The sequence below is a fragment of the Bradyrhizobium sp. TM102 genome (assembly GCF_009176685.1).
GTDB classification, from domain to species: Bacteria; Pseudomonadota; Alphaproteobacteria; order Rhizobiales; family Xanthobacteraceae; genus Bradyrhizobium; species Bradyrhizobium ottawaense.
Window position 1 is genome coordinate 6,915,674 of sequence record NZ_AP021855.1, and the last position, 108,838, is coordinate 7,024,511.

The window sequence follows — 108,838 nt, forward strand, 5'->3', positions numbered from 1 at the left end:
GGAACGGCGACAGCCCCTTCCACTCCCGCCCCGCCTTCTTCAGCTTGACGCGCTTGCCCACGACTTCGGAGACCGAAAGCCGGGCACGAAGCTCGTCGAGGAATTGGGGTGTGAAGCGCATTATGCTGATTTCTGGGCTGAGTCGGGCGTTATGGCCAACCGGATAGGCATATAGGGACGGTCCCGGGAAATACGAAGCATGTGTGGCTTCTCCCGGCTATTCACAGGCGAAAGTTTCGACGGAAAGCTTGAACCCGCCCCGGTTCCGCGCTTCCATAGGCCATGTTCAGGACGTTTCGAGGCGGCCACAGCGGGGGTTGGCGCGTCACCTCGATTTCATCAGTGACGGGCGAGCCCCTGCCCTTCATGCCGGCGCTGTCGGTCACCGACAGCGAGGCCGTCTCATTGCCGCTGGTGCCCTCGCGCAATGCGTGGCGGCTGGTCGGGGCCCCGAGCAATTTGCGCTACACCGAGCGGCCTGAGAAGGAGCAACTCGTGGCCGTGCAGGCCGGGCTCGGCCGGATGGAAGCAACCAGCGCGGCGCTGATCCCGATCCGCAAATCGCAGGCCTGGTGGGAGCTGACCCAGGAAGAGCGCCGCAAGATTTTCGAGGACAAATCGCACCACATCGCGAGCAGTCTTCGTTTCCTGCCCGCGATCGCGCGGCAGCTCTATCACTGCCGCGACCTCGGCGAGCCCTTCGACTTCCTGACCTGGTTCGAATTCGCCCCCGCGCACGCCCCGCTGTTCGAGGAGCTGGTGGCGATGCTCCGGGAAACCGAGGAATGGAGTTACGTCGAGCGCGAGGTCGACGTGCGCGTGGTGAAGGAAGTGCTGTCGGCTTAGAGCACGATCCGGACCCGGACGGCCGCGTCAGTGCAAAGTGCGAAGCGGTTTTCCGAGAAGATCATGCTCGAAAATAACTAATGCTTCAGAAAGCGCCCGGACTCGATGCGCGGCAGACCCGTGACCGGCCAGTTGTAGACATAGGTCCAGGCCTTCTCCGTGGCGCCATCAGCCAGCGTCACGTCGATCAGCCGGCGCAGATATTCGGTCGGCTCCGGAAAGCCTTCGCCGCAGGCTTCATACATGTCGAGCTCGCCCAGCAGTTCGTCAGGCACGCGCATCCGGAAGAGCTCGCCATGAACGATGTCGGAGGCCGCCTCCGACAGCAGCAATCCCGGATAATGCTTCACCAGGACGAGGCTGCCGCGGCAGGTCGCTTCACCCAGAAAATCCGCGTGGCCCGCAAGCAGCCGCGCCATCGGATGGTCGAAGCCGCGCATCAGGGTGCCGTAGACGAAAAGGCGATCGGAGGTCATGCTGCTCTAAAGTTGCGACGTCGGTGCAATATCGTTACTCCGTTTAGACAACGTAATCGTTTCATAGGCAATCAGGATGGACCTGCACACGGCCGAGGCCGCCGATCAACTGCTCGATGAGGGCGATATTCCGCCGGTGCATGAGGTGAACGCGGGAGGGACCTCACCCTTCCTGCTCACCTCGGATCATTACGGACGGGTGCTGCCGCGCGCGCTCGGCGATCTCGGCGTCACCGAGGCCGAACTGACGCGACACATCGCCTGGGACATCGGCATCGCCGGCGTCGCCGAGCGGCTCGCCAGGTTGCTGGATGCGCACCTGATCGCGCAGCGCTATTCGCGGCTTGTGATCGACTGCAACCGCCCGCCGGCCGCGGTGAGCTCTATCCCCGTAATCTCCGAAGCGACCGCGATCCCGCGCAACGAAGGGATTTCGGATGGGGAGCGCGAGGCACGGCGGCGCGAGATTTTCGAGCCCTATCATGATCGCATCGATGCCGCGATCGACGCCCGCCTGCACGACAAGCGGCCGACGGTGCTGGTCTCATTGCACAGCTTCACGCCCGTCTATGCCGGCGTCGCGCGGCCCTGGCACATCGCCGCGCTGTACAACCGCGACACCGTGCTGCCGCAGCTGTTGCTCAAGCATCTGCGCGCAGAGGGCGATCTCGTCGTCGGCGACAACGAACCTTACGCGGTCAGCGACCTCACCGACTACACCATCCCCGTCCACGGCGAAGGGCGCGGCCTCGTCAACACCGGCATCGAGATCCGACAGGATCTGATCGCCGACCACGCGGGCCAGCAGCAATGGGCCGAACGGCTGGCAAGAATCCTTGCCGAGGTCGCGGTGGAACTGAAGGCGGAGCTGCTGGTGTAAGCCTCACTTCGCCCTGGTCAGCGCCAGCCAGATGCCGCCGCCGATCATGAAGCCGCCGGAGATGCGCGACATCATCCGCGTGCGGCGCGCCGAGAAGAATTTTCGCGCGCGGCCTGCGGCAATGGCGTAAAGCGCATCGGTCACCACGGCGGTGACCATGAAGGTTGCGCCCAAGAGCGCGACCTGCGGAAAGTGCGGCTGGTTCATGTCCATGAACTGCGGGATGAAGGCGCCGAAGAACACCAGCACCTTCGGGTTCGACAGCAGCACCAGAAAACCCTGCAGGAAGAAGCCGCCGCGCGGCGGCGGAGGCGGTGTGTCGACATCGACGCCCTCGACCGGCGCCCAGATCAGCTTGATGCCGAGCCAGACGAGATAAGCGGCGCCGGCAAAGCGCACCCAGTCGAACCAGTAGCCCATGGTCGCCATCAGCGAGGTCAGGCCGACCGCGACGATGCCGATGACGATGGCAAGGCCGGCCTGCGCACCGGCCACGTTGGTCAGCGCAGCACGCGTGCCGTGGCGCAGGCCGTTGGCGATGACGAGGGTGACGATCGGCCCCGGCAGCAGCGCCAGCGCAATGCAGGCGGCGACGAAGGCGAAATAGGCTTGCATGGACATCATGGGGGAGACTCGGCTGATGGCGGCTTGCGGGTATTAATGCATGGGTTGAGCGCAGAGGGAAGCGAGATGAGCGCAAGGTGCGCGCTCAACCAACGGTGTCATCCCCCGCGAAAGCGGGGGATCCAGTACGCCGCGACGCCTCCGCACTTCACCAACGTCTCTGGAATGCTGGATTCCCCGCCTGCGCGGGGAATGACAGCGGAGAATGTGAGAGCCGACGTACCAACATCGATGCCGACATCGCTCCGCCCCCGCATCGTCAGTTCTTCGGCAGGCCGGCGACATTGCGCGCCGGGCCGGTCAGCTCCAGGATATGCAGGCCGGTATTGGCGCGGTCGACGATGTAGATGAAGCCGCGATCATCCGTCTCGACATTGTTGGTCTGGATCGCGACCTTGCAGCGCTCGCCGCCCTCGATCGGGATGCAGCGCTTGTCGGTTGCGCCAGTGATCGACGGAATGAAATAGCCGACCTCCTTCGGGTGATAGGGATCGCGGATGTCGAGCGCGCGCACACCGGCATTGAAGAAGGCGATGAAGGCCATCTTCTTGTAATAGACCGGCGCCATGCTCTCGTTGGAGGAATGCGAGCCGAACCGGCCGCCGCGCTGGCAGAACTGCCCGCTCGCCTCCGGCACGGTGTAGCTCGAGATCATCATCGGCCGCGTCTCGGTGGTGACGTCGGCGAACCACACCATCTGCCGCGCCTCGCCGCATTCGTTGAGGATCGCTTCATTCACGATCATGACGATGTCGCGGATCTTGCCGTCCTTGTCCTCGGCGAATTCGGCGATCGGCATGTCGAGCATCGGAAACGTCGTATGCGCTCCGTTGAAGGCCGACATCGGCATGCGCGAAATCTCGGGATAGCGCAGATTGTCCGGCGTCGGCTCTTTCGGCCCGTTCAGGAGCTTGTCGCGATCGACGATCTGCAAAATGCCGCCCTTATTGGTGCCGTAACCGAAATAGACGCGGTTGCCATCGGGCCCGGTCGAGATCGGCCCGTGCAGCTCGGTCGGCACCGCGCCGGTCGAACCGGGCTCCTGACCGGGCAGTCCGAAGTCGCGGATCTTCTGCGGATGCGCGGGATCGGAGAGATCATAGATCTGCGTCATGCGCCGCGTGCGCCAGTCCGGCGCGCCCGAGACGAGATAGGCGATACCGGTGTCGCATTCCCACCAGCTCTTGTGCGTGTCCTTCAGGCCGCCGATGCGCGTGATGAGGACCGGGCTCGCGGGATCAGTGACGTTCCATAACTCATGCGCCTCGCCGCCGAAGGTCCTGAGCATGTAGACCGCGTTGGGATCACCCTTCGGCAACGCCTTGCCGTCGCACACCCGCACCATCTGCGCCCCGCCGGAGTCGTACTTGCCCTCCTGCCCCGGCAGATGCCGCAGATATTTCGGACGCGCGGGATCGGTGACGTCGACGATCGAGGTTCCGTTCGGCTCGGCCTTGCCCGTCATCGGGTTGACAGGCGCGGGCACATCATCAGTGCCGCCGTGATGGCCGATATAGGCGATCCAGCGATCCCCCTGGTGATGGATGGTCGGCTGATAGGCGCTGCGGGCCTGGAGGTCGTTGCTCCCGACGAGCTTCATGTTGGACGCTTCGGGCGGCGCGCCGATGGTCTGTTTCTGCGCCTGGGCCCCGGTGCTGCACGCGAAAAGGACGAGAGCGGCAGCAAGTGAAACGCGACGGAACATGAAAATCCTCCCGGAACCAATCTGCGTTGGCTGAGCTGAAAGGCTAGCACGGCCGATTGCGGGCGACCAAAACACGATTCTGCGGCTGGACATTGCGGGGCGCACAAAGTGCGAACCCGCAATCTCGAGATTCCGGATAATTGCTGCGCGGTTTCCGGAATGACGGCGCGCTTGACATGCAACCATTTGGTTGCCTATTATCGATGCCATGGATGAGGTCTTCAAAGCGCTCGCCGATGCGTCACGACGGTCGCTGCTCGACAGGCTTCACGCCAAAAACGGCCAGACGCTGAACGAGCTCTGCGAGGGCCTTGCGATGACGCGACAGGCCGTGACCAAGCACCTTGTCATTCTGGAAGAGGCCAATCTGGTCACCGCTATCAGGCATGGCCGCGAGAAGCTGCACTATCTCAACCCGGTGCCGATCCATCAGATCGGCGAACGCTGGATCAAAAAATTCGAGCGCGGCAAGCTCGCCGCACTCAGCGAGTTGAAACGCCAGTTGGAGAAGCGCGATGAGTAAGCCGGAGTTCGTCTACGTGACCTATATCGAGACCACGCCGGAAAAGCTATGGGAGGCGCTGACGTCGAGCGAATTCACCAGGCAATATTGGTTCGGCGCCGAGGTCCGCTCCGACTGGAAAGCCGGCTCGCCCTTTGCGCTCACGCTCGACGGCGAGATCACCGATTCCGGCGAGATCCTCGAGGCCGATCCGCCGCGCCGCCTGTCCTACAGCTTCAAGCACCAGAAGTTCGAAGAGCTGCGCGGCGAGCCGATCTCACGCGTCGTCTTCACCATCGAACCGTTCGGCGCGCTCGTGCGTTTGACCGTGTTGCATGACGGCTTCGTCGAGGGCGGCAAATATCTCGGCGCCGTCTCCAATGGCTGGCCGGCGATCCTGTCCGGGCTCAAGAGCCTGCTGGAGAGCGGCAAAGTGCTCGCCATCCCGCGCACGGCGCTCAACAAGGGATTCGACGCAAAATGAACCTCGATCAATTCAAGCCGCTGACGGTCTACACCATCTACATCGCTTCGACGCCGGAGAAGGTATGGGAGGCGCTGACCTCGGCCGAGTTCAGCAAGCAGTATTTCTTCGGCAATGCCGTGGAGGTCGAGCCGCGTCTTGGCGGTGCGTTCACCGTGCGCACGCCCGATGGCGCGTTGCACATCAGCGGCGAGGTTCTCGCCTACGATTCGCCGCGAAAGCTTTCGGTCACATTCAACGTGAACTGGCCCGAGCTGATCGAGAAGCTCGGCCCGACGCTCGTCACCTACGAGATCGAACAAGCCGGCGATGCGGTCCGCCTCACCATGAGCGAAGGCCACGACCGCCCGCTCAGCGACGACATCCTGGCCGGTGGCCGTTCGGGCTGGCCCGCGATCCTGTCCAGCCTCAAGAGCCTGTTGGAAACCGGCAAGCCGCTGGCGGTGAAGATGGGCCCGCCGCAGCGGATGCTGGATGCGCTGAAGGCGATGGGGATCAAGACGCCGTAGCGGCCGGAACCTGGGCCCTCATCGTTTCTTCTTCACCAGCGGCGGATGAATCTCGTCGATCTTGCGACGGCATTCCCCTTCAGAGTCGTGCGGCCCCGAGACAAAGGTCCCGCTGACTTTGATCGCGTACCAGCCCGACTCCACGCCGAGCCGGAGCGCTTCGTCTGCCTTGACGTGCCGTGGGGAGAGCGTTTGCATCAGGTGCTTTCGGTTGGCGTTCGATCTCACATCGACCGCGATGGAATCTTCCCGTCATCGAGCGGCACGAGCCCGCCGCGCGCGGCTCAGCCGCTGAAACGGGCAATACGCCAATGGTCGTCGTTACGACGTGTCGGTTCCGCCGACGCCAGAAATGAGCCGTTCACGTCGCGCGCTTGGAGTCGTAGCGGCCTGTGTGCGCAGAGACGACCGGCCTGCCCGACATTGGCGCACCGTGCGCGCAATCACTGCAATTAGCTATCGTTTTCTCGCCCGCGCCGCGCTTTTGAAGCGCCAAATGCCGCTCGCGGGCGAATAAGGCGGTCGAAGCCTTGTGTTCGACCGCTTCGTAGCCATGTTGAGAGCTTAGCCAAGGGAAAGTGTTTCGTATGAAGCTCCGCGTCGGGTACGAGATGCTGTACGAATTCCCGCAGCCGACGCCCATGATCATGGTGTTGGGCACGCACTTCACGCGCGCCTCCGATGTGATCGTGCCCGATCTGCTGACCACCAGCCCCTCGGTGGCGATCAGTCCCTATCGCGACCTCTTCGGCAATTGGTGCAGCCGCATCGTAGCGCCAGCCGGCGCCTTCCGCCTTGCCGGCGATGGCGTCGCTGGCGACAGCGGCCTGCCCGACCCGGTGTTTCCAAAAGCGATTCAGCACGCCGTCGAAGCGCTGCCGGCCGACGCGCTCGTCTATCTGCTCGGTAGTCGCTACTGCGAGACCGATCGCCTGTCGGACATCGCGTGGAAGTTGTTCGAGCAGACGCCGCCGGGCTGGGCGCGGGTCCAGGCCATCTGCGATTTTGTTCATCGCCGCATCACGTTCGGGCATGAGCACGCGCGTGCGACCAGGACAGCCCGGGAAGCCTACGACGAAGGCAAGGGCGTATGCCGCGACTATGCCCATCTCGCCATCGCTTTCTGCCGTTGCATGAACATCCCGGCGCGTTATTGCACCGGCTACCTCAGCGACATCGGCACACCGCAGCCGTGGCCTGCGGGAGATTTCGCGGCCTGGTTCGAGGCTTTCATCGGTGGGAGCTGGCACATGTTCGATCCGCGCAACAACACGCCGCGGATTGGCCGCGTGCTGATCGCACAGGGACGCGACGCCGCAGACGTCCCGATCACCCAGACCTTCGGGCCGAATACCCTGCTCAATTTCAAGGTATGGACGGACGAGGTCGCCTGATGACAGACAGCACCGCTGCGCTCAGCGCCGATGAATTCGCGTCGCTGGCCGAGGTCGGCAAGGGCAAGGCGCAAGACGAAATTCCGCAAGGACACGGCGAACGCCTGGTCAACCTGGGTTATGCGATCAGGCGGCTCGGCGAACTCGAACTGACCTCATCCGGCGTTCGCCGCTTGGCAACGGGCGAATAGCTCGCCGCCGTCGCGCCCGGCTCCCTTCTTACGCCGCCGGCACCACCAGCCGCCGATAAAGATGCCAGGTCGCATGCCCGAGCACGGGCAGTGTCACGATCAGCCCGAGAAAGTAAGGCAGCGCCGAGACGATCAGCAGCATCACGATCACGGCGGCCCATGTGATCATCGGCAGCGGGCTCGTCACCACTGCGCGCACGCTGGTCACCATCGCCGTGACGAAATCGACCTCGCGGTCGAGCAGCAGCGGAAACGACACCACGGTCAACGAGAACAGGATCAGCGACAGCACCGCACCGACCGCATTGCCGATGCCGAGGAACAGCAGGCCTTCATTCGTGGTCAGCACCACGGTCATGAATTCCTGAAGGCTCGAGAACGAAGCGTGCAGGCCGAGCAGGAGCGCGATCAAAAGCCGCACCTGGTACATCCATATCACGAACACGAACAGCGTGACGAACGCCATCCAGCCGATCTCGCTGCGCGCGCGCACGGCCGACCAGATCGCGCCGAAGGAGACCGGCTCGCCGCGCTCACGGCGGCGGCTGACCTCATAGAGTCCGATCGCCACGAACGGCCCGATCAACGCGAAGCCGGCCGCCAGGGGATAGACGAGATAGACCATGCCGAAGGCGGTGAGGCACAGCATGATGGCGATGCCGCCGGCGGCGTAGAGCGCGCCGAAGCAGAGACCGTAGAACGGCAGCGCCTGGAAATCGCGCAGACCCTCGACCAGCGCCTCGGCGATGTCGGTCGCCGCGACGCGACGTACCACCGGATCAACCTTGCCGGAGATGGACATCAGCTCCCTCCACACATCGACGCGATCTTTCGTCGCCCGCAGGCTGCAATACTAGCGCCGCCGCGCGCAGGCGCAACTTGATGCGAGCGGGCGCGAAGAATAGCGGCGAGGTAACTATGCTCGCGGTGTGAAATCCTTGACCATCAGTGCGATTTTCGCCCAATGGCTATGGACTGAGCAGACGATCGTGCCGCAAATTATACCTCCGAGCAGATACGCCTGAGAGCGGACCGCCCCACCGATGAGCCTGCGTACCCGGTTACTGATCCTCGTCATCGCCGCCATGCTCGTGCCGGCGATCCTGGTCGGGCTGCGCTTCGTGCAGAACCGGGCCAGCGAGATCGACGCGGCGCTGGCCAATCTGGCCGCATCCGCCGACGACATCGCCAGCGATCTGAACGAGAAGATCCAGGGCACCGCCCAGCTCCACTACGGTCTGGCCCGGGCCCGCGACCTCGACACGCGCGACAAGGCGGCGTGCTCGGCGTTTCTGTCGGAAGTGCGCGAAGAATACCCGCAGTTCACGGGCATCCTGACCATCGATCCCGACGGCAGCCTGTTCTGCGACTCGCTTCGGACCAACCGCACCCTCGACCTGAACGACCGTGGCTATTTCAAAGAGGTCAAGGGTCTTCAAGGCGTCGTTGCCGCAGAGCCGGTGTTCGGCCGCCTCACCGGGCTATCGGTGCTGCAGATCGCCTATCCCGTGCGATCGGAGACGGGCGCGCTGAAGTTCGTGCTGCTCGCGTCCTTCAACTTGAACAAATTCGCGGAATTTCACGACAAGCGGCTGCTCGCCGAGAAGGATATCCTGTTCGTCGACGCCAAAGGTACGGTCCTGGTCGCCCCCAAGGGCGGCGGCTGGAGCGAGCCTGTCGGCGGGACCATTGCGGGCTCCGATCTGTTCCGCTTTGCCGCAGCGCCCGATGGCGAGCCATTTCGGGAAGTCACCGACCGCGGGGGCCGCACGCAGATCTGGGGCGTTGCCCGCTCGCCCTCGATGCGCAAGGCCGGCCTCACCATCATGGTCGGACGCTCCAAGGACGGACTGGTCGCGGCGGCGAACCGCCGGCTTTACGAGGACATGGCGATTCTCGCGGTGGCCTTGCTGCTGCTCCTCGCCGGCTTATGGATCCTCACGACCGTGAGCATCGGCCGCCAGATCGGGCGGCTCGCCACCATGGCGAAGAGGCTCGCGCGCGGCGATCTCAGCGCCCGCATTCCGGAGCCCCATCCGGGCGGCGAGCTCGGCGGATTGATGAGCCTGCTCAACGGCACCGCCGAATCGCTAGAACAGCAGCGCGCCGCGATCGCGGATCTCAACCAGAAGCTCAGCCAATCCCAGAAGATGGAAGCCATGGGCCAGCTCACCGGCGGCGTGGCGCATGATTTCAACAATCTCTTGACCGTCATTCTCGGCAACTCGGAGCATCTCGCCGACCGGCTGGCGGGAAACAAGGAATTGCACCGCATTGCCGGCGACATCGCGACCGCCGCCGAGCGCGGTTCTGACCTGACGCGGAGCCTGCTCGCCTTCGCGCGCAAGCAGCCGCTGCGGCCGAGAGAGATCGACATCGCCGAGAAAGTGCTCGGCATGGAGCAGCTTCTGCGCCGGACGCTGGGCGAGCACATCGAGTGCCGCTTCGCGTTCGACCGGGATTTATGGCCGACCAGCGTCGATCCCGGCCAGCTGACGACGGCCCTGCTCAACCTCGTACTCAACGCGCGCGACGCGATGCCGGAGGGCGGCAAGCTGACGGTCGAGGTCCATAACAGCTCGCTCGGTGAATCCGACCTCGACGTCAACGGCGAGCCGCGGCCCGGCGACTATGTGATGGTGGCCGTCACCGATACCGGCAGCGGCATGAGCGCCGAGGTGGTCAGCCGCGCGTTCGAGCCGTTCTTCACGACCAAGGAGGTCGGCAAGGGGACCGGCCTGGGCCTGAGCATGGTCTACGGATTTGCACAACAGTCCGGCGGACTTGTGCAGATGCAGTCCGAGCCGGGACGAGGCAGTGTCGTCAGGCTGTTCTTTCCCCGTATCGCAACGCCGCCAGGCCAGGACCTGCGCCCGGCGGAAGCGACCGTCACACAAGCGGGACACGAGACCATTCTCCTCGTCGAAGACGACGACATGGTGCGGGCCTATGTCGAGAACGAGCTCAGGACGCTGGGCTACCGGGTCATCGCCACGTCGAACGGACCGGCGGCGCTGGAGGTGCTGCGCCAGCCCGGGGACATCCAGTTGCTGTTCACCGACGTCGTCATGCCCGGCGGCATGTTCGGGCCGGAGCTTGCGAGGCAAGCAACCGGGCTGCGGCCTGATCTCAAGGTGCTCTTCACCTCCGGCTACAGCCAGACGCCCGTCAAGACATCGGACGGGGTCGGCGACGCCCGCATTCTGACCAAGCCGTTCCGGCGAAAGGATCTTGCGGCGATGCTGCGGGCCGCGCTCTCGGAGCCGTCGCGGTAGATCAGGATGCTATCGCGAGCTGGAGCGCCACTGCGAGATTGGCCGCGAACAGGCCCGCGTCGATGACGAAGATCCGGAGCATCGGCCCCTTCAACACCGGCCAGTAGGCGACCCCGACGCGCCCGCCACGCATCAGCACCGGGAGGTTATAGGCGAACTGGCTGAAATGGCAGGCCGAAAAGAACAGGAACAGCGTGAGCTGCGCCTCGACCGGCTGAAAGAAGAGCGGACGCGCAGCCAGAAGGTAGAACGACAACACCCCTATCGGCAGGTTCATCCCGCCCAGGAACGCGACGCTGGCCGCCAGGGTTGGCGCGATCGGATTGCTGCGCTCTTCCCGCGGCAGCAAGATCTTCAGGGTGTTGGCCTGCGCAATGCTGAACTGGATGAAGGCGCCGCCGAACCACAGCGTGTTGAGGAGCAGGACGATATCCGAAAGGCGCATGGTCATTTTCCGTAAAAGGCTTCGCTGCGCACGACGCGCCCCGTATCGTCGAAATCCATGAACTCGCTGGCGCGCGTGTCTCCCAGCTGCCACCACACCGTCAGGCGCGCGATGGCGTTGTCCCAGCTCCAGCTCAGGATCCTCAGGTCCGCGCTTTCGATGTGGCCATAGGCTTTGCGCCAATAGGCGCGGATATTCTCGATGCCGGCGACGACGGGAGAACCGGTCAGCGTCAGCGCCAGAGGGCTGCGCATCTGCGCGTTCTCGGCAAAATGCGCCACCACCGCGTCGATATCGACCTTGCACCAGCTCGCGCACCAGGCCGCGACGAAGCGTTCGGCGGCCGCGCGATTCATTTTCTGCGCGCTCAATGGATTCTGTCCGCTCATGACACGGGCCCTCCCCGGCTCGTTGCCAGGACAGTGACAAAGCCCGCTTCTCATGTCAACTATATTGACTTTAAGAACGGTCAATTGTTGTCGGCGATCGTCCCCATGACCGCCATCCATGCCGCCGACCCGGATGCGCCGACGCGATCGAACGCCTCGCGCAAAACCTTGCGCTCGTGGTCCGAGGCCCGTTGCTCAATGCGCTGCCCGGCGGCCGTCAGACGCAGCAGCTTGGAGCGATGCTGCTCGGGCGAGCGCTTCGACGTCACCAGCTTGCGCTCCAGGAGCAGACTGAGCGGCCGGCTCAAGGCCTGCTTGGAAATGCCGAGGACCTCGAGCAGCGAGCCGATCGCGATATCGGGCCGGCGTGCCACCACATAGAGGATACGATGATGCGGACGCGACAGGCCCTGCTTCGCAAGATATTCGTCGGCTTCCAGCGTCATGCCGCGCCAGCCGTAATACATGAGCTCCAGCGCCGCATCGAGATCGTGCAGCTTGTCGAGCGAAGCGCGGTGAAGTCCCGCGGCTTGAGACGTCCTGGCCATTGTCGGAAGTCAGCCCTTGTAAGAAGTCAGCCCTTGTAAGAGTCAGCCCTTGGCCCGCAGCTCGCGCCGCAGCACCTTGCCTGTCGCCGTCATCGGCAGCGTCTCGGCGAATTCGACGAACCGCGGATATTCATGCGCGGCGAGCTGCACCTTGACGAACTCCTGGATCTCGCGCGCCAGCGCGTCGGTGCCGGTAAAGCCCGGACGCAGCACGATCCAGGCCTTGATCGATTCGGTGCGGATCGGATCGGGGATGCCGACCACCGCGGCCATTGCCACCGAGGGATGCTTCATCAGCGTGTGCTCGATCTCGGACGGGCCGACGCGATAGCCGGCGGTGGTGATGACGTCGTCCTCGCGGCTGACGTACCAGAAATAGCCGTCCTCGTCCTGCACGCCGAGATCGCCGGTGAGCAGGAATTCGCCGGCATATTTCTTCGCCGTCGCCTCCGGATTGCGCCAGTATTCGAGCATGGTGACGGGGCATGGCTGGCGCACGCCGATGATGCCCCGCTGGCCGCGCGGCAATTCTTCGCCCTTGTCGTTGACGATGCGGACGTCGAAGCCCGGCGTCGCCTTGCCCATCGAACCCGGGCGGATCGGAAACAGATTGGAGTTGCTGCCGATCACGAGATTGCACTCGGTCTGGCCGAACACCTCATGGGCGTCGATACCAAAAGTCTCGCGAACCCAACCGAGCAGTTCGCCGCCGAGCGATTCTCCGCCGGTGAAGATGCTGCGGAGCTTGACGCCCGGATGCTTCACCCCGGCCTGCCGCATCAGCTTGAGCGCGGTCGGCGGCAGGAAGACGTTGCGGACGCCAAGGTCGGCCATCATCTGCATCGCCGCCTGCGGCTCGAATTTGCGCGCGCGATGCCCGACCAGGGGGATGCCGTGATACCAGAATGCGAGCAGGCCGTTGACGAGGCCGCCGATCCAGGCCCAGTCCGCCGGCGTCCACATGAGATCGCCGGGACGCGGCAGGAAGTTGTGACACATCTCGACATTGGGGAGATGGCCTAGCACGACGCGGTGCGCATGCAGCGCGCCCTTGGGATTTCCCGTCGTGCCCGAGGTGTAGATGATCAGCGCGGGATCGTCGGCGGCGGTGTCGACGGTCGCAAAGTCCTCGGACGCGGTTTCGATCGCCGGCCAGAATGGCTTTGCGCCGGCGTGGACGGCGCCGCTCGTGACATAGATGTCCTGCAGATAGGGCAGCCGCTCGCGGATCTTCGTGAGCTTCTCCCAGCCCGCCTCATCGGTGATGATTGCCCTCGCGTGTGAATTCGACAGGCGAAATTCCAGCGCGTCCTCGCCGAACAGTGCGAACAGAGGGATCGAGACCAGGCCTGAGCGGAATGCCGCCATATGCGCGATCGGCAGCTCCAGCGATTGCGACAGGAACACCGCGACGCGGTCGCCGCGCGAAAGCCCATCCGCCTTCAGCACGTTGGCGAAGCGGCGCGACATGTCCGCGACCTCGTCGAAGGAGGTTCGCGTGGTGGCGCCGTTCTCGTCGACATAGATCAGCGCGAGCCGGCCGGTGCCGTCGGCATGCCGATCGCAGCATGCTTCCGCCATGTTGAAGCGCGCCGGGATGTCCCAGCGGAAGTTGCGAGTGAGTTCGTCGTAGGTTGCGGCTTCGGTCAGCATGGGCTTGGATCGTTTCCGTCAGTCTCGGTCATGGCCGGCAAAAGCGCAAAGCGCGTCTTCGCGATCAAGTCCCGGCCATCCACGCTCTTCTTGCTTCACTGCTAGTCTAAGGCCGTGGATGCCCGGGACAAGCCCGGGCATGACGTTTGAGGGGACCCTTCACCGCACCGTCGCAAAGAACTTCCTGACATCGCGCACGAACAGCTCCGGCTGCTCGAACGCGGCGAAATGGCCGCCCTTCTCCATCTCGCTCCAATGCGTGATGTCATGGAAGTTCGGTTCCATCCAGCGTCGCACCGGCGTGATGATCTCCTTGGGGAACGCGGCGACGCCCGTCGGCACCTTGACGACAGGCGTGGTGCGGCGTTTGCCAAAGCTCTCCCAGTAGAGCCGCGCCGAGGAGGTCGCCGTCTCCGTCACCCAGTACAGCATGACGTTGTCGAGTAACTCGTCCCTGGTGAAGATGTTCTCGGGATGGCCGTCGCAATCGGTCCAGGCCCAGAATTTCTCCAGAATCCAGGCCGACTGCCCGCTCGGCGAATCCGTGAGGCCATAGCCGAGCGTCTGCGGGCGCGTCGATTGCTGCTTGGAGTAGCCGGAGTCGAGATCGACGTAATGCTTGAGGCCGGCGAGCGCTCGCTTCTCCTCCGCGGTCGGCTCGCCCTCCATGCGCGGCGGCGAGTTGAAGGACAGCGTGATGTGAATGCCGGCGCAGTGCGCCGCATCCTGCGCACCGAGCGAGGCCGTCACCGCCGAGCCCCAGTCGCCGCCTTGCGCGCCGTAGCGCGCATAGCCGAGCCGCTCCATCAGCTTCGCCCAGGTCGCGGCGATGCGGTCGACGCCCCATCCGGTCGCCTTCGGCTTGGCGGAGAAGCCGAAGCCCGGCAGCGAGGGACAGACGACGTGAAACGCGTCCGCGGGATTGCCGCCATGCGCGACGGGATCGGTGAGCGGCGCGATCACCTTCTGGAATTCGACGATCGAACCCGGCCAGCCATGGGTGATGATCAGCGGCAGCGCGTTTGGCTCTTTCGAGCGCACATGCGAGAAATGAATGTCGAGCCCGTCGATCTCGGTGGTGAACTGTTCGAAGCGGTTGAGCTTTGCCTCGCGCGCCCGCCAGTCGTAGCCATCGGCCCAATAGGTGCAGACCTCCTGAATCCACTTCAGCGGCGCGCCTTGGCTCCAGTCGTCAACCAGCTCCGCCTCCGGCCAGCGCGTGCGGGTGAGACGCGACTTGAGATCGGCGAGGATGTCGTCGCTGATGGCGACGCGGAACGGTTTGATGGCGGTCATTGGCTGCCTCCCTTCTTCTTCTTGTCATTCCGGGGCGCGCGTAGCGCGAGCCCGGAATCCATTAAGCAACGGACTCAGCAGCGCGATGGATTCCGGGTTCACGCTACGCGTCGCCCCGGAATGACGGCCTAGCCCGACAGCGCCGCCTTCACCAAACCGCTGGCCTTGCCGAAATCCATCTGTCCGGCATACTTGGCGCGCAGCACGGCGATCACCTTGCCCATGTCCTTCATGCCGGCGGCGCCGGTTTCAGTGATCGCGTCCGCGATCGCCTTCTTCACCTCGTCGTCGGCCATCTGCTTCGGCAGATACGCCGAGATCACTGCGATCTCCTCGCGCTCCTGGGCCGCAAGCTCGGCGCGGCCGCCTTTTTCGTAGAGCTCGACCGACTCCTGCCGCTGCTTGATCATCTTCTGAAAGACGCCGAGCAGGTCGGCGTCCGACAACGGCGGCTTGCCCTGCCCGCGCGCATCGATGTCGGCATTCTTGATGGTCGAATTGACCATGCGCAGCGTGGACAGCTTGCGCTCGTCCTTGGCCTTCATGGCCTCCTTGACCGCATTGTTGATGTCGTCGCGCAACATGATCGTGATCCCTTCGAATATCTGACGCCTGATCTAGGCCGTTCGCGGCCCCTAGACAACCTCGGTTCCGAGCCATTCGGTCAAGGCCCGCACTGTCGCTTGCGGCTGCTCGGCTTGCGGCAAGTGCCCGCAGCGATCGAGGACTTTGAGCCTAGCGCCGGCGATGCCCTCGGCCATCTCCCTGGAGAGAGCGTTCGGGATGGTGTTGTCAGCATCGCCCGTCAACACCAGCGTCGGGCATTTGATCGCTGCAAGCGTCGGGCGCGAATCCACCCGTGCGATGATCGCGGTCTGCTGCCGCAGATAGCCCTCGACACCGACATCCTCGTCCTGCGCATGCACCAGCTTGAGAATATCGGCATCATCGCGGCGCGACGGATGCACGAGCTCCGGAAAACTCTCCTCGCGGATTGCGCGGAGCTCGCCGCGCCGGGCGCGCTCCATCAGGCCGCGGCGGCGCGCGGTCGCCTCCGGGGTGTCGGGCCGCGCCTGGGTGTTGATCAACGCGAGCTTGGCCACCCGCTCGGGCGCCTGGCGCATGATCTCGAATGCGATGTAGCCGCCCATGGAATGGCCAGCGAGCGCGAAGCGCGGGGGGGCCTCGCTCAGCACGCGGGCGGCGATCGCCGCCATGCTGTCGTCGCGGATATGGTTGGCAACCATGACCGGGCCGAAGCGCCACAGCGCCGGGATGACAGGGGCATAGATCCGGGCCGAGGAGGCCAGCCCCGGAACCAACAGAATCGGGGTGGTCTGGTCCATTATTGCCTCGCAAGCCCAGGAATTTGCCGGAAATTGTGCGGCCAAGCTTAGGAGCCCGAGACGGGCTGTCAAATATGCAAAAACGCATGTGAATCGGCGCATCTGCGCTTTGACGGGGGCGTCCGGCAGGCTTATGAAACGCGCTCATGACACAACATGACAACGATCCCGCCTGGCCGGACCATAAACCGACCGCGCTCCTCGTGCTCGCCGATGGCACCGTGCTCGAAGGCTTTGGCCTCGGCGCCGAAGGCCACGCCGTTGGTGAAGTCTGCTTCAACACCGCGATGACCGGCTATGAGGAGATCCTCACCGATCCCTCCTATGCCGGCCAGCTCATCACCTTCACCTTCCCGCATATCGGCAATGTCGGTACCAACGAGGAAGACATCGAGACGGTGAACATGGCGGCGACGCCGGGCGCGCGCGGCGTGATCCTGCGCACCGCGATCACCGATCCCTCGAACTACCGCGCCACCAAGCATCTCGACCAGTGGCTGAAGGCGCGCGGCATCATCGGCCTCTCCGGCATCGACACCCGCGCCCTGACCGCGCTGATCCGCAGCAAGGGCATGCCCAACGCCGTGATCGCGCACGCCAGGAACGGCGAGTTCGACCTGCATGGGCTGAAGGAAGAGGCGCGCGAATGGCCGGGCCTCGAGGGCATGGACCTCGTGCCGATGGTCACAAGCGGCCAGCGCTTCACCTGGGACGAGACGCCGTGGCTGTGGGACAAGGGCTTTGGCCGCCAGGACAAGGCTGAGTTCAACGTCGTCGCCATCGATTACGGCATCAAGCGCAACATCCTGCGCCTGCTCGCCGGCGTCGGCTGCAAGGTGACGGTGGTGCCGGCGACGACCTCGTCCGAAGACATTCTGGCGATGAAGCCGGACGGCGTGTTCCTGTCGAACGGTCCCGGCGATCCGGCCGCGACCGGCAAATATGCCGTGCCCGTGATCCGGGACGTCATCAAGTCGGGCACGCCGACCTTCGGCATTTGCCTTGGCCACCAGATGCTCGGCCTCGCCGTCGGCGCGAAGACGAAAAAGATGCATCAGGGCCATCACGGCGCCAACCACCCCGTGAAGGACGAGACCACCGGCAAGGTCGAGATCACCTCGATGAACCACGGCTTTGCGGTCGACGAGACCACGCTGCCGAAGGGCGCGACGCAGACCCACATCTCGCTGTTCGACGGCTCCAATTGCGGCATCCAGCTCGACGGCAAGCCGGTGTTCTCGGTGCAGTACCACCCGGAAGCATCGCCCGGCCCGCGCGACTCGCACTATCTGTTCCAGCGTTTTGCGGATCTGATGCGTCAGAAGAAGAGCGCGTAAGACGCGCGCTCTCATGCCCCCGCTGAACCGGGGCCTACCACTCGCGGCTCTCTGGGTCCCGGCTCTGCGCCGCAGCGTTGCACGCTGCAGCGCGTCCGGGACAGGTGACCCGTTGAGGAACACCTCCACACGATAGAATGTTGTCCCGCTGTCTTTTGCAGCCGGAGCCCGCCATGTCCGTCGTCCGCGACAAGGCCGAGCCGCTCGCCATCGTGTTCGAGGATGATGGGCTCGTGCCGAACAACATCCGCCCCTTCCTGGTCTACCAGGGTGCGGTGAAGCTCGACCCGAAGCAGCCGGAAGAGACCATCGAGAACCTGTTCGAAGCGAACGGCTGGGGCGGGACGTGGCGCAACGGTGTCTACGATTATCTGCATTACCACGCGACGGTGCATGAGGTGCTCGGCGTGGCGCGCGGCAGCGCCCGCGTCCGCTTCGGCGGCGACCATGGCCAGGAGCTCGAGATCAAGGCGGGTGATGTCGCGATCCTGCCGGCCGGCACCGGACATCAATGCATCAGGGCGAGCCGTGATTTCTGCGTGATCGGCGCCTATCCGCGCGGCGCGAAGATGGAGATCACGCGCGCAACGCCGGACAACCACGCCAAGGCGCTGAAGACGATTCCACAAGTCGCGCTGCCGCCGGCCGATCCAGTGACCGGCAAGGATGGGGCGTTAATGCGGTTGTGGCGGTAGACAAAAGCGAAGGTGCGTAGGGTGGATTAGCGAAGCGTAATCCACCACGTCTGTCTCCGCCGAAACAGAAGAGGTGGGTTACGCCTGCGGCTAACCCATCCTACGGCAGTTCGCCCTACGCCGCGTTGCTGCCTTCCTGCCGCGTGGCCTCGAACAGGAACCACGTCCGGCGCTCGGTCTCGTCGATGAACACTTCCAAAATGCTGGCGCTGGCGACATCGCCGGCGTCGTCGCAGACGTCGTGCGCTTTGCGCATCGCGGCCGCGACGTGCTTGTTGTCCTGCATCAGTTCGCGCAGCATCTCGTGCGGCGGGACGTAGTCCTCGTTGTTGTCCTTGATGGTCTGGAGCTTTGCGACCTGGCCGATCGACTTCAGCGTGGTGCCGCCGATCTTGCGGACGCGCTCGGCGAGCTGGTCGGTGGTGGCGAAGATCTGGTCGGACTGCTCGTCGAGCAGCAGATGATAGTCGCGGAAGTGGCGGCCGCTGATGTGCCAATGGAAATTCTTGGTCTTCAGATACAGCGCGAAGGCGTCGGCCAGAAGTACGTTGAGCGCCTCCGAGACCTTCTTGACCCCGTCGGGCGACAGGTCGGTGGGGGTATCGAGATCGGGCGAGACCTTGTTGTTGGTTTTGCTCACGGGAAGCCTTCCTGTTAGGACGCGGACATTGACGGCGCGCCGTCGCACCCCTAACGCAAGGCGGGCAGCGCCGGTTCCTTGACGGGAACCGTTTGGCCGGGACCTTCGAATACCATGGACGATTGGATCGATTATTACGACTCGACGCATACGATCTATGTCAGCAAGCTGCATCGCGACTTGCACTTCCAGATCATCGCGCGGGACATCATCGGCTACATCTCCTCGCCGGACGCAACGGTGCTGGACTATGCCTGCGGCGAGGCGCTGTCGGCGAGCCAGGTGGCTGGTAGCTGCGGCAAGCTGATCCTCGCCGAGCCCGCGCCGGGCGTGCGCGGCCGGCTGATCGCGCGGTTTGCCCCGAACACCAAGATCCGCGTCCGCTCGCTCGACGATGTCCGCAAGATGCAGGACCAGTCGATCGACCTCGTCGTGATGAACTCGGTCGCGCAATACATGGCGCCGGAGGAGCTCGACGCCGCGCTCCTCACCATCCGCCGTATCCTGAAGCCCTCCGGCAAGCTGGTGCTGGGGGACATCCTCCAGCCCAATGTCGGCATGGTCAGGGACGTCATGGCGCTGCTCGGCTTCGGCCTGCGCCACGGTTTCTTGAAGGACGCGCTGGTCGGGCTCATCAGCACCGCGCTGTCCGATTACCGACATCTGCGCACGCGCATCGGGCTCCAGCGCTACAGCGAGGAGGAGATCACCGCCAAGCTGAGAGCGGCCGGGTTCGCGGTCCAGCGCGCCCACACCAATATCGGCCATAATCGCTGGCGCATGACCTTCGTCGCGCGGCCGCCTCTGGTTCGTTAAGCATAACAATTAGCCGTTGTAGCTTGTCGCACTGCAATCGGTAATGATCGCCGTGGCCCGGTGGCGGAAGCGTCTACGCGAGGGCGGTGCAACGCTCTACATCCTGGTTCAAATCCAGGCCGGGTCTCCACGCTTCGCCTTCGGGCTACGCGTGGCGCAGCCACGCTTGACCCGAAGGGGCGAAGCGTGTCCGGCGTAGCTGGAGCGCAGCGGAAGCGTAGACGGACTGCCCGCGCAAACCTCAACCTGCCTCCACCACTTCACACTCAGCCATCAGCTGAAGCCGCTCGGCATCCTTGGCGGCAGAGCTGATCACCGCATCGAGCAGGCCGGGAAAACGCGCGTCCAGATCCTCACGGCGCAGCCGCATGAAGCGGTTGGTGCCGGCCACGCGCGTCTGCATCACGCCGCATTCGCGCAGCTTGGCGAAGTGATAGGCGAGGTTGGACTTGCCCGCGAGCCCGTTGAAGTCGCCGCAGCAGAGCTCGCTGCTGACACGTTCCTGCTGGGCGAGCTGGTAGACGATGGCGAGCCGGATCGGATCGCTGAGGCAATCCAGCACCATCGGCAATTCGATTTGCTCGCGGGTCGGGTGGAGAGGTGTGCGGCTCATGACCCGGGAATCATAGCGAAGCGGCCGCAATGTTCAATAGTTCTTGAACCAATTGACTTACAAACCACCATATCCAATAGTTCAATAAACGTTGAACATAGGGATATCGTCCAATGAGCGTATTCTGGCTGGCCCTGGCGGCCTTTGCGATCGGCACCGAAGGCTTTGTCATCGCGGGTCTTTTGCCCGGCATCGCCGCCGATTTGCAGATTTCGGTCTCCGCCGCCGGCCAATTGGTCACGGCCTACGCCCTCACCTATGCCGTGGGCTCGCCGATCCTGGCCGTCGCGCTGAACAATATCGACCGCCGAACCGTGCTGGCCCTGGCGCTGGCGACCTTCATCGCCGGAAATCTCGCCGCGATGGTGGCTTCCAGCTACGCCCTGCTGCTGGCCTCGCGGATGCTGATGGCGCTGGGCTCCGGGCTTTGCATGCCGACGGCGCTCGCGGTGTCCGTGGCGGTCGCCTCGCCCGAACGGCGCGGCCGAGCGGTGGCGCTGGTCACGTCGGGCCTGACGGTCGCGACTGTCATTGGCGTTCCCCTCGGCAACCTCGTCGGCAGCCTCCTCGGCTGGCGCGCGACCTTTGCGATGGTCGCCATGATAGGCACCGTCGCGCTCGCCGGTCTGCTGCTCGGCCTGCCCCGCGGCCTGCCGCGCAACACGGCCTCGCTCGGCGAACGGCTGGCGGTGGCGCGTCACAGCAATGTCCTGGTCGCGCTTGTGATCACGATCCTATGGGCGCTCGGCGGCTTCACCGTGTTCACCTATTTCGCGGTTCCGCTGCGCGGCCTCGGCTTCGATGCGTCGCAAATCAGCCTTGCATTGCTGGTGTTTGGCGGCGCGGCCGCGATCGGGAACATGTTCGGCGGCTTACTTGCCGACCGGCTCGGTACGCTCGCCACCGTGGGCCTCGGCCTCGCCGGCATGGCAGCCGCGCTGATCCTTCACTCGGTGGTCCTGAAGTTGATGCCGGGCCAGGCGCACTATGCGGTGCTGGGCACGATCTTCCTCTGGGGCATCTCGGGCTGGGCATTCTACCCGGCCCAGGTCTCCAGCATCATCCGGATCGAGCCGCAGGCCTCGATGATCGCGCTCTCGCTCAACGCCTCCGCCATGTATCTCGGCTTCGCCATCGGCGGGGCATTGGGCGGGGCGGTGCTGGCGACCCTCTCGCCGAACGACCTCGGCTGGATCGGTGGAATGAGCGTTGCGGCCTCACTTCTGGTGCATCTCGCCCGTGGCTGGCAGGCCAGGCCAAAACCCGTCAAAATTGCCGGTTGATGGGCGTTTTTCGGGGTTTCGCCGCCCCGGAATCTGGTCTAAGACCCACCCGCGCGCGAGGGAGACCACCGCGCTCTCGGCCAAAGGGACGCGCAGGAGCGCGCCCTTTTTTTGTGCCCAAATTCCAGTCCGGCGAGAGTTGATGCCCAAACGTACAGACATCACCACCATCCTGATCATCGGCGCAGGTCCCATCGTGATCGGCCAGGCCTGCGAGTTCGACTATTCGGGCACCCAGGCGGTGAAGACGCTGAAGGAAGAGGGCTATCGCATCGTCCTCGTCAATTCCAACCCGGCCACCATCATGACCGATCCGGAATTGGCCGATGCGACCTATATCGAGCCGATCACGCCCGAGATCGTCGCCAAGATCATCGAGAAAGAACGTCACGTCATTCCCGGCGGCTTCGCCCTGCTGCCGACCATGGGTGGACAGACCGCGCTGAACTGCGCGCTGTCGCTGCGCCAGCAGGGCACGCTGGAGAAGTTCGACGTCGAGATGATCGGCGCCACCGCCGACGCGATCGACAAGGCCGAGGATCGCCAGCTGTTCCGCGAGGCCATGACCAAGATCGGTCTCGAGACGCCGAAGTCGCGGCTCGCCAATGCCTCCGCCCTGAAGAAGTCCTTCCGCGACAAGCGTCAGGCTGAACGCGAAAAGCTCTCGGGCGCGGCCCTCGAAGAGCACGATCGGCAGTGGACGCTGGGCGAAAGCGACCGCCGCAAGCGCTATCAGGAATATGCGCTGGGCCAGGCCATGATGGCGCTGTCCGAGATCGGCCTGCCCGCGATCATCCGCCCCTCCTTCACCATGGGCGGCACCGGCGGCGGCATCGCCTACAACAAGGAAGAGTTCCTCGACATCATCGAGCGCGGCTTAGACGCGTCTCCCACCAACGAAGTGCTGATCGAAGAATCCGTGCTCGGCTGGAAAGAGTACGAGATGGAGGTGGTGCGCGACAAGAAGGACAATTGCATCATCGTCTGCTCGATCGAGAACCTCGATCCGATGGGCGTGCACACCGGCGATTCCATCACGGTGGCGCCGGCCCTGACGCTGACCGACAAGGAATACCAGATCATGCGCGACGCCTCGCTGGCGGTGCTGCGCGAGATCGGCGTCGAGACCGGCGGCTCCAACGTGCAGTTCGGCGTCAATCCCGAGGACGGCCGCATGGTCGTTATCGAGATGAACCCGCGCGTGTCGCGCTCCTCCGCTCTGGCTTCGAAGGCCACCGGCTTTCCGATCGCCAAGGTCGCAGCCAAGCTCGCGGTCGGCTACACGCTCGACGAGATCGCCAACGACATCACCGGCGGCGCCACGCCGGCCTCGTTCGAGCCGACCATCGACTATGTCGTCACCAAGGTGCCGCGCTTCGCCTTCGAGAAATTCCCCGGCGCCTCCACCACGCTGACCACGTCGATGAAGTCGGTCGGCGAAGTCATGGCGATCGGCCGCACCTTCCAGGAAAGCCTCCAGAAGGCGCTGCGCGGGCTCGAGACCGGACTGACCGGCCTCGACGAGATCGAGATCGAAGGTCTCGGCCGCGACGACGACAAGAATGCGATCCGCGCCGCGCTCGGCACGCCGACGCCGAACCGGCTGCTCCAGGTCGCCCAGGCGATGCGGCTCGGCTGGTCGAACGAGGAGATCTTCAACTCCTGCAAGATCGACCCGTGGTTCCTCAGCGAGATGCGCGGCATCGTCGACATGGAGGAGAAGGTCCGCAAGAACGGCCTGCCGGGCAATGCCTTCGGCATGCGCACGCTCAAGGCCATGGGCTTCTCCGATGCGCGGCTGGCGGTGCTTGCCGAGACGACGGAAGCCGAGGTCACCGCGAAGCGCCACGCGCTCGACGTTCGCCCGGTGTACAAGCGCATCGACACCTGCGCGGCCGAATTCGCCTCGCCGACCGCCTATATGTATTCGACCTATGAGGCGTTGTTCGCCGGCGCACCGGCGGACGAGAGCACGCCATCCGACAAGAAGAAGGTCATCATTCTCGGCGGCGGACCGAACCGCATCGGCCAGGGCATCGAGTTCGACTATTGCTGCTGTCACGCCTGCTTCGCGCTGCACGATGCCGGCTACGAATCCATCATGGTCAACTGCAACCCGGAGACGGTGTCGACCGACTACGACACCGCCGACCGGCTCTATTTCGAGCCGCTCACTGCCGAGGACGTGCTGGAGATCATCGCCAAGGAGCGCACGAATGGCACGCTGCACGGCGTGATCGTGCAGTTCGGCGGCCAGACCCCGCTGAAGCTCGCGCGCGCCCTGGAGGCCGCCGAAGTGCCGATCCTCGGCACCTCGCCTGATGCCATCGACCTTGCCGAAGACCGCGACCGCTTCAAACGCGTGCTCGACAAGCTCCGTCTCAAGCAGCCGAAGAACGGCATCGCCTATTCGGTCGAGCAGGCAAGGCTCGTCTCCGCCGATCTCGGCCTGCCGCTTGTGGTGCGCCCATCCTACGTGCTCGGCGGCCGCGCGATGCAGATCATCCGCGAGGAGAACCAGCTCAACGATTATCTGCTCGGCACGCTGCCGGAGCTGGTGCCGGCCGACGTCAAGGCACGCTATCCGAACGACAAGACCGGGCAGATCAACACCGTGCTCGGCAAGAACCCGCTGCTGTTCGACCGCTATCTCTCGGACGCAATCGAGATCGACGTCGACTGCCTCTGCGACGGCAAGGACACCTTCATCGTCGGCATCATGGAGCACATCGAGGAAGCCGGCATCCATTCCGGCGACAGCGCCTGCTCACTACCGGCGCATTCGCTCGAGCCTGAGATGATCGAGGAGCTGGAGCGGCAGACCCGCGAGCTCGCGCTCGGCCTCGACGTCGTCGGCCTGATGAACGTGCAATACGCCATCAAGGACGGCGAGATCTACGTGCTCGAGGTCAATCCGCGCGCCTCGCGCACCGTGCCCTTCGTTGCCAAGGTCGTCGGCACGCCGGTCGCGAAGATCGCCGCGCGCATCATGGCGGGCGAGAAGCTCGCCGATTTCAAGCTGAAGAAGGCAAAGCTCAAGCACGTCGGCGTCAAGGAATCGGTATTCCCGTTCGCGCGCTTCCCCGGCGTCGACACGGTGCTCGGGCCCGAGATGCGCTCGACCGGCGAGGTCATGGGCATCGACCGCAATTTCGAGGTCGCCTTCGCCAAGAGCCAGCTCGGCGGCGGCACGCGAGTACCGCGCAAGGGCACGGTGTTCGTCTCGGTGCGCGAGAGCGACAAGACGCGCATCGCCGAGGCGGTCCGCGAACTGCATTCGCTCGGCTTCAAGGTGTTGGCGACCTCGGGCACCCAGCGCTTCCTGACCGACCAGGGCATCCCGACCGAGAAGGTGAACAAGGTGCTGGAGGGCCGGCCGCACATCGTCGACGCCATTACCAATGGCGACGTCCAGCTCGTCTTCAACACCACCGAAGGCCCGCAGGCGCTCGCCGACAGCCGTTCGCTGCGGCGCGCGGCCCTCTTGCATAAAGTGCCGTATTACACCACTCTTTCCGGGGCCGTGGCGGCCGCGCAGGGCATCCGCGCCTATCTCGGCGGGGACCTTGAGGTTCGTACCCTGCAGAGCTACTTTTCGGAAACCTGATCGCGAGCGGACGGCCGAGCCTTAAGGGTTAAGCCATCCGTTAAGTGATTGGCAATGAAGCCACAATGGCCGGAGGAACTGTCCGGCCATGGTGGTTGTTCTGTTCCGGCGCCAGCCCACATAACGTTCCGGTGGCCGCGTGTTCAGGGCCGGGAATACCGACGAATCAAGGTTGCCGCGCCCGCTGTTGTGGGGACGCGGAGCCGAAGGACGAGAGAAGAGATGGAAAAGGTTCCGATGACAGCGGGCGGCTTTGCCGCGCTCGGGGAAGAATTGAAGAAGCGCCAGTCCGAGGACCGTCCGCGCATCATCGAGCACATCGCGGAGGCGCGCTCGCACGGAGACCTGTCGGAGAACGCGGAATATCATGCCGCGAAGGAAGAGCAGTCCCACAATGAAGGCCGCATCGCCGAGCTCGAGGACAAGCTCGCGCGCGCCGACATCATCGACATCTCGAAACTGTCCGGCGATACCATCAAGTTCGGCGCCACCGTGACCTTGGTCGACGAGGACACCGAGAAGAAGACGGTGTGGCAGATCGTCGGCGAGGTCGAGGCCGACGCCAAGAAGGGCCGCATCTCCATCACCTCGCCGCTCGCCCGCGCGCTGATCGGCAAGAAGAAGGGTTCGACCGTCGAGGTCAACGCACCCGGCGGCGCCAAGGCGTATGAAATTACCAAGGTGGAATGGCGGTAAGAATTTGCCGCCCGCGCTGAGACGTTTCAAAAGGCCGCGCATCGCGCGGCCTTTTTGTTTCGGCGTGTTGCTTGTGTGGGTGGAGCACGCTCTCTCACCGCTGGTCGTTGCGAGCGCAGCCCGCACCTCAATCAGGATGACGGGACTGGCAGGACCTTGGAGCGGCTACCGCCTCCCCTTCACGTCCAGCGGCACCGCCGCCTCGTATTTCGAATTATGCAGCACCAGCGATGTCCGCACATTGCGCACGTGGGGCGCGGCGGTCAGATGCGTGACGAAATCCTGGAAGGTCGCCATGTCGGGGGCGACGCATTTGAGGATGAAATCGACCTCGCCCGACAGCATCCAGCACTCCCGCACCAGGGGCTCGGCGCGGACGAACTCCTCGAAGGCGCGTAAGTCCGCCTCGGCCTGGCTGGACAGGTGCACGGCGGCAAATACGGTGACGTCGAAGCCGAGCTTGCGGGCGTCCAGCAGGCCGCGATAGCCGTGGATATAGCCCTCCTCCTCCAGCGCCCGGACGCGGCGCAGGCAGGGCGGCGGCGAGATGCCGACCCGCTTGGCCAGCTCGACATTCGTGATTCGACCGTCAGCCTGAATCTCGGAGAGAATTTTCAGGTCGATGTCGTCTAGGTTCCGCGACACTTGATTGGAACTCCTGGCCTTTGCGGCTGTATTGGTGGGTTTGCCGCAATCCTCATAGCCCAGTCCGCGCGGCTAGCGCAATTTTATTGCGCGTGCACCGCAATCGACTTTTGTTCCTTGTTGGAAAAATCCGCCGATAGGCAATGCAATTCTTGCATAGCTCACCAGAAGGCTTAGATTAGCTCTGATATTTCAGCGCCTCCGCGAGGCCTCCCGGCACGTTCCGCTCCCGCGCTGTGAATCCCCCGTGAAAGGCGTCCGTCAATATGTCCGCCCCTGTCCATGCAAAGGTCGTCATTATCGGCTCCGGCCCCGCCGGCTACACGGCGGCGATCTACGCCGCGCGCGCGATGCTCGAGCCGATCCTGATTCAGGGCATCCAGCCGGGTGGCCAGCTCACCATCACCACCGACGTCGAGAACTATCCGGGCTTCGCCGACGTGATCCAGGGCCCCTGGCTGATGGAGCAGATGGAGAAGCAGGCGGTCCATGTCGGCACCAAGATCGTCTCCGACCTTGTGATCAAGCTCGACAGCTCGCAGCGGCCGTTCCGCCTCACCTGCGACTCCGGCGACGTCTATCTCGCCGACGCCGTGATCCTCGCCACCGGCGCGCAAGCGCGCTGGCTCGGGTTGCCGTCCGAAGTAAAGTTCCAGGGCGGCGGCGTGTCGGCATGCGCCACCTGCGACGGCTTCTTCTACCGCAACAAGGAGGTCGTGGTGGTCGGCGGCGGCAATACCGCGGTCGAGGAAGCTCTGTACCTCACCAACCATGCCTCGCAGGTCACCATCGTGCATCGCCGCGACCACTTCCGCGCCGAGCGCATCCTGCAGGAACGTCTGTTCAAGCACCCCAAGATCAAGGTGATCTGGGACAGCGCCGTCGACGAGATCTGCGGCACCGAGAACCCGAACAAGGTCACCCATGTGCGCCTGAAGAACGTCAAGTCCGGCGCGCTGACGGACGTGAAGACCGACGGTGTCTTCATCGCCATCGGCCACGCGCCGGCGACCGAGCTCGTGAAAGACCAGATCAAGCTCAAACCGTCGGGCTATGTCGAGGTCGCCCCGAACTCGACCGCGACATCGGTGCCCGGCTTGTTCGCCGCCGGCGACGTCGCCGACGAAACCTATCGCCAGGCCGTCACGGCCGCCGGCCTCGGTTGCATGGCAGCTCTCGAAGCCGAACGTTTCTTGGCCCTGCGCGCCAGCGAGCGCGCGGCAGCGGAATAAAGATCATGCCCCGAACACGCGACGGATTTACAGATATGGACTGGGACAAGCTGAAGGTGTTTCACGCAGCGGCGGAAGCTGGCAGCTTCACGCATGCGGGCGAGCAGCTCGGCCTGTCGCAATCGGCGGTGTCGCGCCAGGTCTCGGCGCTGGAGCAGGAGCTTTCGGTCTCGCTGTTCCACCGCCATGCCCGCGGCCTGATCCTGACCGAGCAGGGCGATTTGCTGTTCCGCACCGCGCATGACGTGTTCATGCAGCTCCAGGCGGCGCGCGCCAAGCTGACCGACAGCCGCGAGCGGCCGAGCGGCGACCTCAAGATCACCACCACCCCCGGCGTCGGCATCAACTGGCTGATCCCGCGGCTCGGCGAGTTCACCGCGCTCTATCCGGAAATCCGGATTTCGCTGATCGTCACCGACGAGGAGCTCGACCTGTCGATGCGCGAGGCCGACGTCGCGATCCGCACCCGCAAGCCGACGCAGCCGGATCTCATCCAGCGCAAGCTGTTCGCGATGGGATTCCACGCCTACTGCTCGCCGGAATACATCAAGCGCTTCGGCACGCCGCGCACGCTGGAGGAGCTCGACTCCCACCGCATCATCACGCTCTCGGACGGCAACTTCGCGCCGCATTTGCAGAACCGCAACTGGCTGGTCGAAGCGGGCCGCAACGGCTCGGGTCCGCGCGAAGCCTATTTCAGGGTCAACAACATCCTCGGCCTGGTGCGCGCCTGTCAGCAGGGCCTCGGCATCGCGGCGCTGCCCGACTACCTCGTCGAGGAACAGAGCAAACTCGTGCAGCTGTTCGGCGAGTCGGATTCGATCCAGCTCGATACGTACTTTGTCTATCCCGAGGAGTTGAAGACGGTCGCGCGCGTGCAGGTGTTCCGCGACTTCGTGGTGAGCAAGGCGCAGCGCTGGCCTTCCTGATTTCCGCATGACTGACATGCGGCCTCGGCTGTTGCTGCATGGCGCTCGTCAAGCTCATACTGCTTGCACGCTGAGCCTTCGCGTTGCGCATTTGTCCCCCTCCTCCAGTGGCGCGGGAGTTCAGTAATCCCTCTTGGAAGGTGATTGTGTCGGCCTCACGTGGCCAATACCTTAAGCCGGGCTCATTCGAGCCCGGCTTTTTTTCGGTCAAATCGGCTTTCGCCTTCCGCGTGTATTGACAGTTCCAGGCATACCCCGCATCATTTGCAGATGATCACGAAGTCGTGCGCAATCTCGTCGAAGGCGATCGCCTCGAAAAAAGGCCCCCATTTGGGGACCTCGGAGTTTTGCGCGCGCTAGACCGGCTTCGTCATCGCTGCAATCCCGAAAACCCCGCCGCCTGGACGGGGTTTTTTCATGTGCCCTCCGTCTCAGGTTTCCCGAGAAGGAGATGGAAACATGACCGGACTTGAAGATCATTTGCACGGGCTGTGGCTGCCGCTGGTGACGCCGTTTCAGGGCGGCGCGCTCGACGAGCGATCGCTGCGGCGGCTGACGCGACATTACAGCGCGCAAGGCATCGACGGCTTCATCCTGGGGGCGACCTCCGGTGAAGGCATGACGTTGCGCGAGGCCGAGCTCGAACGCCTCGTCGCCATCGTGCGCGACGAGATGGCGGCGGGCCGGCGCACCTTGCCGATCTGCCTCGGACTGTCAGGCGCGGACACCGCGCGGCTGAAGGACCGTCTCGACGAGACCGCGGACTGGCCGATCGACGGTTATCTGATCGCAAGCCCTTACTATGTGCGCCCCTCGCAGCGCGGCCTCTTGGCGCATTTCGAGACGCTCGCCGATCACGCCGCCTGGCCGATTGCGCTCTACAACATTCCCTATCGCACCTCGGTGAACATCACCAACCAGACCATGCTGCGGCTCGCCGAGCATCCGAACATCGTAGGCTTGAAGGATTGCGGCGCGAGCCGCGAGCAATCAATCGCGCTGCTGCGCGACCGTCCGAAGGATTTTCGTGTGCTCACCGGCGAGGACGCCAACTATTTCGAGGCGCTCGTCGACGGCGCCGACGGCGGCATCGTGCTGTCCGCCCATGTCGAGACCGCGACCTTTGCGGCGGTGTATGCGGAAGCGAAGCGCGGCAACCACGACGCGGCTCTGGCGCGCTGGCACGAGGTCGCCGATCTGACGCAGCTGCTGTTCACCGAGCCGAGCCCGGCGCCGGCAAAGTATTGGCTGTGGCGGTGCGGCCTGATCGACAGCCCCGAAGTACGCCTGCCGATGGTGGAAGTAAGCAGCGAGCTCGCCGCCGCGATCGATCGCGAGATCGAGCGACGGACGAAGGTCGCGGCGTAGTATCGTTTACCCTCCCCTGGAGGGCCCCTCCAGGGGAGGGTAAGAGCGCCGCCCGTGGTTAACATCACCCCAACGGCCTTCGCGCCCGCCGCATGGCGCATCCACCGCTCGTTTACCCATCCGTCCCTATCGTTGCTCTCCAGGAACTTCCAGAGGGGGAATGACCATGGGACATCGCACCCGGCCTACGGCGGCGAGCCAATACGCGCCGGCCGATCTTTTGCAGGGAATTCTCGTCGTTTCGTCGTTCGGGTTCTGGGCAGTGATGCTCGGCCTGATGCCGGTGCTGCTGTATCGGATCTGGCTCGCCTGAAGGCGGCACGTCGCGCGGATGGTTAAGCGGCCGTCACAAATGCGCTCAAAATGCGCAGCGGTTTGCAAGCCGGAATCTTAAAACATCCCGCGTATCGTTCACGCCCATAAGCGAAGAAATCGCGGGGGCGTTTATGAATAGTCATAATGAGATGGCGTCGTATTTCGGCGCCGGACAGGAGAAGCTGTCCACCGAGCAGAGCTTTACCACCGAGGACATTCTCTGGGCCGCCGGCATCTGGTCGGTGATCCTGACCATGTCGCCGGTCATCGTGTTCTACATGCTGATGGTGGCGTAGCCGCTTCAAGCAGTTTCCGAAAACGCAAAACGCGCGGACGTTCCCGCGCGTTTTTCGTCCGGGGAATGATTTAAAGAATTAAGCAGCCTGCTTGTGCATTGCGCCGGACGCCGACGCCGTGCCGCGAATGGCCTTGACTGAACGCTCGATCGCCGCCCACAGCCTTGCGATTTCCTGAGCCGCACGGCTCTCGGCCTGATATTCCCGCGCGCCCTCGCCGTGGCTCAGCGCCATCAGGAGATCCGAACGGTTGGTGATCTGGCCGCCCCACACCGGAGCCCGGAATTTGGCCAGCGCTTCGCGGGCGATGGTGACGATCGGGCTTTCGGCTTCGTCGCGCTTGGCCGGTGCACCGTTGAGCACGACCGCATAGGGCTTGCGCGCGGCGCGGCACATCTGGATGGTTTCCTGCACCGCGTTGACGTCGAACACGCCGGGACGCGCCGGAATGACCACCATCGTCGCGTTCTTGATCGCGTCGTCGACCACGGCCGAGAGGTTCGGCGGCGTGTCGATCAACACCCATTCATAACCGTCGCGCTTGGCAGCGGAGACGATGCCGCTGACGGAGTTCACGGCCGCCTTGATCGGCGGCTCGTTGGTGCCACGCAGCTTGTGCCACAGCGTGAGCGAGCCCTGCGGGTCCGCGTCCACGAGCATGACCTGCTTGCTCGCCTTGATCTGCGCGGCGAGATGCGCGGCTAGGGTACTCTTGCCCGAGCCGCCTTTACGCGATGCAAAAACAATAACGTTCATACCTTCGGCCTCCAGATTGACCCCAGGCCGCGAAAATGAATCACCGCGCTGATTCGTGAAAGAAAAATTTATCGGGGGTTGCGTTACCGCCACGAAATAACAAGGCGTGTTGGCTTTTGAGTCACACTGCGTCGCAGGACGAGAGACCAACTGCAGCGAAACGCCGCCCGCGCGAGCATCTGTGCGTTCTTTGAGCAGCCGAGCGGGACCAGGCGGAATGCAACCCTCCCGCGCAAACCCTTATCCGACTCTTTTCCATCGCGCGTTCGTAATTGCCGCAGGCATCAGCGCGGCCTGCGCGAACAAAAGGAGTCCGCTCGCTGGCGCAGGGCTGACGCCGGGCATGACGAAGGTTTCAGACAAGGAACGCGGCTGTCCCGCGCTCAGCTGTCGCTGGTCTTTTTCTTCTTCGCCGCCGGCTTGGTGCTCTTCTTCGCGGTTTTGGGCGCGATGTTGGTCGGCTTGCCGGCGCGGGCCTCGCCCGGCTCGGGTCCGGGCCGGAAGAACACCCGGCATTGCGGCGAGAGCTGCGCCTTCTTCTTGATCATGCAGGCGGTGATGGCGTCGACGTTCGGAACGAACTCGCCGCACAGCCGCATCGCATCCGGCGTGCAGGCCTGCTGCTCCTCCGGGGTGTAGGCGAAGCCGATACCGGGCCGGACCAGCACCGCCAGGGCCATCCCGAGGGTTGCAGCAGCCAAGGATGTCTTGAAGCGAAACGCCGGCATCGATCCCCCCAACATGTCGAGTCGGAGGGAATAGTGGGTGAACGGCGGTTCGTTGGCAACGAGGGCAGATGCGAAAGGTCGGACCTGTGCGGTCTTGGCAACAGGATGGGGCAGACTTCCGCTAGCTGTCCACGACGTCATGGCCGGGCATGTTGTTTAGCCCGGGCATGACGACCACATGGAGGCGCGGGGGATTGACAGCTGTGCGCGAGGAAAGAGTGCTCCGCCCCACAAAAAACGCGAAAACAACCCCATGCACAGTAGCCAAGTCGCGGCAATCGTTACGCATTTCACGACTTAGGATTTAACGAAGCCGAATTTGACTCGTCGGGCAAAACGGGAGCATTATGTCATCATCAAAAAGATGCGCGTGGGTGGTCGGCCTGTCTCCTGCGCTGGTCGGAAAGCGCACGAGAGGAAGCGATCGCAATGGAAGGGAATGAAGCGGATCTGCCGCTGTCCGGTGTCACGGTGGTCTCGCTCGAGCAGGCGATCGCAGCGCCGCTGGCCAGCCGGCACCTCGCCGACTGGGGCGCGCGGGTGATCAAGATCGAGCGGCCGGGCACTGGGGATTTCTGCCGGGACTACGACCACGTGATGAACGGCATGTCGAGCCAGTTCGTCTGGACCAACCGTTCCAAGGAAAGCCTCGCCATCGACATCAAGAGCGAGGACGGCCGCAAGGTGCTCGATGCCCTGCTGCCGCAGGCCGATGTGTTCATCCAGAACCTGGCGCCCGGCGCTGCCGAGCGGCTCGGCCTCGATGCCGCATCGCTTCTGCGCAAACATCCGCGCATCATCGCCTGCGACGTCTCGGGCTATGGCACTGGCGGCCCCTACAGCGACAAGAAGGCCTATGATCTGCTGGTCCAGTGCGAGGCCGGGGTTCTCGCCATCAACGGCACCGAGGCGGAGCCGGCCAAGGTCGGGCTGTCGGTGGTCGACATCGCCACCGGCATGTACATCCTCAACGGCGTGCTGATGGCGCTGTACCGTCGCGAGCGGACCGGCAAGGGCACCGCCTTTCAGGCCTCGCTATTCGATTCCATCACGGACTGGATGAGCTATCCCGCCTTCTACACGCAAAGCACGGGACGGCCGTTGCCGCGAACCGGGGCCAGGCACGCGACGATCGCGCCGTACGGCCCGTTCCGGGTCGGCGACGGCAACACCATCTTCTTCGGCATCCAGAACGATCGCGAATGGCGCTCGCTGTGCCGCATCGTGCTCGGCGATGCCGGCTTCGCCGACGACCTGCGCTTCCGCACCAATCCGCTGCGCATGCAGAACCGCGACGATCTGCAGGCGCATATCGAGCAGCGCTTTGCCGCGATGGCCAGCGAGGAGGTGCTGCGACTGCTGGATGAGGCCTCGATCGCCAACGCGCATCTGAATTCGATCGAGGCCTTCCTGGAGCATGAGCAGCTCCGCGCGCGGTCCCGGGTGCAGAGCGTCGGCTCGCCGTGCGGGCCGGTGATGAGCTTCCTGCCCGCGCTCACCATTCCAGGCGTCAAGCCGCGGATGGATCCGGTGCCGGATGTGGGGCAGCACAATCAAGCCATTTTCAGCGAACTCGGTCTGGCGAAGGACATTTGACGATGGCACAACGGCCAACGCGGGCTTACCTCGCCGTCCCCGCGCATCGCTCCCGTCTCGTCGCCAAGGCGGCGGCCTCGGCTGCGGACGCGGTCTTCATGGATCTCGAAGACGCGGTGCCGCCATCGGAGAAGAGCTTTGCGCTGGAGGAAGCCGTCCGCTCCCTCTCCTCGCTCGACTGGGGCACCAAGCGCGTCACGGTGCGGATCAACGCCGCCGACAGCCGCTTCATCGCGCAGGAAATCCGCGCGCTGGCGGCGCTTCCCCGGCTGGATGCGGTGATCGTGCCGAAGGCGGAGCGCGCTGGCGACATCGTTGCGATCGCCGATCAGCTGCGCGCCGCCGCGCCGGATCGCGCTTCGCCGGTCGCGCTGGAATTGCTGATCGAGACGGCGCTCGGTCTCGTCAATGTCGACACGCTCGCCGCATGTCACGACAGCGTCGCCGCGCTGCATCTCGGCGTCGGCGATTTCGCGGCGTCGATCGGCGCCCGCTCCTCCGACATCGGCGTGTCGCCGGATGGCTACCGCCATGTCGGATCGGCGCAAAGCGGCTATGCCTCTGCCCCGCTCGACCTGTTCGCCTATCCGATGATGCGCCTTCTGGTCGCCGCCCGCGCGTTCGGCCTTCATGCCATCGACGGCCCCTGCGGCGCGTTCCGCGATGCCACGCTGACCGAAAGCGCTGCGCAAAAGGCCGCGGCGATGGGTTTTGACGGCAAGCAGGTCATTCACCCCGACCAGATCGAACCGACGCTGCGCGCGTTCATGCCGTCGGAGCAGGAGCTGGCCCAGGCGCGGCGGATCGTCGAAGCGATGGAGCAGGCGGAGGCGCAAGGCCAGGGCGCGGTGACTCTCGACGGCAAGATGATCGACTACGCCAATGTGCGGATGGCGCGCCGGATCATCGCCCTGGGGTCGTAGCGGCGCTTACGAGCCATTCCCGACGCCCCCTTCGAGCAGGGCTATCGCATATGCTTCGCGGGGACATCGGAGCAAGCGCCTCGTCCTTCGAGACGCCCGCTTCGCGGTCTCCTCAGGGTGAGGCTAGGCGGCAATCGAGCCCGTTGAAACTAGCGCAAGGCACTCGGTCCTCATCCTGAGGGCCCGCCAACGGCGGGCGTCTCGAAGGATGGCCACGGGCGAAATCACTCTCATATGGTGGGTGCACCAGAATGCAAGACCGGTGCTCCAAGGCCGGTGATTCAAGGCCCTCGCAACACGAGCCGGCCGAGCAGCGCCGCGAGCTCGCTTTGCCTGGATATGCCGAGCTTCTGAAATACGCGCTTCAGCACATTGCGCGCCGTGTCTTCGGCAATCCCGAGCCGGCCCGCAGCTTGTTTCGGGGGAACGCCCGAGCCCACCAGCGAGGCGATCCTGGCCTCCCCGAGCGTCAAGCCCAGGATGTCCCGCACGATGGCGGGATCCGGAGGCTCGGCAGATTTCTGCTCGATCGCGAGCACGATTGCTCGCGTGCGGGTCAGAAAATGGCCGTCTGAAAGTGCGCCGGCGGTGATCGGGAGCAGGTAGATGACGAAACGCCGGCCTGTTGCACTCGACTCGACGAGAATGGGTCTCGGCTCGGCCAGCAGATCGCGCGCCTCGGCGCGAAGCGTTTGCGTCATGGCGGCCTCGAACGGCGCGCGGCTCGCCACCATGCGAACACGCAGACGATCGTTCACGAGGTCGAACACCTCGCCGAGAAGGCTCTCCCCAACCGGATTGGCGAACAGCACACGCGCCGACGAGTCCAGCGCGAACACGCCGATGCCGATCCGCGCGAGGGCGTCGCCAAGGCCCAGATTGGCCAGTTCGGTATCAAGCAGCCTGATCGACAGCCGCAACGATTTCTCGGCATGGCGCCCGAGCGTCGCTATCAGGTCCAGCTCGGCGTCGGAGAACTGCGGCCTGGCGAAGGCTCGCTGCACGCTGAGAGCCACGATGATCCGGGGGTCGGGTGACACCCCGATCGATCCGAACCAGCCCAAACCGTGCCTTGCGAGGAATTCCCTGCTGAACGGATGGTTGAGGTAGGCGTCGTCGATCGGGCCGATGTGTCGATCGGTAAAGGGCTCGCCGCTGACGTAAAGGCCGGCCGAGATGCAACGTTCGGCCTTGAAATCGTGCTGCGCCCAACGCGTCCCATAGTCGGTGAGCGCCGGCGCGAGACTTTCGGAGGCGATGGCTCCGAAGGCCCCGTCGTCCCTTCGCCATTGCAGGATCGCGCCGGCGTCATCGAAGCAGCCTGCGATCTTGCCAAGAGCGGATGGCCAGAGTGATGGGCTCGCTGCTGTATCGTAGATCGCTTCGACGGCAGCGAGGAGACGGTCGGCGGCAAGGGGCATGGGATCCAAATCGATCAGAGAATGCATTCAGGTTACACGAGATTGCCTTCAAGCAATTGCCGTCCGGCCGCTTTCCCGGGACTTCTACCGGATTTCTACGTGAGAGATCGGTTACGGTGGCGGTGCACAAAATTGTCTTTGGTCTTCCTTGCGGCTAACGTGCGCTCTGCGGTGCGGGCGTTCTTGTGGACTATCACCGTCATCAAGCACTGCCACCGTCATCAGGGGCGGTGACGCTGGAAGGCAAGATGATCGACTATGCCAATGGGCGGATGGCACGCCGGATCATCGGACTGGGGTCGTAGCGGCGCATGGCCACGCTATTGATCGTCGCGCCGGTGTTTGCGCTGATCGCGGCCGGCTATGCCGCGGTGCTGTTTCGCTTCGTCTCCGAGGCCGCGCACAAGGGCATCAGCGAATTCGCCTTCAGCATCGCGATCCCAGCGCTGCTGTTCCGCACCATCGTCGTGTCGGAATTCCCCGATGTCAGCCCCTACAGGATGTGGGGCGCCTATTACGGCGCGCTGGCCGTCATCTGGATCGCGGCGCTCGCGATCTCCGCGCTGCTCCGCGCGCCGCGGGAAGATCGCGAGGACGGCGTCGTGTTCGCGATCGGCTCGGTCTACGGCAACATCGTGATGCTCGGCATTCCCCTGACGCTCTCGGCGCTGGGTAATGAGGCCGCCGGACCGATGGCCCTGATCCTGTCGGTGAACACGCCGCTGCTCTGGCTCTGCGGCATCCTGCAGATGGAGCTGGTCAACCGCAAGCGGACCGGCTCGGCCCTGTCGGTGATCTGGCCGGTGCTCACGGACCTCGCCCGCAACCCGCTGATGCTGGCGATCGGCTTCGGCGTGGTCTGGCGTTTTACCGGCCTCGGCCTCACCCCGGTCGTCGACCGCACCATCGAGCTGCTCGCGCAGGCGGGCTCGCCGACGGCGCTGATCGCCCTCGGCATCAACCTGTTCCGCTTCGAGGTGAAGGGCGAGAAGCTGAGCATCTTGGTGATGTGCGCGCTCAAGCTGGCGGCGATGCCGGCGGCCGCGTTCGTGCTGGCAAAGCTGCTCGACCTGCCGCCGCTGGCCGCCGGTGTCGTCGTGCTGTTCGCGGCAATGCCGACCGGCGCGAATGCGTACATCTTCGCGGTGCAGTATCAGCGGCTGGTGAACCCGGTGTCGGGGGCGGTGGCGCTGGGCACGCTGCTGGCGGCGGCGACGCTGCCGGTGGTGGTTTGGGTGGTGGCGCGCTGAGCACGCGCAGCATCGTCTCGAAGATTTTGCCTTTACACGCGAAGGTCGCTAGGCTGCCCTGATACGTGTTTCAGGGAGGGGCACATGGCACAGCGCGAAGACATGCTCGCATTGATCAGGACCGCCTACGCCGCGCGCGGCGACGGCGACGTCGAAGGCCTGGTGGCGGCTTTTCATCCCGACGGCCACTTCACCTTGATGGGCGACAAGGGTGCGCTCGAACTGACGGGACGCATGGAGGGGCACCCGACCCTGCGCGGGGCTTTCACTCAGTTCACTGCCACCTTCGGCTTCGAAAGCCGCGAGATCCTGGCTGAGCTGGTCGACGGGGATCGCGTTGCAGTCCATTCCCGGGTTCTCGTTCGATACAATCCGAGCGGAAAGACTTTCAGCACCGAGATCCTGGACCTGTTCAGATTTCAGGATGGCAAGATCGCCGAGCTGATCGAGTTTGCGGACACGGCGCAGATCAAGGCGATGATTGCGTGAGGCGGGATGCAGCTCCGTAGGAGTTTCGCGCACTGTCACCGTAACTCGGCAACACGCTGGCCCTCGCGCCAGGCCATCTCCCAGAAGTCTGCCTCGAGCCGGGTGGCTTCCTTGAAGATCGCAGTCAGCTCGGCCTCGCGGGCCGGCGTGGCGTAGAGATCGGCGAGATGGTCGAGGTGCGCACGGGCTTTGGCAGCGACCTCCTGGTACGGCACGCCGGCGTACTCCGCGATCCAGACGCGATAGGCGTTCGTCGCAGCGTCCGCATGGGGTCGCGAGGCGAGCCGCGTTGCGATCTCGGCGTACCCGATCACGCAGGGGGCAAGCGCCACCTTGAGTGCCAGCAGATCGCCGCGCATTCCAGCGTCGAGCACGTAGCGTGTATAGGCCAGCATCTCGGCCGCCGGAGGGGCCTGTTCAAGATCGGCCGGGGATAGGCCCCAATCGGCACAGAGCTTCACATGCAGGTTCATCTCGACATCGAGGATGGCCGACAGGCCGGCCGCTGCTTCACGCATGTCGGCAAGCCTGGGCGACTTGTAGACCGCGAGCGCGTAGGCGCGAGCAAACTCGATGAGGAACAGGTAATCCTGAACGAGGTAGTGACGAAACGCAGCTTCAGAGAGCGAGCCGTCCGCCAATCCGTTCGTAAAGGGATGTTCGGTGTAGGCCCGCCACTCAACGGATGCTTCTGTCTTGAGACGCTCGAAGAAACTCACGATGGTTTTTGCCTGGCTTGTTGGTCCTTGAACGTCTTTGGTTCACTACCGATAGCGCATTGCGGAACGAGGAGCTACGGTGACGGCGGACAGAATTGGCTTTGAACAGCGTTGCGGATGGGGCACTCCCCGCGTCGAGGGTTTGGTGCACTGTCCGCGCAAACGTCTTTCGTGCACCCTCACCGCAATTCCCTGCTTGCGTTACGGCTGCGGCACCCATGCGTTCAGGCGGAAACTATCGCCCGGCGAATGCATGAAAATATCGCTCCGAATTACGGTGACAGTGCGCTTAACTGACAATGAAAGTTCTTCCGTCTTTGCCGCGGCTCGACCAGTGCTTACTCCGTTGCATGAGCAGTACTCGCGGCACTTCATTTTCCGGGAACGTTGAAAATATATCGCAAGGGACGCTACTGAAAGAGCAACACAATCGTTAGACGTCTGGCGCGACACGCGCGCGCGAGAACCACTGGCGGGCGTCGCTGCGAAAGAGCAGCACCACGGCGACTACCAACAATAGATATCCGATGTGAAAGAGGATCGCCGCAACAGCGTTGAGCCGGAAACGTTCGTCGAAGTCGATGATGACGCTCGGAATTCCGATAATGACCATGACGAGACTGATCCAGCGAGCCCAATTCTGTCGCTTTCGCGCAATCAGCCAAATCCAAAGCGACTGCCCTAAGATGGAGCAAAGGAACATGATCGGATAGCCGATTGGATACAGGCTGTAGTACTTGGCGAGGCTGGCGGGATTCGCAGCAGCCGACCCCAAGCCCGTGACAAGCGCCGCACCAGCCAGGCGCTCGTACCAAATGACACTATCCGGGCGGCTCGCGCCCCCTACTTTCTCCGAAGCTCCACCAATCATGCACCACCCCGACGACCAACGAGCCTCGGCCCAATGCGAAGACGATAGAGCGCTCAGTCCCAATCCGAGAAGCCGGTTGAGACGCATGCACGTTCAATCTTTGATTAAAGTGACTTGGCTTCAGGAGAGCTGCTGATCTCAGACCGTTCGACAAGCTGGATGGCTGACGTGGAGGCGCTGGTACAGTTGGGTGGGCTCGAACCACCGACCTCCTGTTCCACAGACAGGCGCTCTAACCAACTGAGCTACAACTGCATCCTGGCGAGCCGCCCTCGGGGCTACCTGAAAAGGCCGTCGACCTAGGGGGCTGGACGGGGCGGAAACTAGGTGCAACGGCCCGGTTTGGCAAGGCCGCAATGGGGCGAAAAACCAGCTGAAATCGCCGTCGATGCGACGAAATCGGGCTTGATGGCGGGCATCGAGGGGTTACGCTGCCCGCCGTCCGCTCGAGCAGGGCACCGCGTGTGACGCTGAAGCTTTAGGCGCTCAGGCTCCCACATCGTCATGGCCGGGCTTGGCCCGGCCATCCACGCCTTTGCGCGCGGCACTGAGAACGTGGATGCCCGGGCCTTCGCCTCGCCGAAGCGGCTTCGGCCGCGCAGGCGGGACAAGCCCGGGCATGACGACCTTCGTGGCTACCAGCATACCCGCAAGCGGGAGAGGCAAAGAAAAACCCGGGCGCTTGGCCCGGGTTTCGCCAGTTCAAACCTGCCTCACCGCTCAGGCGGCGGGCTTGTAGAACTTCGAGGCGCTGGCCTTGATCGGCTCGGCGGTCTCGGCGGCGACGCGCTGGGTGAGCTCGACCAGCTCCTTGGCCTGGGACTGGAGGGTCTCGAGCTGGGTGCGGGTGTGGCCGGTCCACAGCTCCAGCGCTTCCGCCGGCGACTTCAGGCCGAACAGCTGCTGGACGAAGTCCAGCTGGGCGCTGGTGTTGGCCTTCATGAACTCCACCAGCTTGGCGGTGTATTCGCTCGCGCCCTTGCTGGCCGAGGTGAACACGGCCTCGACGGTGCCGTTGTGGCTCTCGGCCACGTCCTTGAACTTGGCGTAGTTTTCGCGGGCCTGCGACACGCCCTTTTCGGCGAACGCACGCATCTGCTCGGGGACCTCGAACGGAATGATCGAGGCAGAAAACGGATCAGTCGCACCTGTCATGGTTGTCCCTCACGCTAATTGAAAAAAATGGAGTGAGCCTTCTGGCGCGCCCGCCGGCCCCCGGTCTGGGCCGTCACACATTGAGCGGGTACGAAAGACTGGAAACGCGAAACAAAGAGATGGCTCGCCCAGCGCTCAGCATTATGGCTGCCTATCGTGTCAACATTGTGCAGCGCAATGCGCCAACAGGGTGCGCTGCGAAATTTAATCTAGGTTAGGATGAGGTTCCGGTATGGGGGAACCGGGGGTTGAGGTGGGTGGGTCGGGCTAGCCCGCTGTCATTCCGGGGCGCGCTCAGCGCGAGCCCGGAATCCATTCCACCACCGTCTCTGCGGCCCGATGGATTCCGGGTTCGCGCTGAGCGCGCCCCGGAATGACGGCGGAGAGCGCCTCGCCTCGAATCCCTTGGATGAACCGGGCGGCGGCTTGCGGGTTCGGGCTGATTAAGGTTATCGCGGCTTAGGGCCGCCGCCGCGGACCGGGGCCGTGGACCTGCCCGCGGGCGCGGGCGATACTAACCCTTTCTTAAGGCTGTCATTCCCGGCAGCCGCCAGCTTCAAGCGTGAGACACAGCCGGTCGGATGACGAGTTCGGATTTCCAGTTGCGAGGTGTGGGCGATCCCCGGCTGGCCGTGCATGCGACCTCGCAGCTCGCGACATGGCTGTGGTCGATCGACGGGACGCGCGTGCTGTGGGCCAATCCGGTCGGCGCAAAGCTGTTCGGCGCGGCGAACGGCGCAACGCTCGCGGACAAAGTGTTCGGTCCGGCCGACCCCCATCGCCGCCAGGTTGCCCGGCTCGCCCGGCAGTTGCCCGCGAATGGCACCGTGCGGCTCGAACGTCTGCGCGGCTTCGGCGCCCGGTTCGGCACGCTGATGACCTGCGCCTGCGCCCGGCTCGACTTTGCCGATGGCGGACACGCGGTGCTCGTCACCGCGATGGACGCGACCTTGCGCACCATGCCGCTGGTCGAGCGGCTGCATCGCCTGGTCGAAGACGCGAAGATGCCGATGGCGGCGTTCGCGCCCGACGGCCTGTTCGTCGGCGCCAGCGAGGCCGCCCGCTCCCTGCTCGGCTTCCGCGATCTCGGCGAGGCCGGCCTCGAACAGGCGCGCAACGATGCGCTGCGCGAGGGCCGCGTCGAAACGCCGATCGGCATCGGCCAGATGGTGCTGCAACGGGTCGGCCTAGGGGCCGATGTCGGCCTAATCGCGCTGATCGAGCCGGCCAGGCAAGCTGCGCCCGCAGCGGCCGTGCAAGAGAGCACGGCGGAAGCCGCAAACGAGACGCCGGTTGAATCTGCGCCGCAGGCCGCGGCCACGCCGAGCGAGCCGCCACCGGCGCAGGACGGATCGGCCGGGATCTCGTTGTTCGATGCGTTCGCCGAGCCGATCGAGGCGCCCACGGCAACCGAGACGACCGCGCCTGAACCGCAGGGCTCGGCAAGGATTGAGGACGCGGCCGAAGAGCCTGTTCGAGAACCAGCTCGCGAAACGCCGGACCAGACCGCCGACATCGCGCCAAAGACTCCGGTTGAAAACCCGCACCAAGCCATTGTGTCGCCGCAGGCTGCGCCGATCACATCAGGCATGGTCGAGCCGCCGTCGGGCCAGGAATCGTCTGGCCGGGAGTCGTCGGGCCAAGAATCGCCCGCACCGCGTCAGCATCCGCTGCGCTTCCTCTGGCAGATGGATGCAGAGGGTCGCTTTGTGCTTCTCTCCGACGAATTCATCCGCCTGATCGGCGCGCGCACCGCCGCCGGCTTCGGCCGCCCTTGGCGCGAGATCGCCGAACAATTCTCGCTCGATCCTGATGGCCGCGTCGCGGAGGCGCTTGCAAGCCACGACACCTGGGCCGGGATCACCGTGAACTGGCCAGCTGACGGCGGCGAGCATCTGCCGGTCGAGCTCGCGGGCCTGCCGGTCTACGACCAGTCGCGCAACTTTGCCGGCTTCAAGGGCTTTGGCGTCTGCCGCGATCTCGACGGCCTCAACCGTCTCGCAGCGATGAGGCGCTTCGAGACGGTGACCGAACCGCCGGCGCAGCACGGCCCGTCTGCCGAACTGGTCGCGCCCGAGGCCGAGCCGGTCGCGGAGGCGCCGCCTCCGCCGATCGAGCCGCCCGCAGCCGAGCCCGAGCCAACACCCGAACCTGAACTGCTAGAGCCCACCAGCGACGCGAATTCACACCCAACCGATCCGGAAACGTCAGTGGAAACGCCAGTCGAAACCCCTCCGAATGTCGTGCCGTTCCGCCCGCACGGCGACGTCAGATCACTCAGTGATCAGAGATCGCCGACGCTGACGCCGGTCGAGAACAGCGCGTTCAATGAGCTCGCCCGGCAATTGTCCGAGCGCCTCGAACGCGAGCGCGAGACGATCGCGGCAGAAGGCGCCGAGCCTGTGGCGGAGATCACCAACGAGCCGCCGGCGCCCGAGCCCAAACCGCCCCACGCGCCGGCCGAATGGCTGACCGAGCCCGCGCCGCCGGCGCGCGGCGCCAGCGCGCGCGACCGCACCCTGCTCGACCTGTTGCCGACGGGGATCCTGATCTACCGGCTCGACCGCCTGCTCTACGCCAACCCCGCCTTCCTCGCGCGCATAGGCTATGCCGGCATCAACGCGCTGGAGAATGCCGGCGGGCTCGATGCGCTCTATGTCGAGCCCGGCGTGTCCTCGGCCAGCAGCACCTCGCAAGCCGGCACGCCTGTCACGATCAGCGCGACGCTCGCGAACGGCGAAGCACCGCTTGCGACCACCGAGGCGCATCTGCACACGATCGACTGGGACGGCGAGAGCGCACATGCGCTCATCTGCGCGCTGCCGCAGGCGGCGCCCAGCGTCGCGGCGCCCGTGATCGCACAGACGATCGTCACTGAATCTGTTGTCGCCGAATCCTTCCCCTACGCGCCCGAGCTGGACTCCGCGGCCGGCGATGCCGATGCCGAGGATCTCGCCGCGATCCTCGACACCACCGCCGAGGGCATCGTCATGTTCGATGCCGAAGGCAACATCCACGCCTGCAACCGCAGCGCGGAGGCGCTGTTCGGCTATGACGGCGCCGACCTGCTCGAGCAGAATCTGGCGACGCTGTTCGCGCCGGAGAGCCGGCAGATCGTCGCCGACTATCTCGAAAGCCTCAAGAGCCAGGACATTTCGAGCCTGCTCGACCACGGCCGCGAGGTGCTCGGACGCGAGAAGAAGGGCGGCGTCATTCCGCTCGCGATGATCATGGGCCGCACGCGGCCGGACGGCCCGAACTTCTTCGCCGTGTTCCGCGATCTCTCGCAGAGCAAGAAGGGCGAGAGCGAGCTGACACAGGCGCGCCACCTCGTCCACAGCGCGGCCAACGCCAAGGCCGACATGCTGGCGCGGATCAGCCACGAGATCCGCACGCCGCTTAACGCCATCATCGGCTTTGCCGAGGTGATGATCTCCGAACGCTTCGGCACGCTCGGCAACGAGCGCTACGGCGAATACATGAAGGACATCCGTGCCTCCGGCGAGCGCGTCATCGCGATCATCGACGACCTCCTGGAGCTGTCGCGGATCGAGACCGGCAAGCTCGATCTCAACTTCGCCAACCTCAGCCTCAACGACCTCGTCGAAGCCTGCGTGACCGTGATGCAGCCGCAGGCCAATCGCGAGCGCATCATCATCCGCACCTCGCTCGCGCATGCGCTGCCGCAGGTCACGGCGGACGCGCGCGCGATGCGGCAGATCACCATGAATCTGATCTCGAACTCGATAAGGCTTGCCAGCGCCGGCGGCCAGGTCATCGTCTCCACCGCGCTGTCCGACCGCGGCGAGATTGCGCTGCGCATCCGCGATACCGGCCATGGCCTGTCCGAGCGCGAAGTCGCCGCCGCGATGGAGCCGTTCCGCACCCCGCCGCCCGGGGACGCCGCAGACAATTCGGCGCTAAGCCTGTCGCTGACCAAGGCCCTGGTCGAGGCCAACCGCGCCCGCTTCAACATCAAGAGCGCGGGGAATTCCGGCACGCTGATCGAAGTGGTGTTCGCACCGGTGGTGGCGGGGGCGTAGGCGTCGCCACAGGCGTCATGCCCGGGCTTGTCCCGGGCATCCACGTTCTAGGTACCGCAGGCAAGACGTGGATGGCCGGGACAAGCCCGGCCATGACGATGTGGAAGCATCGACGCGCTAGAACTCAGACATCACGCCGCGCGCACGGTGTCCAAGAACCTGCTCACCTCGATCTTCAGCCGGCTGCTGTCGTTCGACAGCGACTGCGCCGCGGACAGCACCTGCGAGGAGGCCGAGCCCGTCTCGGTCGCGCCCTGGCGCACGCTGCTGATGTTTGCGCTCACCTGCGTGGTGCCGGCGGCCGCGTTCTGGACGTTGCGCGAGATCTCGCCGGTCGCGGCGCCCTGCTCTTCCACGGCGGCAGCGATGGTGGAGGAGATCTCGGACAGCCGCTCGATGGTGCCGCCGATGGTCTTGATGGCGCCGACCGAATCCTCCGTCGCAACCTGGATGCTGGAAATCTGCTGACCAATGTCGCCGGTGGCCTTCGCGGTCTGCTCGGCCAGCGCCTTCACTTCCGAGGCGACCACCGCAAAGCCGCGCCCGGCTTCGCCGGCACGCGCGGCCTCGATGGTGGCGTTCAGCGCCAGCAAATTGGTCTGACCCGCGATGGCGCTGATGAGCTCGACCACGTCGCCGATGCGCGCAGCCGCTTTCGACAATTCGCTGACGCGGTCGTTGGTCTGCCCGGCCTGGCTGACGGCTTCGCCGGCCATGCGCGCGGAGGCCTGCACCTGGCGGCTGATCTCGTGGACGGAGGCGGTCAGCTCCTCCGCCGCGGAGGCCACCGACTGCACGTTGGTCGCGGCCTCTTCGGAGGCCGCCTCGACCAGCGTGGCAAGCTCGGTCGAGCGGCTGGCGGTTGTGGTCAGCGAGGTCGCCGACGCCTCGAGCTCGTTGGCGGCAGACGACACGGTCTCGACGATCTCGCCGATCGCGCCTTCGAAATCGTCGGCCATCCTGATCATGTCGGCGCGGCGGCGCTCGGCGGCAAGCTTGTCCTGCCTGATCTTCTCTTCCGCCTCTTCCTGCGCCTTCCGCTCGGCATTGACCTTGAACGTCTCGACGGCCTGCGCGATCTCGCCGATCTCGTCGGGACGGCCGAGCCCGGGCAGCACGATGGCGAAATTGCCGTTGGCGAGCTCGATCATCGCCGCGCGCATGGCCGACAGCGGCTTGGAAACCGAGCGGCCGATGAAGATGCCGAGGCCGAGCACGACGGATGCGATCAGCGCGATCGCAACGCCGATCCACCATTGGATGCTGTCGCGCTGGGCATCGTTCAGCCGGTCGGCTTCGGCGCGGATCTGGTCGACCGCTTGCGACACCTGCTCGATGACGGGCTCGACCGCGGAGAAGGCCTCCGACATCGCCTTGAGTTCGATTCCCAGAGCCAGCGCGGTCTCCATCCAGGCGAAGAAGTCACGCTGGTAATCGGCGAGCTTCTGGCGCAACTCGGCCTTCGCATCGGCGGGAATGGAGGGCTCGTCGAGGCCCGTCACAAACTCGGCCGCGCGCTTCTTCATGTCGTCGCCGTATCTGGCGTCGCGACGCAGCATGAAGTCCTTCTCGTGCCTTCGCATCATCAGCATGGTCACCTTGAGCGACGGATTCCGGAGCTCGCCGACCTTGGTCTCGATGTCGTGGACCGAGGCCCGCAAGCGGCCTTCGAGACCGGACTTTTCATCGAGCCCGAGCCGCTGTCTCTGCTCGACCACCGCGGCGAAACGGGTCTGATAGGTCTTCAGCGATGCGGTCATCGCGTCGATCCTCGCGACCAGCTCGGGCTTGCCGAGCCCTGAAATCCTGGCGCGAAGCTTCTCGATATCGAGCGAGACCTGCTGGCTGATCTCGGCCTGGCGCTGCGCCTTGGCCGGTTCGCTGCGCAAGAGGAAGTCCTTCTCGGCGCGGCGTCCCTCGAGCAGCTCGACGGCGATCCTGTTGTTCAGCTCGAAGATGGTGCGCGCCTTCTCGGCGGCGTCGCGATAGAACGCCATCGCGTTCTCGCCGTAGAGATGGATGCCGCCGATCAGGACGACACCGATGACGCCAATGACGCCGATCGCGGTGATCTTGTGGGTGAGACGAAGGGAGAGAAATCGCATCTTGGCTTCAAAAATCGGTTGTGGCTGATGCGAGTATGAAACGTCAGGGCGAGGAAACTACCGTTAATTTACCGGCACGTATGAATACGTACTTGTGCACGATACCCGTCATACGAGAGGTAACGGACTCCCCACGCCAGGTTTCTACTGGCATGTTATGCACGGTGAGATACACAGGCGCGGACAAAAAAACACGGCGCTCGTGGCGCCGTGCTGTCCTGTCTTCAAACGACGGTGGCGGTCCGGATCAGCTGTAGATCTCGAACAGGCCGGCGCCGCCCTGGCCGCCGCCGATGCACATCGTCACCACGCCCCACTTGGCCTTGCGGCGCGCGCCTTCCTGCAGCAGGTGGCCCGTGAGGCGGGCGCCGGTCATGCCGAAGGGATGGCCGATCGCGATCGAGCCGCCGTTGACGTTGTATTTGGCGGGATCGATGCCGAGCTGGTCGCGGCAGTACAGGCACTGGCTGGCGAAGGCTTCGTTGAGCTCCCACAGGTCGATGTCGTCGACCTTGAGGCCGGTGCGCTTGAGCAGCTTCGGAATTGCGAACACCGGGCCGATGCCCATTTCGTCGGGCTCGCAGCCCGCGGTCGCCCAGGCGACGAAGCGGCCGAGCGGCTTGAGGCCGCGCTTCTCGGCGTCCTTGGCTTCCATCAGCACCACGGCAGCGGCGCCGTCCGAGAGCTGGCTGGCATTGCCGGCGGTGACGAACTTCCCGGGACCCTTCACCGGCTCGAGCTTGGCGAGACCTTCCATCGTGGTCTCGGGCCGGTTGCACTCGTCGCGATCGACGACGTAGTCGACGATGCTCTCCGCCTTGGTCGCCTTGTCGACGACCTTCATCTTGGTCTTCATCGGGACGATCTCGTCCTTGTACTTGCCCGCCTGCTGCGACGCCGCCATGCGGCGCTGCGATTCCAGCGAGAACTCGTCCTGATATTCGCGGCTGAGCTTGTAGCGCTCGGCGACGATGTCGGCGGTGTCGATCATCGCCATGAAGATATCGGGCGCGACCTTGAGCAATTCAGGATCGATCGATTCCTTCGGGGTGCCGCCGCCCGGCATCGAGATGCTCTCGACCCCGCCGGCTACGATGCAGTCGGCGCCGTCCGAGCGGATCGAGTTGGCGGCCATCGCGATCGTCTGCAGTCCCGAGGAGCAGAACCGGTTCACCGATACTCCGGCGGTGGTCTTCGGCAGGCCGGCGAGCAGCGCGGCCTGGCGGCCGATGTTGGGCGCGCCATGGGCGCAATTGCCGAGATAGCAGTCCTCGACATAATCCTTGTCGACGCCGGCGCGCTTCACCGCATGCTGGATGGCGTGGGCCGCGAGCGACATCGGCGGCGTGATGTTGAACCCGCCGCGGCCGGATTTTGCGAGGCCCGTGCGCGCATAGGAAACGATGACGGCTTCACGCATTGTTTTCTCCCTTGTCGAGCGATTTTGAACGGAGCGCTCTTTGAACGAGTTGTCCTGGCGCCATTGGTACACAAAGTTTGGCAGGCGCGGAAAATAAAAACGCCGCCTCCCGTGACGGAGGCGGCGTTGTTCCGCGGGTCGGAATATGTCAGCGTCTCAGAACGTCAGCGCCTTGACCTGCTTGACCTGCGGCAGGGCCTGCACCTTGGCGAGCACCTCCGCCGGGACCGCGCCATCGACCTCGACCAGCGCGATAGCGTCGCCGCCCTGCTCGACGCGGCCGAGATGGAAGGTCGCGATGTTGATCTTGGCGTCGCCCAATAGGCCAGCGAAACTGCCGATGAAGCCCGGCTTGTCCTCGTTGGTGACATAGATCATCGACTTGCCGAACTCGGCGTCGACGCGGATGCCCTTGATGTCGACCAGGCGCGGCTTGCCGTCGTGATAGACGGTGCCGGAGACCGAGCGCTCCTGGCGTTCGGTCGCGACCGTCACGGTGATCAGGCTCTCATAGTCGCTCTGGGCGGCGCGCACGATCTCGTCCACCACCATGCCGCGCTCCTTGGCGACGACGGGCGCGGACACCACGTTGACCTCGCCCAGCATCGGCCGCAGCAGGCCCGACAGCACGGCGGAGGTGATCGCCTTGATCTTCATCTCGGCGACGTGGCCCTCATAGGTGATCTCGACCTTGAGGATGCCGGTCTCGGTGAGCTGGCCGGCGAACGAGCCGAGCTTCTCGGCGAGCGAGATGAACGGCTTCAGCTTCGGCGCTTCTTCCGCCGTGATCGAGGGGAAGTTGACCGCGTTCGAGATCGCGCCGGTGAGCAGGTAATCCGACATCTGCTCGGCGACCTGGAGCGCGACGTTCTCCTGCGCTTCGGTGGTGGAGGCGCCGAGATGCGGCGTGCAGATCACGTTGGGATGGCCGAACAGCACGTTGGCGTTCGCGGGCTCCTCGACGAAGACGTCGAACGCGGCGCCGGCAATGTGCTTGGAATTGAGTGCATCGACCACCGCCTGCTCGTCGACGAGACCGCCGCGCGCGCAGTTGATCAGGCGCACGCCCTTCTTCATCTTGGCGATTGCGGCAGCGTCGATGATGTTCTTCGTCTTCTCGGTCAGCGGCGTGTGCAGCGTGATGAAATCGGCGCGCTTGAGCAGGTCGTCGAGCTCGACCTTCTCGACGCCGATGTCCTTGGCGCGCTCCGGCGACAGGAACGGATCGAACGCGATCACCTTCATGCGCAGGCCGAGTGCGCGGTCGGCGACGATCGAGCCGATGTTGCCGCAGCCGACGACGCCGAGCACCTTGCCGGTGATCTCGACGCCCATGAAGCGGTTCTTCTCCCACTTGCCGGCCTGGGTCGAGGCGTCGGCCTGCGGGATTTCGCGCGCGAGCGCCAGCATCAGGGTGACGGCATGCTCGGCGGTCGTGATCGAATTGCCGAACGGCGTGTTCATCACGATGATGCCCTTGGCCGTGGCGGCGGGGATCTCGACATTGTCGACGCCGATGCCGGCGCGGCCGATCACCTTGAGGTTGGTCGCCTTGTCGAGAATCTTTGCGGTCGCCTTCGTCGCGGAGCGGATCGCAAGGCCGTCGTAATTGCCGATGATCTCGGCGAGCTTGTCCTTGTCCTTGCCGAGATTGGGCTGGAAGTCGACCTCGACGCCGCGGTCTTTGAAGATCTGCACGGCAGCGGGCGAGAGCGCGTCGGAAATGAGAACTTTGGGTTTGGTCATGGGATGTGTCCTTCACACCCTCCCCTGGAGGGGGAGGGTCGGCGCGAAGCGCCGGGGTGGGGTGAAGCTGCGAATTCGAAATTCGCCAGTGCGCCGTGTGGAGAGATCACCCCACCCCGCCGCACCTGACGGTGCGTCGACCCTCCCCCTCCAGGGGAGGGTCAGAACTCAGGCCGCCTTGGCGAGCGTGGCCTTGGTCTCGGCAAAAGCCCAGTCGATCCACTGCGTCAGCAGCTCGACGTCCTTGGCCTCGACGGTGGCGCCGCACCAGATGCGCAGGCCGGCCGGCGCATCGCGATAATACGCGAAGTCGTAGCCGGCGCCTTCCTTCTCCACCAGCGCCACCAGCTTCTTGGAGAAGTCGGCTTGCGCATCCTCGGACAGCGAGGTGATGGCGGGATCGGTGAACTTCAGGCACACCGAGGTGTTGGAGCGGATCGAAGCGTCCTTGGCCAGGAAGTCGATCCAGGGCGTCTTCGCCTTCCAGTCGGCGAGCACCTTGGTGTTGGCGTCGGCACGCGCGATCAGCGCCTTGAGGCCGCCGATCGACTTGGCCCAGTTCAGCGCGTCGAGATAATCCTCGACGCAGAGCATCGACGGCGTATTGATGGTCTCGCCGACGAAGATGCCTTCATTGATCTTGCCGCCCTTGGTCATGCGGAAGATCTTCGGCAGCGGCCAGGCCGGCTTGTAGGTTTCCAGCCGTTCCACCGCACGGGGCGACAGGATCAGCATGCCGTGCGCGGCTTCGCCGCCGAGCGCCTTCTGCCAGGAGAAGGTGACGACATCGAGCTTGGCCCAGTCCAGCGGCTGCGCAAACGCGGCCGAGGTGGCATCGCAGATGGTCAGGCCTTCGCGGGCAGAGCTGATCCAGTCGGCGTTCGGCACGCGCACGCCCGACGTGGTGCCGTTCCAGGTGAAGACGACGTCGCTCTTGGGATCGACCTTGGCGAGGTCGGGGATCTCACCATAGGCTGCGTTGAGCTTGGTGACGTCCTTGAGCTTCAATTCCTTGACGATGTCGCTGACCCAGCCCTCGCCGAAGGATTCCCAGGCGAGCGTGGTGACGGGGCGCGCACCGAGCAGCGACCACAGCGCCATCTCGACCGCGCCGGTATCGGAGGCCGGCACGATGCCGATGCGATAATCGGCGGGCACCTCGAGCACTTCGCGCGTCAGATCGATCGCGAGCTTGAGCTTGGTCTTGCCGACCTTCGCGCGATGCGACCGGCCGAGCGCTGCGTCCTGGAGATTTTGGGCGTTCCAGCCGGGGCGCTTGGCGCAGGGGCCGGAGGAGAAATGCGGCACGTTCGGCCGCGAAGCGGGCTTCGCTACAGTCATAATATCTACCCTTCCAGATAGTCAGCCTCCCGTTGGGGGGAGGTGTCCCGCCGCGGCTGATACGGGAAACAGGAAGAGTCGTCAAGGAAGTTCCGGCGTCTCACGGCGGCGTGATGGTGCTTCCGGTGCGATATCAGGGGATTCGACGACCGCGAGCGCATTCAGCAAGTCCGTGGCCTCGCTGATCAATTGCGCGGCTCTGCGACGGCTGCCGACTTTCAAAATGCACTTGTCATTGGCCTGCACGACGTAATCGTTGCCGACCTTGATCATTGAATAGCTTGTCATCGAAATCCCCGAACCGACAGAGCCCGGTGTCTGACGCTGCCTAGCACCGTTCGTTCCCGGATCAACGCGAACGACGGCTGGGTAGTTTATCAGCTGTTAATATGAACAAGCGCGCGATCCGAATTCGCTGATCGCGCAAGGCTCGCGAGGAGCTGCCTCAAAAGCGGACAGTCATACCGACGTGGCTCGCCGCGAACCCGAGCCGCTTGTAGAAGCGCTGCGCATCGACGCGGCTCGCATGCGTCAGCAACTCGACCAGACTGCAGCCGCGCGCTTTCGCTTCCGCGATCGCCCATTGCACCAACCGCTCGCCGATGCCGCGGCTGCGACAATCCGAAGCAACGCGAACGTCTTCGAGCAGGCCGCGCACGCCGCCTTGCGAGCTGATGCCCGGCAGGATCGCGAGTTGCAGGCAGCCGACCACCCTGCCCTCGCTCTCGGCGACCACGAGCGTGAGGTTCGGATCGCGCTCGACCCGCGCGAAGGCCTCGTAATAGGCGGCAGGCAACGGATCCTCGACGCGCTCGCGCGCGCGGCCCAGATGATCGTCGGCGAGCATCGCCACGATCGCTGGAACGTCGTCGCGGCGCGCGCGGCGAATGGAGACGGATTCGGCGTTCATGTCAGGCAAGTCCAACCTCAGCGCGCCGGCGGGAGGCCGAGAAGCGCTTCGACCTCGCCGATCCAGCGGCGGAGAGCGGCATAGCGGCCGAGATCGAAGCCGCCTTCATGCGCCACGCGGGTATAGGCGAGCAGCGAGACGTCGGCGAGCGAAACCTCTTCACCGGCGAAGAAGCGGGAGGCCAAAAGATGCTGCTCCATGCGGTCGAGCGCCGCATAGCCGCGCTTGACCTTTTCGGGGTCGAGCTCGGATGCGTCCTTGCCGAGATAAACGAGGAGGAAGCGGCACACCGCGATATAGGGCTCGTGGCTGTACTGTTCCCAGAACAGCCATTCGTCCATCTTGGCCGCCATGAAGGCGTCGCGCGGGACGAGCGCGCTGTCGCGGGCGAGATAGCGGATGATGGCATTGGACTGCGCCAGCGTGCGGCCGTCGTCGAATGCGACGGTGGGCACCTGGCCGGCGCCGTTCATCTCAAGGAATTGCGGCGTGCGCGTCTCGCCCTTGCGCGTGTCGATCTCGATCCATTGGTAGGGCAATGCGAGCTTGTCGCAGACCCACTTCACCTTCAGACAATTGCCGGAATTGCTGTCGCCGTAGATCTTCATCGCTGCCGCCCCGCGTTGGAACGACAGAGCATCAGGACGGCGCGGAGCTGTCAACCGCGGCGTGCGCGGCTGCGTCAGAACTTGTAGCCGAGGCCGGCGCGGACGGTGTTGATACTGGTGTCGACCTGGGAAGTGAAGCGAATGTATTCCCACTCGGCGCGCATGAAGAGACCGCCGACGAGGTTGACGTCCACGCCCAGCCCCCCGCTGTAGCCGTAGATCAGATGATTGTGCTGCGCCTCGCTCGCGGAAACCGGCCCCAGAAGAACGCCGGCAGGCGTCACGAAATCCTGAGCGCTCACCGTGCGGACGATATCGGCATTGCCGAGCGCGAGCCCGCCGAACACGTAGGGCAGGAAGCATCCCCATGCATAACCGGCCCGGCCGCGAAACGTTGCCATGTCCTTGATCGCGATCGAAGCCGTCGAGCTCGCCGTCACCGTGTGCACGTTGCCGTCGGACAGCGTATTGCTGCGAGCTTCGCTGGCAGTGGTCGATCCGCCGAACTTACCGTGCAGGTAACTGGCCTCCAGGCCGATCACGACATCGTCCCATTGGGCATTGTAGCCCACGAAAGCACCATATCCGCTGCTGCGCTGAGAGGCCTTTCCGAGGCCGAGATTCCATTGCGAGACCTGCATCTCCTGCTCGATCAGGGTGTCTGCGAGCAGCGCCGCCATCATATTGCTGGTCGACCCGTTGAAATTCTCATCGGACGAGCCGTAGCCACCCTGCCCGCCGACATAGAAGCCTTGCCAGTTGACGCTGGACCTGGTGAGACCGTCGGTGAAGCTGCCGCGCAGGATGGGAAGATCGGGCATATCGGCCGCATGCGCGGCAGACACCGTCCCCAACATCGCCGCCGCCAACAAAAGGCCACGCATCGCAACGCTCCATCGAACTCGAACTTTCATCCGTGATCATGGCTCGTTAACCTTAACCAATGGTTGCGCCGGCCGCCTTCATCGCTACTCGCCATGAAAAATACGCAAAGCAAAACGGCGCGGGATGATCCCGCGCCGTTAAGAAGTCCTAACCGATCGAAGTGTCGATCAGCCCTTGGTGACAAGCGGCGGCGGCGGCATGTAGGCCGGCGCGCTGTCGAGATTCCAGCGCACGCCGAGCTTCAGGTCGTGCGAGGTGATATCCTTGAACTTGAAGACGTTGCCCGTGGTCCCACCGGTGTAGTCCGACAGGACACCGGTTTGTCCGGGGCCCAGGTCGACATAGCTGTAGGCGAGTTCGAGGACGAGATTGGGATTGACCTTATAGGCAAGACCGGCATGGGCCGCCCAGGCGAAATTCCACTTCGAGCCGGACGGCGCGCTCGCGAAGCTGGTATTTCCGACGGCGAGGTTGTTGATGCCCGTGTCGGTGAAGTTCGCGATCGAAACGCGTGCACCGCCGACGCCGGCGCCGATGAACGGCGTGATGCACCACCAGGTGCCCAGATCAACGTACGCGTTGGCCAAAACCAGCCATTCGGACTTGCTTGCGCTGTAATTGTCGATGCCGCTGTACGGCACGCCGCCCGCGGTCCCGGTGAAACGATCGGTGCCCTTGAAATTTGAATTGCCGCGATACTGCCCGGTCACGTCGGCACGGAACCAATTGTTGAACCGGTAGCCAACGCCCACGCCGTAGATGCCGGCCGCGTCGAACGAAGTCTGCTGATCGAACGAGGTGAGCTGCGAATAAGCCGACTCGCGACCGTAGCGCAGATCCTTCGTCTTCTGATTGCTGAAGCCGATGTCGCCGCGCAGATACCAGCCGCCGAAATCGGCGGGCGGGGCCGGCGGCGCGTACATGGGAGGGGGCGCCGCGATCGGCATATCGGCGGCGAATGCCATCGACGAGATCAGGGTTGCCGCACCCGCGGCAAGGAGAGACTTAACGCTACGCATTGGCTTCGTCCTTTTGGCCGGTGAGGCAAATACGCAGGCCTCACGTTCTGGAAACTCACGGAGCGGACGATGCCAGCAAATGTTTAAGCGCCACTTAACCCTAATTTTTAAGGTTGATTTTTCCTGACTGCTCGCGCGCATGGACGAGAAGCGTTGCAAAATTGCAGCGCCTCACGCCGCAATTGCTAACGATGTGTAAAGCCGCAGTGCAGCGGGAGAGAATCCGTTAACGCGCGTGCCGCGGCAGCTTGGGCAGGAACACCGCAAGCAGGCCGATCGCCGGCAGGTAGGCGCAGACCTGGTAGACGAACTCGATCGAGGTGTGGTCGGCGAGCTTGCCGAGCACGGCGGCGCCCAGGCCCCCGATGCCGAAGGCAACGCCGAAGAACACGCCGGAGATCATGCCGAATCTGTGCGGCACCAGCTCCTGCGCAAATACGATGATCGACGACGTCGTCGAGGAGATGATCAGGCCGATGATGACTGACAGCACCGCGCTGCCGATGAGCCCGGCATAGGGCAGCGCCAGCGTGAACGGCAGCGCGCCCAGGATAGAGATCCAGATCACGATCTTGCGGCCGAAGCGATCGCCCAGGGGACCGCCCAGAAACGCGCCGACCGCATTCGCCGCGAGGAAGATGAAGAGATAGATCTGCGCTGCCTGCGTCGACACGCCGAACCGGTCGATCAGGTAGAAGATGTAATAGCTCGACAGGCTCGAGACATAGAGCTGTTTTGAAAACAGCAGCGCGACCAGCACGAGCAGCGCAACGGCGACGCGGCGCGAGCTCGGCGCGTCGGGATGCGCCTGAACGGCCGCCGTCTTCTTCGCCTTGATCTGCGGCGCATACCAGCGGCCGATGCGCCAGAGGATGAGGATTGCGAGGAATGCGATCGAGGAGAACCAGGCGATGCTGCCCTGCCCGAACGGCACCACGATCAACGCTGCCAGCACCGGCCCCATCGAGGTGCCGAAGCTGCCGCCGAGCTGGAACACCGATTGCGCAAAACCGTAGCGGCCGCCGGAGGCGAGCCGCGCGATGCGCGCGGATTCGGGGTGAAACACCGCCGAGCCGAGACCGACCAGCGCGGCGGCGACGAGGATGACGAGATATTGGTGCGCGGCACTGAGCAGCAAGAGGCCGAAGAAGGTCGAGGCCATGCCGATCGCCAGCGAATAGGGCTGTGCCTTCTTGTCGGTGTAATGCCCGACCACCGGCTGCAGCAGCGAGGCCGTGAACTGAAAGGCGAGCGTGATCATGCCGATCTGCGCGAAGTCGAGCGCGTAGGTGTCCTTCAGGATCGGATACACCGAGGCGATCAGCGACTGCATGGTGTCGTTGAGGAAGTGCGAGAAGCTGATGCCGGCGAGCACGACATAGGCCGGCCCTGCCGTTTTGGCGGCGGGTGCCACGTCGACGACGACGGGCTCGGTCAGCGTTTCCTCTGAGACGACGACAGGCTTGTTCAATGCAGCGGTCCCGGCCGGCGCGGCGAACCGCCGCATCGGCTCATTACGATGCAAGCGGCGATGGAACCACCGTCAATCGCAAATGGCTGGAATGCGCGGGTCTTACCCTCCCCGCGAGTCCGATATCGGAGGGTGGGCAAAGGCGCCCTTGCGCCGTGCCCACCATCTTTCCGATACGGCGCCAGAATCGTGGGCACGCTGTCGCTTTGCCCACCCTACGATACTGCCCGTGGGGTGAGATCACCCTACCCGCTAGTGCTTGAAAGACCTCAGGCCGCCGCCTGGCCGAGTGCGAAGACGATGGTGTCGACGACGTCCTCGACCAGGATGCGGTCTTCGCCCTCGCCCATGACGCGGATCACCGGCTCGGTGCCGGAGGAGCGGATCAGGAGGCGGCCGTGGCCGTTGAGCCGTTTCTCGCCGTCGGAGATCGCCGACTTGACGTCGGAATCGTCGAGCGGCTTGCCGCCCTTGTGGCGGACGTTCTTGAGGATCTGCGGCAGCGGATCGAAGCGGTGGCAGACTTCCGACACGGGGCGGCGCAGCTTCTGCACCACCGCCAGCACCTGCAGCGCAGCGACAAAACCGTCGCCGGTGGTGGCGTAGTCGGACAGGATGATGTGGCCCGACTGCTCGCCGCCGAGATTGTAGCCGCCGTTCAGCATCTGCTCGAGCACGTAGCGGTCGCCGACCGGCGTGCGCACCAGATCGAGCCCCTGCCCTTTCAGGAAGCGCTCGAGCCCGAGATTGGACATCACGGTGGCGACGATGCCGGGACGCGACAGGCGGCCGTCTTCCTTCCAGCTCTGCGCGATCACCGCGAGCAACTGGTCGCCGTCGACCACATGACCGCGCTCGTCGACCAGGATGACGCGATCGGCGTCGCCGTCGAGCGCGATGCCGATGTCGGCGCGCATCTCGCGCACCTTCCGCGACAGTGCTTCCGGCGAGGTCGAGCCGCAATCCTTGTTGATGTTGAAGCCGTCGGGCTCGACGCCGATCGGCACGACGTCGGCGCCCAACTCCCACAGCGCTTCGGGCACCACCTTGTAGGCGGCGCCGTTGGCGCAATCGATCACGACGCGCAGGCCGTCGAGCGAGAGGTCTCGCGGCAACGTGCGCTTGGCGAATTCGATGTAGCGGTCATGCACGCCGTCGATGCGGCGGGCGCGGCCGAGGCTCGCGCTCTGTGCCAGCCGCTTGTCGATGGGCTCGTCGAGCAGCTGCTCGATCTGCCGCTCGACGTCGTCGGAGAGCTTGAAGCCCTGCGGGCCGAACAGCTTGATGCCGTTGTCCTCGAACAGATTGTGCGAGGCCGAGATCATGACGCCGAGATCGGCGCGCATCGACTTGGTCAGCATCGCAACCGCCGGCGTCGGCATCGGGCCGACCAGCAGCACGTCCATGCCGACCGAGGTGAAGCCGGCGACCATCGCGTATTCGATCATGTAGCCGGACAAGCGGGTGTCCTTGCCGATCACGACCCGGTGGCGGTGGTCACCGCGCTGAAACGCAAGGCCTGCGGCCTGGCCGACCTTGAGGGCGAGCTCCGGCGTGATCAGTCCGTTGGCGCGGCCCCGAATCCCGTCCGTCCCGAAATATTTGCGACTCATATCGTCCCCCAAGCAACAACCAGGGGATCCCCTTGACAACCACGGGCTGCCCGAACGGGGCCCGCATCCCTGATTTGCTAGGCGTGTTATAATGCCTGTGAGGCTAACTTGGCTTCAAAAAATATGATGAATCATTACGGAACCGGGGCGCCGCCGTACCGACAACGTCTTGTTAACATTATATTTCCGGCCCATAGCCTCGAAACAGGGTGGAACCCGTTTAATCGCTGCGCTTCACGTGGCCATCGCCGCGGCTCGGCGCCGGCTGGGTGACGTTGACGGGATCGGAGCCCGGAAAGGTCTCTTCCAGACCCTCTTCCAGGGCTTCCTCGAGATCACGCTTCTCCTTGATCTCTTCCGGCGAAGGTCCAGCGTGCGGCTTCGTCATGGCGCCCTCCTGCAAAACGGTCTGCAAACGGATTTGGCTGTGCATCCAACCATGCTAGATGACCCCGAAATCTTCCGATGCAAGACTCTTGGTACAAGACGGGCCGGGGAACGATCATGAAACATATCACCTGTATCGACGATCTTCGCACGCTGCATAAGCGCCGCGTGCCGAAGGCGTTCTTCGACTATTGCGACCGCGGCTCCTATGCCGAGGAGACGCTGCGCGCCAACCGCGAGGATATGCAGGCGATCAAGTTCCGCCAGCGCATCCTGGTCGATGTCTCCAAGCGCGACACTTCGACCACGATTCTCGGCGAGCCCTCGACCATGCCGCTGATGCTCGCCCCCGTCGGCCTGCTCGGCATGCAACATGGCGACGGCGAAATTTATGCCTGCCGCGCCGCGCAGGCCGCCGGTATCCCGTTCACGCAATCGACCATGTCGATCTGCTCGATCGAGGACATCGCCGCCAATGTCGAGAAGCCGTTCTGGTTCCAGCTCTACGTCATGAAGGACCGCGGCTTCATCAAGGAATTGATCCAGCGCGCGATCGCGGCCAAGTGCAGCGCGCTGGTGCTCACCGTGGACCTCCAGGTCATCGGCCAGCGCCACGCCGACATCAAGAACGGCATGACCGTGCCCCCCGAATGGTCGCTGTCGAAGCTGCTGGATTTCGCCAGCAAGCCCAGCTGGGTCTCCGGCGTGCTGCAGGGCAAGCGCCGCACCTTCGGCAACATCGCCGGCCACGTGAAGAACACCGAGGATCTCAATCGCCTCGCCGAATGGACGGCCTCGCAGTTCGACACCTCGCTGAACTGGAAGGACGTCGAGTGGGTCCGCAGCATCTGGCCGGGCAAGCTGGTCATCAAGGGCATCCTCGACGTCGAGGATGCCGAGGAAGCCGCCAAGACCGGCGCGCAGGCGCTCGTCGTCTCCAACCATGGCGGCCGGCAGCTCGACGGTGCACCGTCATCGATCGAGGTGCTGCCGGAGATCGCCGATGCGGTCGGTGACAGGATGGAGATCATGTTCGACGGCGGCATCCGCTCCGGCCAGGACGTGATGCGCGCGCTCGCGCTCGGCGCAAAGTCCTGCATGCTCGGCCGCGCTTATGCCTACGGCCTGGGTGCCGGCGGCCAGGCCGGCGTCGCCAAGGCGATCGACATCATCCAGAAGGAGCTGCTCACCACCATGGGCCTGTGCGGCGTCAACCGGATCGACGAGATCGACGATCATGTCATCGCGATGTGAAAGGCATGCCGGGACGCGGCAGCAACAACGGCTGTCGTCCCGGACAAGCGCAGCGCTCGACAACGCGTAGCGTTGTCGGGAGCGGAGCGCTGATCCGGGACCCATAGCCACAGGAAGGTGTGGTTACGGGACTCGGGGTTACCAATCTTCGCCAAACTCCGCCCTGTGGTTATGATCCCGGATCTGCGCTTACGCTTGTCCGGGATGACACCGAGAATGCATCGGCGACTCTAGCCTCACATCGGTGGCGTAACTCCATCGCGCCCGACATTGACGCGGTTGGCCTCCAGCGAGCCGTCGTCCTTCTTCGCCGCGCCGAAGATGATCAGCTTGGCGCCCGGCTTCACTTCCGACTTGTCCGTGGCGATGAAGGTGACGATTGGCGTGTCCGGCGGCACCACGACCTTCTTCTCGCCGTCCTTGTATTTGACCGTGATGTTCTGGCCGTCGGTGCCTTTCACCGTCTGCGCCACGGTGGCATGGTCATGGTCGAATTGGCACGCGCGTCCCAGGGACGAAAACCCTCGGCCGCGCCGCGCTGGTTCTCCGGGAAGATACGCACCGCGATCGCCTTCTGCGTGCCGTCCGGTTCAGGCATGCCGGTGACGCCGATATAGGAGCCTTCCTTGATTTCCGACAGCTCCGTCTTCACCACGGCGAAGACGGCGACGTTGTCGGTCATGCGCACCTTCACGTCGCTGCCTTCGCGCGTCTTGATGCCGAGCATGTTGCCGTCGACACTTTCGATGGTGCCGCGGATGCGGACCGTCGGCGCCTGCTGCGCCGAGGCCGCGAACGAGGCGAGAGCGAGGACCGCTGCGAGCAGGCCGGATTTCATCGTCGAAGTCAGCATGATCCGGTCCTTTCTCACATCGGCGGCGTCAGGCCGTCACGGCCGACGCTGACGCGGTTGGTCTCGAACGAGCCGTCCGGCAGTTGCTTCATGAAGGCGATGACCTTGGCGCCGGCCTTGAGGTCGGATTTGTCGCCGGGCACGAAGGTCACCACCGGCGTGTTGTCGGCGACGAACACCTTCTTCTCGCCGTCCTTGTACTTGACCAGCAGCGTATGGCCGTCATTGCCGACCACGCTCTCCGACACCGTGGCGTTGGTCATGCTCGAATTCGGCTTGAGGTCATAGGGCCGCGAGCCCTCGCCGGTGCCGCGCATGCTCTCCGGAAACACGTGGACCTCGACCGCATTCTGGCCGCCGTCCGGTCCGGGCACCGTGGTGGCGCCGACGAAGGAGCCGACCTTGATGTCGGCGAGTGAAATTTTGGTAATCCCCGATACGTTCACGTCGGGAGCGATGCGCAGCTTGACGTCCTCGCCGCTGCGCGACTTGACCTGCATCGTGTCACCATTGACGCTTTCGATCGTGCCGCGCACGCGCGTCGGCACCGGTGCCCTCTGCGCGTAGGCATAGAGGGTGGAAGCGGCCACCATCGCGACGGCGATCAGCGGACGTGTGAAAGTTGCACGTTGAACAGACATGACGGTCTCCGATTGTCCCCACGGATGGAGAACTCCGGACGACGCGCGCTATTCTCTCAAGTCTTTGTGAGATCGGCCTCGACCAGCGCCCGCAGCTCGGCCGTGACCTCCGGCCGCCGGCCGAACCACAGCTCGAAGCCGCGCACCGCCTGATGCAGCAGCATGCCGAGCCCGTCTGCCGTCTTCAGGCCGCGCGCCGTTGCGGCGGCGAGCAGCGGCGTCACCAGCGGCACATAGACGAGGTCGGCGACCACCGCCGCCTGCGGCAGGCGCGCGACATCAACATCGAGTGAGGGCTGGCCGTGCATGCCGAGCGAGGTCGTGTTCACGAGAAGTTTTGCGCGCGGCAGCACGTCGTCGATCCCGTCCCACGTCACGGGATGCACGTTCGGCCCGAACTGTCTTGCCAGCGTCTCGGCCCGCGCGATGGTGCGATTGGCCAGATGGATGCGCTTGATCCCACGCTCGAGCAGACCGAACACGACCGCCCGCGAGGAGCCGCCGGCGCCGAGCACCAGCGCCTCCTCGGCGGCATCCCAGCCGGGCGCGCTGGCGTCGAGATTGCCGATGAAACCTTCGACGTCGGTGTTGGTCGAGCGCAGCTCGCCGTCGGCAAACCACAGCGTGTTCGCCGCGCCGACGGCCTTTGCGCGGGCGTCGGGCGTCGACAGCGCCAGCACACCTTCCTTGTGCGGGATGGTGACGTTGGCCCCGACGAAGCCGCGCAGCGACAGCCGCAGCACGAAATCCCTGAGATCCTCGGGCGGAACCGCTTCGATGACATAGCCGCCGGCAATGCCGAGCGTGCGCAGCCAGTAATGATGGATCAGCGGCGAGCGCGAATGCGCGGCCGGCCATCCGATCAGACAGGCTGCAGGAGCTTTGGGCGCGGTCATCTCTTCCTCGGGGTCGTATCCGAGGCGATCCATTTCGCGTCGCGCCCGCTCTGTCAAGCGCGCGGGCGCCGCAGCGCCGGTCAGGCCGGCCGGCGCGAGAACGGCGCGCCGTCAGCTCGCGGCAGCCTCCTCGCCCGCGCCGCCCTTGATGTCGGCAATCGCGCGTTCGAGGCTCTGGCGATAGCGCGCCCGCGGCGGCGTCACGCCATGGGTGAGCAGCGCGCGGCGGACCGCGGGCGAAGCCCCCGTGATGAACAGCCGGATGCCCTGGCGATGAGCCTTGGCGGCGACGCGGCCGAGCACGTTGGCCGCCGTCGAATCCAGGAACGGCACCGCGGCGAAATCGACCACGAAGGCCTTGCGCTTGTCGGCGACCTCGTCGAGCACGCCTCCGATGGCGGAGGCCGCGCCGAAGAAGAACGCGCCGGTGATGCGATAGACCAGCACGTCACGATCGACCGCAAGCGCAGGATCGTAGCGAACGCGCTCGCCATTGCCGTCGTCGGGACGATCGCCGGCGACCAGTGGCGAGCGTTCCTCGATGCCCGTCATCTCCGCCATGCGATGGATGAACAGCACCGCGCCAAGCGCGAAGCCGACCAGGATGCCTTCGGTGAGATCGCGGAAGATCGTCAGCAGGAAGGTCGCGAGCAGCACGACCGCATCGCCCCACGACGAACGCAGGAGCGTGGCGAATTCGTGCTTCTCCGCCATGGTCCAGGCCACCACGACCAGCACCGAGGCGAGTGCGGCCAGCGGAATGTAGCTTGCGAGCGGTGCCGCGATCAGCATGAACAGCAGCAAAAACACGGAGTGAAGCATGCCGGCCAGCGGCCCGCGCGCGCCGGCGCGGATGTTGGTCGCGGTGCGCGCGATCAGGCCGGTGACGCAGATGCCGCCGAACAGCGCCGCTCCGATATTGGCCGCGCCTTGCGCCACCAGCTCGCAATTGGAGCGGTGACGGCGCCCGGTCATGCCGTCGGCAACCACGGCAGACAGCAGCGATTCGATGGCGGCCAGTAGCGCGAACGAGATCGCATCCGGCAGCACGGCGGTCGCCTTCGCAATCGAGAACGCCGGCAGCGCCGGCGAGGGCAATTCGCGCGGAATGCCGCCGAAGCGCGACCCGATGGTTTCCACCGGCAGCGACAGCACGGCACACGCAACGGCGGCGAGCACGACCGCGATCAGGATGCCGGGCCAGGATGGCCGCCAGATCCGCAAGGCCGCGATGATGGCGATGCTGATGATTGCGACCGCCACGGCGGATGGATTGATGGTGTTGAGACCGCCGGCGAGCGCGACCAGCTTTGGAACGAACTCGCTGGGCTCTTTCCCCGCAAGCGTGATGCCGCCGAGATCGCGGAGCTGGCTGGCGAAGATGATCACGGCGATGCCAGCGGTGAATCCGACCGTCACCGGATAGGGAATGAACTTGATGTAGGTGCCAACCCGGAGCAGGCCCGCGGCGATCAGGAATACGCCCGCCATCAGGGTGGCGAGGATGACGCCATCGACGCCGTGACGTTCCGCGGTCGCCGCGACCAATACGATGAAGGCGCCGGCGGGTCCGCCGATCTGGAACCGGCTGCCGCCGAGCAGCGAGGCGATGAAGCCGCCGACGACGGCGGTGTAGAGACCGCGGTCCGGCGTCACGCCCGAGGCGATCGCGATCGCCATCGACAGCGGCAGCGCCACGATCGCAACCGTCAGACCCGCGAAGACGTCGGCGCGGAAGTCCGCGACGCCGTAGCCTTCACGCCAGACGGTGACGAGCTTTGGCAGATAAAGTTCGGCAAAGGTCGGCTGACGCAGCTGGTGCAGCCGGCTTGCGTGATCGCTTGTGATGCTCATGCTCCGCTGCCCCACAATGCTCCACTGCATCGTGCGGCCGCGATTCGGACGCGACGGTGCGTTGGTTCAGTCTGCTCCGGGCATGACCCGCAAGATCACGCCCCCACCCGACGCGGCGGCCCGGGGTCCTTCAGGCGGACGCCACGCCCGCCGCTGTCGCTGCGGACCTGCTCGCCGATCAGCTCGACACCGGCCCGGTCGAACGCCTCGACCACCTTGATCAGGGTCTCGACCACGCCACGCACATTGCCGGTGCTGGCCTCCATCCGCTGGATGGTCGGCAGCGAAACGCCGGCGAGCTCGGCCAGGGTTTTCTGGTCAATGCCCAGCAGCGCGCGGGCTGCCCGCATCTGGAACGACGTGATCACCTTGGCCTCACTTACCAGAACTTATAAATGATATCTGAGACGTGTACAATGATGTAAAATACATCCTCGGTGGGCAAGCGCAAGGGGGCTTGCGCCTATCGCCTCCGTCATCGCGAGGAGCTCTTGCGACGAAGCAATCCAGGCTGCCTGCGCAGAGACAGTCTGGATTGCTTCGCTACGCCCGCAATGACGAGTGGAGAGAGGGCGCGGCCTGAATGAAGCGCCGCAACCGTGGAGACAGCCCTCACCCCAACCCTCTCCCCGTAAGGACGGGGAGAGGGTGTGAGAGAGTGCGGTCCCTGACTAGGCCAGCTGGATCAAGCCGCGTGTTGATGCGCGGCGATGATCTGATCGGCGGCGCGGCCCGTGACTTCGGCCATGTGGTCGAACTGGCGGGTGAAGCTGCCGGCGCCGGCAGTGGCCGAGCGCAGCTCCACGATCAGTTCGCCAATCTCGGCTTCCGGCATCATGGCGCGAACGCAGTCCCAGCCGCCCCAGCCGTCACGCGTGTCGAAGCCGAGGATCTGGCCTCGCCGCGCCGACAGGATCGCGTTGATCTTGGCGGTGGCGTCGGTCGGACAGACGATCTCGACCACGTGGATCGGCTCCAGCAGCACTGACTGACAATGCGGCAGGCCCTCGTTGAGTCCGATCCGCGCCGCCGTGCGGAAGGCGAGATCGGAAGAATCGACGCTGTGATAGGAGCCGTCGGTCAGCGTCACCTGCAAATCGGTGACGGGGAAACCGAGCGGACCTCGCGTCAATCCGTCGACGACGCCTTCTTCCACCGCGCCGATGTAGTTACGCGGCACGGCGCCACCAACGACCTTCTCGGCGAACTTGAAGCCCTCGCCGCGCGGCAAGGGCCTGATGTCGAGCACGACGTCGCCGAACTGGCCGTGGCCGCCGGACTGCTTCTTGTGGCGGCCGCGCTGGACGATCGGCTTGCGGATGGTCTCCTGATAGCCGATGGCGGGTGGATGCGATGTGATCTTGACGCCGAAGCGGTCGCGCAACCGCTCGCCGGCGACGCGCAAGTGCATCTCGCCCTGTCCCCACAGCACGGTGTCGTGGGTCTGGGCGTTCATCACGATGACGAGCGACGGATCCTCCTCGTGCAGCCGCGTCAGCGCCTGGCCGAGCTTGACGTCGTCCTTGCGGTCGGTGGCCGCAACCGAGATCGCGAGCACCGGCGGCGTCGGCTCCGGGACCGCGAGCGCCGCAGGCGGGGTCTTGCCGCTCGAGACCGTGTCGCCGGTCTTGACCGGATCGAGCTTGGCGAGCGCCACCGTGTCGCCGGCTTCGGCTGCGGCACGCTTGGTGTCGTAGGCGCCGTTGACGGCGAGGATGCCGGAGATGCGGCCCGCTCCTCCCGAAGCGGATTGCAGCGTGGCGCCGTCGTCGAGATGGCCGGCGAGCAGCCGCGTCAATGACAGTTTGCCGCCATGCTGCGAATGCAGCGTCTTGAACACGAAGCCGAGCGCGTCCCTGGTCTCGGGAACGCCGAGACGTTTTGCGGTCTCCGCTATTCCCGGCGCCTCGTGACGCAGCGCCTTCATCAGGCGCAGCACGCCGTTTTCGCGCGCGGCTGCCCCTAACAGCACAGGGCAGATCACCCCTTCGCGCAATTCGCGGGCGAGATCGTCGAACACGGCATCACGCGGCGGCTGGATGTCTTCGAGCAGCTGCTCCATCAGTGCGTCGTCGTGATCGGCGAGCTTCTCCAGCATCGAGAAGCGGGCTTCCTTCTCGCGATCGAGATTGCCGCCTTCGAGCGCGACCACCTCGGAGGCCTTGTGCTCACGATAAATGAAGGCGCGTTCCAGCGCGAGATCGACGAAGCCCTCGATCAGCTCGTCCTTCCAGATCGGGATCTGGCGCAGCACCAGCGGCACGCGGGAGGCGGGCTGCAGCATTGCGAGCGACTCGCGGATGCGCTGGCTCGCGCGGTCGATCTTGTTGAGGAACAGGAAACGCGGGATCTTCAGCTCCTCCAGCTCGCGCAGGATGATCTGAAGCTGCGGCAGCTTCTTCTCGTCGGCCTCGCAGACCACGATCGCGGCATCGACCGCGGGCAGCGCGGCGCGCATGTCGTGGGCAAACTCGACGGAACCGGGACAATCGAGGAAAGTGTAGCTGTCGCCCATGAAACTCGTGGTGGCGGCAGTGAGCCCGACGGTCATCTTGTGATGACGGGCCTCGGGCGCAGCGTCGCCGACGGAAGTTCCGGCGTCGACACTGCCGGCACGCGGGATTGCGCCCGTTCGCGCCAGTATTGCTTCGAGAAGTGTGGTTTTACCGCTTTGGAAAGGGCCCACCAGCGCGATGCACCGTGGACCTCGGGGACTTCTGACGTCTTGTCCCATTCGCCGCCTCCTTGGTGTGGAGCTCGGCCCATGATTGGGTCGGCAATCGCGGATGCTCTGCCCGTCCCCGAGATTTGGCAAGCATCAAACGTCGCTGCGGTGCGTCGTCGATTAGACCAAGTCTTAACAGTGGTGTTCCACCTCTTCCCGCTGGGAAGAGGTGGAGCAGCACCACCCGCCCGGCGCGCGATCAACGGCCCGGACGAAGTTCCAGGCTCTCGAGGCCGGCGGCAATGTTGAGGCCAACCTGGCCCTGCACGCTGAGCGGCTGGAGCGCGATCGAATTGTTGGAGCCGCCGACCAGCACGTTACCCCCCAAGCCGACACCGACCGAGGCGCTGCCCTGCGCACCGGCATAATTGCCGGAGAGGTCGCCGGGGCCGAGCCGGTCGACCGGCGCGAACACGCCCCACGCCAAAGCCGTCTCCTGGGTGATGCCGATGTCGAGACCGACTTTGCGGATGGTTGCGACGTAACGATCGTCGGGCAGACCGTCGGCGCGCAGCACGCAGCCGAGATGGGTCACCGATCCCACGATGAAGCCGACGCTGGCGCCGCCGCGGCATTCGAGCACGCCGACCCGCGCCATCCGCTGCTGCGCACTGCCGCTCACGCTGGAGGCAACGAGGCTGGCGGCGGCGAGCCCGGCGAAGATGAACGAACGGCGCATGAAATGTCTCCGGCGATGAAGTGATGCGAGCAGAGAAGGCGCACTGCACGCTGCGCGATGGTCTATGCCACAAGTGCGTTGTGGGTGCCAGATCGCAGGCGGTTAGAATCGAGCTTGTGGAGAGAGCCCCTCACCCCACCCTCTCAGGGCGAGCTTTGCTCGTCCCGCCCCCGTGAGAACGGGGCGAGGGAGTGAGAGAGCGGCGCGCCCCTCGCCCAAAGCCAATCAAACTTCAATCGCGCGTGGCGGGCGTCCTAACCTCTCCCCGCTCTTCAGCGGGGAGAGGTCGGATCACATCGCAGATGTGATCCGGGTGAGGGGCATGGCAAAATGTCGGCCAGATCAATCGTCCATCCAACTCCACTTATCGAACACGCATAAAAAAGGCCCGCACGAAGCGGGCCTTTTCAATTCTCGTTGCGACGGTCTCAGCGCAGATTACCGCAGAAGCGCTGGATACGTTTGCAGGCATCTTCGAGGTCCGAGGTCTTGGTCGCGTAGGAGATGCGGAACGCCGGGCCGAGGCCGAAGGCCGAACCCTGCACCACCGCGACGCCTTCGGTCTCAAGGAGCTCGGTGACGAAAGTCTCGTCATTGTCGATCACCTTGCCCGACGGCGCGGTCTTGCCGATCGTGCCGGCGCAGGACGGATAGACGTAGAAGGCGCCCTCGGGACGCGGGCATTCGATGCCCTTGGCCTGGTTGAGCATTGAGACGACGAGGTCGCGCCGCTCCTTGAACACCTTGTTGTTGGCGGGGATGAAGTCCTGCGGACCGTTCAGAGCTTCCACCGCGGCCCATTGCGCGATCGAGGACGGGTTCGAGGTCGACTGCGACTGGATGGTCGACATCGCCTTGATCAGCTGCGCGGGACCGCCGGCATAGCCGATGCGCCAGCCGGTCATGCAATAGGCCTTCGACACGCCGTTCACGGTGAGTGTGCGGTCGTAGAGTTTCGGCTCGACCTGCGCGACCGTGGTGAACTGGAAGTCGTCATAGACGAGATGCTCGTACATGTCGTCGGTCATCACCCACACATGGGGATGCTTCACCAGCACGTCGGTGAGCGCCTTCAGTTCCGAACGCGTGTAGGCGGCTCCCGTCGGGTTCGACGGCGAGCACAGGATCACCCATTTCGTCTTCGGCGTGATCGCGCGCTCGAGCGCCTCGGCCTGGAGCTTGAAGCCGGTCGCGGCGGTGCAGACCACCGGCACCGGCTCGCCGCCGGCGAGTGCCACCATCTCAGGATAGCTGACCCAGTACGGCGCGGGAATGATCACCTCGTCGCCCGGATTGATGGTCGCCATCAGCGCGTTGTACAGCACCTGCTTGCCGCCGGTGCCGACGATGATCTGGTTCGGCTTGTAGGCAACGCCGTTCTCGCGCTGGAATTTCGCGATGATCGCGTCCTTCAGCTCGGGAATGCCGTCGACCGCGGTGTACTTGGTCTTGCCGGCCTCGATGGCGCGGATCGCGGCCAGCTTGATGTTGGCGGGCGTGTCGAAGTCGGGCTCGCCGGCACCGAGGCCGATGACGTTGCGGCCCGCCGCTTTCAGCGCGCGTGCTTTATCCGTGACCGCGATGGTCGCGGACGGCTTCACACGGTCGAGCGCAGCGGCAAGGAAGGACATCGTCATCTCCTGACAAGCGTCGAAAAGCCCTGGGCCTCACGACTCTGATTGTGGGAATGAGATACCCTAAAACGTGTGCCGCTGCGCCGCAAGAAACTTCGGCCCGATCTCGGAAAAACTTACGGATCTGGAGTGGTTCAAGCAACGATTCCAAGCAATTTTCCGCAACTTTACCGCGCGAATCGCTCATATCCCGGAAAGCTTGTCCTCGGAGCAATTTTGCGTGTTGCGCGCTCAAGCTCCGTCATGGCCGGGCATAGCCGCCCGAAGGACGGCGTCGCTCTCCGCTCGCCTGTGTCCCGGCCATCCACGCCTCACCGCGGCACGACGAACGTGGATGCCCGGGGACAAGCCCGGGCATGACGGCACACTGGATTGCACTGGATTGATGACAGCGCTCTTCCCCAATCGCTCGCCCTGCGCACGATCGCGCGAGCCAAGCGCTCGCATGCTGACGCAAGCGTGATCTGATTTGCATCGTCGCGCGGAAATGATCTTTCGCGGCGTTGCAGTGCGGTAGGGATTTCGAGTTTTTCTATTGGCCGGCCCTTGCGGCGGATTCGCATCGGCATCATTGTTTAGCCGCCTCGCGCGGCAACGAGCGACGCGCGTCCCCGTCTTCCGGAATCATTCTCAGAATGTACAAGCTCTATTCGATGCAACGCTCGGGCAACAGCTACAAGGTCCGCCTTGCGCTGGCGCTGCTCAACGTGCCTTACGAAGCGATCGAGGTGGACATTCTGCGCGGCGAGAGCCGCACGCCGGACTTTCTGTCCAAGAACCCGTCGGGACAGGTGCCGCTGCTCGAGGTCGGAGACGACCGCTTTCTCGCGGAGTCCAACGCCATCCTCTGGTACGTCGCCGTCGGCACGCCACTCGCGCCGGAGAACCGCATCGACCGCGCCGAGGCGCTGCAATGGATGTTCTTCGAGCAGCACGCGCTGGAGCCGAACATCGGCGCCGCCTATTTCTGGCTATCATTGGTCAAGGGCGGCCGCGACCTCCAGACCCATTCGCTGGAGGACTGGATGGAGCGCGGCTATGGCGCGCTCCAGGTGATGGAGAACCACCTCAAGACCAACGCCTATTTCGCCGCGCGCCAGCTCACGGTCGCCGACATCGCATTGTACGGCTACACCCACCTCGCCGACCGCTGCGACTTCGACCTCCAGGCCTTCCCGGCGATCCGCGACTGGCTGAAGCGGGTGGAAGCGGCGCCAGGCTTCGTGTCGATGGATTGGCGGCCGGCCGACGTCGACGACCCCGCCAGCATTGCCGCCGGCGCCTGAGCGCGCGCTCTGGCGAATAGCGGGTACAAGGGCAACATTCGCCGCAATCCCGCCATTTTCCGCGCGATAGCCGCCGCAATATTGCCGGTTGAAACTGGGAAATTGTGGAAAGTCGCGGGTGATTCGCTCGCGCGTTGAAGGATTTAGACCATGATACGGGCGTCCGGCACGGCAGGCTTTCAGGGCCATCCCGCTACCGTCGCGTCTTCCCGGCTGACCAACGCGGTCGCGGCCTCGCTCGCCGTCGCCGCGCTCTCGCTGTGCCTGATCGTCACCCTGACGGTGCTGTCGACCAAGGCGACCATGGCGATGGGCCTGCCGGTCTGATTCCCGTTTCATCCTGGTCCAGCCTTCAAGGCGCCGCGTGCCCCGCGCCTTCAGGCATCGCGACAGGACGTCGATGAAATCACCCGTGGTAGTCGTTGCAATCACACTGACTGCGGCCATTTTGGTCGCGGCGTCGCTGTTGATTGTCGTCACGCGCAAGGGCCCGGGGATTTCGACGCTGAATGCGCCGGCGCTGCAACAGCCCCTCAAGCACGCCCACTTGGTCTAAAATCATCCGAAAACCTGAAGCTTGCACGCAAGCGGGCCTTAAACACACCGCGGGAAAACGTATCGCGGTGGCGCAACGATCAGTCAGTGTTGCGACGTTACCTCGTTCGGGAGGAGCGAGACGGGTCCATGCGGTTCGGATGGCGTGCGATCTCCGGTCCGGTGCTGATGGCAGCAACCCTGCTGCCGGCGATGCTTTTCGATCGCTTTCTCCCCACTACCTCGCCCGTTCCGCTGCTCGTCGGCATCGTGGCGCTCGCCGGCGCACTGTCGGGTCTCGCCTCCGCGATCACCAGCGCGGCCGTCGCGGTGATCGGTGCGGCGCTGCTCCTCCTCGGCCGCCACGGCGTTTCCGGCTTGACCATCACCGATCTGGTCCAACTCGGCCTGCTGGCGATCACGGCTGCCGCCACCGCCGGCATCACCGGCCTGATGCGCGAGCGGCTGCTCGGCACGGTCGCGGCCGAGCGCCGGAGCCACGCCACGGCGGCACGGCTGTCGGCCGCGCTCGACCAGGTCGATATCGGCATCGTGCTGCTCGATACCGAGACGCGGGCCGAGTTCATCAACCGCGCGTTTCGCGATTATTTCGCGGTGCCGGACGAGATCGCCGACGGCAAGCCGCCCTTCATCGCCCTGATGTATCATGGCCGCGACACCGGCGCGTTCGAGCTGCCCGAAGACGAGCTCGGCACCTTCATCGCGCAGCGCATGGAGATGGTGCGCATCGGCGATGCCACGCCGATCAACATCGCCTTGCGCACCGGCGAGGTGTTGCGCTTCGTCTGCGCCGCGCTGCCCGACGGCGGACGCATGCTGAGCTACACGCCGGTGACCGATCTCGTCCGCCACACCGACGCGCCCTCACGCGCCGACTACTACCGCTCGCTGCGCGATCCCACGGGCCGCAGGCTGATCCGGCATCTGCGCGCCGCGGAGTGATGCGACTGGCGATTGATCGGCACGCCCGTCATCACGTATGAAGGACGTCCCATCGATCGCAGGAATTCCACATGTCGCTCACCATTCGCGCCGTCACCAGGCAGGACTACGATCAATGGCTGCCGCTGTGGGACGGCTATAACGCCTTCTACGGCCGTTCCGGCCCGACCGCGCTGGCGGGCGAGATCACTGCGATGACGTGGCAGCGTTTCTTCGATGCCTATGAGCCGGTACATGGGTTGGTCGCCGAGAGCGAGGGCAAGCTGCTCGGCATGACGAACTACCTGTTTCATCGCAGCACCACCGCGATCGAGCCGTCCTGCTATTTGCAGGACCTGTTCACGCTGGAAGCCGCGCGCGGCAAGGGTGTCGCCTCGGCGCTCATCCACGGCGTGTATGAGCGGGCGAAACTGGCGGGATCGCCACGCGTCTATTGGCAGACGCACGAGACCAATCTCACGGCACAGCGCCTGTACGACAAGGTCGCGGAGCGTTCCGGCTTCATCGTCTATCGCAAGCTGTTCTGATCCCCGCCCGCACCCTGTGGATAACTCCGCCTGTCACCCGCCCGTAACATAGCGGGGCTACGCTGCATTTGCGTCTGATCAGGCCCCCCGTCACCGATCAAGCGCCCCAAGCGGTCCCCGTCAGTCGCCGCGTCTGACAGGGGCCGCATTTTTTTGTCCGCCTTGTCAGCATGGCAGCAGCGCGGCGCGCGCCTTGCTGCTGCGGCGCACGATGGTCACAATGAGTGGCTGCTCTCTCTGACAGGATCTCCCATGGAAATTCGCAATCTCGGCGCCTCCGGCCTTCGCGTGTCCGCGGTCGGGCTCGGCTGCAACAATTTCGGCCAGCGCACGGATCTGGAGACCTCGCGCAAGGTGATCCATCGCGCGCTCGACCTCGGCATCACGCTGTTCGACACGGCCGACATCTATTCGAACATGGGCGGCTCGGAAAACGTGCTCGGCGCCGTGCTGGGCGACCGCCGCAAGGACATCGTGCTGGCGACGAAATATTCAAAGCCGATGGCGGAGGACGGAACCAAGCAGGGCGCCTCGCGCCGCTACATCATGGACGCCGTCGAAGCGAGCCTGAAGCGGCTGAAGACCGATTACATCGATCTCTATCAGCAGCACGACTATGACCCGCTGACGCCGATCGAGGAGAGCCTGCGCGCGCTCGACGATCTCGTCCGCCAGGGCAAGGTCCGCTACATCGGCAATTCCAACTTCCCGGCCTGGCGCGTCGCTGAAGCCGAGTACGTCGCGCGCGCGATGAATGTCAGCCGCTTCGTGTCGTGCCAGGACGAATACAGCCTCCTGGTGCGGGACATCGAAAAGGACCTGCTGCCGGCAGCGCAGGAGTACAAGCTCGGCCTTCTGCCGTTCTTCCCGCTCGCCAGCGGACTCCTGACCGGCAAGTACCGGAAGGGCGAGGCCGCGCCCGACGACACCCGCTTCGGCAAGGTGGAGCGGCTGCGCGACCGCTACGTCACACCGCGCAACGAGGACATCGTCGAGAAGCTCCAGGCCTTCGCCAAGGCCCGTAGCCACAGCATGCTAGAGCTCGCCTTCTCCTGGCTCGCCGCCCGCCCGCAGGTGTCCAGCGTGATCGCCGGCGCCACCCGTGTCGAGCAGATCGAGCAGAACGTCAAGGCGATCGCCTGGAAGCTCAGCGCGGATGAGATGGCGGAGATCGACAAGATCACGCTGGGCTGACGTTCGAAGCGCGGCGCTACTTCGCCACGGTCTGAATCACCTCAAAGCCTTCGAACTGGGGATGGCCGAGATAGAGCGGCTTGTTGTCGCCTGCCTTGTGGTGCGCGGCCCGAAACGCTTCGGACTTGGTCCAGGCGTCGAACGCGGCATGGTTTGCCCACACGGTGTGCGAGGCAAAGAGCGTGTGGTCCTCGAGCTCGGGGCCGCGCAGCAGATGGAATTCGACGAAGCCCGGCACCTTGTCCAGATGCGTATCGCGGCCGAGCCAGACCTGCTCGAAGGCGGCCTCGGAGCCCTTGGCGACACGGAAGCGGTTCATGGCGATGTACATGGGGATGGTTCTCCTGATGCTGCACCATTATCTCGTCATTCCGGGATGCGCCGCAAGGCGCAGCCCCGGAATGACGGCGCGTGGGGTTAGGCGACCAATCCCTTCATCGGCCGTGCTCCCGCACTATCCGGGAACACCGTCTCGGCCAGCACGCGATCGGACAGGCCGAACTGGCCCTGCAGCACGCCCTTGATCACGGAGCGAAGATCGGTGGTCGGCTTGAGATCGCGAGCTTCATACAAGTTCGCGAGCTTGAGGCCCGGCCAGTCGGAGATGATCCGGCCGCCTTTCACGGCGCCGCCGGCGAGCAGCGCGATCGTCCCGGTGCCGTGATCGGTGCCGTCGGTGCCATTGATGCGCGCGGTGCGGCCGAATTCAGTGGCGACGATGACGACGGTGTCGCGCCAGCGCTCCCCCAAACCGCTTTGGAATTCGGCGAGTGCGCCATCGAGCCCGCCGAGCAGGAAGGCGAGACGACCGACCGGGCCGCCTTCATTGGCATGCGTGTCCCAGCCGTCGAAGGCGAGCGCGGCGATGCGCGGGCCATCGTCGGCCGCCATCAGCTTCGCAGCGCCGCGCGCGACCTGGCGCATCTGCACCACCGCATTGCCGGGTTTTGGCTTCATGTCGTCACCGCTCGCGGCCTTGTCGAGCTGAAGGCCTTGCGACAAGGCCATCGCCAGCGCGGGATCGCGATGACGGTAGAGATCGACGAGGCGCATCGCGGTGTCGTCATCCGCCTGCGGCAGCGGCACCGGCGCCCAGCCGACGGTCGGCGCGTTTCCGCGCAGCACCAGCGGCGTGGTAGGCCCGACCGCAAGAGCGCTCGATACGCGCTCGCCGCGCGGCAGCGCTTCCAGCGCGCGATTGAGCCAACCGGACTGCACGCGGCCAGGCCCGGCATAACCGCTCTCCAGCACGTCCTGGCCGTCGAAATGCGAGCGGTCGCGATAGGGGGTCGCCACCGCATGGATCACCGCAGCGTACTTGTCGCGATACATCCGCGCGAATTCCGGCATCGCCGGATGCAGGGCGAAGAAGGAGTCCAGCATGATCGCGGGATGCGCGCCGTCCGCGGCCAGCGCGATCGAGCCGTGCAGGCCGGCATAGTCAGGGTCGCCGATCGGCGCGACGGTCGAGAGACCGTCGAGCGCGCCGCGCAGGATCACCACGAGCAGCCGGGGATCGCGCCCATCGGCGGCGCGTGCGAATTTCGGCAGGTAAGCCCAGGCCGCGAAGGAGGCGCCGCCGAGCAGCAGGCCGCGGCGCGAGGTGAGGAGCCGGTTCTCGACGCAGTCGACCATCATCATCTCCTCTGCATTTCCGGCGACATCAAGAGCAGCGCCAGCGCCTGCTGGCGCGACTCCGCGCGCTCGATGGTCCGGCGCGTTTCGATCGAGGCCGCATCCGCCGCCGCGAACTCCAGCAGATCCAGCGGATCGATGTTGGGCCCGAGCCGTGCGCCCATTTGCGCGGCGATATCGAGCCTGAGCTTCATGCCCTCGGGCGCGGCCCATGCAGCGCTGGTATCGGGGAAACCATTGGGGCCGGCCGGCGACCACAGCGGCTGTCCAAGCAGATTGAGATTGTTCAGATAGGCGCCGGGATCTTCCGGGACGCGCGCGAGCAGCCGGCCGCTCGCGACGAGGAAATCGTAAGGGCTGCGCATCTTGGTCAGCGGCGCCGTCCACGCCTCGTCGGAATCGACCAGCGCCGCGGCAAGCGCCTTGAGGTCGCCGTCGGTCTTGACGAAGAGTTCGCGCAGCCGCGCCACCAGGCCCGGCGGCGGATCGTCGGCAACGAAGTGGCGAACGAACTTGGTCGCGATGAAGTTCGCGGTCGACGGATGGCGCGCGATGTCGGCGAGCGCGGCCTCGCCTTGCGCGAGACCCGTCGCCTCGTAGCTCTTGCCGAGCAGCATCTGCGCGCCGGGCTGGTGCGCATTGGTGTTGAACACGAAGGAGCCTGGTGTGCCGAGCTGCCCCTGCCGTCCGGCAAAGGTCCAGCCGGTGATGATGCGCGCGAGCGAGGTGACGTCCTCCTGCGTATAGCCGCCACCGACGCCGAGCGTATGCAGCTCCATGATCTCGCGCGCGAGATTCTCATTGAGCCCGCGCTTGCGATTCTGGCCTGCGCGCGAATCCGGCCCCAGCGATTGCTGGTTGTCGAGGAAGAACAGCATCGCCGGATGCTGCTCGACCGCTTTCAGCATGTCGGCGAAGCGCCCGAGCACGTGCGGCCTGATCGCCTCGCGCTCGAACACGCCGGCCCAGATCCGCGCCAGCTCGCCCTTCGTCGCGGAAATGCAGAAATGGTTGGACCAGAACGCGACGAGACGCTCAGTGAAGCCGCAGGTGGCCAGCGTCGCGCGCTGCAGGCGCGCCAGCGCTTCGGTACGGAAGGTCTTTTGAATCACGTTGAGCGGCTGCGGGGCCGGCTTTGCCGCCGGCGGTGCAGCCGCATTGGGCTGCATCGCGTCCGGCTTTGCCGCATTGTCCGCCGGCTTGGTCTCCGTCATCTGGCCGGCGACCTCCGTTGCTGCCGCATTCAGCGAGAGATTGCGGCGGAGCCCGGGCTTCTGTTCGGTCGGCGCAGGCGACGGCGTCTCGGCGGGCGCGGCGGCCTTCGCCGCTTCGCGCGCCTGCCTGACCTGATCCTGATAGGCGAAGACGGCCTGCCCGAGTTGCTGCGTCGATTGCAGACCGGGCGCCTCCAGCAGCACCCCGCTCGCACGGACCAGCTCTGCCTTCACGAAACCGCGCGGATCGGAGGCTGCGTTGATGAGATCTCCGGACGCGCCGCCGCGCGCGCCGAAGCCAAAACGGTTGAGCGCGACGAGCGCGGCTTGCGAATCGCGGGCCATCGATTTGTCCTTCGCGTGCCGGGAGCCGCTTTCGGAGTCCGCGCGCGACGCCTAATATACCGCAACGACCGATGAACCCGACATGAAAATCACGGCGAAGCTTCGACGCAAATCATGACAAATCCGAAAGAATCCCCGCCGCCGGAACCGCGCCGCCTCGCCTGCGCGCGCTGCGGCACCGAATTCGGCTGCGACCTCTCGGGCACCTGCTGGTGCGCGGAGGAAACCGCGAAGCTGCCGATGCCGGTCGAAGGCGAGGATTGTTTATGCCGGGAGTGTTTGCGCAAGGCAGCGGCGGGAGCGAGCGCGGCGGCTCGTTAACCGCGAGAGGATCACCGCACCCTCCCTGTCGTCCCTGGAACGCAGGGACCCATAACCACAGGGAGAGGTTTGGCGAAGACTGGTCGTCCGGTACATCGACCATCCGCGCTCGAATAGATCACGCGGTATGGATCCCCGCGTTCGCGGGGACGACGTCGGAGAGACGGTACCTTACACCTCATGCCCCGGCGATTTCCGCGCCATGCCGTCGAACGCATCGAGCAGTGTCTCGCGCCAGGCATAAATGGGATCGTCCGCCTCGAGCAGCTTGAACGGGCTCACCACGCGCGCCCACTGGAAACCGCCGAACACGATGTAGTCGGCGTAGTTCGGCGCGGCGCCGCCGAGATAGGGCTGCTTCTTCAACGTCTGCCGCATCACTTCCAGCGACTTGCGGAAGGCGACCACGCCGATGTCGCGGCTCGCCATGACCTCTTCCAGGCTCTTGCCGCCAAAGCGCGCCTCGCGCGACTTTCGGAAATAGGCAGCGTCGACCTCGGCGAGATTCTTCGGGATGTCGGCAACGATCAGCGGAAAGATGCCACCGACCACGGCGATGTCGCCGAAGGCGTTGATCATGCGCGCCATGGCGCGGCCGCCCTCGCCGCCGAACAGCGACGGACGGTCCGGGAAATTGTCCTCGAGATAGGTCGCGATCGTCCAGGAGTCGACGACGGGCTTGTCATCGTGCAACAGCACCGGAACCTTCTCCGACCCGTGCGGCGCGAGCGCGCTCTTCTCGGTGAAGCGCCAGGGCAGCGATTCCGCCGCGAGGCCCTTGTGCGCCAGCGCCATCCGTGTGCGCCAGCAATATGGGCTGAAGGGACGCGAGGCGTCGGTGCCGACGAGTTCGAAGAGTCTGAGTGACATGGCTGATCCAGCTGCTGTGATTGGCGATCAGAGTAGCCGTCATGCCGACGAGCGCAAGCAAGCCGTCTTGCCGCCGGTGTCGGGGTGTGACCGGCGACCGGCTGCCTCGCCCCTGCCGGATTTGGCCACGGCTTGTTGAGCCGGCACCGGATTGGACCTAAGCTTGGGCATGTCCAAGATCCGATACAGGAGGCGTTGCAATGACCAGGACCATTCAACGGCGCGATTTTCTCTTGGGCTCGGCGGCACTGGCCGGAGCTGCGGCCGCCAACGCTTTCACCTGCGTCGAGATCGCGAGCGCTGCCCCGATTGCCGTTCCGACCGTCGACAAGCTCTCGATCCGCGTGCTGGTGGATTCGAGTTTCGACCTGTTCTTCCGTCCCAAGCAGATCAACGGGGTCTCCATCACTCCGGCTGCACGCGGCGGTGATTTCCGCAAATCGCTCCACAATGAATGGGGCCTGTCGCTTTGGCTGGAATCCGAGGGCGGCGGCAATCAGCGCACGCTGATGCTCGACTACGGCTACACGCCCGACGTGCTGCTCAACAACATGGCGTTGATCGGCGTCGATCCGGCCAAGCTCAACGCGCTGATCGTGAGCCACGGCCACTACGATCATTTCGGCGGCTTGAACGGCTTCCTCGACAAGTTCCGCGACAGGCTGCCCGCCGACCTCAAGCTCTATGCGGGCGGCGAGGACAATTTCTGCCATCGCGTCACCCCGACGCCGACGCAGGGGCAATTCGCCGATTTCGGCACCCTCGACCGCCGGCAGCTTGCGGCGCAGAAAGTCACGACCGTGCTGTGCGAAACGCCGACCGTCATTGCGGATCATGCCTTCACCACCGGCAAGATCACCCGGCGCAGCGGCGAACGCGTACTGCCGAACACGCTCGTCGAGTTCGGCATCAAGGACGGGCTGGGCTGCAATGTCGGCCACTATTTGCCCGCGGAAATGGAGGGCAAGATCGTGCCGGACGAGCACATTCACGAGCACGCCACCTGCTTCAACGTGCGGGATCTCGGTCTCGTCGTGATCTCGTCCTGCGGCCATGTCGGCATCGTCAATTCGGTGAAGCAGGCGCAGGAAGTGTCGGGCGTCCAGAAGGTGCACGCCGTCGTCGGCGGCTTCCATCTCGGCCCGGCGCCCAGGAACTACCTCACGCAGGTCGTGAGCGAGATCAAGGCGCTCAATCCCGACGTCGTGGTGCCCATGCATTGCAGCGGGCTCAACTTCGCACAGGAAGCCAATGCCCAGATGGAGGGCAAGGTGGTGGTGACGACGACAGGCAGCCGTCTCACCTTCGGGCTGTGATGCGGCTCGCCAGCGCCTGGCTGTACGTGATGCTGACGCTCGCCTGCGCGGCAGCGGCGCAGGCGCGCTCGGCCGCCGAGACGATGGACATCCTGATGTGGAATCGGGAGCCGGTCGGCGGACCGTTCCAGTTGATCGACCAGACCGGCAAGCCGCGCAGCGAGGGCGACTTCCGCGGGCGGCTGATGCTGGTCTATTTCGGCTTCACCCATTGCCCCGACGTCTGTCCGACCGACCTGATGGCGATCGGACAGGCGCTCGAGCAACTCGGACCGGACGCAGAGGCCGTGCAGCCCGTCTTCATCACGCTCGACCCCGAACGCGACACGGCCGAGCATCTTGCCGAATATGTGCCGCTGTTTCATCCGCGGCTGCTCGGGCTCACCGGCAGCTCCGAAGCGATCGGAGCAGCGGCAGAGGCCTACAAGGTCTATTTTGCCAGGATTCCGATCGGCAAGGGGGCCAACGACTACACGGTCGACCACACGTCCTTCATTTATCTCATGGACCGCGACGGAAAATATCTCGGCTTCTTTCCCCCGGGCACCTCGGCCGAGCGCATGGTCGAGATCATCCGGCCACGGCTTGCGGTGCCTACGCGATAGCACTCCGGCGAGAGCCGTCGAAAGCGACGCGCTCACCGCCCGTTGGCGCGCAAGAACCTTTCGCCACCTTCCGTCACCGCGATGACGAGGCCAAGGCCTGCAATGGTCTCGCGCGCGACGTAGCCCCGATCGGCGGCGTCTTCCCAGATGGTGAGGCGCGGGCACGAGGTTTTCCAGGTCGCGATCACCTCGGCATAGGCGCGCGGCTCGCGCGCGACCCATTCGACGAAGTCCAGCACCAGCGGATCGGCGCTACAGCTCATTGCAAACCTCCCTTGTCGAAGGCGGCCAGCACCGGTGTGCGCACCATGAGCCAGCAGCCATAGGCGATGTAGTAGCAGGCAATCGTGGTGATCAGCTTGTTCGACCAGGCCACGAACTGCTGGTCGGTCATGGCTTCGAGGATGCGCCGCGCCAGTGTGGTGCCGAGCATCGAGGCAAGGATGGCGACGCCGGCGAGCACGGGATCGAGGCTCGCCGCCTGGTCGATGATGCCGCCGAAATAGACGAGCTTGGTGAAATGGCTGACGAGCTGGCACATCGCCTTGGTCGCGACCTTCTCGCGCCGGCCGAAATCGCCGCCGAGGAAGAAGGTGTCGAGCAGCGGACCCGACACACCGGTCATCAGCATCAAGCCCATGCAGATCGTGCCATAGACGGTGCCCTGCCAGAGACGATCGGGGTCCGGCTTGATGTTCGACGGCAACAGCCGCGCCATGAACGGGGTGATGCCGAGCAGCAGCAGGGCCATCGGCTTGTCCGGCACGTAGCGCGTGATCGACCAGGCCGCGAGCGCGACGGCAGCGCCGACCATATAGTTCGCGACCGGCCGCCAGCGGATATGCGCGCGCCATAGAAGCGCGCGCCAGCCGTTCGAGGCCATCTGCGTGATCGCATGCAGCACCATCGCGGTCGGCAGCGGCATCAGTGCCAAGAGCACGCCGATCAGGATCAGCCCGCCCGCCATGCCGAACAGTCCCGACAGGAACGCGGTGGCGACCATCAGCAATCCGAGGGCAGCGATCATGATGGGCGTCACGTGGGGAATCTCCGGTGGTGGGGCCGTTGAGCAGGGCACGCAGGCTGCTTCACTCCCTCGCCCCGTTCCTACGGGGAGAGGGGGGTGAGGGACCGCTTCCGCAGTCACGCTGCCCCGCGGAGACTCCCCCTCACCCGCCGCGCTTTGCGCGTCGGCCTCCCCCCGCAAGCGGGGAGCGGCGAAGGGAACGTGCCTCGCTTGCCCCTTCCGCGCAAACTGAGTTATCTTGGCCTGGCATCAGTTTTCCTGAGGGTCTTGCATAAGGGTCCTGCCTTTGCGGCGTCTGCTGTTTCTCAACGGCATCAAGGCATTCGAGGCGGCGGCGCGGACCGGCAGCTTTGCCGCCGCCGGGCTCGAGCTCAGCGTATCGGCGGCCGCCGTCAGCCGCATGGTGCATCTGCTGGAAGAGCGGCTCGGCGTAGCGCTGTTCGAGCGCAAGGCCAATCGCCTGGTGCTGACGCAGGCCGGCCGCGCCTATCAGAGCGGGCTGACGCCGATCTTCGACGCGCTCGCCAGCCTCACCGCTCAGGTGACGGCGCCGGCAAGCGTCCGCGTGCTCACGATCGGCGTCGGCCACACCTTTGCGATGCGCTGGCTGATCCCGCGCCTGTCGGAGTTTCGCAGCGAAGAGCCCGACATCGAGGTGCGCTTCACCACCGGCGGCGCGTCGGTACCGTTCGGCGAGGACTGGAGCTGCGGCATCAAGCTCGGCACCGGCGACTGGCCTGGTCTCGTCGCCGAGCCCCTGTTCGCCGGCGATCTCACGCCCGTCTGCGTGCCCCGCCTCGCGAGCGGCCTGAAGCGCCCGGCCGACCTGAAGGGACCGAGCCTGATCCGTGTCGAACATTCGCCGGAGGACTGGCCGATCTGGCTGAAAGCCGCGAACCTCACCCGCATCAATCCGCGCGGGCCGGAGTTCCAGTTTTATGGGCAGGCGCTGCAGGCCGCCGCCGACGGGCTCGGCATCGCCATGGGCATCCGCCCCTATATCGACGACGACCTCGCCGCCGGCCGGCTGGTCGCCCCGTTCGACCTCTCGGTGCCCAAGGGCATGCGCTGGTACCTGCTCTATCGCAGCTTTCAAACCGAGCACCGCGACTTTGCCGCGTTCCGCCGCTGGATCATGCGCGCGGCCTCGGAACCCGCCGCCCGCCCGGTCAAGCGGACGGGCCGTGTCGCCGCGCGGAACTGACGCCCGAGGCAAAAAAGCCTGCCGCTTGTGAACGGCTTCACATTCCGGAATCCGCAAACGTGGTCCCCTGACCCTCCGAAAAGAAACGTGGGACCGACAAGAATGACGACCCTCTACGACGGCTTTGACATTGAATCCTTCGAGGCTGGCAAAGGCCTCTGGCACGCCCGCATCCGCCGCGCCGATCTCAGCCCCGTCGCCATCGACGGCGTGCTGTTTCCGGCGATGGAAGTCGGTTTCGCCTGGCCCGATCAGAACGCCGCGATCGCCGACGCCAAGCACCACATCGACCGCTTCCGCCGGCGGGCCGACAGCGACGACGAATAAGCGAGCCGGACGGCAAGCGAACCAGGGCAACAGCATAAAGGGGGGAACCGGGTCATGTCAGTCATCGAAATCGAAGACGCGCCGCGGCCGAGAATTTATGCCCGCAATGTGCTGTCCAACTGCCCGGAATGCGACGGCGATCTCACGGTGCTCCGCGTCATCGGCGGCCGCGCAGGACGCGAGTACTGGACCATGCGCTGCACCGATTGCGGCGGCATCCATCTCGACATCCTCAAGCCGCATCAGGCGGGCGAGGACGACGAGGGTCCGCTGCCGACCGCGTAGGGCCGAGGCTGCTGCCAACCTGCTGTCAGCAGGCTGCATGAGGACGGTCATTCACCCTTTATCGGGAGGCGGACTCATCCCATATTCGGCTCATGGCGAAGAAACCTGCTCCCCCAAAATCCCCTAAATCCAAAGCTCCGAACTCCAAGGCACATCGGCCCGACGTGCAGCCGATCGGGCCGGCCCTGGCCGAGCTGCTCAATCCCGCGATCAATCGCGGCGACGCCGGACTTGGCTCGGGCACCGGCCTGCAGCCGCCGCCGGACAATTCCCGCGACCGCCGCTGGGGCGGCGAGGCCGCGGCCCATCGCGCGCGGGCCTCGACGCCCAAAGACCTTCAAAAGCAGTTTCCGCAGGATAGTGCGCGGCCGATGCCGCTGCGGCCCAACCCGCAGCCGCCGGGCGCCCGGCAATCCACCGAGGTTGGTGGGCTGGAAGAAGCGCCGCAGGCCAATTACGGAACCGCGGCCACGATCCCGACGCTCGATCCGGAACTGGCGCGGCAGCTCGGCCTGCCCACCGAGGAGGACGATGCCGAGGCGCTGGCGCGTCCGCCGCGCAACAAGATGGAGGCGCTCGGCGTCAAGGCGACCGCGGAGGCGCTGGAGTCGCTGATCCGCGAGGGCCGGCCGGAGTTCCGCAAGAACGACGGCTCCACCAAGGTATGGACGCCGCACCGGCCGCCACGTCCGGAGAAGTCCGAAGGCGGCGTGCGCTTCGAGATCAAATCGGAATACCAGCCCAAGGGCGACCAGCCGACCGCGATCGCCGAGCTGGTCGAAGGCGTCCAGCGCAACGACCGCACCCAAGTGCTGCTCGGCGTCACCGGCTCGGGCAAGACCTACACGATGGCGCAGGTGATCGAGAAGACGCAGCGCCCCGCGCTGATCCTGGCGCCGAACAAGACGCTCGCCGCCCAGCTCTATGGCGAGTTCAAGAACTTCTTCCCCGACAACGCGGTGGAGTATTTCGTCTCCTATTACGACTATTACCAGCCGGAAGCCTACGTCCCGCGCACCGACACCTATATCGAGAAGGACTCCTCGATCAACGAGCAGATCGACCGCATGCGCCACTCGGCGACGCGCGCGCTGCTCGAACGCGATGACGTCATCATCGTCGCCTCGGTGTCCTGCATCTACGGTATCGGCTCGGTCGAGACCTATACCGCGATGACTTTCGCGCTGAAGAAGGGCGAGCGCATCGACCAGCGCCAGCTCATCGCCGACCTCGTCGCCTTGCAATACAAGCGCACCCAGGCCGATTTCACCCGCGGCACCTTTCGCGTGCGCGGCGACGTCATCGACATCTTCCCGGCGCACTACGAGGACCGTGCCTGGCGCGTGAACCTGTTCGGAGACACCATCGAGACCATCGAGGAGTTCGATCCGCTCACCGGCCACAAGCAGGACGAGCTCGAATTCATCAAGATGTACGCCAACTCGCACTATGTGACGCCGCGCCCGACGCTGGTGCAGGCGATCAAGTCGATCAAGTCCGAGCTGAAGCAGCGGCTCGACCAGCTCCACGACCAGGGGCGCCTGTTGGAAGCGCAGCGGCTGGAGCAGCGCACCACTTTCGACCTCGAGATGATGGAGGCGACCGGAAGCTGCGCCGGCATCGAGAACTATTCGCGCTACCTCACCGGACGCCGCCCCGGCGAGCCGCCGCCGACGCTGTTCGAATACGTCCCCGACAACGCGCTGGTGTTCGCCGACGAGAGCCACGTCACCGTGCCGCAAATTGGCGCCATGTTCAAAGGCGACTTCCGCCGCAAGGCGACGCTGGCCGAATACGGCTTCCGCCTGCCGTCCTGCATGGACAACCGCCCGCTGCGCTTCGAGGAGTGGGACATGATGCGGCCGCAGACCGTCGCGGTGTCGGCGACGCCGAGCGGCTGGGAGCTGAACGAGAGCGGCGGCGTGTTCGTCGAGCAGGTCATCCGCCCCACGGGGCTGATTGATCCGCCCGTCGACATTCGCCCGGCCCGCACCCAGGTCGACGACCTCGTCGGCGAGGTCCGCGCCACCGCGCAGGCCGGCTATCGCTCGCTGATCACCGTGCTGACCAAACGCATGGCGGAGGACCTCACCGAATATCTGCACGAGCAGGGCATCCGCGTCCGCTACATGCATTCCGACATCGACACCATCGAGCGCATCGAGATCATCCGCGACTTGCGTCTCGGCGCGTTCGACGCGCTGGTCGGCATCAACCTCTTGCGCGAAGGCCTCGACATTCCCGAATGCGCGCTGGTCGCGATTCTGGATGCCGACAAGGAAGGCTTTTTGCGCAGCGAGACCTCGCTGATCCAGACCATCGGCCGCGCCGCGCGCAACGTCGATGGCAAGGTGATCCTCTACGCCGACCAGATGACGGGCTCGATGGAGCGCGCCATCGCCGAGACCAACCGCCGCCGCGAGAAGCAGGTCGAATACAACACCGCCAACGGCATCACGCCGGAGAGCGTGAAGAAGCAGATCGGCGACATCCTCAACTCCGTCTACGAGCGCGACCACGTGCTGATCGAGGTCGGCGGCCACGACATGACCGACGACGTCATCTCGATCGGCCACAACTTCGAAGCCGTGCTCGGCGACCTGGAAACGCGGATGCGCGAGGCCGCAGCCGATCTGAACTTCGAGGAAGCCGCGCGCCTGCGCGACGAGGTCAAACGGCTGCGCGCCACCGAGCTCGCCGTGGTGGACGATCCCACCGCCAAGCAACGCACTGTGCAGGGCAAGGCCGGCGCCTATGCCGGCAGCAAGAAGTACGGCGACGCCGCGAATTTACCGGTCAGCGCCATGAAGAAGAAGACCGTGGGCTCCGCGCTGAAAGCCAGCGGCGGCGGTAGCGGTTCGAAGGTCCACAAGCCGCATCTCGACGAGATGCACGGCCCGGAATCGCTGCCCTATCGCGAGAACCGCGCGCTGCCGGCAAAGCCATTCGGCGGCGAGAGCCGGATTATTCAGCCGACGGACTCGCGGCAGTCGGGACCGGAGTTTGGGCCGGCGCCGAAGTCGACGGGCGGGATGCCCGGGCGGCGGGGTGGGTGGAAGAAGAGGTGATTGTCCGACACTGCGGCAGGGGTTGATCGTCGGCAAGCGAGACTCGCTCGGCGTTCCCCTCACCCCACACTCGCCGTCACCACGGCCATCACCGACAGCAGCAGCACGATGGTCACCAACTGCAGCGAGGCGACGGGCTGGGTGCGCCAGGCCGTGATCTTGTCGGACAGCGACAGATGGGCCTCGAAGAACTTTGGTTCGTAGACGGTCTTGAACAGGTGCGGGAAGCTCGGGCCGAGGGTCACGGCGAGCATGGCGTGGGCGAGCGAGGCGATGGCGACGAAGATGGCGACGCCGGGGTCGCCGACGAGATCGTGGTTGCCGCAGAGCTTGAGCAGGAAGGCGGCAGCGGCGAAGGTCGGGAAGCTCTGCAGGATCGTGGTCAGCGCGAGGCCTTCGAGCGCGTTGTGCAGGCGGGACTTTCTGACGGTGGCGAGGGCAGCCATGGCACGTCTCCCTGATGACATGCCGATGACGTTAGGCGCATCGGGAACGGGGTGATGTGAGATGGATCACGCGCCCTTCCTCACCTCGCCCGCTTGCGCGGAGAGGAAGCAGACTGCCGCTGCGGATCGAGGTCGCCCCTACAGCTTGCCCTGGCCGTTCACCTGACCCTGCTGCTGCCGCTGCTTGTCCTGTTCCTTGGCGTGATGCCTGCCGTAGAGGCAGCCGGCGGCGGCGCCGAGGACGCCGTGGTGGCCGGCGTAGTGACCGGCGACGCCGCCGACGACGGCGCCCTTGATGCAGCCCTTGGCGTTGGCGGCGGAGGTCGCGCCAAGCATCAGAAGGGCGGCGGCGATGGCGAAAAGCGGGGCTTTCATGGATCGATGTCTCCGGATGCGGTATCGGCGTCTCAACGGGCGCCGATGGGTCCGGGTTCCAGCGCCCGCCATGGCAGGAGGCGACCGCGATGTGCCCGCGGCGTCACGCAGGACGCAAAGCGCCGAGCGAATTCTTGCATGCGGAAACGCACGCAACCCGCAATTGCACCCCATGAACCGGGCATTGTGCTCGCGCGTCATACCCTGCAATCACTCTGTGATTTTGCGGATTGATGGACCCGCGAGCCGCACGATAGCGTTTGCAAAGCACGGCCAGTGAGGGCAGGAGCAGCATGACGGTTGAGAAGCTGAACAGGCAACGCGTGCTTCATCTGCTCGACGCCTTCGCGCGCGGCGATATCGAGGCCGCGCTGGCGTGCTGCACCGACGACGTCGACTTCCTCACTCATGCGCCGATCGACGTGCTGCCGCACATGGTGCCGCGCCACGGCAAGCAAGAGCTGCGCGAGCTCTGGCAGACGGTCTGGTCGCGCTATTCGGAAATCCGCTACAAGGCACCGCACATCCTGGCCGAAGGCGAGGCGGTCGCGACCTACATGCAGGCCTATTTCAGGAAACGTAGCAACGACCGCATCGTGCAGTTCGACATGGCCGTGTTCTACACCTTCCGCGGCGGGCTGGTGGCGGAGATCCGCGAGATCATCGATTCCTACGATCTGGTGCAGCAGGTGCTGGAGCGCGAGATCGGGCCGCTGATCGTGGGTGCACGGGTGGACTGAGCCTGCTCCTCCCCTGGAACCCGCACGCGATCCGCCGGGACCCGGGAGATTACGGGGTTTTGTTGCAAATCTCACAGATCGCCATCAATTGTGCATTGCGAAAACGTGAATTGCGTTTTGGCCGAAATCGGGTATTTTATTCGTATACAAATGAGTTGAGCCCCACCGCCTGACTGCGCTGGGGTCGTTTTCCGTTTTTCTTTCGCAAAGCCAGCATCAGGACTGCCCAAAATGACAGAGCACAGCCTCTGGCGTTTCTCGCGCGCGTTGCACCGCGCGATCAACGACCGGCATTTCGAGGACATCGAGGCCCTGATCGACGAGGACGTCGAATGGGCGCTCTACGGCCCGATCGACATGTTTCCGTTCCTCGGCGCGCGCCAGGGCAAGGACGCCGTGCTCGACGTCATCCGCCAGCTCGCCGACAATTTCCAGGTCCGCCGCTTCGACCGCGAGAGCATCATGCTGGGCGTCGATTCCGCCGCCTCGATGCTGCGCTATTCGCTGACGGCACTGGATTCCAACAAGCCGATCAGCTTGCGGGTCGCGCAGTTCGCCCAGTTCAGGGCGGGCAAGCTCACCAGCATGCGCGTCCTGATCGACACCTTCGACCTGGTCGAGCAGGCACTCGGCCGCGCCATTCATCTGCCGAAGATGACCAGCGTCGGCTGAGGGGGACGCCAACGGGCCCCGCTGTTCGGGACCGATGACAATGCCTGACGCGACGTCCTGGCCTCCAGCCCCGCCGGATGCCGTCGTGCCGGAAGCTCGTCGTCGGGCGCGCGCCTCTCGCGCGGCCCGTTGGTTCGCGTCCCCACGCGAGTTGCCACAATTTCGCAACGATAAATCCGCATTGATGCGAGCAGACCGAATGGCGCATGGTCATCACCAAGGACCGCCTTATATTGGCGGACAGCATGCGCTGGGGTTGGCGGGCAGGACGATGGAATTCTCGACAGGTTGTGGCTGGACCAGGCTGCCGGTGCTGGCGGCCGCGTTCATCTTGGGCTCTGTGCTGACGGTTTCGGCGCAGATCATTCCCCCCTTCTCCCCACCCGCGGGCGCGTCCGACGAGGCCGAGACCGAGACGGCAGAGGCCCCCGACGTCAACGACCCCGACGTGCTCAAGGGCATCGACGTCGACAAGCTCGACTGGAGTCAACTCGCGGTCGACGCCGGCACCGGCATCGACCCGATCGCCGCCAAGAAGCGCGCCCAGGCCGCCGCCAAGGACGGCCTCGACTGGTCGTCGAATGCCAATGCGAACGGCTCCTCGGCGGTGACGGTGAAACAGTCCGTGTTCTCGTTCTGGGATACGCGGATCGGCGCCGACATGACGGTGACCAGCGAGCCGCGGACGATGTCCGAGCTGCTGGCGCAAAAGGCCACCAATGGCGGCAACCTGCCGCAATCCTCCGGCAGCGCCTGGGCGACGGCGACCGCGCCCGGCGCCGGAGTCATCTGGGACAAGACCGCGGTGGAAGCCCGCGTCGATCCCGGCTCGGAACAGAGCAAGCTCGGGGCCTCGCTGACCAAATCGGTGCCGCTGTCCGGCGACACCTCGCTGACGCTGCAGAACGGCTACAGCGTCAACCAGCAAGGCACGAGTGCGGTCCCCGGCATCGGCGGCCACATCACCCGCAATTACGAGACCGACCAGTCCGCCAAGGTCACCCTCACCGACACCGGCACCAGCGTCACCGCCGGCCAGACGCTGTCGACCACGGACGACAAATGGCTGCGCAAGGTCGGCGCCGAGCAAAAGCTGTTCGACAACGTCACCGTCTCCGGCTCAGTCGGCGAGACCTCGCAGGGCGCGATCAACAAGAGCGTGACGGCGGGTTTCAAGAAGAGCTGGTAGGCCAAGCCTCTACTCTTTGCCCTCATCCTGAGGGCGCTCAAAAGCAGCGTCTCGAAGGATCGAGGCCGCGCTGCGAGAGCGGGGCCGGCATGGTTCGAGACGCGCGCGAAGGGGCGTGCTCCTCACCATGAGGGGATGGGTTCCGACGCGGTTACCGCCATTCAGACTCTCGTAACCATACGCCACGGCAAAACCCCCGAATGGTCCGCCCTTGCCGCATCTCGGCCCATTTGCGGCCCAATTCCGGCGCCCAGATGCAGGCTGCCTCACAGACGTCGTCGTGCGGGGGACACTCGCGCTGCGCTCAACGCGAACAGGGGAATAACGATGAACGCCATGCGTCCGGAAAAGACCGAAGCCGCCGAGACCGAGACGGTCGACACCAACCTCGCTGCAGTTACGGAAGTCGAAGCCGGCATCCGCGACTTCGTCCGCAACGACATCGCCTATCTCCGCCGTCCGGCGGCGACGACCACGGATGCGGCCCCGCTCGATCCGAGCGCGGAGGCCACCGTCACCAACGTCAACTCGCTGATCCAGCGCGTCGCCGGCACCTCGCTCGCCGAGATCGAGAATCTGATTTCGGAGCTCGAGAGCCTGCGTGACCTGCTGCATGCCGAGGGCCAGCGCGTCCAGCGCGAGATCTCCGGCTACGCCCAGCTCAGCCAGGCCGCGATGAAGTCGACCCGCATGATCGCCGACAACGTCGCGCAGTGGAAGCGCGCCGCCGACGGCCTGCGCAATAGCTGATCGTACTGAGCATCACCGAACCGCCGCGTTCCGAAAGGAACGCGGCGATTTTGATTCTGGGGGGTCTGTGCCCCGGACGCGGTGCGGCACGCAGTGACGCGCCGCAGAGCCGGGACCCATGGTCAGGATTCATTGCGCGGCGCAATGGGTCCCGGCTCTGCGCCGCAGCGTTACACTCTGCAGCGCGTCCGGGACACGAGAGTGCACATTTGAACCCCCCGCGCCTTCCCGGCGACCAATGCCAAGCGCCCGTGCCGCCTACGGCCGGGCTTGGGGATCTACTTCATGGAAAGCATTCGGCCCGACAACACGGACCCGATCTCGCTGCGGCCCGCGCCCAATCAGCTCGGCACGATCATGCTGCGTTTTGTCGGATTGCTGGTGGTTGCGATCGCGGTGCTGGCGTTCGTCTACAGCCGCTGAGGCGGGGCCGTTTTCCGGCCCCGAGAACTTAACAGATTCTTACCGGCTCGCGTCGACAGCCGAGGCTTCCAGGGTGTAGGCGCCATCGGCATAGCCCTTCACCACCATGCCGGCGACCAACATCACTGCCAGCGTCGCGGTAGCGAAGAGAAATCCGACAAGCTTGAGTGCGCCGCGATCTGCCATGGTCCTCGTCCCCTGTACTCTGCCCAATTCGTTTCAATTAGACAGCGACAGGTTCATAATTAGTTAGCAACTCACTGGTTCCGCCAAACTGCTTCGCGGTAACCATGTTGCGCAGGCTTATGGCAGCCGCCCGGAATCGCGTCCATAGCGCGCGGGCAACACTCGCGCACTCATTTGCCCGTTCATCTTGGAACAGATCTAACCGCTCTTCCGCATCGGCACGAAGGCGCTGGCGGTGATGGAATAGACGTCCTCGCCGCGCTGGTTGGTGCCGGTGGTGCGGGCGGTCAGGATGCCCCAGCCCGGGCGCGAGGCCGAAGTGCGCTTGTCGGTGACGACGTTGACGTAGGCGACGGTGTCGCCGGCGAGCACCGGCCTGATCCAGCGCAGATCGCGAAAGCCCGGCGAAGGTCCCCACACCGCAACCTCCTCACCGCGCGATACGGCCTCGCGCGCCAGGCGCTGGCCGTCGGCGACAAGCAGGCTCATGCAGGCCGAGCCGACATGCCAGCCCGAGGCGGCAAGCCCGCCGAACAGCGAGTTCTTGCCCTCCTCCTCGTCGAGATGAAAACGCTGCGGATCGAACTTCGCGGCGAAATTCTTGATGGCCTCGGCCGTGAACGTATAGGTGCCGATCTCGCGGCGCTGGCCGATCTCGATGTCGTCGAAGAACCGCATCAGACCGCCCCCTCGCGCCGCTTGATCAGGATCGGCGAGGTCATCTCGCCCAGCGGCTCACCCTTGGCGTTGCGCACGGTGCATTTGAACTTGACGATGCCGAGCTCGGGGCGGCTCTTCGAGGGGCGCGCCTCCAACACGTCGACGTCGAGCATGAGATCGTCGCCGGGCCGGAGCGGCGAGAGCCAACGCACCTCGTCGACGCCGGGAGACCCCAGCGACGCGGCGCGGGTAATAAAACCGTCGGCCATCATCCGCATCATCAGCGAGCAGAGGTGCCAGCCCGAGCCGGACAGGCCACGCAACATGCTCTTGCTGGCAGCCTCCTCGTCCAGATGCATCGGCTGCGGATCGAACTCGGCCGCGAAGGCCAAAATCTCGTCGCGGGTGACGTGGCGCGGGCCGAATGTTCCGAACCGGCCGGGCGGGAAATCTTCGAAGGTCAGGGTCATCTTGGGATTGGCTAGCGGAAATGACAGATTGTGGCCGCACTTTGCGGCAATCTCAACCCGCCGGCCCGCATGGCTCGTGCTACATACGGGGTGGCGGCGTTGGTCTTGAGTCGGATCAACCGAGGGCCAAGATCCATTTTACCAAGGCCCGATGCCCTGGGGAGAGCAATGTTTTCATTCAGCGATCTGTTTCAGTGGGACCGCTTCATCACGCCGACGATCATCAAGACCTTCTATTGGCTGGTGATCGCGTTGATCTGCCTGTTCGGCCTCTCCGGCATCTTCTCCGGCCTGGCTGCGATGGCGATCAGTCCCTTCGGCGGCTTCCTGGTGCTGCTGTCGTCGATCGCCAGCGTCGTCGTCGGAATCGTATTCTCGCGCATCGCCGCGGAGCTGATCCTGATCGTCTTCCGCATCAACGAGCATCTCGGCGCCATCCGCGACCAGGGCAGCGGAATGCGGTGAGGCTCTCGTGTCCCGGACGCGGCGCGGCATGAAATGACGCGACGCAGAGCCGGGACCCATGCATCCACAATTCGAAGCTTCTGGGCCCCGGCTCTGCAGCGCACCGCTGAAGAAGCGTTGCGCTGCGTCCGGGGCACGAGATTCAGCCTTACGTATTGAACCGGAAATGCATCACGTCGCCGTCGGCGACGACGTATTCCTTGCCTTCGAGGCGGAGCTTGCCGGCATCGCGCGCGCCGGCTTCGCCGCCCAGCGCGACGTAATCCTCGAACGCGATCGTCTCGGCGCGGATGAAGCCCTTCTCGAAATCGGTATGGATCACGCCGGCCGCGCCCGGCGCCTTGGTGCCGCGGTAGATGGTCCAGGCGCGCGCTTCCTTCGGGCCCACGGTGAAATAGGTGATGAGGTCGAGCAGCGTGTAGCCGGCACGGATCAGGCGATCGAGACCGGCCTCTTCGAGGCCCAGCGTTTCCAGGAAGTCGGCGCGTTCCTCACGCGAAATGGTGGCGATCTCGGATTCGATCTTGGCGGAGATGACGACGGCAACCGCGCCTTCCTTGGCGGCCTGCTCCTGCACCGCCTGGGAGAACGAATTGCCTGTCGCGGCCGAGCCTTCCTCGACGTTGCAGACATAGAGCACGGGCTTGGACGACAGCAGGCCGAGCATGCCGAAGGCGCGCTCCTCCTCCGCCTTGCGCTCGACGAGGCGCGCGGGCTTGCCTTCACGCAGCAGCACCAGGGTGCGGTTGACGAGGTCGAGCTGCTCCTTGGCGTCCTTGTCGTTGCCCTTGGCCTTCTTGGTGAGGTTGTCGACGCGCTTCTCGAGGCTGTCGAGGTCGGCGAGCATCAGCTCGGTCTCGATGGTCTCGATGTCGGCGAGCGGGGCGATCTTGCCCTCGACATGGGTGATGTCGGAATCTTCGAAGCAGCGCACGACATGCGCGATGGCATCGACCTCGCGGATGTTGGCGAGGAACTGGTTGCCGAGGCCTTCACCCTTGGACGCACCGCGCACGAGGCCGGCGATGTCGACAAAGGTCAGCCGGGTCGGGATGATCTGGCCGGACTTGGCGATCGCCGCGAGCTTGTCGAGCCTGGGATCGGGCACCGCGACCTCGCCGACATTCGGCTCGATGGTGCAGAACGGATAGTTCGCCGCCTGCGCCGCGGCCGTCTCGGTCAGCGCATTGAACAAGGTCGACTTGCCGACATTGGGCAATCCGACGATTCCGCATTTAAATCCCACGAGCGTTATTCCTTGCCGTTCTCGTCCTTGGTCAAAAATCCCTTCGCCTGCATGGCGAGATGCACCCTGTTGGCGAAGGTCGCGTCCGTGCCCTTGGCGACCAGGCCTGCGTGCTCGGCCACCGCTTCGCACAGCGCCGTCACCCAGTCGTTGTCGGCCTTGGCGAAGTCCGACAGCACGTGGCCGTGCACCAGTTCCTTGACGCCGGGATGACCGATGCCGAGTCGCACCCGGCGATAGTCGTTGCCGATATGCGCCGAGATCGAGCGCAGGCCGTTATGGCCGGCGATGCCGCCGCCGATCTTCACCCGCACCTTGCCCGGCGGCAGCTCGAGTTCATCGTGAAACACGGTGACGTCGCCCATGGCGATCTTGAAGAAGCTCGCCGCCTCCTGAACGCTGCGGCCGGAATCGTTCATGTACGTCGTGGGCTTGAGCAGGATCACGCGCTCGGTGCCGAGCGTGCCTTCCGAGGTCTCGCCCTGAAAACGACGGCGCCATGGTGCGAAACCATGACGCCGCGCGATCTCGTCGACGGCCATGAAGCCGATATTGTGCCGGTTACGTGCGTATTTCGCGCCGGGATTGCCGAGCCCAACAAAGAGTCGCATGACGCGGCGCGCCCCTCGCTCGGCGCGCGATCAGGGACCGCGCGCCAGCTTTGAGAGATTACTTCTTCTTGTCGCCGCCGGCGGGAGCCTTGGCAGCCGCGGCAGGTGCAGCAGCAGCCGGAGCCGCAGCGCCAGCCGCCGGAGCAGCCGCAGCAGCGCCAGGAGCTGCAGCCGCAGCCGCGGCCTTCTGCTCTTCGGCGTAGCCGGACGGCGGCACGATGGTGACGAGGGTTGCGTCCTCGCGGGTCAGCGCCTTCACGCCGTTCGGCAGCTTGACGTCCGACAGATGCAAGGAGTGACCGATTTCCAGCGAGCCGACATCGGCCTCGATGTACTGCGGAATGCTCTCGACGCCGCATTCGAGCTCGATCGCATGGGCGACGATGTTGACCGTGCCGCCGCGCTTCACGCCCGGGGAGGCTTCCGACTTCACCACGTGCAAGGGCACGCTGATGCGGATGGTGGCGCCTTCGCCGAGCCGCATGAAGTCGACATGGATCGGGAAGTCCTTGACCGGATCGAGGTGGTAGTCACGCGGAATCACGCGGTGCTTCTTGCCCTCGAGATCGATGTCGACCAGCGTGGTCAGGAACCGGCCGGCGAGGATGCGCTGGCGCAGTTCGCGATCTTCGATCGAGATCGTGACGGGGGGCTGGTTGTTGCCATAGATCACTCCGGGCACTCGCCCGGCGCGACGCTCAGCCCGGGCGGCCCCCTTGCCGCTCTTCGGACGTGCGGTCGCCTTCAATTCCTTGACGGTCGTCGCCATGTCGTTAAGTCCTTGTTTTTGCAAAAGTTAATGGGCCGCAGCGCGGCCCATGGCATCGTTCGCAGCAAGCCTCCAGGGGTGCGGGGGCCACGAACTGGCGGGCTTTTACCCGGAAGATGCGGAAATGACAAGGAAATGCGAGGATTTTTTGTGCGGCCGGTATCCCGGGGAACACCGTCATGGCCGGGCTTGTCCGGCCATCCACGTGTTGCCGGGCACCAGGTTAGACGTGGATGCCCGGGACAAGCCCGGGCATGACGACCTCAGCTCGGCGCCCCGCCGAGCTTGGCCTCCACCGCCGCGAGTCGCGCCTTCAGCGCCTCGTTCTCCTCGCGGGCCAGGCGGGCCATGTCCTTGACCGCCTCGAACTCCTCGCGCTTGACCAGATCCATGTCGCGCAGGAATTTTTCGGCCTGGGTGCGCAGCACCGTGTCGAACTCGCGCTTGACGCCCTGGGCGGCACCGGCGGCATCGTTCATCAGGCGGCCGATCTCGTCGAAAAACCGGTTGTTGGTCTGGGTCATTTCGGTCTCCTGGCGGCCTCTACTTTGCGCGAACTCTCGAAAAGACAATGGCAATCCGAGCGGAACGGTTCAAGGCCCGATCGGAGGTATCCTTGTCATGCCCCGGTTTCCTTGCAATCGTATTCATCGTCCCTGCATAAGAAGAATCACAAGGCGCATGAGATGATCGACCAGCAGATCGCGATCCCCACCAGGGACGGCCACACCGCAACCTTCATCAGCCATCCCGAACGCGGCGGGCCGTTTCCGGTCATCCTGTTCTACATGGACGCGCCGGCGATCCGCGAAGAGCTGCGCGACATGGCGCGCCGGCTCGCGACCTCGGGCTATTACGTGATGCTGCCGAACCTCTATTATCGCTCCGGCGTGATGGAGCTCGGCGCGCTTCCGGCCGACCCGAACGCGCCGGAGCGCAAGCGCATGTTCCAGCTGATGGGGTCGCTCACCATCCCCATGATCATGGACGACACCCGGGCGCTGCTCACCTATGCCGAGGGCCAGGCGGCCGCGAACACCAGACTGGTCGGCACCGTTGGCTACTGCATGAGCGGCCGCTACGCCATCAACGCCGCCACGCATTTCCCTGACAGCGTCAAGGCGGCCGCCTCGGTCTACGGCGTGCAGCTGGCAACGGATCAGGCCGACAGCCCGCACCTGGCTGCGGCTAAGACCAAGGCCGAGCTCTATTTCGCCTGCGCCGAGACCGATGTCTACGCGCCGCCGGAGGTTATCGAGAAGGTCAAAGAAGCCATGAACGGCGCCAAGGCCGAGGTCGAGATCTATCCCGGCACGCATCACGGCTTCGCCTTCCCCAAGCGCCCGGTCTATGACCGCGACGCCGCCGAGCGGCATTGGGAGCGCCTGTTGGCGCTCTATCGCCGCAATCTCGTCCAGATATAGAAGGCGAGATGCAGCTTCTTCTCATCGACTTCCCCGCCTTCAAGCCGATTGCGCTCGAGATCGGCCCGTTCGCGATCCGCTGGTATGCGCTGGCCTATATCTGCGGCATCGTGTTCGGCTGGCTCTATGCGCGCTCGCTGCTGAAGAAGGAGCGCCTGTGGGGCGGCCCCGCGCCGATGTCGCTGCTGCAGATTGACGACTTCATCCTCTGGGTCACGCTCGGCATCATTCTCGGCGGCCGCACCGGCTACGTGCTGTTCTACAATCTGCCCTTCTTCATCGATCATCCTGCCGCGATCTTCCGGTTGTGGGAGGGCGGCATGTCCTTCCATGGCGGCTTCCTCGGCTGCGTCGTCGCGGTGATGTGGTTCGCCTTTCGCAATGGCATCTCGATCCTGTCGCTCGGTGACATCACCACCGCGGTCGCCCCGGTCGGGCTGCTGCTCGGGCGCATCGCCAACTTCATCAACGGCGAATTGTGGGGCCGCGCCACCGATGCGAGCCTGCCCTGGGCGATGATCTTTCCCAACGATCCGACGCAGCTGCCGCGTCATCCGAGCCAGCTCTACGAGGCCGGCATGGAAGGCATCCTGCTGTTCACCGTGCTCGCGGTGATGATCCGGCTCGGCGCGCTGAAGCGGCCGGGCATGATCCTCGGCGCCTTCATCCTGATCTACGGTCTGACCCGGATCGCCGGCGAGCACTTCCGCGAACCGGACGCCCAGCTCGGTTTCCTCTGGGGCGGATTAACCATGGGCATGCTGCTGTCGATTCCGATGCTTATCGTGGGCGGCATACTTATTGTATTGGCAGTCCGGCGCGGTGCGCCGAAGCCCGCAGGGGCCGTTCGTTAATTCATTTCGAGAAGATAGCCGTGACCGAACAGCCGCTACTCAACGAGATCAAGGCGCTGATCAAGTCCTCAGGTCCCATGCCGGTCTGGCGGTACATGGAACTGTGCCTGATGCATCCGCGCCATGGCTATTACGTCTCGCGCGATCCGCTCGGGCGTGAGGGCGACTTCACAACCTCACCCGAAGTCAGCCAGATGTTCGGCGAGCTCCTGGGGTTGTGGACCGCCTCGGTGTGGAAGCAGATGGGCTCGCCGCAGTTCCTGCGGCTGATCGAGCTCGGCCCCGGCCGCGGCACCATGATGGCGGACGCGTTGCGCGCCCTTCGCGTGCTGCCGCCGCTCTACCAGGCGCTTCACATCCACATGGTCGAGGTCAATCCCGTCTTGCGCGAGCGGCAGAATGCGACGCTGTCGGGCGTGCGCAACATCGCCTGGCACGACAGCATCGACGACGTGCCTGAGGGACCGAGCATCATCCTCGCCAACGAATATTTCGACGTGCTGCCGGTCCACCAGATGGTCCGCCACGAGTACGGCTGGCACGAGCGCGTCATCGAGATCGATCCCAACGGCAAGCTTCAATTCGGCGCAGCGCCCGAGCCGACGCCGCGCTTCGACGTGCTCCTGCCGCCGCTCGTGCGCGCCGCACCCGTCGGCGCGGTGTTCGAATGGCGCCCCGACGGCGAGATCATGAAGCTCGCCACGCGCGTCCGCGACCAGGACGGCGCGGCGCTGATCATCGACTATGGCCATTTGCGCAGCGATGCCGGCGACACGTTCCAGGCGATTGCGCGCCACACCTTCGCCGATCCCTTGAAGGCGCCGGGCCAGGCCGACGTCACCGCTCATGTCGACTTCCAGGCGCTGGCGCGCGCGGCCGAAGATGTCGGCGCGCGCGTGCACGGGCCGGTGACGCAAGGCGACTTCCTCAAGCGGATCGGCATCGACACAAGGGCCGCCGCCTTGATGCAGAAGGCAACGCCGGAGGTCGCCACCGACATTTCGATCGCCCTCAAGCGGCTGACGGATACCGGGCGCAGCGGCATGGGCTCGATGTTCAAGGTGCTCGGCATCTCCGAGCCGCGGTTGACAGGCATTGCCGGCCTCAGCGATCTCGAACAGGCCGGAGAAGCCTCATGACGCTCGCTTCGTCGCTGCTGTCGGCTGTGCCCGGCCTGCGCCACTCGTTCTTCACCCGCGAAGGCGGCGTCTCCAGCGGCATCTACTCCGCGCTGAACGGCGGCCTCGGCTCCAATGACGATCAGGCCCTTGTCGCGGAGAACCGCCGCCGCATGGCCGAGCATGTCGGCGTTGCGCCGGAACGCTTCCTCAGCCTGCACCAGATCCATTCGCCCGACGTGCTCGTCGCAGAAGCGCCGTGGCCGAACGGGCCGCGGCCGAAGGGCGATGCGCTGGTGACGAACACGCCCGGCATCGCGCTCGGCGTCTCCACAGCCGATTGCGGGCCGGTGCTGTTCGTCGATCCCAACGCGCGCGTGATCGGTGGCGCACATGCGGGATGGAAGGGCGCGCTGACGGGCGTGCTGGAGGCGACGATTCTAGCGATGGAAAAACTCGGCGCGACGCGCAGCGGCATCATCGCCGCGATCGGGCCCTTGATCCGACAGGACAGCTACGAGGTCGGCAACGAGTTCGTGGCGCGCTTCATCGAGGCCGATGCCGACAACGCGATGTTCTTCATCCCGTCGGTGCGCGAGGGCCACGCGATGTTCGACCTCGCCGGCTTCATCCGCAAGCGGCTGGAGGCCGCCGGCATCCTGATGATCGACGATCTCGGCGTCGACACCTACGCCGACGAGCGCTTCTTCAGCTATCGCCGCTCGGTGCATCGCAAGGAGCCGGATTACGGCCGCCACGTCCACGCGATCGCGCTGGAAGCGTGAACACAAGGGCAACACTGTGTGTCATTCCGGGCCTCGCGAAGCGAGAACCCGGAATCCATCGTGCAGCATTCACGCGGCGAAATGGATTCCGGGCTCGCGCCAAGTGGCCCGCCCCGGAATGACCGTGTGTTGTGTCGCTCCCGCCCTAGACCTTAATCGATTTTAACGATATCGCTGCCCTCCATAATGAGGGACGCGTCATTCATCCTGGGCCGTGCGGGTTCGCGCGTGCTGGCGGTCACGCTGCTCGCGGCAGCGACCGCGCTTGGCGGCTGCGCCGGCGGCGGTGGGGCCGCCAACTCCTATGCGATGGCGCCGAGCGCCGGCTCCGGGGCAACGGTCGCCTTCGAATCGATCGACGGGCCGCCGCCGCAGGTGTTCGACCGCATGGTCGGCGTGATCGACAGCGAATCCAAGCTGCGCAGCCTGTCCGTCGTCTCCCGCGAAGGGACCGCCGCCTACCGCGTGCGCAGCTATCTCTCCGCCCAGGTGGTGCGCGGCAAGACGGTGATCGCCTGGGTCTGGGACGTCTACGACGCCAACCAGCAACGGGCGCTGCGCCTCTCCGGCGAGGAACCGACCTCGGCCAAAGGCGGCCGCGATCCGTGGGGAGCAGCTGACGACCTCGTGCTGCGGAAGATCGCCCAGGCCGGATTCAGCGGACTTTCCAACATGATCAACGGAACGCCGGATGCCCCGGGCACGGCTCCTGGCTTGCGGGGCCCGGCGGTGGCGAGCGTGATCCCGCAGGGCCCAGTGGCGGAGATGCCGGCCACGGCACTCGGCTACGCCGACCGATAACCCCCGCTAAACCACGGCCTCAAGTTGCGGCCAAGCCGTTGGCCCGACTCAGGATTTCGAAGGGAAAACGTAGCATCCCGGGTTGCCATTGCAGCCTCCGGCCTGATATTTCCTCGCCCGTCGTAACCGTGCTTCCAGTGGGATCTGAGATGTTGAACGTCGTATCCAGCAAAGCGCGGGAGGAAGCGTCCATGTCGGCCAAAAACGGCTCCATCAAGCTCGTCGCCGGCAACTCCAATCCGGCCCTCGCGCAGGCGATCGCGCAGGGCCTGGACCTGCCGCTGACCAAGGCGGTGGTGCGGCGCTTCGCCGACATGGAGATCTTCGTCGAGATCCAGGAGAACGTGCGCGGCTCGGATGCCTTCATCATCCAGTCGACCTCGTTCCCGGCGAACGACCATCTGATGGAATTGCTGATCATCACCGACGCGCTGCGCCGCTCCTCGGCGCGCCGCATCACGGCGGTGCTGCCCTATTTCGGCTACGCCCGGCAGGATCGTAAGTCGGGTTCGCGCACGCCGATCTCGGCCAAGCTGGTCGCCAACCTGATCACGCAGGCCGGCGTCGACCGCGTCATGACGCTCGATCTGCACGCCGGCCAGATCCAGGGCTTCTTCGACATTCCGACAGATAACCTCTACGCCGCGCCACTGATGGTGCGCGACATCAAGGAGAGGTTCGACCTCTCCAAGACCATGGTGATCTCGCCCGACGTCGGCGGCGTGGCCCGCGCGCGCGGCCTCGCCAAGCGCATCAACACCCCGCTCGCGATCGTCGACAAGCGCCGCGAACGGGCGGGCGAATCCGAGGTCATGAACGTGATCGGCGACGTCGCCGGCTACACCTGCATCCTGATCGACGACATCGTGGACTCCGGCGGCACGCTGGTGAACGCGGCGGACGCGCTGATCGCCAAGGGTGCCAAGGACGTCTACGCCTACATCACTCACGGCGTGCTCTCCGGCGGCGCGGCCGCCCGCATCGCGGGCTCGCGGCTGAAGGAGCTCGTGATCACCGATTCGATCCTGCCGACGGACGCGGTGACCAAGGCGCCGAACATCCGCACGCTGCCGATCGCCAGCCTGATCTCCGACGCGATCGCGCGCACGGCGGCGGAAGAGTCGGTGTCGAGCCTGTTCGACTGACACCGTCATTCCGGGGCGGCGCGAGAGCGCCGAACCCGGAATCCATCTTGCAGCAATCCGTGTCGATCAATGGATTCCGGGCTCGCGCTTCGCGCGCCCCGGAATGACCATGCCTACCCCACGATCCCCGCCGCGACCTGGCCGCGCAGGCGCTCCAGGCCGAGCAACGTCTCTGCACAAGCGGCCGCGACCTCGACGCCCTTGATCGCAAAATGCTTGCGGAAGAAGTCGTAGTGCACCTCGGTCTCGTGGAATTGCTGCGGCGTCAGCACCGCGGAGAACACCGGCACTTCGGTGCGCAGCTGCACGTCCATCAACGCCTTGATCACGGTGTCGGCGACGAATTCGTGGCGATAGATGCCACCATCGACGACCAGGCCGGCCGCGACGATGGCGGTATAGCGCCGCGTCTTGGCGAGGACCTGCGCGTGCAGCGGGATCTCGAACGAGCCAGGTACCTCGAACACGTCGACATGGGTGAGATGGCGCGCCTCGGCCTCCTTGATGAAGGCGATACGCGCCTCCTCGACCACGTCGCGGTGCCAGCAGGCCTGCACGAAGGCCACCCGCTGCGGTTTGGCAAAGCGCGGGTGGTCGGGCGCCGGGTCTTGCGGAACCGGCGGTTGGCTGACTTCGGAAGTTTCGGTTTTGGGGTCTTGCAGCATCTGATTCATGGCTTTCCTTCTCAAGGACCAGAATCAGGGCACACGGAACGACAAACAGCCGCATCTTGCGATGCGTCTGCCTCCGACCGTTCTCTTTCATCCGGACTTTAACCGTCGGCTTCGGAGTTGCACCGAATCTGCTGACCCTTCCCCTCGGCAAGAAGACCTTAGGCAAGGCGCTCGCGGGCTTAGGCCTTTCGGCCCTTACCGCCGGTGGGGACTTTCACCCCGCCCTGAGAACATCGGCCGTCCGGGATGAACGGCCTGGCTGGAAATATGACGCCAGCCGGCGGCCGCAGCAAGCGTGTTCCGCATGGGGAAGGCGCATGGTCCCATGCCGTCATGGCGGCCCGGCCCTCGCGCGGCGGAATTAACGAATGGCGCCCTCCCCCGGGAATCCGATTCCGGTTTGTTCTCATCCATCCGGATCGAGGACTTCCCTCCGTTAAGAATTGTGGCGGAGATGAGCTGTGGACGAACGAGTCCTGACTTGTGGACGGACTCGGGACCCCGTTGCGCAGATTCCGCAAATCACATCACTTGATCCGCGACAGGCCCGCGCTGATCCGAGGGATCGCACCAGCGACGTTGAGGGAGCGTGCCGGGCCGACCGCGTGCGTATCAAGGACAACAAGAAGGCAAGAGGTCGAGACGGCATGTCCCTGCTCGAAAGCACTATCGATTCCAAAAGCCATCCGCTCGCGGTGGTCGAGGATATCGCTGCCAGCAACAACTGGCCGTTCGAACGCTCCGGCGAGGACGAACTCACCATTGTCTCCAAGGGACAATGGACCGACTACCAGCTCTCCTTCACCTGGATGGGCGAGATCGAGGCGCTGCATCTGGCCTGCGCGTTCGACATGAAGATTCCGGTTGCGCGCCGCGGCGAGGTGCAGCGGCTCGTCGCCGCCGTGAACGAGCAGTTGTGGGTCGGTCATTTCGATTTGTGGACCAACACCGGCATGGTCATGCACCGCCAGGCCCTGGTGCTGCCCGGCGGCCTGACCGCCTCGACCGCGCAATGCGAGGCCATGCTCGCCGGCGCCATCCACGCCTGCGAGCGCTATTTCCCGGCGTTCCAGTTCGTGGTGTGGGCGGGCAAGACCACGACCGAAGCGATGGACGCGGCGATGTTCGACACGGTGGGAGAGGCGTAAGTCTCGCCCAGCGCTGCGCCGTCGTCCCGGACAAGCGAAGCGAAGATCCGGGACCCATACCGCGTGATGCCTCTTGTGGCGCGCGGCTTGTTGCTCTGCTCTCGATCCACTAGAACCGCCGGTGGTTATGGGTCCCTGCGTTCGCAGGGACGACACCGTTTGCAAGGTGATCGCAGTGGCAGATAGCAGCACCCTCAAAAACATCACCGGCACCATCCTCCTCGCCGGCGCCGGCAAGATGGGCGGCGCGATGCTGACCGGATGGCTGTCGGGCGGACTCGACCCGCGCCGTGTCGCGGTGGTCGATCCGCACATCTCGCCCGAGATCACCGCGCTTGCCGCCAAGGGCGTCGCGCTCAATCCTGATGTGACAACGGTCGGCACGGTCGAGACGCTGGTCGTCGCGGTGAAACCGCAGATGTTCCGCGAGGCCGGCGCGAAGCTGAAATCGTTCGTCTCGGACAAGACCTCGGTGGTCTCGATCATGGCGGGAACCACGATCGCATCGCTTGCCGAGGTCTGCGGCGGCGCCGTGGTGCGCGCGATGCCGAACACGCCGGCCGCGATCGGCCGCGGCATCACCGTTGCGGTCGCCGCGAAGAACGTCAGCGCCGCGCAGCGCGCGGTGGCCGATGCGCTGCTGCGCGCCACCGGCTCAGTCGAATGGGTCGATGACGAGAGCCTGATGGACGCGGTGACCGCCGTCTCCGGCTCCGGCCCGGCCTATGTGTTTCTGCTCGCCGAGGAGCTCGCCCGCGCCGGCGTCGAGGCCGGATTGCCCGAGTCGCTCGCGACCAGGCTGGCGCGCGAGACCGTGGCCGGCTCCGGCGAGCTGCTGCACCAGTCGGAGCTGCCATCGAGCACGTTGCGTCAGAACGTCACCTCGCCCGGCGGCACCACGGCCGCCGCGCTCGGTGTGCTGATGGCCGAGCCGGGTCTGCGCGATCTCATGATCCGCGCGATCGCGGCGGCGACAAAGCGGTCGAAGGAATTGGCGAAGTAAGCAGGTGCCGTAGGGTGGGTTAGGCGAAGCCGTAACCCACCTCTTCTATTTCCGAGGACGCAGACGTGGTGGATTACGCCAAGCGGTCTACGCTTCGCGTAGTCCGCAGGGCTAATCCACCCTACGGCGTCGTGCCCGCGGCTAACCGCCTGTTGAACATCTCGACATTGACGAGCCCGCGCGCGTGGCGGCCCTCGCCGAGCTTGCGCGTGCCCTCGGACGCCTCGACCTCGAAGCGGATGACGCGGCGTTCGACGGCGACGACCTTCGCGGTGGTCCGCACCGTCGCGCCGACGAGCGCGGCTGCGAGATGGCGGATGTCGACCTCGGTGCCGACAGTGACCCAGCCGGGCTGAAGCGCAGCGCGGATCGCATCGCCCGCGGTCATCTCCATTTCCAGGATCATCATCGGCGTCGCGTAGACAAACGGCATGCCCGGCACGAAATGCCCGACCGTGCGCTCCGCCGGGACCACCAGCGTGCGCTCGGCATTCATGCCGACCTTGATGAAATCGCGTGCGTCCATGGTGCCTCAAACTCCGCTGTCGTCCCGGGCAAGCGAGCGCTGATCCGGGACCCATAACCACAGGATCGAGTTTGGCGAAGATTCGGAGTTACCAGCTGGCCAGATAACCGCTCCCTGTGGTTATGGGCCCCGGATCTGCGCTGACGCTTGTCCGGGACGACAGCGGTGAATGCCGAACCGCCAGTGGCTATTTCTTCGCCGCCGCCGCGCGCTCCACGAAGGTCTTGCCGCCCTTCATCTTGTGACGGAGCGGGGCTTCGTTGATCTGGATGACGACGGCATCGGCATCGACGCCGAGATTCTTCACCAACGCCTGGGTGATGTCGCGCATCATGCCGGCCTTCTGCTCGTCGGTGCGGCCTTCGGCCATGCTGACAGTGATCTCAGGCATTGTTTTCTCCCTGTTGCTGTCGTCATGGCCGGGCTTGTCCCGGCCATTCACGTGCTTATCCATCAAACAAGACGTCGATGCCCGGGACAAGCCCGGGCATGACGGCCTGGCGGAATAGCTATCCCCACTTTACGTCATGACGGGCCAGGACCTCACGCACCTTGGCGACGAGATCGGCTTCGCTGCACGAGAATTGCGCCGGTCGGCTCTCGCGCCATTCCTGGTTGGAGGCGATCGCCGCGGCCGCCTTCGCGCCTTCGATCAGATCCTTGATCTGCAGCTCGCCGCGCGCCTTTTCATCCGAGCCCTGGATGATCACGCACGGTGAATTGCGGCGGTCGGCATATTTGAGCTGGTTGCCCATGTTCTTGGGATTGCCGAGATAGAGCTCGGCGCGGATGCCGGCGGCGCGCAAGCTAGCCACCATCTTCTGATAGTCGGCGACGCGGTCGCGGTCGAACACGGTGACGACGACGGGACCGAACTCCGGCTTGGTGTCGAGCTTGCCGAGCAGCGTCAGCGCGGCCTGGAGCCGCGAGACGCCGATCGAGAAGCCGGTCGCCGGCACGGGCTCGCCGCGGAAGCGCGAGACCAGGCCATCGTAACGCCCGCCCCCGCCGACCGAGCCGAAGCGCACCGGGCGGCCCTTCTCGTCCTTGGTCTCGAGCAGCAGTTCGACCTCGTAGACGGGGCCGGTGTAGTATTCGAGGCCGCGCACGACGGAGGGATCGATCTTGATGCGGTCCGCACCGTAACCCGACGCCGTGACCAGCTTGGCAATCTCGTCCAGCTCGCTCACGCCGGCCTGACCGATCTCGCTCTTGGCGAGGTAGGTTTCGGCCGCGGCAATGGCCTCTTTCCAATCCTCGCGCGGCTTGGTGATGGCGAGCACGACATCAGCTTCAGCGGCGCTCAGATTGGCGCCCTTGGTGAAGTCGCCCTTGCCTTCCTCGCCGCCGTCCCATCGTCCGGGACCGAGCAGCTTGCGCACCTCGTCGGCGGAAAACTTGTCGAGCTTGTCGATCGCGCGCAGCACGGTCAGCCTGCGGCCTGCGTTCTCGTCGCCACCGAGCCCGATGGCTTCCAGCACCCCGTCGAGCACCTTGCGGTTGTTGACCTTCACGACATAGGAGCCGCGCGCGATGCCGAGCGCCTCCATCGTGTCCGCGGCCATCATGCAGATCTCGGCATCCGCCGCCGGCGTTGCCGAGCCGACCGTGTCGGCGTCGAACTGCATGAACTGCCGAAATCGGCCCGGGCCGGGCTTTTCGTTGCGGAAGACGTAACCGACGCGGTAGCTGCGGTAGGGCAAGACCAGAGCGTCGGTGCCGTAGCGCTCGCCGACGTAGCGGGCGAGCGGCGCCGTCAAATCGTAGCGCAGGCTGATCCACTGCTCGTCGTCGTCCTGGAACGAGAACACGCCCTCGTTCGGACGGTCCTGGTCGGGCAGGAACTTGCCGAGCGCATCGGTGTATTCCATCGCCGGCGTTTCCACCGGCTCGAAGCCGTAGAGCTCGTAGACGGCGCGGATCTTCTCGACCATCTCGCGCGTCGCCCGGATCGCTGAGGGATCGCGATCCTCGAGCCCGCGCGGCAGGCGCGCCTTCAGTTTCTGGGGTTTTTTGGGTTTCTCGGCCATGCGCGGCATTTACCAGCCGGGGCGCGAAGCGGCAACCGGTGCTTAGGGGACGCCGTCATTCCGGGGCGATGCGCAAGCATCGAACCCGGAATCTCGAGATTCCGGGTCTGGTCCTTCGGACCATCCCGGAATGACTGCCAACCTTTACGGCTTCTCCATCCGCGCTCTCAGGGCATCCGCGTCTGCCTTCGGCAGCGACTTCAGCGTCGGCTTGATGGTTTCGCCGCCGACGATCTTGCCGTTGCGCATGAACATCCAGTCCGAAATGTCAGCCTCGGTGAACTTGACCTCGTCGCCGGCCCGCTTGCCTGGCAGGTCACGCGGTTCGTTGGCGAGGAGACCAGAATAGGTCCCGTCAGGCCGCTTCTTCACCTCGCCGATCCAGATGTGCTCACCGCCCTTGCGGGTCGAGAAGCGCACCTTCAGGGCGTGCCCAGCCTCCGACGGCTTCGGCGTGTCATAGGAGGCCCAGAAAGTTGGAAGCGAGCCACGGGCGCGCGCGATCGCGGCATTCATCTCGGGATCGCTGGTGCGCACATCGACGATCGGCGAGCGATCTTGCGCGACCACCTCATGCATCGGGCCGATGGTCAGGATGCCGAAAACGGAAACGCCGGCGATTGCGGCGAGAACGACCCATTTCATGGGTTGGGAGAGTTTCGTTGCCATGGTTGCGAAGTCCTGATGTCCAGATGTGTCCAGACTTTGTCGCATGTCGGCAACGGCACGTTCAGTGCACGAAAAACCACAAACGATGCGCGTTTCCCCTCTCCTCACGAGAGGGGAAACGCGCATCGCCGTATCTCAAAACACCTTGCGGATCCAGTTGTGGGGATCGTTGGTGCGGCCGTACTGGATGTCGACGAGCTGCTTGCGCAGGCCCATGGCGACGGGGCCGGCGGCGCCGCCGCTGATTTCGAAATCGCCGCTCACCGAGCGCACCTTGCCGATCGGCGAGATCACGGCCGCGGTGCCACAGGCAAACGCTTCCTTGAGCTTGCCGCTGGCCGCATCCTTGCGCCACTGGTCGAGCGAATACGGCTCCTCGCGCACGGTCTTGCCGGCATCCTTGGCGAGCGCGATGATGGAATCGCGGGTGATGCCGGGCAGGATGGTGCCGAGCGGCGGCGTCGAGAGCGAACCGTCATCGAACACGAAGAACACGTTCATGCCGCCGAGCTCCTCGATGTAGCGGCGCTCGACCGCGTCGAGGAAGACGACCTGATCGCAGCCATGCTGGATCGCTTCGGCCTGGGCGCGCAGGCTCGCGGCATAGTTGCCGCCGCATTTGACGGCACCGGTGCCGCCGACGGCCGCGCGCGTGTAATTCTCCGAGACCCAGATCGACACCGGCGCAGGCCCGCCCTTGAAGTAGGAGCCGACCGGCGAAGCGATGACGGCGAAGATATATTCGGACGACGGCTTGACGCCGAGGAAGGTCTCGCTCGCGATCATGAAGGGCCGCAGGTAGAGGCTGCCCTCGCCGCCCGGCATCCAGGCGCGGTCGATACGCACGACCTGCTCGACCGCCTCGATGAAGACGTCCTCGGGCAGCTGCGCCATCGCCATGCGGTCGGCGGAATCCTTGAAGCGCCGCGCATTGGCGTCGGGACGGAACAGGTTCACGCCGCCATCGTCGCGCTTGTAGGCCTTGAGGCCCTCGAAGATTTCCTGGGCGTAGTGCAGCACCGCGCCGGCCGGATCCATCTGGAAATTGGCGCGTGCCTCGATCTTCGCCTCGTACCAGCCGCCCTTGGCCTGGTTGTAGCGCACGATCGCCATGTGATCGGTGAAGACTCGTCCGAAGCCGGGGTCCACCAGCTTGGCCACGCGGTCCTTCTCGGACGTCGGATTGGATGCGGGCTGGATGTCGAATTTCATGCTCATGTCCTTGCCTCCCGCTTGCCGGTGGCGGCGCCGTTCTGGCGCCGGCCTGCCCTTTTCGGGCCCGGCTGGCTTGATTGGTTTTAGGCCGGACCGCCGCCAGCCTTGTTACGGCCGGTTTCCGTGGCCAGCATATCGCCGAGGACATGCTTTTGCGGAAGGCGGAAGTCCAGTATGTTTTGCCGAAACGCCGCTCGACAATCGCACGGTAGATCTGATCCGGCCGTCGTCGCCTGTCCGGCTCTCTCCAGCCGCCCTGCTTCGATGCCACCCGCGCGAAACGATCTAAAATTTCGTGCTGGTCAATCGTTTTGTAACATTGAACCCAAGATACGTCAATATGCCTGACATAAATTTCGCGACTTCCTCTCACGACGCCGCCGAGCCCAAGCCGGCCGCAGACGACGGAGGCAATTTGCGCTGGGATATCATCGAGCTACTGTTCTTCGCCTATCGCGACTTCGTCGGCGATCCCGACCAGGAGCTGGAGGCTTTCGGCTTCGGCCGCGCCCACCACCGGGTCATGCACTTCGTCTACCGCTATCCCGGCCTCAAGGTCGCCGATCTGCTCGACGTCCTGCGCATCACCAAGCAATCGCTCGGCCGCGTGCTCAAGCAGCTGCTGGACGAGGGCTACATCGTACAGAAGACCGGCGACAATGACCGCCGCCAGCGCCTGCTCTACGCGACGCCGAA

At 64.9% G+C, this 108,838-nt stretch carries 115 protein-coding genes, 2 tRNA genes, 1 pseudogene and 1 riboswitch (2 of these 119 cut by a window edge); of the genes and pseudogenes, 54 read left to right on the top strand and 64 right to left on the bottom strand.

What is annotated here, in order from left to right:
- Positions 1-121, bottom strand: the 5' portion of a protein-coding gene (dnaG, locus tag GDN70_RS32625; RefSeq protein ID WP_152103547.1) for a DNA primase. It extends 1,913 nt beyond the left edge of the window; the window shows 121 of its 2,034 coding nt (coding positions 1-121); it begins with the start codon at positions 119-121; its stop codon lies beyond the left edge, outside the window.
- Positions 122-282: 161 nt separating this feature from the next.
- Here dnaG and GDN70_RS32630 point away from each other — a divergent pair, with 161 nt between their 5' ends.
- Positions 283-846: a chlorite dismutase family protein gene (locus tag GDN70_RS32630; protein ID WP_152103548.1), complete on the top strand. Its 564-nt coding sequence runs from the start codon at positions 283-285 to the stop codon at positions 844-846.
- A 77-nt stretch (positions 847-923) separates the two neighbouring features.
- Here the strand turns inward: GDN70_RS32630 and GDN70_RS32635 are convergent, their stop codons facing one another.
- Positions 924-1,322 (bottom strand): gamma-glutamylcyclotransferase, encoded by a 399-nt coding sequence (locus GDN70_RS32635; protein WP_095426760.1) that lies wholly within the window; start codon positions 1,320-1,322, stop codon positions 924-926.
- A 76-nt stretch (positions 1,323-1,398) separates the two neighbouring features.
- Here GDN70_RS32635 and GDN70_RS32640 point away from each other — a divergent pair, with 76 nt between their 5' ends.
- Positions 1,399-2,202 (top strand): N-formylglutamate amidohydrolase, encoded by an 804-nt coding sequence (locus GDN70_RS32640; protein ID WP_152103549.1) that lies wholly within the window; start codon positions 1,399-1,401, stop codon positions 2,200-2,202.
- A gap of 3 nt (positions 2,203-2,205) precedes the next feature.
- On the opposite strand, the gene GDN70_RS32645 is transcribed toward GDN70_RS32640, so the two are convergent.
- Positions 2,206-2,826, bottom strand: coding sequence for a LysE family translocator (locus GDN70_RS32645; RefSeq protein WP_080670083.1), 621 nt, complete (start codon positions 2,824-2,826; stop codon positions 2,206-2,208).
- A 259-nt stretch (positions 2,827-3,085) separates the two neighbouring features.
- The gene (locus GDN70_RS32650; RefSeq protein WP_095426762.1) at positions 3,086-4,531 is read right to left on the bottom strand and encodes an LVIVD repeat-containing protein; all 1,446 of its coding nucleotides are present in this window, start codon (positions 4,529-4,531) and stop codon (positions 3,086-3,088) included.
- Positions 4,532-4,739: 208 nt separating this feature from the next.
- Between GDN70_RS32650 and GDN70_RS32655 the strand changes: the two genes are divergently transcribed.
- From GDN70_RS32655 to GDN70_RS32665, 3 genes are read left to right on the top strand one after another with little or no spacing between them, the layout of a single operon-like run.
- A complete protein-coding gene (locus GDN70_RS32655) occupies positions 4,740-5,054 on the top strand; it encodes a helix-turn-helix transcriptional regulator (RefSeq protein ID WP_028140478.1) in 315 nt (104 codons plus the stop codon).
- Positions 5,047-5,517, top strand: a complete 471-nt coding sequence (locus tag GDN70_RS32660) for an SRPBCC family protein (protein ID WP_152103550.1) — start codon at positions 5,047-5,049, stop codon at positions 5,515-5,517. The genes GDN70_RS32655 and GDN70_RS32660 overlap by 8 nt, the downstream gene beginning before the upstream one ends.
- Entirely contained in the window at positions 5,514-6,026 is a 513-nt protein-coding gene (locus GDN70_RS32665) for an SRPBCC family protein (protein WP_152103551.1), read from the top strand. Before GDN70_RS32660 ends, GDN70_RS32665 begins: the two co-directional genes overlap by 4 nt.
- Positions 6,027-6,044: 18 nt before the next feature.
- Here the strand turns inward: GDN70_RS32665 and GDN70_RS32670 are convergent, their stop codons facing one another.
- Positions 6,045-6,224 (bottom strand): hypothetical protein, encoded by a 180-nt coding sequence (locus GDN70_RS32670; RefSeq protein ID WP_028140481.1) that lies wholly within the window; start codon positions 6,222-6,224, stop codon positions 6,045-6,047.
- Positions 6,225-6,613: 389 nt separating this feature from the next.
- Here GDN70_RS32670 and GDN70_RS32675 point away from each other — a divergent pair, with 389 nt between their 5' ends.
- Both GDN70_RS32675 and GDN70_RS32680 read left to right on the top strand, forming a co-directional pair.
- Entirely contained in the window at positions 6,614-7,420 is an 807-nt protein-coding gene (locus GDN70_RS32675; RefSeq protein WP_038948153.1) for a transglutaminase family protein, read from the top strand.
- Positions 7,420-7,611: a hypothetical protein gene (locus GDN70_RS32680; protein WP_038948151.1), complete on the top strand. Its 192-nt coding sequence runs from the start codon at positions 7,420-7,422 to the stop codon at positions 7,609-7,611. The genes GDN70_RS32675 and GDN70_RS32680 overlap by 1 nt, the downstream gene beginning before the upstream one ends.
- A gap of 28 nt (positions 7,612-7,639) precedes the next feature.
- Here GDN70_RS32680 and GDN70_RS32685 read toward each other — a convergent pair whose 3' ends face one another.
- On the bottom strand, positions 7,640-8,413 hold the full coding sequence (locus GDN70_RS32685) for a DUF2189 domain-containing protein (protein WP_028140484.1): 774 nt from the start codon (positions 8,411-8,413) through the stop codon (positions 7,640-7,642).
- Between the two features lie 241 nt (positions 8,414-8,654).
- On the opposite strand from GDN70_RS32685, the gene GDN70_RS32690 reads away from it, so the two are divergent.
- A complete protein-coding gene (locus GDN70_RS32690) occupies positions 8,655-10,886 on the top strand; it encodes an ATP-binding protein (RefSeq protein WP_038948150.1) in 2,232 nt (743 codons plus the stop codon).
- A 1-nt stretch (position 10,887) separates the two neighbouring features.
- On the opposite strand, the gene GDN70_RS32695 is transcribed toward GDN70_RS32690, so the two are convergent.
- The 7 genes from GDN70_RS32695 to GDN70_RS32725 all read right to left on the bottom strand — a co-directional run bounded on the left by GDN70_RS32695 (position 10,888) and on the right by GDN70_RS32725 (position 16,563).
- Positions 10,888-11,331 carry a hypothetical protein gene (locus GDN70_RS32695; RefSeq protein ID WP_028140486.1) on the bottom strand — a complete coding sequence of 148 codons (444 nt, stop codon included), beginning with the start codon at positions 11,329-11,331 and terminating at the stop codon, positions 10,888-10,890.
- A 2-nt stretch (positions 11,332-11,333) separates the two neighbouring features.
- A complete protein-coding gene (locus GDN70_RS32700; protein ID WP_038948149.1) occupies positions 11,334-11,720 on the bottom strand; it encodes a nuclear transport factor 2 family protein in 387 nt (128 codons plus the stop codon).
- 80 nt (positions 11,721-11,800) lie between these two features.
- Positions 11,801-12,268, bottom strand: a complete 468-nt coding sequence (locus tag GDN70_RS32705; protein ID WP_028140488.1) for a MarR family winged helix-turn-helix transcriptional regulator — start codon at positions 12,266-12,268, stop codon at positions 11,801-11,803.
- Between the two features lie 42 nt (positions 12,269-12,310).
- A complete protein-coding gene (locus GDN70_RS32710; protein WP_038948147.1) occupies positions 12,311-13,921 on the bottom strand; it encodes an acyl-CoA synthetase in 1,611 nt (536 codons plus the stop codon).
- A gap of 159 nt (positions 13,922-14,080) precedes the next feature.
- Entirely contained in the window at positions 14,081-15,217 is a 1,137-nt protein-coding gene (locus tag GDN70_RS32715; protein ID WP_152103552.1) for an epoxide hydrolase family protein, read from the bottom strand.
- Positions 15,218-15,345: 128 nt separating this feature from the next.
- Positions 15,346-15,801, bottom strand: a complete 456-nt coding sequence (locus GDN70_RS32720) for a GatB/YqeY domain-containing protein (RefSeq protein WP_028140491.1) — start codon at positions 15,799-15,801, stop codon at positions 15,346-15,348.
- Between the two features lie 51 nt (positions 15,802-15,852).
- Positions 15,853-16,563: an alpha/beta fold hydrolase gene (locus GDN70_RS32725; RefSeq protein ID WP_152103553.1), complete on the bottom strand. Its 711-nt coding sequence runs from the start codon at positions 16,561-16,563 to the stop codon at positions 15,853-15,855.
- Positions 16,564-16,709: 146 nt separating this feature from the next.
- Here GDN70_RS32725 and carA point away from each other — a divergent pair, with 146 nt between their 5' ends.
- Both carA and GDN70_RS32735 read left to right on the top strand, forming a co-directional pair.
- Entirely contained in the window at positions 16,710-17,900 is a 1,191-nt protein-coding gene (gene carA, locus GDN70_RS32730) for a glutamine-hydrolyzing carbamoyl-phosphate synthase small subunit (protein WP_038948142.1), read from the top strand.
- A 173-nt stretch (positions 17,901-18,073) separates the two neighbouring features.
- Positions 18,074-18,595 carry a hypothetical protein gene (locus GDN70_RS32735; RefSeq protein WP_152103554.1) on the top strand — a complete coding sequence of 174 codons (522 nt, stop codon included), beginning with the start codon at positions 18,074-18,076 and terminating at the stop codon, positions 18,593-18,595.
- A gap of 115 nt (positions 18,596-18,710) precedes the next feature.
- On the opposite strand, the gene GDN70_RS32740 is transcribed toward GDN70_RS32735, so the two are convergent.
- Positions 18,711-19,235, bottom strand: a complete 525-nt coding sequence (locus tag GDN70_RS32740) for a Dps family protein (RefSeq protein WP_152103555.1) — start codon at positions 19,233-19,235, stop codon at positions 18,711-18,713.
- A gap of 114 nt (positions 19,236-19,349) precedes the next feature.
- Here GDN70_RS32740 and GDN70_RS32745 point away from each other — a divergent pair, with 114 nt between their 5' ends.
- Together GDN70_RS32745 and GDN70_RS32750 are read left to right on the top strand one after the other, a co-directional pair.
- Positions 19,350-20,051, top strand: coding sequence for a class I SAM-dependent methyltransferase (locus GDN70_RS32745; protein WP_028140496.1), 702 nt, complete (start codon positions 19,350-19,352; stop codon positions 20,049-20,051).
- A gap of 54 nt (positions 20,052-20,105) precedes the next feature.
- A tRNA-OTHER gene (locus tag GDN70_RS32750) sits at positions 20,106-20,181 on the top strand.
- Positions 20,182-20,292: 111 nt separating this feature from the next.
- On the opposite strand, the gene GDN70_RS32755 is transcribed toward GDN70_RS32750, so the two are convergent.
- Positions 20,293-20,664, bottom strand: a complete 372-nt coding sequence (locus GDN70_RS32755) for a helix-turn-helix transcriptional regulator (RefSeq protein ID WP_152103556.1) — start codon at positions 20,662-20,664, stop codon at positions 20,293-20,295.
- Between the two features lie 113 nt (positions 20,665-20,777).
- Between GDN70_RS32755 and GDN70_RS32760 the strand changes: the two genes are divergently transcribed.
- The 3 genes from GDN70_RS32760 to greA all read left to right on the top strand — a co-directional run bounded on the left by GDN70_RS32760 (position 20,778) and on the right by greA (position 26,250).
- Entirely contained in the window at positions 20,778-21,947 is a 1,170-nt protein-coding gene (locus GDN70_RS32760) for an MFS transporter (protein ID WP_028140498.1), read from the top strand.
- A 142-nt stretch (positions 21,948-22,089) separates the two neighbouring features.
- Positions 22,090-25,554, top strand: a complete 3,465-nt coding sequence (gene carB, locus GDN70_RS32765; RefSeq protein ID WP_028140499.1) for a carbamoyl-phosphate synthase large subunit — start codon at positions 22,090-22,092, stop codon at positions 25,552-25,554.
- Between the two features lie 222 nt (positions 25,555-25,776).
- On the top strand, positions 25,777-26,250 hold the full coding sequence (greA, locus tag GDN70_RS32770) for a transcription elongation factor GreA (RefSeq protein WP_007596674.1): 474 nt from the start codon (positions 25,777-25,779) through the stop codon (positions 26,248-26,250).
- A gap of 165 nt (positions 26,251-26,415) precedes the next feature.
- Here greA and GDN70_RS32775 read toward each other — a convergent pair whose 3' ends face one another.
- Positions 26,416-26,895 (bottom strand): Lrp/AsnC family transcriptional regulator, encoded by a 480-nt coding sequence (locus tag GDN70_RS32775; protein WP_026201989.1) that lies wholly within the window; start codon positions 26,893-26,895, stop codon positions 26,416-26,418.
- A gap of 266 nt (positions 26,896-27,161) precedes the next feature.
- Here GDN70_RS32775 and trxB point away from each other — a divergent pair, with 266 nt between their 5' ends.
- From trxB to GDN70_RS32795, 5 genes are all read left to right on the top strand, one after another.
- Positions 27,162-28,127: a thioredoxin-disulfide reductase gene (gene trxB / locus GDN70_RS32780; RefSeq protein ID WP_038971099.1), complete on the top strand. Its 966-nt coding sequence runs from the start codon at positions 27,162-27,164 to the stop codon at positions 28,125-28,127.
- A gap of 5 nt (positions 28,128-28,132) precedes the next feature.
- Complete coding sequence (locus GDN70_RS32785) at positions 28,133-29,056, top strand: LysR family transcriptional regulator (RefSeq protein ID WP_026201990.1); 924 nt, start codon at positions 28,133-28,135, stop codon at positions 29,054-29,056.
- Between the two features lie 459 nt (positions 29,057-29,515).
- Positions 29,516-30,424 (top strand): 4-hydroxy-tetrahydrodipicolinate synthase, encoded by a 909-nt coding sequence (gene dapA, locus GDN70_RS32790; protein WP_028140501.1) that lies wholly within the window; start codon positions 29,516-29,518, stop codon positions 30,422-30,424.
- Positions 30,425-30,590: 166 nt separating this feature from the next.
- Complete coding sequence (locus GDN70_RS35305; protein ID WP_165637427.1) at positions 30,591-30,737, top strand: hypothetical protein; 147 nt, start codon at positions 30,591-30,593, stop codon at positions 30,735-30,737.
- A gap of 133 nt (positions 30,738-30,870) precedes the next feature.
- Positions 30,871-31,035 carry a hypothetical protein gene (locus GDN70_RS32795; RefSeq protein ID WP_131233054.1) on the top strand — a complete coding sequence of 55 codons (165 nt, stop codon included), beginning with the start codon at positions 30,871-30,873 and terminating at the stop codon, positions 31,033-31,035.
- 78 nt (positions 31,036-31,113) lie between these two features.
- On the opposite strand, the gene GDN70_RS32800 is transcribed toward GDN70_RS32795, so the two are convergent.
- On the bottom strand, positions 31,114-31,791 hold the full coding sequence (locus tag GDN70_RS32800; RefSeq protein ID WP_025032179.1) for a ParA family protein: 678 nt from the start codon (positions 31,789-31,791) through the stop codon (positions 31,114-31,116).
- 383 nt (positions 31,792-32,174) lie between these two features.
- On the bottom strand, positions 32,175-32,519 hold the full coding sequence (locus tag GDN70_RS32805) for a hypothetical protein (RefSeq protein ID WP_028140502.1): 345 nt from the start codon (positions 32,517-32,519) through the stop codon (positions 32,175-32,177).
- A 429-nt stretch (positions 32,520-32,948) separates the two neighbouring features.
- Between GDN70_RS32805 and GDN70_RS32810 the strand changes: the two genes are divergently transcribed.
- Positions 32,949-34,115 (top strand): CaiB/BaiF CoA-transferase family protein, encoded by a 1,167-nt coding sequence (locus GDN70_RS32810; protein WP_152103557.1) that lies wholly within the window; start codon positions 32,949-32,951, stop codon positions 34,113-34,115.
- A gap of 2 nt (positions 34,116-34,117) precedes the next feature.
- Complete coding sequence (locus tag GDN70_RS32815; protein ID WP_028140504.1) at positions 34,118-35,038, top strand: CoA ester lyase; 921 nt, start codon at positions 34,118-34,120, stop codon at positions 35,036-35,038.
- Between the two features lie 281 nt (positions 35,039-35,319).
- Here GDN70_RS32815 and GDN70_RS32820 read toward each other — a convergent pair whose 3' ends face one another.
- Positions 35,320-36,459 carry a helix-turn-helix transcriptional regulator gene (locus tag GDN70_RS32820; RefSeq protein ID WP_028140505.1) on the bottom strand — a complete coding sequence of 380 codons (1,140 nt, stop codon included), beginning with the start codon at positions 36,457-36,459 and terminating at the stop codon, positions 35,320-35,322.
- A gap of 311 nt (positions 36,460-36,770) precedes the next feature.
- Here GDN70_RS32820 and GDN70_RS32825 point away from each other — a divergent pair, with 311 nt between their 5' ends.
- Together GDN70_RS32825 and GDN70_RS32830 are read left to right on the top strand one after the other, a co-directional pair.
- Complete coding sequence (locus GDN70_RS32825) at positions 36,771-37,709, top strand: AEC family transporter (protein ID WP_028140506.1); 939 nt, start codon at positions 36,771-36,773, stop codon at positions 37,707-37,709.
- 84 nt (positions 37,710-37,793) lie between these two features.
- Positions 37,794-38,198, top strand: a complete 405-nt coding sequence (locus GDN70_RS32830; protein ID WP_028140507.1) for a nuclear transport factor 2 family protein — start codon at positions 37,794-37,796, stop codon at positions 38,196-38,198.
- Positions 38,199-38,233: 35 nt separating this feature from the next.
- On the opposite strand, the gene tenA is transcribed toward GDN70_RS32830, so the two are convergent.
- The 4 genes from tenA to GDN70_RS32850 form a co-directional block, all read right to left on the bottom strand.
- Positions 38,234-38,917, bottom strand: coding sequence for a thiaminase II (tenA, locus tag GDN70_RS32835; protein ID WP_028140508.1), 684 nt, complete (start codon positions 38,915-38,917; stop codon positions 38,234-38,236).
- A 433-nt stretch (positions 38,918-39,350) separates the two neighbouring features.
- On the bottom strand, positions 39,351-39,788 hold the full coding sequence (locus GDN70_RS32840) for a hypothetical protein (RefSeq protein ID WP_028140509.1): 438 nt from the start codon (positions 39,786-39,788) through the stop codon (positions 39,351-39,353).
- Between the two features lie 178 nt (positions 39,789-39,966).
- Positions 39,967-40,043, bottom strand: a tRNA-His gene (locus GDN70_RS32845).
- 465 nt (positions 40,044-40,508) lie between these two features.
- Positions 40,509-40,943 carry a phasin gene (locus GDN70_RS32850; RefSeq protein ID WP_152103558.1) on the bottom strand — a complete coding sequence of 145 codons (435 nt, stop codon included), beginning with the start codon at positions 40,941-40,943 and terminating at the stop codon, positions 40,509-40,511.
- A 581-nt stretch (positions 40,944-41,524) separates the two neighbouring features.
- On the opposite strand from GDN70_RS32850, the gene GDN70_RS32855 reads away from it, so the two are divergent.
- Positions 41,525-44,986: a PAS domain S-box protein gene (locus GDN70_RS32855; RefSeq protein WP_152103559.1), complete on the top strand. Its 3,462-nt coding sequence runs from the start codon at positions 41,525-41,527 to the stop codon at positions 44,984-44,986.
- A 131-nt stretch (positions 44,987-45,117) separates the two neighbouring features.
- Here GDN70_RS32855 and GDN70_RS32860 read toward each other — a convergent pair whose 3' ends face one another.
- The 12 genes from GDN70_RS32860 to GDN70_RS35310 all read right to left on the bottom strand — a co-directional run bounded on the left by GDN70_RS32860 (position 45,118) and on the right by GDN70_RS35310 (position 58,492).
- Positions 45,118-47,091 carry a methyl-accepting chemotaxis protein gene (locus GDN70_RS32860; protein ID WP_028140512.1) on the bottom strand — a complete coding sequence of 658 codons (1,974 nt, stop codon included), beginning with the start codon at positions 47,089-47,091 and terminating at the stop codon, positions 45,118-45,120.
- Between the two features lie 247 nt (positions 47,092-47,338).
- On the bottom strand, positions 47,339-48,511 hold the full coding sequence (locus GDN70_RS32865) for an acetyl-CoA C-acyltransferase (RefSeq protein ID WP_028140513.1): 1,173 nt from the start codon (positions 48,509-48,511) through the stop codon (positions 47,339-47,341).
- A gap of 156 nt (positions 48,512-48,667) precedes the next feature.
- Positions 48,668-50,257 (bottom strand): phosphoglycerate dehydrogenase, encoded by a 1,590-nt coding sequence (gene serA, locus GDN70_RS32870; RefSeq protein WP_038947431.1) that lies wholly within the window; start codon positions 50,255-50,257, stop codon positions 48,668-48,670.
- Between the two features lie 168 nt (positions 50,258-50,425).
- Positions 50,426-51,598: a phosphoserine transaminase gene (locus tag GDN70_RS32875; protein ID WP_038971113.1), complete on the bottom strand. Its 1,173-nt coding sequence runs from the start codon at positions 51,596-51,598 to the stop codon at positions 50,426-50,428.
- Between the two features lie 81 nt (positions 51,599-51,679).
- The gene (locus GDN70_RS32880; RefSeq protein ID WP_240536301.1) at positions 51,680-51,871 is read right to left on the bottom strand and encodes a hypothetical protein; all 192 of its coding nucleotides are present in this window, start codon (positions 51,869-51,871) and stop codon (positions 51,680-51,682) included.
- 172 nt (positions 51,872-52,043) lie between these two features.
- Positions 52,044-52,508, bottom strand: coding sequence for a GNAT family N-acetyltransferase (locus GDN70_RS32885; RefSeq protein WP_028140516.1), 465 nt, complete (start codon positions 52,506-52,508; stop codon positions 52,044-52,046).
- A gap of 17 nt (positions 52,509-52,525) precedes the next feature.
- Positions 52,526-53,116: a glutathione S-transferase family protein gene (locus GDN70_RS32890; protein ID WP_028140517.1), complete on the bottom strand. Its 591-nt coding sequence runs from the start codon at positions 53,114-53,116 to the stop codon at positions 52,526-52,528.
- Positions 53,117-53,190: 74 nt separating this feature from the next.
- Positions 53,191-54,000 carry an outer membrane protein gene (locus GDN70_RS32895; protein ID WP_038947435.1) on the bottom strand — a complete coding sequence of 270 codons (810 nt, stop codon included), beginning with the start codon at positions 53,998-54,000 and terminating at the stop codon, positions 53,191-53,193.
- Positions 54,001-54,168: 168 nt separating this feature from the next.
- The gene (locus GDN70_RS32900) at positions 54,169-55,020 is read right to left on the bottom strand and encodes an outer membrane protein (protein ID WP_244625847.1); all 852 of its coding nucleotides are present in this window, start codon (positions 55,018-55,020) and stop codon (positions 54,169-54,171) included.
- Between the two features lie 226 nt (positions 55,021-55,246).
- Positions 55,247-56,491, bottom strand: a complete 1,245-nt coding sequence (locus GDN70_RS32905; RefSeq protein WP_173015920.1) for an MFS transporter — start codon at positions 56,489-56,491, stop codon at positions 55,247-55,249.
- Positions 56,492-56,760: 269 nt separating this feature from the next.
- The gene (gene glmM, locus GDN70_RS32910; protein ID WP_028140521.1) at positions 56,761-58,104 is read right to left on the bottom strand and encodes a phosphoglucosamine mutase; all 1,344 of its coding nucleotides are present in this window, start codon (positions 58,102-58,104) and stop codon (positions 56,761-56,763) included.
- Between the two features lie 220 nt (positions 58,105-58,324).
- Positions 58,325-58,492: a hypothetical protein gene (locus tag GDN70_RS35310; RefSeq protein ID WP_162832259.1), complete on the bottom strand. Its 168-nt coding sequence runs from the start codon at positions 58,490-58,492 to the stop codon at positions 58,325-58,327.
- A gap of 116 nt (positions 58,493-58,608) precedes the next feature.
- On the opposite strand from GDN70_RS35310, the gene GDN70_RS32915 reads away from it, so the two are divergent.
- Positions 58,609-59,745 carry an alpha-hydroxy acid oxidase gene (locus tag GDN70_RS32915; RefSeq protein WP_028140522.1) on the top strand — a complete coding sequence of 379 codons (1,137 nt, stop codon included), beginning with the start codon at positions 58,609-58,611 and terminating at the stop codon, positions 59,743-59,745.
- Positions 59,746-59,981: 236 nt separating this feature from the next.
- On the opposite strand, the pseudogene GDN70_RS32920 reads toward GDN70_RS32915, so the two are convergent.
- The 8 genes and pseudogenes from GDN70_RS32920 to GDN70_RS32955 all read right to left on the bottom strand — a co-directional run bounded on the left by GDN70_RS32920 (position 59,982) and on the right by GDN70_RS32955 (position 69,024).
- A pseudogene (locus GDN70_RS32920) lies at positions 59,982-60,583 on the bottom strand (hypothetical protein).
- 29 nt (positions 60,584-60,612) lie between these two features.
- Complete coding sequence (locus tag GDN70_RS32925; RefSeq protein WP_018318290.1) at positions 60,613-61,239, bottom strand: hypothetical protein; 627 nt, start codon at positions 61,237-61,239, stop codon at positions 60,613-60,615.
- A gap of 56 nt (positions 61,240-61,295) precedes the next feature.
- Positions 61,296-62,135 (bottom strand): shikimate dehydrogenase, encoded by an 840-nt coding sequence (locus GDN70_RS32930; RefSeq protein WP_152103561.1) that lies wholly within the window; start codon positions 62,133-62,135, stop codon positions 61,296-61,298.
- A 111-nt stretch (positions 62,136-62,246) separates the two neighbouring features.
- Positions 62,247-63,989, bottom strand: coding sequence for a SulP family inorganic anion transporter (locus tag GDN70_RS32935; RefSeq protein ID WP_152103562.1), 1,743 nt, complete (start codon positions 63,987-63,989; stop codon positions 62,247-62,249).
- 95 nt (positions 63,990-64,084) lie between these two features.
- On the bottom strand, positions 64,085-64,357 hold the full coding sequence (locus GDN70_RS32940; RefSeq protein ID WP_152103563.1) for a helix-turn-helix domain-containing protein: 273 nt from the start codon (positions 64,355-64,357) through the stop codon (positions 64,085-64,087).
- A 317-nt stretch (positions 64,358-64,674) separates the two neighbouring features.
- Complete coding sequence (locus tag GDN70_RS32945) at positions 64,675-66,723, bottom strand: elongation factor G (RefSeq protein ID WP_028140526.1); 2,049 nt, start codon at positions 66,721-66,723, stop codon at positions 64,675-64,677.
- A gap of 190 nt (positions 66,724-66,913) precedes the next feature.
- Positions 66,914-67,393, bottom strand: coding sequence for a DUF992 domain-containing protein (locus GDN70_RS32950; RefSeq protein ID WP_028140527.1), 480 nt, complete (start codon positions 67,391-67,393; stop codon positions 66,914-66,916).
- Between the two features lie 428 nt (positions 67,394-67,821).
- Positions 67,822-69,024: a pyridoxal phosphate-dependent aminotransferase gene (locus GDN70_RS32955; protein WP_026201996.1), complete on the bottom strand. Its 1,203-nt coding sequence runs from the start codon at positions 69,022-69,024 to the stop codon at positions 67,822-67,824.
- Between the two features lie 638 nt (positions 69,025-69,662).
- On the opposite strand from GDN70_RS32955, the gene GDN70_RS32965 reads away from it, so the two are divergent.
- The 6 genes from GDN70_RS32965 (at position 69,663) to GDN70_RS32985 (ending at position 73,531) form a co-directional block, all read left to right on the top strand.
- Positions 69,663-70,313 carry a glutathione S-transferase family protein gene (locus GDN70_RS32965; protein WP_028140528.1) on the top strand — a complete coding sequence of 217 codons (651 nt, stop codon included), beginning with the start codon at positions 69,663-69,665 and terminating at the stop codon, positions 70,311-70,313.
- A 150-nt stretch (positions 70,314-70,463) separates the two neighbouring features.
- A complete protein-coding gene (locus GDN70_RS35315) occupies positions 70,464-70,640 on the top strand; it encodes a hypothetical protein (RefSeq protein ID WP_018318299.1) in 177 nt (58 codons plus the stop codon).
- Positions 70,641-70,713: 73 nt separating this feature from the next.
- Positions 70,714-70,869: a hypothetical protein gene (locus GDN70_RS32970; RefSeq protein WP_092255007.1), complete on the top strand. Its 156-nt coding sequence runs from the start codon at positions 70,714-70,716 to the stop codon at positions 70,867-70,869.
- A gap of 128 nt (positions 70,870-70,997) precedes the next feature.
- Positions 70,998-71,810: a PAS-domain containing protein gene (locus GDN70_RS32975; RefSeq protein WP_152103564.1), complete on the top strand. Its 813-nt coding sequence runs from the start codon at positions 70,998-71,000 to the stop codon at positions 71,808-71,810.
- 71 nt (positions 71,811-71,881) lie between these two features.
- The gene (locus GDN70_RS32980) at positions 71,882-72,337 is read left to right on the top strand and encodes a GNAT family N-acetyltransferase (protein WP_038971122.1); all 456 of its coding nucleotides are present in this window, start codon (positions 71,882-71,884) and stop codon (positions 72,335-72,337) included.
- A gap of 252 nt (positions 72,338-72,589) precedes the next feature.
- Positions 72,590-73,531 (top strand): aldo/keto reductase, encoded by a 942-nt coding sequence (locus GDN70_RS32985; protein ID WP_038971123.1) that lies wholly within the window; start codon positions 72,590-72,592, stop codon positions 73,529-73,531.
- A gap of 16 nt (positions 73,532-73,547) precedes the next feature.
- Here the strand turns inward: GDN70_RS32985 and GDN70_RS32990 are convergent, their stop codons facing one another.
- The 3 genes from GDN70_RS32990 to GDN70_RS33000 all read right to left on the bottom strand — a co-directional run bounded on the left by GDN70_RS32990 (position 73,548) and on the right by GDN70_RS33000 (position 76,725).
- Positions 73,548-73,862, bottom strand: a complete 315-nt coding sequence (locus GDN70_RS32990; protein ID WP_038971124.1) for an antibiotic biosynthesis monooxygenase — start codon at positions 73,860-73,862, stop codon at positions 73,548-73,550.
- An 86-nt stretch (positions 73,863-73,948) separates the two neighbouring features.
- Positions 73,949-75,166 carry a DUF1501 domain-containing protein gene (locus GDN70_RS32995; RefSeq protein ID WP_038971130.1) on the bottom strand — a complete coding sequence of 406 codons (1,218 nt, stop codon included), beginning with the start codon at positions 75,164-75,166 and terminating at the stop codon, positions 73,949-73,951.
- A gap of 2 nt (positions 75,167-75,168) precedes the next feature.
- The gene (locus tag GDN70_RS33000; RefSeq protein WP_038971125.1) at positions 75,169-76,725 is read right to left on the bottom strand and encodes a DUF1800 family protein; all 1,557 of its coding nucleotides are present in this window, start codon (positions 76,723-76,725) and stop codon (positions 75,169-75,171) included.
- Positions 76,726-76,839: 114 nt separating this feature from the next.
- On the opposite strand from GDN70_RS33000, the gene GDN70_RS35645 reads away from it, so the two are divergent.
- Entirely contained in the window at positions 76,840-77,046 is a 207-nt protein-coding gene (locus GDN70_RS35645) for a cysteine-rich CWC family protein (protein ID WP_038971126.1), read from the top strand.
- A 171-nt stretch (positions 77,047-77,217) separates the two neighbouring features.
- On the opposite strand, the gene GDN70_RS33010 is transcribed toward GDN70_RS35645, so the two are convergent.
- The gene (locus GDN70_RS33010) at positions 77,218-77,916 is read right to left on the bottom strand and encodes a glutathione S-transferase family protein (protein WP_038971127.1); all 699 of its coding nucleotides are present in this window, start codon (positions 77,914-77,916) and stop codon (positions 77,218-77,220) included.
- Between the two features lie 200 nt (positions 77,917-78,116).
- On the opposite strand from GDN70_RS33010, the gene GDN70_RS33015 reads away from it, so the two are divergent.
- Positions 78,117-79,232, top strand: coding sequence for an MBL fold metallo-hydrolase (locus GDN70_RS33015; RefSeq protein ID WP_038971128.1), 1,116 nt, complete (start codon positions 78,117-78,119; stop codon positions 79,230-79,232).
- Between the two features lie 29 nt (positions 79,233-79,261).
- Entirely contained in the window at positions 79,262-79,837 is a 576-nt protein-coding gene (locus tag GDN70_RS33020; RefSeq protein ID WP_240536302.1) for an SCO family protein, read from the top strand.
- Between the two features lie 32 nt (positions 79,838-79,869).
- On the opposite strand, the gene GDN70_RS33025 is transcribed toward GDN70_RS33020, so the two are convergent.
- Together GDN70_RS33025 and GDN70_RS33030 are read right to left on the bottom strand one after the other, a co-directional pair.
- The gene (locus tag GDN70_RS33025; RefSeq protein WP_028140188.1) at positions 79,870-80,100 is read right to left on the bottom strand and encodes a hypothetical protein; all 231 of its coding nucleotides are present in this window, start codon (positions 80,098-80,100) and stop codon (positions 79,870-79,872) included.
- Positions 80,097-80,876, bottom strand: a complete 780-nt coding sequence (locus GDN70_RS33030) for a sulfite exporter TauE/SafE family protein (RefSeq protein ID WP_038971129.1) — start codon at positions 80,874-80,876, stop codon at positions 80,097-80,099. The genes GDN70_RS33025 and GDN70_RS33030 overlap by 4 nt, the downstream gene beginning before the upstream one ends.
- A gap of 274 nt (positions 80,877-81,150) precedes the next feature.
- On the opposite strand from GDN70_RS33030, the gene GDN70_RS33035 reads away from it, so the two are divergent.
- The 4 genes from GDN70_RS33035 (at position 81,151) to uvrB (ending at position 85,748) form a co-directional block, all read left to right on the top strand.
- Complete coding sequence (locus tag GDN70_RS33035; protein WP_028140186.1) at positions 81,151-82,068, top strand: LysR substrate-binding domain-containing protein; 918 nt, start codon at positions 81,151-81,153, stop codon at positions 82,066-82,068.
- A 102-nt stretch (positions 82,069-82,170) separates the two neighbouring features.
- Positions 82,171-82,395, top strand: coding sequence for a hypothetical protein (locus GDN70_RS33040; protein ID WP_018318312.1), 225 nt, complete (start codon positions 82,171-82,173; stop codon positions 82,393-82,395).
- A 54-nt stretch (positions 82,396-82,449) separates the two neighbouring features.
- Positions 82,450-82,680, top strand: coding sequence for a hypothetical protein (locus tag GDN70_RS33045; RefSeq protein WP_095424825.1), 231 nt, complete (start codon positions 82,450-82,452; stop codon positions 82,678-82,680).
- Between the two features lie 92 nt (positions 82,681-82,772).
- Complete coding sequence (gene uvrB / locus GDN70_RS33050; RefSeq protein ID WP_152103565.1) at positions 82,773-85,748, top strand: excinuclease ABC subunit UvrB; 2,976 nt, start codon at positions 82,773-82,775, stop codon at positions 85,746-85,748.
- 59 nt (positions 85,749-85,807) lie between these two features.
- On the opposite strand, the gene GDN70_RS33055 is transcribed toward uvrB, so the two are convergent.
- Both GDN70_RS33055 and GDN70_RS33060 read right to left on the bottom strand, forming a co-directional pair.
- Complete coding sequence (locus GDN70_RS33055; RefSeq protein WP_038947454.1) at positions 85,808-86,194, bottom strand: hypothetical protein; 387 nt, start codon at positions 86,192-86,194, stop codon at positions 85,808-85,810.
- Positions 86,195-86,332: 138 nt separating this feature from the next.
- Entirely contained in the window at positions 86,333-86,569 is a 237-nt protein-coding gene (locus GDN70_RS33060) for a hypothetical protein (RefSeq protein ID WP_095424823.1), read from the bottom strand.
- Positions 86,570-86,862: 293 nt separating this feature from the next.
- Between GDN70_RS33060 and GDN70_RS33065 the strand changes: the two genes are divergently transcribed.
- The 5 genes from GDN70_RS33065 (at position 86,863) to GDN70_RS35320 (ending at position 90,343) form a co-directional block, all read left to right on the top strand.
- Positions 86,863-87,309: a nuclear transport factor 2 family protein gene (locus GDN70_RS33065; protein WP_095424822.1), complete on the top strand. Its 447-nt coding sequence runs from the start codon at positions 86,863-86,865 to the stop codon at positions 87,307-87,309.
- A gap of 231 nt (positions 87,310-87,540) precedes the next feature.
- The gene (locus GDN70_RS33070; protein WP_038947455.1) at positions 87,541-87,981 is read left to right on the top strand and encodes a nuclear transport factor 2 family protein; all 441 of its coding nucleotides are present in this window, start codon (positions 87,541-87,543) and stop codon (positions 87,979-87,981) included.
- A 271-nt stretch (positions 87,982-88,252) separates the two neighbouring features.
- Complete coding sequence (locus GDN70_RS33075) at positions 88,253-89,170, top strand: hypothetical protein (RefSeq protein WP_028140178.1); 918 nt, start codon at positions 88,253-88,255, stop codon at positions 89,168-89,170.
- Between the two features lie 327 nt (positions 89,171-89,497).
- Entirely contained in the window at positions 89,498-89,920 is a 423-nt protein-coding gene (locus GDN70_RS33080; RefSeq protein WP_152103567.1) for a hypothetical protein, read from the top strand.
- Positions 89,921-90,205: 285 nt separating this feature from the next.
- Complete coding sequence (locus GDN70_RS35320; protein WP_164936752.1) at positions 90,206-90,343, top strand: hypothetical protein; 138 nt, start codon at positions 90,206-90,208, stop codon at positions 90,341-90,343.
- A gap of 39 nt (positions 90,344-90,382) precedes the next feature.
- Here GDN70_RS35320 and GDN70_RS35325 read toward each other — a convergent pair whose 3' ends face one another.
- The 3 genes from GDN70_RS35325 to GDN70_RS33090 form a co-directional block, all read right to left on the bottom strand.
- Entirely contained in the window at positions 90,383-90,529 is a 147-nt protein-coding gene (locus GDN70_RS35325) for a hypothetical protein (RefSeq protein ID WP_028140176.1), read from the bottom strand.
- Positions 90,530-90,727: 198 nt separating this feature from the next.
- Positions 90,728-91,207, bottom strand: a complete 480-nt coding sequence (locus tag GDN70_RS33085) for a MaoC family dehydratase (protein ID WP_038947457.1) — start codon at positions 91,205-91,207, stop codon at positions 90,728-90,730.
- Positions 91,207-91,659, bottom strand: a complete 453-nt coding sequence (locus GDN70_RS33090) for a MaoC family dehydratase (protein ID WP_028140174.1) — start codon at positions 91,657-91,659, stop codon at positions 91,207-91,209. The genes GDN70_RS33085 and GDN70_RS33090 overlap by 1 nt, the downstream gene beginning before the upstream one ends.
- A 168-nt stretch (positions 91,660-91,827) precedes the next feature.
- Here GDN70_RS33090 and GDN70_RS33095 point away from each other — a divergent pair, with 168 nt between their 5' ends.
- Complete coding sequence (locus tag GDN70_RS33095) at positions 91,828-92,124, top strand: DUF4282 domain-containing protein (RefSeq protein ID WP_018318325.1); 297 nt, start codon at positions 91,828-91,830, stop codon at positions 92,122-92,124.
- A gap of 148 nt (positions 92,125-92,272) precedes the next feature.
- Here the strand turns inward: GDN70_RS33095 and ychF are convergent, their stop codons facing one another.
- The 4 genes from ychF to GDN70_RS33120 all read right to left on the bottom strand — a co-directional run bounded on the left by ychF (position 92,273) and on the right by GDN70_RS33120 (position 95,274).
- Complete coding sequence (ychF, locus tag GDN70_RS33100; RefSeq protein ID WP_028140173.1) at positions 92,273-93,370, bottom strand: redox-regulated ATPase YchF; 1,098 nt, start codon at positions 93,368-93,370, stop codon at positions 92,273-92,275.
- 5 nt (positions 93,371-93,375) lie between these two features.
- Positions 93,376-93,981 carry an aminoacyl-tRNA hydrolase gene (gene pth, locus GDN70_RS33105; protein WP_028140172.1) on the bottom strand — a complete coding sequence of 202 codons (606 nt, stop codon included), beginning with the start codon at positions 93,979-93,981 and terminating at the stop codon, positions 93,376-93,378.
- Positions 93,982-94,039: 58 nt separating this feature from the next.
- Positions 94,040-94,750 (bottom strand): 50S ribosomal protein L25/general stress protein Ctc, encoded by a 711-nt coding sequence (locus tag GDN70_RS33110; RefSeq protein ID WP_028140171.1) that lies wholly within the window; start codon positions 94,748-94,750, stop codon positions 94,040-94,042.
- Positions 94,751-95,013: 263 nt separating this feature from the next.
- Entirely contained in the window at positions 95,014-95,274 is a 261-nt protein-coding gene (locus GDN70_RS33120) for an accessory factor UbiK family protein (protein WP_095424820.1), read from the bottom strand.
- A gap of 162 nt (positions 95,275-95,436) precedes the next feature.
- On the opposite strand from GDN70_RS33120, the gene GDN70_RS33125 reads away from it, so the two are divergent.
- The 6 genes from GDN70_RS33125 (at position 95,437) to GDN70_RS33150 (ending at position 100,877) form a co-directional block, all read left to right on the top strand.
- Entirely contained in the window at positions 95,437-96,174 is a 738-nt protein-coding gene (locus tag GDN70_RS33125) for a dienelactone hydrolase family protein (RefSeq protein WP_038947459.1), read from the top strand.
- A gap of 8 nt (positions 96,175-96,182) precedes the next feature.
- Positions 96,183-97,028 (top strand): prolipoprotein diacylglyceryl transferase, encoded by an 846-nt coding sequence (gene lgt, locus GDN70_RS33130; RefSeq protein ID WP_038947460.1) that lies wholly within the window; start codon positions 96,183-96,185, stop codon positions 97,026-97,028.
- A gap of 20 nt (positions 97,029-97,048) precedes the next feature.
- Positions 97,049-98,167 carry a class I SAM-dependent methyltransferase gene (locus tag GDN70_RS33135; protein WP_152103568.1) on the top strand — a complete coding sequence of 373 codons (1,119 nt, stop codon included), beginning with the start codon at positions 97,049-97,051 and terminating at the stop codon, positions 98,165-98,167.
- Positions 98,164-98,931, top strand: coding sequence for a peptidoglycan editing factor PgeF (pgeF, locus tag GDN70_RS33140; protein WP_028140166.1), 768 nt, complete (start codon positions 98,164-98,166; stop codon positions 98,929-98,931). Before GDN70_RS33135 ends, pgeF begins: the two co-directional genes overlap by 4 nt.
- A gap of 186 nt (positions 98,932-99,117) precedes the next feature.
- Positions 99,118-99,732 (top strand): hypothetical protein, encoded by a 615-nt coding sequence (locus tag GDN70_RS33145; RefSeq protein WP_152103569.1) that lies wholly within the window; start codon positions 99,118-99,120, stop codon positions 99,730-99,732.
- 191 nt (positions 99,733-99,923) lie between these two features.
- Entirely contained in the window at positions 99,924-100,877 is a 954-nt protein-coding gene (locus tag GDN70_RS33150; protein WP_026202002.1) for a ribose-phosphate pyrophosphokinase, read from the top strand.
- A 113-nt stretch (positions 100,878-100,990) separates the two neighbouring features.
- Here the strand turns inward: GDN70_RS33150 and GDN70_RS33160 are convergent, their stop codons facing one another.
- The gene (locus GDN70_RS33160) at positions 100,991-101,551 is read right to left on the bottom strand and encodes a 6,7-dimethyl-8-ribityllumazine synthase (protein ID WP_038971140.1); all 561 of its coding nucleotides are present in this window, start codon (positions 101,549-101,551) and stop codon (positions 100,991-100,993) included.
- 75 nt (positions 101,552-101,626) lie between these two features.
- Positions 101,627-101,787: riboswitch (FMN riboswitch) on the bottom strand.
- A 411-nt stretch (positions 101,788-102,198) separates the two neighbouring features.
- On the opposite strand from GDN70_RS33160, the gene GDN70_RS33165 reads away from it, so the two are divergent.
- Both GDN70_RS33165 and proC read left to right on the top strand, forming a co-directional pair.
- The gene (locus tag GDN70_RS33165; RefSeq protein ID WP_028140163.1) at positions 102,199-102,699 is read left to right on the top strand and encodes a YbjN domain-containing protein; all 501 of its coding nucleotides are present in this window, start codon (positions 102,199-102,201) and stop codon (positions 102,697-102,699) included.
- A 127-nt stretch (positions 102,700-102,826) separates the two neighbouring features.
- Positions 102,827-103,702 (top strand): pyrroline-5-carboxylate reductase, encoded by an 876-nt coding sequence (proC, locus tag GDN70_RS33170; protein WP_049806500.1) that lies wholly within the window; start codon positions 102,827-102,829, stop codon positions 103,700-103,702.
- A 121-nt stretch (positions 103,703-103,823) separates the two neighbouring features.
- On the opposite strand, the gene GDN70_RS33175 is transcribed toward proC, so the two are convergent.
- The 5 genes from GDN70_RS33175 to GDN70_RS33195 all read right to left on the bottom strand — a co-directional run bounded on the left by GDN70_RS33175 (position 103,824) and on the right by GDN70_RS33195 (position 108,145).
- Positions 103,824-104,228, bottom strand: coding sequence for a thioesterase family protein (locus GDN70_RS33175; RefSeq protein WP_028140161.1), 405 nt, complete (start codon positions 104,226-104,228; stop codon positions 103,824-103,826).
- A gap of 187 nt (positions 104,229-104,415) precedes the next feature.
- Positions 104,416-104,619 carry a tautomerase family protein gene (locus tag GDN70_RS33180; RefSeq protein ID WP_008144861.1) on the bottom strand — a complete coding sequence of 68 codons (204 nt, stop codon included), beginning with the start codon at positions 104,617-104,619 and terminating at the stop codon, positions 104,416-104,418.
- 118 nt (positions 104,620-104,737) lie between these two features.
- Positions 104,738-106,258, bottom strand: a complete 1,521-nt coding sequence (hisS, locus tag GDN70_RS33185; protein ID WP_028140160.1) for a histidine--tRNA ligase — start codon at positions 106,256-106,258, stop codon at positions 104,738-104,740.
- Between the two features lie 144 nt (positions 106,259-106,402).
- Entirely contained in the window at positions 106,403-106,927 is a 525-nt protein-coding gene (locus GDN70_RS33190; RefSeq protein ID WP_028140159.1) for a YegJ family protein, read from the bottom strand.
- A 135-nt stretch (positions 106,928-107,062) separates the two neighbouring features.
- Positions 107,063-108,145 carry a branched-chain amino acid aminotransferase gene (locus tag GDN70_RS33195; protein ID WP_028140158.1) on the bottom strand — a complete coding sequence of 361 codons (1,083 nt, stop codon included), beginning with the start codon at positions 108,143-108,145 and terminating at the stop codon, positions 107,063-107,065.
- Positions 108,146-108,482: 337 nt separating this feature from the next.
- Here GDN70_RS33195 and GDN70_RS33200 point away from each other — a divergent pair, with 337 nt between their 5' ends.
- On the top strand, positions 108,483-108,838 hold the 5' portion of the coding sequence (locus GDN70_RS33200) for a MarR family winged helix-turn-helix transcriptional regulator (RefSeq protein WP_028140157.1). 187 nt of this gene lie beyond the right edge of the window; the window shows 356 of its 543 coding nt (coding positions 1-356); it begins with the start codon at positions 108,483-108,485; the stop codon falls past the right edge of the window.

What these genes read in the sequence shown, in the direction of transcription:
- GDN70_RS32900 (WP_244625847.1), bottom strand. Translation starts at nt 55,020, where the DNA reads ATGCGTAGCGTTAAGTCTCTCCTTGCCGCGGGTGCGGCAACCCTGATC.
- GDN70_RS33160 (WP_038971140.1), bottom strand. Translation starts at nt 101,551, where the DNA reads ATGAATCAGATGCTGCAAGACCCCAAAACCGAAACTTCCGAAGTCAGC.
- GDN70_RS32745 (WP_028140496.1), top strand. Translation starts at nt 19,350, where the DNA reads ATGGACGATTGGATCGATTATTACGACTCGACGCATACGATCTATGTC.
- GDN70_RS32720 (WP_028140491.1), bottom strand. Translation starts at nt 15,801, where the DNA reads ATGTTGCGCGACGACATCAACAATGCGGTCAAGGAGGCCATGAAGGCC.
- GDN70_RS32655 (WP_028140478.1), top strand. Translation starts at nt 4,740, where the DNA reads ATGGATGAGGTCTTCAAAGCGCTCGCCGATGCGTCACGACGGTCGCTG.
- GDN70_RS32725 (WP_152103553.1), bottom strand. Translation starts at nt 16,563, where the DNA reads ATGGACCAGACCACCCCGATTCTGTTGGTTCCGGGGCTGGCCTCCTCG.
- trxB (WP_038971099.1), top strand. Translation starts at nt 27,162, where the DNA reads ATGTCCGCCCCTGTCCATGCAAAGGTCGTCATTATCGGCTCCGGCCCC.
- GDN70_RS33080 (WP_152103567.1), top strand. Translation starts at nt 89,498, where the DNA reads ATGAACGCCATGCGTCCGGAAAAGACCGAAGCCGCCGAGACCGAGACG.
- GDN70_RS32760 (WP_028140498.1), top strand. Translation starts at nt 20,778, where the DNA reads ATGAGCGTATTCTGGCTGGCCCTGGCGGCCTTTGCGATCGGCACCGAA.
- GDN70_RS35310 (WP_162832259.1), bottom strand. Translation starts at nt 58,492, where the DNA reads ATGACGAAGCCGCACGCTGGACCTTCGCCGGAAGAGATCAAGGAGAAG.
- GDN70_RS32885 (WP_028140516.1), bottom strand. Translation starts at nt 52,508, where the DNA reads ATGAACGCCGAATCCGTCTCCATTCGCCGCGCGCGCCGCGACGACGTT.
- GDN70_RS32710 (WP_038948147.1), bottom strand. Translation starts at nt 13,921, where the DNA reads ATGCTGACCGAAGCCGCAACCTACGACGAACTCACTCGCAACTTCCGC.
- GDN70_RS32665 (WP_152103551.1), top strand. Translation starts at nt 5,514, where the DNA reads ATGAACCTCGATCAATTCAAGCCGCTGACGGTCTACACCATCTACATC.
- GDN70_RS32950 (WP_028140527.1), bottom strand. Translation starts at nt 67,393, where the DNA reads ATGCGCCGTTCGTTCATCTTCGCCGGGCTCGCCGCCGCCAGCCTCGTT.
- GDN70_RS33110 (WP_028140171.1), bottom strand. Translation starts at nt 94,750, where the DNA reads ATGGCGACGACCGTCAAGGAATTGAAGGCGACCGCACGTCCGAAGAGC.
- proC (WP_049806500.1), top strand. Translation starts at nt 102,827, where the DNA reads ATGGGTCCCTGCGTTCGCAGGGACGACACCGTTTGCAAGGTGATCGCA.
- GDN70_RS32635 (WP_095426760.1), bottom strand. Translation starts at nt 1,322, where the DNA reads ATGACCTCCGATCGCCTTTTCGTCTACGGCACCCTGATGCGCGGCTTC.
- GDN70_RS32860 (WP_028140512.1), bottom strand. Translation starts at nt 47,091, where the DNA reads ATGCGATTTCTCTCCCTTCGTCTCACCCACAAGATCACCGCGATCGGC.
- hisS (WP_028140160.1), bottom strand. Translation starts at nt 106,258, where the DNA reads ATGGCCGAGAAACCCAAAAAACCCCAGAAACTGAAGGCGCGCCTGCCG.
- GDN70_RS32800 (WP_025032179.1), bottom strand. Translation starts at nt 31,791, where the DNA reads ATGAACGTTATTGTTTTTGCATCGCGTAAAGGCGGCTCGGGCAAGAGT.
- GDN70_RS32805 (WP_028140502.1), bottom strand. Translation starts at nt 32,519, where the DNA reads ATGCCGGCGTTTCGCTTCAAGACATCCTTGGCTGCTGCAACCCTCGGG.
- GDN70_RS32660 (WP_152103550.1), top strand. Translation starts at nt 5,047, where the DNA reads ATGAGTAAGCCGGAGTTCGTCTACGTGACCTATATCGAGACCACGCCG.
- GDN70_RS32650 (WP_095426762.1), bottom strand. Translation starts at nt 4,531, where the DNA reads ATGTTCCGTCGCGTTTCACTTGCTGCCGCTCTCGTCCTTTTCGCGTGC.
- GDN70_RS32895 (WP_038947435.1), bottom strand. Translation starts at nt 54,000, where the DNA reads ATGCGTGGCCTTTTGTTGGCGGCGGCGATGTTGGGGACGGTGTCTGCC.
- GDN70_RS32965 (WP_028140528.1), top strand. Translation starts at nt 69,663, where the DNA reads ATGTACAAGCTCTATTCGATGCAACGCTCGGGCAACAGCTACAAGGTC.
- GDN70_RS32975 (WP_152103564.1), top strand. Translation starts at nt 70,998, where the DNA reads ATGCGGTTCGGATGGCGTGCGATCTCCGGTCCGGTGCTGATGGCAGCA.
- GDN70_RS32850 (WP_152103558.1), bottom strand. Translation starts at nt 40,943, where the DNA reads ATGACAGGTGCGACTGATCCGTTTTCTGCCTCGATCATTCCGTTCGAG.
- GDN70_RS32795 (WP_131233054.1), top strand. Translation starts at nt 30,871, where the DNA reads ATGAATAGTCATAATGAGATGGCGTCGTATTTCGGCGCCGGACAGGAG.
- GDN70_RS35315 (WP_018318299.1), top strand. Translation starts at nt 70,464, where the DNA reads ATGATACGGGCGTCCGGCACGGCAGGCTTTCAGGGCCATCCCGCTACC.
- GDN70_RS33125 (WP_038947459.1), top strand. Translation starts at nt 95,437, where the DNA reads ATGATCGACCAGCAGATCGCGATCCCCACCAGGGACGGCCACACCGCA.
- GDN70_RS32735 (WP_152103554.1), top strand. Translation starts at nt 18,074, where the DNA reads ATGTCCGTCGTCCGCGACAAGGCCGAGCCGCTCGCCATCGTGTTCGAG.
- GDN70_RS33190 (WP_028140159.1), bottom strand. Translation starts at nt 106,927, where the DNA reads ATGGCAACGAAACTCTCCCAACCCATGAAATGGGTCGTTCTCGCCGCA.
- GDN70_RS33070 (WP_038947455.1), top strand. Translation starts at nt 87,541, where the DNA reads ATGACAGAGCACAGCCTCTGGCGTTTCTCGCGCGCGTTGCACCGCGCG.
- GDN70_RS32970 (WP_092255007.1), top strand. Translation starts at nt 70,714, where the DNA reads ATGAAATCACCCGTGGTAGTCGTTGCAATCACACTGACTGCGGCCATT.
- pgeF (WP_028140166.1), top strand. Translation starts at nt 98,164, where the DNA reads ATGACGCTCGCTTCGTCGCTGCTGTCGGCTGTGCCCGGCCTGCGCCAC.
- GDN70_RS32955 (WP_026201996.1), bottom strand. Translation starts at nt 69,024, where the DNA reads ATGTCCTTCCTTGCCGCTGCGCTCGACCGTGTGAAGCCGTCCGCGACC.
- GDN70_RS32880 (WP_240536301.1), bottom strand. Translation starts at nt 51,871, where the DNA reads ATGATCAAGGTCGGCAACGATTACGTCGTGCAGGCCAATGACAAGTGC.
- GDN70_RS32705 (WP_028140488.1), bottom strand. Translation starts at nt 12,268, where the DNA reads ATGGCCAGGACGTCTCAAGCCGCGGGACTTCACCGCGCTTCGCTCGAC.
- GDN70_RS33195 (WP_028140158.1), bottom strand. Translation starts at nt 108,145, where the DNA reads ATGAGCATGAAATTCGACATCCAGCCCGCATCCAATCCGACGTCCGAG.
- GDN70_RS33060 (WP_095424823.1), bottom strand. Translation starts at nt 86,569, where the DNA reads ATGAAAGCCCCGCTTTTCGCCATCGCCGCCGCCCTTCTGATGCTTGGC.
- greA (WP_007596674.1), top strand. Translation starts at nt 25,777, where the DNA reads ATGGAAAAGGTTCCGATGACAGCGGGCGGCTTTGCCGCGCTCGGGGAA.
- GDN70_RS33075 (WP_028140178.1), top strand. Translation starts at nt 88,253, where the DNA reads ATGGAATTCTCGACAGGTTGTGGCTGGACCAGGCTGCCGGTGCTGGCG.
- GDN70_RS32675 (WP_038948153.1), top strand. Translation starts at nt 6,614, where the DNA reads ATGAAGCTCCGCGTCGGGTACGAGATGCTGTACGAATTCCCGCAGCCG.
- GDN70_RS32700 (WP_038948149.1), bottom strand. Translation starts at nt 11,720, where the DNA reads ATGAGCGGACAGAATCCATTGAGCGCGCAGAAAATGAATCGCGCGGCC.
- GDN70_RS32935 (WP_152103562.1), bottom strand. Translation starts at nt 63,989, where the DNA reads ATGAGCATCACAAGCGATCACGCAAGCCGGCTGCACCAGCTGCGTCAG.
- GDN70_RS33015 (WP_038971128.1), top strand. Translation starts at nt 78,117, where the DNA reads ATGACCAGGACCATTCAACGGCGCGATTTTCTCTTGGGCTCGGCGGCA.
- GDN70_RS33025 (WP_028140188.1), bottom strand. Translation starts at nt 80,100, where the DNA reads ATGAGCTGTAGCGCCGATCCGCTGGTGCTGGACTTCGTCGAATGGGTC.
- GDN70_RS32930 (WP_152103561.1), bottom strand. Translation starts at nt 62,135, where the DNA reads ATGACCGCGCCCAAAGCTCCTGCAGCCTGTCTGATCGGATGGCCGGCC.
- GDN70_RS33175 (WP_028140161.1), bottom strand. Translation starts at nt 104,228, where the DNA reads ATGGACGCACGCGATTTCATCAAGGTCGGCATGAATGCCGAGCGCACG.
- GDN70_RS32815 (WP_028140504.1), top strand. Translation starts at nt 34,118, where the DNA reads ATGGCACAACGGCCAACGCGGGCTTACCTCGCCGTCCCCGCGCATCGC.
- GDN70_RS32640 (WP_152103549.1), top strand. Translation starts at nt 1,399, where the DNA reads ATGGACCTGCACACGGCCGAGGCCGCCGATCAACTGCTCGATGAGGGC.
- GDN70_RS33120 (WP_095424820.1), bottom strand. Translation starts at nt 95,274, where the DNA reads ATGACCCAGACCAACAACCGGTTTTTCGACGAGATCGGCCGCCTGATG.
- GDN70_RS33040 (WP_018318312.1), top strand. Translation starts at nt 82,171, where the DNA reads ATGACGACCCTCTACGACGGCTTTGACATTGAATCCTTCGAGGCTGGC.
- serA (WP_038947431.1), bottom strand. Translation starts at nt 50,257, where the DNA reads ATGACCAAACCCAAAGTTCTCATTTCCGACGCGCTCTCGCCCGCTGCC.
- GDN70_RS32855 (WP_152103559.1), top strand. Translation starts at nt 41,525, where the DNA reads ATGACGAGTTCGGATTTCCAGTTGCGAGGTGTGGGCGATCCCCGGCTG.
- GDN70_RS32685 (WP_028140484.1), bottom strand. Translation starts at nt 8,413, where the DNA reads ATGTCCATCTCCGGCAAGGTTGATCCGGTGGTACGTCGCGTCGCGGCG.
- GDN70_RS32925 (WP_018318290.1), bottom strand. Translation starts at nt 61,239, where the DNA reads ATGTCTGTTCAACGTGCAACTTTCACACGTCCGCTGATCGCCGTCGCG.
- GDN70_RS32695 (WP_028140486.1), bottom strand. Translation starts at nt 11,331, where the DNA reads ATGCGCCTTTCGGATATCGTCCTGCTCCTCAACACGCTGTGGTTCGGC.
- GDN70_RS33150 (WP_026202002.1), top strand. Translation starts at nt 99,924, where the DNA reads ATGTCGGCCAAAAACGGCTCCATCAAGCTCGTCGCCGGCAACTCCAAT.
- GDN70_RS32830 (WP_028140507.1), top strand. Translation starts at nt 37,794, where the DNA reads ATGGCACAGCGCGAAGACATGCTCGCATTGATCAGGACCGCCTACGCC.
- GDN70_RS32825 (WP_028140506.1), top strand. Translation starts at nt 36,771, where the DNA reads ATGGCCACGCTATTGATCGTCGCGCCGGTGTTTGCGCTGATCGCGGCC.
- GDN70_RS35320 (WP_164936752.1), top strand. Translation starts at nt 90,206, where the DNA reads ATGGAAAGCATTCGGCCCGACAACACGGACCCGATCTCGCTGCGGCCC.
- GDN70_RS33180 (WP_008144861.1), bottom strand. Translation starts at nt 104,619, where the DNA reads ATGCCTGAGATCACTGTCAGCATGGCCGAAGGCCGCACCGACGAGCAG.
- GDN70_RS32840 (WP_028140509.1), bottom strand. Translation starts at nt 39,788, where the DNA reads ATGATTGGTGGAGCTTCGGAGAAAGTAGGGGGCGCGAGCCGCCCGGAT.
- GDN70_RS33045 (WP_095424825.1), top strand. Translation starts at nt 82,450, where the DNA reads ATGTCAGTCATCGAAATCGAAGACGCGCCGCGGCCGAGAATTTATGCC.
- GDN70_RS32820 (WP_028140505.1), bottom strand. Translation starts at nt 36,459, where the DNA reads ATGCCCCTTGCCGCCGACCGTCTCCTCGCTGCCGTCGAAGCGATCTAC.
- GDN70_RS35645 (WP_038971126.1), top strand. Translation starts at nt 76,840, where the DNA reads ATGACAAATCCGAAAGAATCCCCGCCGCCGGAACCGCGCCGCCTCGCC.
- GDN70_RS33010 (WP_038971127.1), bottom strand. Translation starts at nt 77,916, where the DNA reads ATGTCACTCAGACTCTTCGAACTCGTCGGCACCGACGCCTCGCGTCCC.
- GDN70_RS32980 (WP_038971122.1), top strand. Translation starts at nt 71,882, where the DNA reads ATGTCGCTCACCATTCGCGCCGTCACCAGGCAGGACTACGATCAATGG.
- GDN70_RS32875 (WP_038971113.1), bottom strand. Translation starts at nt 51,598, where the DNA reads ATGACTGTAGCGAAGCCCGCTTCGCGGCCGAACGTGCCGCATTTCTCC.
- uvrB (WP_152103565.1), top strand. Translation starts at nt 82,773, where the DNA reads ATGGCGAAGAAACCTGCTCCCCCAAAATCCCCTAAATCCAAAGCTCCG.
- GDN70_RS35325 (WP_028140176.1), bottom strand. Translation starts at nt 90,529, where the DNA reads ATGGCAGATCGCGGCGCACTCAAGCTTGTCGGATTTCTCTTCGCTACC.
- GDN70_RS35305 (WP_165637427.1), top strand. Translation starts at nt 30,591, where the DNA reads ATGGGACATCGCACCCGGCCTACGGCGGCGAGCCAATACGCGCCGGCC.
- GDN70_RS32755 (WP_152103556.1), bottom strand. Translation starts at nt 20,664, where the DNA reads ATGAGCCGCACACCTCTCCACCCGACCCGCGAGCAAATCGAATTGCCG.
- GDN70_RS32810 (WP_152103557.1), top strand. Translation starts at nt 32,949, where the DNA reads ATGGAAGGGAATGAAGCGGATCTGCCGCTGTCCGGTGTCACGGTGGTC.
- carA (WP_038948142.1), top strand. Translation starts at nt 16,710, where the DNA reads ATGACACAACATGACAACGATCCCGCCTGGCCGGACCATAAACCGACC.
- GDN70_RS32645 (WP_080670083.1), bottom strand. Translation starts at nt 2,826, where the DNA reads ATGATGTCCATGCAAGCCTATTTCGCCTTCGTCGCCGCCTGCATTGCG.
- GDN70_RS32690 (WP_038948150.1), top strand. Translation starts at nt 8,655, where the DNA reads ATGAGCCTGCGTACCCGGTTACTGATCCTCGTCATCGCCGCCATGCTC.
- GDN70_RS33145 (WP_152103569.1), top strand. Translation starts at nt 99,118, where the DNA reads ATGAGGGACGCGTCATTCATCCTGGGCCGTGCGGGTTCGCGCGTGCTG.
- GDN70_RS33020 (WP_240536302.1), top strand. Translation starts at nt 79,262, where the DNA reads ATGCTGACGCTCGCCTGCGCGGCAGCGGCGCAGGCGCGCTCGGCCGCC.
- GDN70_RS32985 (WP_038971123.1), top strand. Translation starts at nt 72,590, where the DNA reads ATGGAAATTCGCAATCTCGGCGCCTCCGGCCTTCGCGTGTCCGCGGTC.
- dapA (WP_028140501.1), top strand. Translation starts at nt 29,516, where the DNA reads ATGACCGGACTTGAAGATCATTTGCACGGGCTGTGGCTGCCGCTGGTG.
- GDN70_RS33090 (WP_028140174.1), bottom strand. Translation starts at nt 91,659, where the DNA reads ATGACCCTGACCTTCGAAGATTTCCCGCCCGGCCGGTTCGGAACATTC.
- glmM (WP_028140521.1), bottom strand. Translation starts at nt 58,104, where the DNA reads ATGAGTCGCAAATATTTCGGGACGGACGGGATTCGGGGCCGCGCCAAC.
- GDN70_RS33165 (WP_028140163.1), top strand. Translation starts at nt 102,199, where the DNA reads ATGTCCCTGCTCGAAAGCACTATCGATTCCAAAAGCCATCCGCTCGCG.
- GDN70_RS32865 (WP_028140513.1), bottom strand. Translation starts at nt 48,511, where the DNA reads ATGCGTGAAGCCGTCATCGTTTCCTATGCGCGCACGGGCCTCGCAAAA.
- GDN70_RS32670 (WP_028140481.1), bottom strand. Translation starts at nt 6,224, where the DNA reads ATGCAAACGCTCTCCCCACGGCACGTCAAGGCAGACGAAGCGCTCCGG.
- GDN70_RS33000 (WP_038971125.1), bottom strand. Translation starts at nt 76,725, where the DNA reads ATGGCCCGCGATTCGCAAGCCGCGCTCGTCGCGCTCAACCGTTTTGGC.
- GDN70_RS32915 (WP_028140522.1), top strand. Translation starts at nt 58,609, where the DNA reads ATGAAACATATCACCTGTATCGACGATCTTCGCACGCTGCATAAGCGC.
- GDN70_RS33095 (WP_018318325.1), top strand. Translation starts at nt 91,828, where the DNA reads ATGTTTTCATTCAGCGATCTGTTTCAGTGGGACCGCTTCATCACGCCG.
- GDN70_RS32680 (WP_038948151.1), top strand. Translation starts at nt 7,420, where the DNA reads ATGACAGACAGCACCGCTGCGCTCAGCGCCGATGAATTCGCGTCGCTG.
- GDN70_RS33055 (WP_038947454.1), bottom strand. Translation starts at nt 86,194, where the DNA reads ATGGCTGCCCTCGCCACCGTCAGAAAGTCCCGCCTGCACAACGCGCTC.
- GDN70_RS32785 (WP_026201990.1), top strand. Translation starts at nt 28,133, where the DNA reads ATGCCCCGAACACGCGACGGATTTACAGATATGGACTGGGACAAGCTG.
- GDN70_RS32715 (WP_152103552.1), bottom strand. Translation starts at nt 15,217, where the DNA reads ATGACCGCCATCAAACCGTTCCGCGTCGCCATCAGCGACGACATCCTC.
- lgt (WP_038947460.1), top strand. Translation starts at nt 96,183, where the DNA reads ATGCAGCTTCTTCTCATCGACTTCCCCGCCTTCAAGCCGATTGCGCTC.
- carB (WP_028140499.1), top strand. Translation starts at nt 22,090, where the DNA reads ATGCCCAAACGTACAGACATCACCACCATCCTGATCATCGGCGCAGGT.
- GDN70_RS32630 (WP_152103548.1), top strand. Translation starts at nt 283, where the DNA reads ATGTTCAGGACGTTTCGAGGCGGCCACAGCGGGGGTTGGCGCGTCACC.
- GDN70_RS32890 (WP_028140517.1), bottom strand. Translation starts at nt 53,116, where the DNA reads ATGAAGATCTACGGCGACAGCAATTCCGGCAATTGTCTGAAGGTGAAG.
- GDN70_RS32995 (WP_038971130.1), bottom strand. Translation starts at nt 75,166, where the DNA reads ATGGTCGACTGCGTCGAGAACCGGCTCCTCACCTCGCGCCGCGGCCTG.
- GDN70_RS33085 (WP_038947457.1), bottom strand. Translation starts at nt 91,207, where the DNA reads ATGCGGTTCTTCGACGACATCGAGATCGGCCAGCGCCGCGAGATCGGC.
- GDN70_RS32945 (WP_028140526.1), bottom strand. Translation starts at nt 66,723, where the DNA reads ATGGGACAAGACGTCAGAAGTCCCCGAGGTCCACGGTGCATCGCGCTG.
- GDN70_RS33065 (WP_095424822.1), top strand. Translation starts at nt 86,863, where the DNA reads ATGACGGTTGAGAAGCTGAACAGGCAACGCGTGCTTCATCTGCTCGAC.
- pth (WP_028140172.1), bottom strand. Translation starts at nt 93,981, where the DNA reads ATGCGACTCTTTGTTGGGCTCGGCAATCCCGGCGCGAAATACGCACGT.
- GDN70_RS32990 (WP_038971124.1), bottom strand. Translation starts at nt 73,862, where the DNA reads ATGTACATCGCCATGAACCGCTTCCGTGTCGCCAAGGGCTCCGAGGCC.